Source organism: Micromonospora sp. NPDC047557 (genome assembly GCF_043205095.1).
In the GTDB taxonomy this organism is placed as follows: domain Bacteria; phylum Actinomycetota; class Actinomycetes; order Mycobacteriales; family Micromonosporaceae; genus Micromonospora.
The window spans coordinates 57,672-170,300 of record NZ_JBIDDK010000001.1; the positions used below are offsets into that span (position 1 = coordinate 57,672).

103 protein-coding genes, 4 tRNA genes and 1 pseudogene (2 of these 108 running past the window's edge) are annotated in these 112,629 nt (G+C 72.0%); 44 read left to right on the plus strand and 64 right to left on the minus strand.

The annotated features are described in order from the left end of the window. From ACGGAQ_RS00225 to ACGGAQ_RS00245, 5 genes are all read right to left on the minus strand, one after another. Window positions 1-249, minus strand: the beginning of a protein-coding gene (locus ACGGAQ_RS00225) for a methionine synthase (RefSeq protein ID WP_393043186.1). Its footprint begins 756 nt before the window's first position; only the first 249 of its 1,005 coding nucleotides appear in the window; the start codon lies at window positions 247-249; its stop codon lies off the left edge, out of view. A gap of 60 nt (window positions 250-309) precedes the next feature. Further along, entirely contained in the window at window positions 310-1,383 is a 1,074-nt protein-coding gene (mnmA, locus tag ACGGAQ_RS00230) for a tRNA 2-thiouridine(34) synthase MnmA (protein ID WP_354861221.1), read from the minus strand. 181 nt (window positions 1,384-1,564) lie between these two features. Then, window positions 1,565-2,740, minus strand: coding sequence for a cysteine desulfurase family protein (locus ACGGAQ_RS00235; protein ID WP_393043188.1), 1,176 nt, complete (start codon window positions 2,738-2,740; stop codon window positions 1,565-1,567). 107 nt (window positions 2,741-2,847) lie between these two features. Beyond that, the gene (locus ACGGAQ_RS00240; RefSeq protein ID WP_393043190.1) at window positions 2,848-3,507 is read right to left on the minus strand and encodes a class F sortase; all 660 of its coding nucleotides are present in this window, start codon (window positions 3,505-3,507) and stop codon (window positions 2,848-2,850) included. After that, window positions 3,504-4,334: a DUF4397 domain-containing protein gene (locus tag ACGGAQ_RS00245; RefSeq protein ID WP_393043192.1), complete on the minus strand. Its 831-nt coding sequence runs from the start codon at window positions 4,332-4,334 to the stop codon at window positions 3,504-3,506. Before ACGGAQ_RS00245 ends, ACGGAQ_RS00240 begins: the two co-directional genes overlap by 4 nt. Before the next feature lie 230 nt (window positions 4,335-4,564). On the opposite strand from ACGGAQ_RS00245, the gene ACGGAQ_RS00250 reads away from it, so the two are divergent. Together ACGGAQ_RS00250 and ACGGAQ_RS00255 are read left to right on the plus strand one after the other, a co-directional pair. Then, window positions 4,565-5,167 carry a sigma-70 family RNA polymerase sigma factor gene (locus ACGGAQ_RS00250; RefSeq protein ID WP_355066973.1) on the plus strand — a complete coding sequence of 201 codons (603 nt, stop codon included), beginning with the start codon at window positions 4,565-4,567 and terminating at the stop codon, window positions 5,165-5,167. Then, window positions 5,121-5,939: an anti-sigma factor gene (locus ACGGAQ_RS00255; RefSeq protein WP_393043194.1), complete on the plus strand. Its 819-nt coding sequence runs from the start codon at window positions 5,121-5,123 to the stop codon at window positions 5,937-5,939. Before ACGGAQ_RS00250 ends, ACGGAQ_RS00255 begins: the two co-directional genes overlap by 47 nt. Before the next feature lie 94 nt (window positions 5,940-6,033). On the opposite strand, the gene ACGGAQ_RS00260 is transcribed toward ACGGAQ_RS00255, so the two are convergent. The 4 genes from ACGGAQ_RS00260 to ACGGAQ_RS00275 all read right to left on the minus strand — a co-directional run bounded on the left by ACGGAQ_RS00260 (window position 6,034) and on the right by ACGGAQ_RS00275 (window position 9,182). After that, on the minus strand, window positions 6,034-6,993 hold the full coding sequence (locus tag ACGGAQ_RS00260) for an electron transfer flavoprotein subunit alpha/FixB family protein (protein WP_354855214.1): 960 nt from the start codon (window positions 6,991-6,993) through the stop codon (window positions 6,034-6,036). Between the two features lie 14 nt (window positions 6,994-7,007). After that, a complete protein-coding gene (locus ACGGAQ_RS00265; RefSeq protein WP_344357351.1) occupies window positions 7,008-7,787 on the minus strand; it encodes an electron transfer flavoprotein subunit beta/FixA family protein in 780 nt (259 codons plus the stop codon). A 187-nt stretch (window positions 7,788-7,974) separates the two neighbouring features. Continuing rightward, the gene (locus tag ACGGAQ_RS00270; RefSeq protein WP_393043196.1) at window positions 7,975-8,382 is read right to left on the minus strand and encodes a hypothetical protein; all 408 of its coding nucleotides are present in this window, start codon (window positions 8,380-8,382) and stop codon (window positions 7,975-7,977) included. Between the two features lie 2 nt (window positions 8,383-8,384). Next, window positions 8,385-9,182, minus strand: a complete 798-nt coding sequence (locus ACGGAQ_RS00275; protein ID WP_393043198.1) for a GNAT family N-acetyltransferase — start codon at window positions 9,180-9,182, stop codon at window positions 8,385-8,387. Window positions 9,183-9,224: 42 nt separating this feature from the next. On the opposite strand from ACGGAQ_RS00275, the gene ACGGAQ_RS00280 reads away from it, so the two are divergent. From ACGGAQ_RS00280 to ACGGAQ_RS00290, 3 genes are read left to right on the plus strand one after another with little or no spacing between them, the layout of a single operon-like run. Then, window positions 9,225-9,617 carry a YidH family protein gene (locus ACGGAQ_RS00280; RefSeq protein WP_393043200.1) on the plus strand — a complete coding sequence of 131 codons (393 nt, stop codon included), beginning with the start codon at window positions 9,225-9,227 and terminating at the stop codon, window positions 9,615-9,617. Continuing rightward, window positions 9,614-9,919: a DUF202 domain-containing protein gene (locus tag ACGGAQ_RS00285; RefSeq protein WP_393043202.1), complete on the plus strand. Its 306-nt coding sequence runs from the start codon at window positions 9,614-9,616 to the stop codon at window positions 9,917-9,919. Before ACGGAQ_RS00280 ends, ACGGAQ_RS00285 begins: the two co-directional genes overlap by 4 nt. Window positions 9,920-9,946: 27 nt before the next feature. After that, window positions 9,947-10,363: a PLD nuclease N-terminal domain-containing protein gene (locus ACGGAQ_RS00290; protein ID WP_393043204.1), complete on the plus strand. Its 417-nt coding sequence runs from the start codon at window positions 9,947-9,949 to the stop codon at window positions 10,361-10,363. A gap of 24 nt (window positions 10,364-10,387) precedes the next feature. Here ACGGAQ_RS00290 and ACGGAQ_RS00295 read toward each other — a convergent pair whose 3' ends face one another. The 4 genes from ACGGAQ_RS00295 to ACGGAQ_RS00310 all read right to left on the minus strand — a co-directional run bounded on the left by ACGGAQ_RS00295 (window position 10,388) and on the right by ACGGAQ_RS00310 (window position 14,815). Next, window positions 10,388-11,197 carry an ABC transporter permease gene (locus ACGGAQ_RS00295; protein WP_393043206.1) on the minus strand — a complete coding sequence of 270 codons (810 nt, stop codon included), beginning with the start codon at window positions 11,195-11,197 and terminating at the stop codon, window positions 10,388-10,390. Further along, the gene (locus ACGGAQ_RS00300; protein WP_393043208.1) at window positions 11,194-12,165 is read right to left on the minus strand and encodes an ATP-binding cassette domain-containing protein; all 972 of its coding nucleotides are present in this window, start codon (window positions 12,163-12,165) and stop codon (window positions 11,194-11,196) included. Before ACGGAQ_RS00300 ends, ACGGAQ_RS00295 begins: the two co-directional genes overlap by 4 nt. Window positions 12,166-12,336: 171 nt before the next feature. Next, complete coding sequence (locus ACGGAQ_RS00305) at window positions 12,337-13,959, minus strand: acetolactate synthase (RefSeq protein WP_393043209.1); 1,623 nt, start codon at window positions 13,957-13,959, stop codon at window positions 12,337-12,339. Window positions 13,960-14,041: 82 nt separating this feature from the next. After that, on the minus strand, window positions 14,042-14,815 hold the full coding sequence (locus tag ACGGAQ_RS00310; RefSeq protein ID WP_393043211.1) for an enoyl-CoA hydratase/isomerase family protein: 774 nt from the start codon (window positions 14,813-14,815) through the stop codon (window positions 14,042-14,044). A 98-nt stretch (window positions 14,816-14,913) separates the two neighbouring features. On the opposite strand from ACGGAQ_RS00310, the gene ACGGAQ_RS00315 reads away from it, so the two are divergent. The 3 genes from ACGGAQ_RS00315 (at window position 14,914) to ACGGAQ_RS00325 (ending at window position 16,304) form a co-directional block, all read left to right on the plus strand. Next, a complete protein-coding gene (locus ACGGAQ_RS00315) occupies window positions 14,914-15,381 on the plus strand; it encodes a DUF6232 family protein (protein ID WP_363936839.1) in 468 nt (155 codons plus the stop codon). Window positions 15,382-15,453: 72 nt separating this feature from the next. Continuing rightward, on the plus strand, window positions 15,454-15,936 hold the full coding sequence (locus ACGGAQ_RS00320) for a DUF6232 family protein (protein WP_234581355.1): 483 nt from the start codon (window positions 15,454-15,456) through the stop codon (window positions 15,934-15,936). Further along, window positions 15,933-16,304, plus strand: coding sequence for a hypothetical protein (locus ACGGAQ_RS00325; protein WP_393043214.1), 372 nt, complete (start codon window positions 15,933-15,935; stop codon window positions 16,302-16,304). Before ACGGAQ_RS00320 ends, ACGGAQ_RS00325 begins: the two co-directional genes overlap by 4 nt. A 46-nt stretch (window positions 16,305-16,350) precedes the next feature. On the opposite strand, the gene ACGGAQ_RS00330 is transcribed toward ACGGAQ_RS00325, so the two are convergent. Beyond that, entirely contained in the window at window positions 16,351-17,874 is a 1,524-nt protein-coding gene (locus tag ACGGAQ_RS00330) for a dienelactone hydrolase family protein (protein ID WP_393043216.1), read from the minus strand. 90 nt (window positions 17,875-17,964) lie between these two features. On the opposite strand from ACGGAQ_RS00330, the gene ACGGAQ_RS00335 reads away from it, so the two are divergent. Further along, window positions 17,965-18,693 (plus strand): hypothetical protein, encoded by a 729-nt coding sequence (locus tag ACGGAQ_RS00335; protein ID WP_393043218.1) that lies wholly within the window; start codon window positions 17,965-17,967, stop codon window positions 18,691-18,693. Between the two features lie 35 nt (window positions 18,694-18,728). Here ACGGAQ_RS00335 and ACGGAQ_RS00340 read toward each other — a convergent pair whose 3' ends face one another. Next, window positions 18,729-19,187, minus strand: a complete 459-nt coding sequence (locus tag ACGGAQ_RS00340; protein WP_393043220.1) for a rhodanese-like domain-containing protein — start codon at window positions 19,185-19,187, stop codon at window positions 18,729-18,731. A gap of 71 nt (window positions 19,188-19,258) precedes the next feature. Between ACGGAQ_RS00340 and ftrA the strand changes: the two genes are divergently transcribed. Beyond that, window positions 19,259-20,272, plus strand: coding sequence for a transcriptional regulator FtrA (ftrA, locus tag ACGGAQ_RS00345; protein ID WP_393043222.1), 1,014 nt, complete (start codon window positions 19,259-19,261; stop codon window positions 20,270-20,272). A gap of 40 nt (window positions 20,273-20,312) precedes the next feature. Here the strand turns inward: ftrA and ACGGAQ_RS00350 are convergent, their stop codons facing one another. Further along, window positions 20,313-21,209 (minus strand): ribokinase, encoded by an 897-nt coding sequence (locus tag ACGGAQ_RS00350; RefSeq protein WP_393045587.1) that lies wholly within the window; start codon window positions 21,207-21,209, stop codon window positions 20,313-20,315. A 10-nt stretch (window positions 21,210-21,219) separates the two neighbouring features. Then, complete coding sequence (locus ACGGAQ_RS00355) at window positions 21,220-22,062, minus strand: ABC transporter ATP-binding protein (RefSeq protein WP_234581363.1); 843 nt, start codon at window positions 22,060-22,062, stop codon at window positions 21,220-21,222. A gap of 131 nt (window positions 22,063-22,193) precedes the next feature. Here ACGGAQ_RS00355 and ACGGAQ_RS00360 point away from each other — a divergent pair, with 131 nt between their 5' ends. Both ACGGAQ_RS00360 and ACGGAQ_RS00365 read left to right on the plus strand, forming a co-directional pair. Next, on the plus strand, window positions 22,194-23,201 hold the full coding sequence (locus tag ACGGAQ_RS00360) for an ABC transporter ATP-binding protein (protein ID WP_393043224.1): 1,008 nt from the start codon (window positions 22,194-22,196) through the stop codon (window positions 23,199-23,201). Beyond that, the gene (locus tag ACGGAQ_RS00365) at window positions 23,198-24,214 is read left to right on the plus strand and encodes an ABC transporter permease subunit (protein ID WP_393043226.1); all 1,017 of its coding nucleotides are present in this window, start codon (window positions 23,198-23,200) and stop codon (window positions 24,212-24,214) included. The genes ACGGAQ_RS00360 and ACGGAQ_RS00365 overlap by 4 nt, the downstream gene beginning before the upstream one ends. A 123-nt stretch (window positions 24,215-24,337) precedes the next feature. Here the strand turns inward: ACGGAQ_RS00365 and ACGGAQ_RS00370 are convergent, their stop codons facing one another. After that, window positions 24,338-25,513, minus strand: coding sequence for an ROK family protein (locus ACGGAQ_RS00370; RefSeq protein ID WP_393043228.1), 1,176 nt, complete (start codon window positions 25,511-25,513; stop codon window positions 24,338-24,340). A 164-nt stretch (window positions 25,514-25,677) separates the two neighbouring features. Between ACGGAQ_RS00370 and ACGGAQ_RS00375 the strand changes: the two genes are divergently transcribed. From ACGGAQ_RS00375 to ACGGAQ_RS00390, 4 genes are all read left to right on the plus strand, one after another. Next, complete coding sequence (locus ACGGAQ_RS00375) at window positions 25,678-27,132, plus strand: glycoside hydrolase family 3 N-terminal domain-containing protein (protein ID WP_393043230.1); 1,455 nt, start codon at window positions 25,678-25,680, stop codon at window positions 27,130-27,132. 159 nt (window positions 27,133-27,291) lie between these two features. Further along, window positions 27,292-27,852: a hypothetical protein gene (locus tag ACGGAQ_RS00380; protein WP_393043231.1), complete on the plus strand. Its 561-nt coding sequence runs from the start codon at window positions 27,292-27,294 to the stop codon at window positions 27,850-27,852. After that, entirely contained in the window at window positions 27,849-28,343 is a 495-nt protein-coding gene (locus tag ACGGAQ_RS00385) for a thiol-disulfide oxidoreductase DCC family protein (RefSeq protein ID WP_393043233.1), read from the plus strand. Before ACGGAQ_RS00380 ends, ACGGAQ_RS00385 begins: the two co-directional genes overlap by 4 nt. Beyond that, window positions 28,306-29,004 (plus strand): TetR family transcriptional regulator, encoded by a 699-nt coding sequence (locus ACGGAQ_RS00390; protein ID WP_393043235.1) that lies wholly within the window; start codon window positions 28,306-28,308, stop codon window positions 29,002-29,004. The genes ACGGAQ_RS00385 and ACGGAQ_RS00390 overlap by 38 nt, the downstream gene beginning before the upstream one ends. 241 nt (window positions 29,005-29,245) lie before the next feature. Here ACGGAQ_RS00390 and ACGGAQ_RS00395 read toward each other — a convergent pair whose 3' ends face one another. After that, window positions 29,246-29,908, minus strand: coding sequence for a GNAT family N-acetyltransferase (locus ACGGAQ_RS00395; RefSeq protein ID WP_393043237.1), 663 nt, complete (start codon window positions 29,906-29,908; stop codon window positions 29,246-29,248). 201 nt (window positions 29,909-30,109) lie between these two features. Between ACGGAQ_RS00395 and ACGGAQ_RS00400 the strand changes: the two genes are divergently transcribed. Continuing rightward, window positions 30,110-30,298 carry a DNA repair protein gene (locus ACGGAQ_RS00400; RefSeq protein ID WP_393043239.1) on the plus strand — a complete coding sequence of 63 codons (189 nt, stop codon included), beginning with the start codon at window positions 30,110-30,112 and terminating at the stop codon, window positions 30,296-30,298. Between the two features lie 142 nt (window positions 30,299-30,440). Beyond that, window positions 30,441-30,959 carry a hypothetical protein gene (locus tag ACGGAQ_RS00405; protein ID WP_393043241.1) on the plus strand — a complete coding sequence of 173 codons (519 nt, stop codon included), beginning with the start codon at window positions 30,441-30,443 and terminating at the stop codon, window positions 30,957-30,959. Window positions 30,960-30,969: 10 nt separating this feature from the next. Here ACGGAQ_RS00405 and ACGGAQ_RS00410 read toward each other — a convergent pair whose 3' ends face one another. Beyond that, window positions 30,970-31,701: a Clp protease N-terminal domain-containing protein gene (locus ACGGAQ_RS00410; RefSeq protein ID WP_393043243.1), complete on the minus strand. Its 732-nt coding sequence runs from the start codon at window positions 31,699-31,701 to the stop codon at window positions 30,970-30,972. Window positions 31,702-31,853: 152 nt separating this feature from the next. Here ACGGAQ_RS00410 and ACGGAQ_RS00415 point away from each other — a divergent pair, with 152 nt between their 5' ends. Continuing rightward, window positions 31,854-32,669 carry a DUF72 domain-containing protein gene (locus ACGGAQ_RS00415; protein WP_393045589.1) on the plus strand — a complete coding sequence of 272 codons (816 nt, stop codon included), beginning with the start codon at window positions 31,854-31,856 and terminating at the stop codon, window positions 32,667-32,669. A gap of 15 nt (window positions 32,670-32,684) precedes the next feature. On the opposite strand, the gene ACGGAQ_RS00420 is transcribed toward ACGGAQ_RS00415, so the two are convergent. Further along, window positions 32,685-34,517, minus strand: a complete 1,833-nt coding sequence (locus ACGGAQ_RS00420) for a glycoside hydrolase family 15 protein (RefSeq protein WP_393043244.1) — start codon at window positions 34,515-34,517, stop codon at window positions 32,685-32,687. 144 nt (window positions 34,518-34,661) lie between these two features. Here ACGGAQ_RS00420 and ACGGAQ_RS00425 point away from each other — a divergent pair, with 144 nt between their 5' ends. Continuing rightward, a complete protein-coding gene (locus ACGGAQ_RS00425) occupies window positions 34,662-35,087 on the plus strand; it encodes a VOC family protein (protein ID WP_393043246.1) in 426 nt (141 codons plus the stop codon). A 170-nt stretch (window positions 35,088-35,257) separates the two neighbouring features. Here ACGGAQ_RS00425 and ACGGAQ_RS00430 read toward each other — a convergent pair whose 3' ends face one another. The 5 genes from ACGGAQ_RS00430 to ACGGAQ_RS00450 all read right to left on the minus strand — a co-directional run bounded on the left by ACGGAQ_RS00430 (window position 35,258) and on the right by ACGGAQ_RS00450 (window position 41,941). Further along, entirely contained in the window at window positions 35,258-37,483 is a 2,226-nt protein-coding gene (locus tag ACGGAQ_RS00430; RefSeq protein ID WP_393043248.1) for a peptidase M6 immune inhibitor A, read from the minus strand. Between the two features lie 311 nt (window positions 37,484-37,794). Continuing rightward, on the minus strand, window positions 37,795-38,181 hold the full coding sequence (locus ACGGAQ_RS00435; protein WP_393043250.1) for a hypothetical protein: 387 nt from the start codon (window positions 38,179-38,181) through the stop codon (window positions 37,795-37,797). A gap of 75 nt (window positions 38,182-38,256) precedes the next feature. Continuing rightward, window positions 38,257-38,823, minus strand: a complete 567-nt coding sequence (locus tag ACGGAQ_RS00440) for a kinase (RefSeq protein WP_393043252.1) — start codon at window positions 38,821-38,823, stop codon at window positions 38,257-38,259. 20 nt (window positions 38,824-38,843) lie between these two features. Beyond that, on the minus strand, window positions 38,844-40,499 hold the full coding sequence (locus ACGGAQ_RS00445) for a glycoside hydrolase family 44 protein (RefSeq protein WP_393043254.1): 1,656 nt from the start codon (window positions 40,497-40,499) through the stop codon (window positions 38,844-38,846). Between the two features lie 86 nt (window positions 40,500-40,585). Next, complete coding sequence (locus ACGGAQ_RS00450; protein ID WP_393043256.1) at window positions 40,586-41,941, minus strand: hypothetical protein; 1,356 nt, start codon at window positions 41,939-41,941, stop codon at window positions 40,586-40,588. Between the two features lie 85 nt (window positions 41,942-42,026). Here ACGGAQ_RS00450 and ACGGAQ_RS00455 point away from each other — a divergent pair, with 85 nt between their 5' ends. Continuing rightward, a complete protein-coding gene (locus ACGGAQ_RS00455; protein ID WP_393043258.1) occupies window positions 42,027-43,040 on the plus strand; it encodes a helix-turn-helix domain-containing protein in 1,014 nt (337 codons plus the stop codon). 121 nt (window positions 43,041-43,161) lie between these two features. On the opposite strand, the gene ACGGAQ_RS00460 is transcribed toward ACGGAQ_RS00455, so the two are convergent. The 6 genes from ACGGAQ_RS00460 to ACGGAQ_RS00485 form a co-directional block, all read right to left on the minus strand. After that, window positions 43,162-43,237 (minus strand) — tRNA-Lys (locus tag ACGGAQ_RS00460). Window positions 43,238-43,314: 77 nt separating this feature from the next. Next, window positions 43,315-43,611, minus strand: coding sequence for a DUF6582 domain-containing protein (locus ACGGAQ_RS00465; protein WP_393043260.1), 297 nt, complete (start codon window positions 43,609-43,611; stop codon window positions 43,315-43,317). A 118-nt stretch (window positions 43,612-43,729) separates the two neighbouring features. Beyond that, window positions 43,730-46,432 carry an RICIN domain-containing protein gene (locus tag ACGGAQ_RS00470; RefSeq protein WP_393043262.1) on the minus strand — a complete coding sequence of 901 codons (2,703 nt, stop codon included), beginning with the start codon at window positions 46,430-46,432 and terminating at the stop codon, window positions 43,730-43,732. A gap of 386 nt (window positions 46,433-46,818) precedes the next feature. Next, window positions 46,819-49,803: a glycoside hydrolase family 3 C-terminal domain-containing protein gene (locus tag ACGGAQ_RS00475; protein ID WP_393043264.1), complete on the minus strand. Its 2,985-nt coding sequence runs from the start codon at window positions 49,801-49,803 to the stop codon at window positions 46,819-46,821. A 215-nt stretch (window positions 49,804-50,018) separates the two neighbouring features. After that, window positions 50,019-50,576 (minus strand): hypothetical protein, encoded by a 558-nt coding sequence (locus ACGGAQ_RS00480; protein WP_393043266.1) that lies wholly within the window; start codon window positions 50,574-50,576, stop codon window positions 50,019-50,021. A 217-nt stretch (window positions 50,577-50,793) separates the two neighbouring features. Next, window positions 50,794-53,859: a VWD domain-containing protein gene (locus ACGGAQ_RS00485; RefSeq protein ID WP_393043268.1), complete on the minus strand. Its 3,066-nt coding sequence runs from the start codon at window positions 53,857-53,859 to the stop codon at window positions 50,794-50,796. A 167-nt stretch (window positions 53,860-54,026) separates the two neighbouring features. On the opposite strand from ACGGAQ_RS00485, the gene ACGGAQ_RS00490 reads away from it, so the two are divergent. Then, a complete protein-coding gene (locus ACGGAQ_RS00490) occupies window positions 54,027-55,232 on the plus strand; it encodes a DUF418 domain-containing protein (protein WP_393043270.1) in 1,206 nt (401 codons plus the stop codon). Between the two features lie 58 nt (window positions 55,233-55,290). Here ACGGAQ_RS00490 and ACGGAQ_RS00495 read toward each other — a convergent pair. Next, window positions 55,291-55,366: transfer RNA gene (locus tag ACGGAQ_RS00495), tRNA-Lys, on the minus strand. Window positions 55,367-55,553: 187 nt separating this feature from the next. Here ACGGAQ_RS00495 and ACGGAQ_RS00500 point away from each other — a divergent pair. Both ACGGAQ_RS00500 and ACGGAQ_RS00505 read left to right on the plus strand, forming a co-directional pair. Beyond that, the gene (locus tag ACGGAQ_RS00500) at window positions 55,554-56,825 is read left to right on the plus strand and encodes an Ig-like domain-containing protein (protein ID WP_393043272.1); all 1,272 of its coding nucleotides are present in this window, start codon (window positions 55,554-55,556) and stop codon (window positions 56,823-56,825) included. A 251-nt stretch (window positions 56,826-57,076) separates the two neighbouring features. Continuing rightward, window positions 57,077-58,366, plus strand: a complete 1,290-nt coding sequence (locus ACGGAQ_RS00505; RefSeq protein ID WP_393043274.1) for an Ig-like domain-containing protein — start codon at window positions 57,077-57,079, stop codon at window positions 58,364-58,366. Window positions 58,367-58,501: 135 nt separating this feature from the next. On the opposite strand, the gene ACGGAQ_RS00510 is transcribed toward ACGGAQ_RS00505, so the two are convergent. Beyond that, window positions 58,502-58,577: transfer RNA gene (locus ACGGAQ_RS00510), tRNA-His, on the minus strand. Between the two features lie 152 nt (window positions 58,578-58,729). Further along, a complete protein-coding gene (orn, locus tag ACGGAQ_RS00515; RefSeq protein WP_393043276.1) occupies window positions 58,730-59,320 on the minus strand; it encodes an oligoribonuclease in 591 nt (196 codons plus the stop codon). A 73-nt stretch (window positions 59,321-59,393) separates the two neighbouring features. On the opposite strand from orn, the gene ACGGAQ_RS00520 reads away from it, so the two are divergent. After that, window positions 59,394-60,671 carry a glycosyltransferase 87 family protein gene (locus tag ACGGAQ_RS00520; RefSeq protein WP_393043278.1) on the plus strand — a complete coding sequence of 426 codons (1,278 nt, stop codon included), beginning with the start codon at window positions 59,394-59,396 and terminating at the stop codon, window positions 60,669-60,671. A gap of 111 nt (window positions 60,672-60,782) precedes the next feature. On the opposite strand, the gene ACGGAQ_RS00525 is transcribed toward ACGGAQ_RS00520, so the two are convergent. The 3 genes from ACGGAQ_RS00525 to ACGGAQ_RS00535 form a co-directional block, all read right to left on the minus strand. Continuing rightward, window positions 60,783-61,760, minus strand: coding sequence for a hypothetical protein (locus ACGGAQ_RS00525; RefSeq protein ID WP_393043280.1), 978 nt, complete (start codon window positions 61,758-61,760; stop codon window positions 60,783-60,785). Window positions 61,761-61,911: 151 nt separating this feature from the next. Beyond that, window positions 61,912-62,643: a YcnI family protein gene (locus ACGGAQ_RS00530; RefSeq protein ID WP_393043282.1), complete on the minus strand. Its 732-nt coding sequence runs from the start codon at window positions 62,641-62,643 to the stop codon at window positions 61,912-61,914. A 17-nt stretch (window positions 62,644-62,660) separates the two neighbouring features. Beyond that, window positions 62,661-64,325: a copper resistance CopC/CopD family protein gene (locus ACGGAQ_RS00535; protein ID WP_393043284.1), complete on the minus strand. Its 1,665-nt coding sequence runs from the start codon at window positions 64,323-64,325 to the stop codon at window positions 62,661-62,663. Window positions 64,326-64,527: 202 nt separating this feature from the next. Here ACGGAQ_RS00535 and ACGGAQ_RS00540 point away from each other — a divergent pair, with 202 nt between their 5' ends. From ACGGAQ_RS00540 to ACGGAQ_RS00555, 4 genes are read left to right on the plus strand one after another with little or no spacing between them, the layout of a single operon-like run. Continuing rightward, entirely contained in the window at window positions 64,528-65,109 is a 582-nt protein-coding gene (locus ACGGAQ_RS00540; protein WP_393043286.1) for a sigma-70 family RNA polymerase sigma factor, read from the plus strand. A gap of 32 nt (window positions 65,110-65,141) precedes the next feature. Next, entirely contained in the window at window positions 65,142-65,666 is a 525-nt protein-coding gene (locus tag ACGGAQ_RS00545; protein ID WP_393043287.1) for a MauE/DoxX family redox-associated membrane protein, read from the plus strand. After that, window positions 65,659-66,375, plus strand: a complete 717-nt coding sequence (locus tag ACGGAQ_RS00550) for a DsbA family protein (protein WP_393043289.1) — start codon at window positions 65,659-65,661, stop codon at window positions 66,373-66,375. The genes ACGGAQ_RS00545 and ACGGAQ_RS00550 overlap by 8 nt, the downstream gene beginning before the upstream one ends. Beyond that, window positions 66,372-67,484 carry a hypothetical protein gene (locus ACGGAQ_RS00555; RefSeq protein WP_393043291.1) on the plus strand — a complete coding sequence of 371 codons (1,113 nt, stop codon included), beginning with the start codon at window positions 66,372-66,374 and terminating at the stop codon, window positions 67,482-67,484. The genes ACGGAQ_RS00550 and ACGGAQ_RS00555 overlap by 4 nt, the downstream gene beginning before the upstream one ends. Here ACGGAQ_RS00555 and ACGGAQ_RS00560 read toward each other — a convergent pair. From ACGGAQ_RS00560 to ACGGAQ_RS00575, 4 genes and pseudogenes are all read right to left on the minus strand, one after another. Further along, window positions 67,468-68,226: an ABC transporter ATP-binding protein gene (locus ACGGAQ_RS00560; RefSeq protein ID WP_355066935.1), complete on the minus strand. Its 759-nt coding sequence runs from the start codon at window positions 68,224-68,226 to the stop codon at window positions 67,468-67,470. The two genes, ACGGAQ_RS00555 and ACGGAQ_RS00560, sit on opposite strands and share 17 nt — an antisense overlap. Further along, complete coding sequence (gene cbiQ, locus ACGGAQ_RS00565) at window positions 68,223-68,993, minus strand: cobalt ECF transporter T component CbiQ (protein ID WP_354855160.1); 771 nt, start codon at window positions 68,991-68,993, stop codon at window positions 68,223-68,225. Before cbiQ ends, ACGGAQ_RS00560 begins: the two co-directional genes overlap by 4 nt. Window positions 68,994-69,161: 168 nt before the next feature. Continuing rightward, window positions 69,162-69,539, minus strand: a pseudogene (locus ACGGAQ_RS00570) (PDGLE domain-containing protein); the annotation flags it as partial. Beyond that, window positions 69,536-70,252, minus strand: coding sequence for an energy-coupling factor ABC transporter permease (locus ACGGAQ_RS00575; protein ID WP_393043293.1), 717 nt, complete (start codon window positions 70,250-70,252; stop codon window positions 69,536-69,538). The gene ACGGAQ_RS00575 and the pseudogene ACGGAQ_RS00570, both read right to left, overlap by 4 nt. A 271-nt stretch (window positions 70,253-70,523) precedes the next feature. Here ACGGAQ_RS00575 and bcp point away from each other — a divergent pair, with 271 nt between their 5' ends. From bcp to ACGGAQ_RS00595, 4 genes are all read left to right on the plus strand, one after another. After that, window positions 70,524-71,000: a thioredoxin-dependent thiol peroxidase gene (gene bcp, locus ACGGAQ_RS00580; RefSeq protein WP_393043295.1), complete on the plus strand. Its 477-nt coding sequence runs from the start codon at window positions 70,524-70,526 to the stop codon at window positions 70,998-71,000. A 31-nt stretch (window positions 71,001-71,031) separates the two neighbouring features. Continuing rightward, window positions 71,032-71,973 (plus strand): HNH endonuclease signature motif containing protein, encoded by a 942-nt coding sequence (locus tag ACGGAQ_RS00585; protein WP_393043297.1) that lies wholly within the window; start codon window positions 71,032-71,034, stop codon window positions 71,971-71,973. Further along, a tRNA-Leu gene (locus tag ACGGAQ_RS00590) sits at window positions 71,936-72,020 on the plus strand. The genes ACGGAQ_RS00585 and ACGGAQ_RS00590 overlap by 38 nt, the downstream gene beginning before the upstream one ends. Before the next feature lie 92 nt (window positions 72,021-72,112). Further along, on the plus strand, window positions 72,113-72,640 hold the full coding sequence (locus tag ACGGAQ_RS00595) for a GNAT family N-acetyltransferase (RefSeq protein ID WP_393045591.1): 528 nt from the start codon (window positions 72,113-72,115) through the stop codon (window positions 72,638-72,640). 160 nt (window positions 72,641-72,800) lie between these two features. Here ACGGAQ_RS00595 and ACGGAQ_RS00600 read toward each other — a convergent pair whose 3' ends face one another. Beyond that, entirely contained in the window at window positions 72,801-73,850 is a 1,050-nt protein-coding gene (locus tag ACGGAQ_RS00600; protein ID WP_393043299.1) for an expansin EXLX1 family cellulose-binding protein, read from the minus strand. Window positions 73,851-73,947: 97 nt separating this feature from the next. Further along, entirely contained in the window at window positions 73,948-74,766 is an 819-nt protein-coding gene (locus ACGGAQ_RS00605) for an MOSC domain-containing protein (RefSeq protein ID WP_393043301.1), read from the minus strand. Between the two features lie 112 nt (window positions 74,767-74,878). On the opposite strand from ACGGAQ_RS00605, the gene ACGGAQ_RS00610 reads away from it, so the two are divergent. Continuing rightward, the gene (locus ACGGAQ_RS00610; protein ID WP_393043303.1) at window positions 74,879-75,967 is read left to right on the plus strand and encodes an LCP family protein; all 1,089 of its coding nucleotides are present in this window, start codon (window positions 74,879-74,881) and stop codon (window positions 75,965-75,967) included. 328 nt (window positions 75,968-76,295) lie between these two features. Beyond that, window positions 76,296-77,600: a sugar transferase gene (locus ACGGAQ_RS00615; protein ID WP_393045593.1), complete on the plus strand. Its 1,305-nt coding sequence runs from the start codon at window positions 76,296-76,298 to the stop codon at window positions 77,598-77,600. A gap of 48 nt (window positions 77,601-77,648) precedes the next feature. Here ACGGAQ_RS00615 and ACGGAQ_RS00620 read toward each other — a convergent pair whose 3' ends face one another. Further along, on the minus strand, window positions 77,649-79,112 hold the full coding sequence (locus ACGGAQ_RS00620; RefSeq protein ID WP_393045595.1) for a glycosyltransferase: 1,464 nt from the start codon (window positions 79,110-79,112) through the stop codon (window positions 77,649-77,651). Between the two features lies 1 nt (window position 79,113). Next, complete coding sequence (locus tag ACGGAQ_RS00625) at window positions 79,114-80,919, minus strand: hypothetical protein (protein WP_393043305.1); 1,806 nt, start codon at window positions 80,917-80,919, stop codon at window positions 79,114-79,116. Window positions 80,920-81,335: 416 nt separating this feature from the next. Between ACGGAQ_RS00625 and ACGGAQ_RS00630 the strand changes: the two genes are divergently transcribed. After that, entirely contained in the window at window positions 81,336-83,042 is a 1,707-nt protein-coding gene (locus ACGGAQ_RS00630; protein WP_393043307.1) for a hypothetical protein, read from the plus strand. Between the two features lie 16 nt (window positions 83,043-83,058). Here the strand turns inward: ACGGAQ_RS00630 and ACGGAQ_RS00635 are convergent, their stop codons facing one another. The 7 genes from ACGGAQ_RS00635 to ACGGAQ_RS00665 are packed head-to-tail and all read right to left on the minus strand — an operon-like array spanning window position 83,059 to window position 91,509. Next, on the minus strand, window positions 83,059-84,552 hold the full coding sequence (locus tag ACGGAQ_RS00635) for an oligosaccharide flippase family protein (RefSeq protein ID WP_393043309.1): 1,494 nt from the start codon (window positions 84,550-84,552) through the stop codon (window positions 83,059-83,061). Further along, on the minus strand, window positions 84,549-85,601 hold the full coding sequence (locus tag ACGGAQ_RS00640) for a glycosyltransferase family 4 protein (protein WP_393043311.1): 1,053 nt from the start codon (window positions 85,599-85,601) through the stop codon (window positions 84,549-84,551). Before ACGGAQ_RS00640 ends, ACGGAQ_RS00635 begins: the two co-directional genes overlap by 4 nt. A gap of 8 nt (window positions 85,602-85,609) precedes the next feature. Further along, window positions 85,610-86,674 carry a glycosyltransferase gene (locus tag ACGGAQ_RS00645; RefSeq protein WP_393043313.1) on the minus strand — a complete coding sequence of 355 codons (1,065 nt, stop codon included), beginning with the start codon at window positions 86,672-86,674 and terminating at the stop codon, window positions 85,610-85,612. Next, window positions 86,671-87,825 (minus strand): glycosyltransferase, encoded by a 1,155-nt coding sequence (locus ACGGAQ_RS00650; protein ID WP_393043315.1) that lies wholly within the window; start codon window positions 87,823-87,825, stop codon window positions 86,671-86,673. The genes ACGGAQ_RS00645 and ACGGAQ_RS00650 overlap by 4 nt, the downstream gene beginning before the upstream one ends. Beyond that, window positions 87,822-88,979, minus strand: a complete 1,158-nt coding sequence (locus tag ACGGAQ_RS00655) for a glycosyltransferase (protein WP_393043317.1) — start codon at window positions 88,977-88,979, stop codon at window positions 87,822-87,824. The genes ACGGAQ_RS00650 and ACGGAQ_RS00655 overlap by 4 nt, the downstream gene beginning before the upstream one ends. 41 nt (window positions 88,980-89,020) lie before the next feature. After that, window positions 89,021-90,172 (minus strand): glycosyltransferase, encoded by a 1,152-nt coding sequence (locus tag ACGGAQ_RS00660; RefSeq protein ID WP_393043319.1) that lies wholly within the window; start codon window positions 90,170-90,172, stop codon window positions 89,021-89,023. Then, on the minus strand, window positions 90,172-91,509 hold the full coding sequence (locus ACGGAQ_RS00665; RefSeq protein ID WP_393043321.1) for a hypothetical protein: 1,338 nt from the start codon (window positions 91,507-91,509) through the stop codon (window positions 90,172-90,174). The genes ACGGAQ_RS00660 and ACGGAQ_RS00665 overlap by 1 nt, the downstream gene beginning before the upstream one ends. Window positions 91,510-91,695: 186 nt before the next feature. Here ACGGAQ_RS00665 and ACGGAQ_RS00670 point away from each other — a divergent pair, with 186 nt between their 5' ends. Genes ACGGAQ_RS00670 through hutH form a run of 6 tightly spaced genes read left to right on the plus strand, consistent with a single transcriptional unit; the run spans window position 91,696 to window position 99,495 of the window. Further along, a complete protein-coding gene (locus ACGGAQ_RS00670) occupies window positions 91,696-92,547 on the plus strand; it encodes a MurR/RpiR family transcriptional regulator (RefSeq protein ID WP_393043323.1) in 852 nt (283 codons plus the stop codon). A gap of 16 nt (window positions 92,548-92,563) precedes the next feature. After that, window positions 92,564-94,222, plus strand: coding sequence for a urocanate hydratase (gene hutU, locus ACGGAQ_RS00675; RefSeq protein WP_393043325.1), 1,659 nt, complete (start codon window positions 92,564-92,566; stop codon window positions 94,220-94,222). Then, window positions 94,219-95,421, plus strand: coding sequence for an allantoate amidohydrolase (locus ACGGAQ_RS00680; protein ID WP_393043327.1), 1,203 nt, complete (start codon window positions 94,219-94,221; stop codon window positions 95,419-95,421). Before hutU ends, ACGGAQ_RS00680 begins: the two co-directional genes overlap by 4 nt. After that, entirely contained in the window at window positions 95,412-96,779 is a 1,368-nt protein-coding gene (locus ACGGAQ_RS00685; protein WP_393043328.1) for a formimidoylglutamate deiminase, read from the plus strand. The genes ACGGAQ_RS00680 and ACGGAQ_RS00685 overlap by 10 nt, the downstream gene beginning before the upstream one ends. Further along, the gene (gene hutI, locus ACGGAQ_RS00690) at window positions 96,776-97,960 is read left to right on the plus strand and encodes an imidazolonepropionase (RefSeq protein ID WP_393043330.1); all 1,185 of its coding nucleotides are present in this window, start codon (window positions 96,776-96,778) and stop codon (window positions 97,958-97,960) included. The genes ACGGAQ_RS00685 and hutI overlap by 4 nt, the downstream gene beginning before the upstream one ends. Further along, entirely contained in the window at window positions 97,957-99,495 is a 1,539-nt protein-coding gene (gene hutH, locus ACGGAQ_RS00695) for a histidine ammonia-lyase (RefSeq protein WP_393043332.1), read from the plus strand. Before hutI ends, hutH begins: the two co-directional genes overlap by 4 nt. A gap of 63 nt (window positions 99,496-99,558) precedes the next feature. Here the strand turns inward: hutH and rdgB are convergent, their stop codons facing one another. The 11 genes from rdgB to ACGGAQ_RS00750 all read right to left on the minus strand — a co-directional run bounded on the left by rdgB (window position 99,559) and on the right by ACGGAQ_RS00750 (window position 108,777). After that, the gene (gene rdgB / locus ACGGAQ_RS00700; protein WP_393043334.1) at window positions 99,559-100,176 is read right to left on the minus strand and encodes an RdgB/HAM1 family non-canonical purine NTP pyrophosphatase; all 618 of its coding nucleotides are present in this window, start codon (window positions 100,174-100,176) and stop codon (window positions 99,559-99,561) included. Window positions 100,177-100,228: 52 nt separating this feature from the next. After that, window positions 100,229-100,954 (minus strand): ribonuclease PH, encoded by a 726-nt coding sequence (gene rph / locus ACGGAQ_RS00705; RefSeq protein WP_393043336.1) that lies wholly within the window; start codon window positions 100,952-100,954, stop codon window positions 100,229-100,231. Window positions 100,955-100,964: 10 nt separating this feature from the next. After that, entirely contained in the window at window positions 100,965-102,134 is a 1,170-nt protein-coding gene (locus ACGGAQ_RS00710) for a glycosyltransferase (RefSeq protein WP_393043338.1), read from the minus strand. Next, window positions 102,131-103,276 carry a glycosyltransferase family 4 protein gene (locus tag ACGGAQ_RS00715; RefSeq protein ID WP_393043340.1) on the minus strand — a complete coding sequence of 382 codons (1,146 nt, stop codon included), beginning with the start codon at window positions 103,274-103,276 and terminating at the stop codon, window positions 102,131-102,133. The genes ACGGAQ_RS00710 and ACGGAQ_RS00715 overlap by 4 nt, the downstream gene beginning before the upstream one ends. 89 nt (window positions 103,277-103,365) lie before the next feature. Beyond that, complete coding sequence (locus tag ACGGAQ_RS00720; protein ID WP_354855133.1) at window positions 103,366-104,109, minus strand: MBL fold metallo-hydrolase; 744 nt, start codon at window positions 104,107-104,109, stop codon at window positions 103,366-103,368. 225 nt (window positions 104,110-104,334) lie between these two features. Continuing rightward, entirely contained in the window at window positions 104,335-105,300 is a 966-nt protein-coding gene (locus ACGGAQ_RS00725; protein WP_393043342.1) for a PLP-dependent cysteine synthase family protein, read from the minus strand. Window positions 105,301-105,311: 11 nt separating this feature from the next. Continuing rightward, complete coding sequence (locus ACGGAQ_RS00730) at window positions 105,312-105,683, minus strand: MoaD family protein (protein ID WP_393043344.1); 372 nt, start codon at window positions 105,681-105,683, stop codon at window positions 105,312-105,314. Window positions 105,684-105,749: 66 nt separating this feature from the next. Then, complete coding sequence (locus ACGGAQ_RS00735) at window positions 105,750-106,238, minus strand: M67 family metallopeptidase (RefSeq protein ID WP_354855130.1); 489 nt, start codon at window positions 106,236-106,238, stop codon at window positions 105,750-105,752. A gap of 52 nt (window positions 106,239-106,290) precedes the next feature. Continuing rightward, window positions 106,291-106,785, minus strand: coding sequence for a DUF2017 domain-containing protein (locus ACGGAQ_RS00740; RefSeq protein WP_007456109.1), 495 nt, complete (start codon window positions 106,783-106,785; stop codon window positions 106,291-106,293). A 2-nt stretch (window positions 106,786-106,787) separates the two neighbouring features. Next, window positions 106,788-107,078: an ATP-dependent Clp protease adapter ClpS gene (gene clpS, locus ACGGAQ_RS00745; RefSeq protein WP_234581506.1), complete on the minus strand. Its 291-nt coding sequence runs from the start codon at window positions 107,076-107,078 to the stop codon at window positions 106,788-106,790. 148 nt (window positions 107,079-107,226) lie between these two features. Then, complete coding sequence (locus tag ACGGAQ_RS00750; RefSeq protein WP_393043347.1) at window positions 107,227-108,777, minus strand: hypothetical protein; 1,551 nt, start codon at window positions 108,775-108,777, stop codon at window positions 107,227-107,229. Between the two features lie 196 nt (window positions 108,778-108,973). Here ACGGAQ_RS00750 and ACGGAQ_RS00755 point away from each other — a divergent pair, with 196 nt between their 5' ends. Then, window positions 108,974-111,652 (plus strand): LuxR C-terminal-related transcriptional regulator, encoded by a 2,679-nt coding sequence (locus ACGGAQ_RS00755; RefSeq protein ID WP_393043349.1) that lies wholly within the window; start codon window positions 108,974-108,976, stop codon window positions 111,650-111,652. A gap of 16 nt (window positions 111,653-111,668) precedes the next feature. Then, window positions 111,669-112,629: the 5' portion of a nicotinate phosphoribosyltransferase gene (locus ACGGAQ_RS00760; protein WP_354855127.1), read on the plus strand. Its footprint extends 326 nt past the window's final position; 961 of the gene's 1,287 nt are visible here — the first part of the coding sequence; its start codon is at window positions 111,669-111,671; its stop codon lies off the right edge, out of view.

The window sequence follows — 112,629 nt, forward strand, 5'->3', positions numbered from 1 at the left end:
CAGGTCACGGCCGGGGCGGGGGGCGACCCGCCAACGCCCGGCGTACAGCTCGACGGGCAGCTCGACCAGCAGCCCGGCGCTGCGGCCGATCAGGTCGGCCCCGGGGCCGCGTGCCGGCAGCTCGGGCAGGTGCGGCAGCTCGGGAAGCTCACCGAGGACGACCCGCTGGGCCTCGGCGATGTCGGTGCCGGGCAGCGAGCCGATACCGGTCGCCGCGCCGGCCGGCCAGGGCCACGCCTGATCTGTCACGGGCGAAGGCTATCCCGCTGGACGCGCCGGCCGCTCGGCGACCACGCGCGGATCGCCCGGTCAGCCGGTGATGGTCGCGGAGCCGAGGACGATGTCGCCGGCCGGATCCGGACGGTACGCCACCACGGCCTGACCGGCGGCCACACCACGGACCGGCCGACGCAGCTCGGCGTGCAGCGTGTCGCCGTCGAGGTCGACGGTCGCCGGCACCACGTCACCGTGCGCGCGCAACTGCACCTCGCACTCGACCGGCGCGGCCGGACGGGGGCCACCGGTCCACACCGGGCGGGTGGCCCGCACCGTCGAGACCTCCAGCGCCTCGGCGGGACCGACCGTCACCGTGTTGGTCTTGGGCGTGATGGAGAGCACGTAGCGCGGCCGGCCGTCCGGGGCGGGTCGGTCCAGGTGCAGACCGCGACGCTGCCCCACCGTGTAGGCGTACGCGCCGGTGTGACTGCCGACAACCGCGCCGGTGCTCGCGTCGACGACGTCGCCGGGCGCCTCGCCGAGCCGGCCGGCGAGGAATCCGCGGGTGTCGCCGTCGGCGATGAAGCAGATGTCGTGGGAGTCCGGCTTGTCGGCCACCGCCAGGCCACGCTCGGCGGCCTCCGCGCGGACCTGCGCCTTCGTCGAGTCGCCGAGCGGGAACATCGACCGGTCCAGCTGCTCGCGGGTGAGGACCGCCAGCACGTACGACTGGTCCTTGGCCACGTCGACGCTGCGGCGCAGCAGCCCGTCCGGGCCGAGCCGGGCGTGGTGGCCGGTGACCACCGCGTCGAAGCCCAGGGCCACCGCCCGGTCCAGCACGGCCGCGAACTTGATCTTCTCGTTGCAGCGCAGGCACGGATTGGGCGTACGACCCGCGGCGTACTCGGCCACGAAGTCGTCGACCACGTCCTCGTGGAAACGGTCGGCCATGTCCCACACGTAGAACGGTATGCCGATCACGTCGGCGGCCCGGCGGGCGTCCCGGGAGTCCTCCAGGGTGCAGCAGCCGCGCGCCCCGGTCCGGTACGTCTGCGGGTTACGGGCCAGCGCCAGGTGCACGCCTGTCACGTCATGCCCCGCCGCCACCGCCCGCGCCGCCGCCACGGCCGAGTCCACCCCGCCCGACATCGCCGCCAAAACCCTCACCAGCAGACTCCCTTCCCCACCAACCCTATCCACCTGCCCGGCCCAGCCCCCACCCCCGGGCGGGCCAGCCCCCGGGTCAACGCGTCGATCATGAAGTTATTGCCACGACACGCCGATGCGGTCGGCAATAACTTCATGATCGACGGGGTGGGGCGGGGACCGGCCGGGGGGGGTTGGGGGGTTAGCGGGGGGTGCGGGGGGCGGCGGCTCGGCGGGCGCGTTGCACCGCTGCTGGTAGGGCCGCGACGAGGGCGTCCACGTCGGCCTGGGTGCTCGTGTGGCCGAGGGTGAAACGCAGCGAGGAACGGGCGCGGTCGTCGTCGGCGCCCATCGCCAGCAGCACGTGCGACGGCTGGGCCACCCCCGCCGAGCAGGCCGAACCCGTCGAGCAGGCGATGCCCTGGGCGTCCAGCAGGAGCAGCAGGGCGTCGCCCTCGCAGCCCGGGAAGGAAAAGTGCGCGTTGCCGGGCAGCCGGTCGGTCGGATCACCGTTGTAGACCACCTCGGGCACCGCCCGGCGGACCCGCTCGATCAGATTGTCGCGGAGCGCGGCCACCCGGGCCGCGTACTCCTGCTGGCCCTTCACTGCCGTCTCGACGGCGACCGCGAAGGCGACGATGCCGGCGGTGTCCAGCGTGCCGGAACGGACGTCGCGTTCCTGGCCGCCGCCGTGCAGCAGCGGGACGGCCGCCACGTCCCGGCCGAGCAGCAGCGCGCCCACCCCGATCGGGCCGCCCAGCTTGTGCCCGGTGACGGTCAGCGCGGAGGCCCCGCTGGCGGCGAAGTCGACGGGCACCTGGCCGACGGCCTGGATGGCGTCGGTGTGGAAGGGCACGCCGTACTCGGCGGCGACGGCGGCCAGCTCAGCCACCGGCTGCACGGTGCCGACCTCGTTGTTGGCCCACATGGCGGTGACCAGGGCCACCCGGTCGGCGTACGCGGTCAACTCGGCACGCAGGTCCTCCGGGTCGAGACGGCCCGTGGAGTCCACCGGCAGCCAGCCGACCTCGGCTCTCTCGTGCTCGACCAGCCAGTCGACCGAGTCCAGCACTGCGTGGTGCTCGACGGCGCTGGAGATCACCCGTCGGCGGTCGGGGCCGGCGCCCCGGCGGGCCCAGAAGATGCCCTTGACCGCGAGGTTGTCGCTCTCCGTGCCCCCACCGGTGAAGATCACCTCGGACGGCCGGGCGCCCAGTACCGCGGCCACCCGCTCGCGCGACTCCTCGACTCGACGACGGGCACGACGACCCGCCGCGTGCAGGGAGGACGCGTTGCCGACCTCGCGGGCGGTAGCGACGTACGCCTCCAGTGCCTCGTCGAGCATCGGAGTCGTCGCCGCGTGATCCAGGTAAGCCATCACCGTTCAGCGTACGGCCGAGTTGTCGGGGGCCGGAGGGCGGAGTGGGCTCCATGCGACGGTGCCGGGGTGGGATTCCCCCACCCCGGCACGTCGCGACCGCCCGGTCAGGCGGGCACCGCCGTGACGACGATGTTGTCGCGGTACTTGCGGGCCTTGGCGTCGAACGGCCCGCCGCAGGTGATCAGCGTCAGTCGCGGCTTGCCGTCGCGGGCGAAGTACCGCTCCAGCGGGATCTTGGTCTTGGCGTACTCCTCGCGGGCGACGACCCGGTACTTTCGCGCCTTGCCGTCGCTGCCGGTCGCGGTCAGGGTGTCGCCCTGGTCCAGCTCACGCAGCCGGAAGAACGCCCCCCGGCCCTGCTTGGCGCTGTCCACGTGACCGGCGATGACCACCGAACCGGCGCCCGCCTCGAGGCCGGGGCCGTAGCGGTACCAGCCGATCTGATCGACGCTGGGCGGCACCTCGAACTCGTTGCTCCGCTTGTTGATGCCGACCGCGTTGACCGTGGCGGTGACGTCGATCCCGGGGATCACCAGCCGGACCGGAGGGACGACCCCGGCGCCGGCGGGCAGTTCGCCGGCGGTCACCGGCACCGACGGATCGCCGCCGACGGCCGAGGGGGTCGCGCTGGCGGCCAGCGTGCTCGCCTCCTCGGCGCCGACGTTCTCGGCCGGCTGGGAGTTGCACGCCACCAGGGTGGCGACGGTGAGCGCGGCAACGCCGGCGGCCAGGGCCGCCAGCGCGCCGCGGTTGCGCACCGTCACTTGCGACCGGTCCGCGCGGTCGCCATCCGCACCCCACCACCAAGCAGCAGGAGTACGCCGGCACCGGTCAGCGCGTACCACCAGGTCTGCACGCCGGTGCCCGCCTGGCCGCCGTCACCGCTCGGCACGCCACCCGGGGCGGAGTGCAGGCCGGTGATCGTCTGGGCCACCACGTCGAGGTTCTTGTCCTCGGCGGAGCCGATCGCGTAGACGATGGTCGCGGTGCCTTCCTTGAGGTTGAGGTCCGCCGGGCCGATGGCCACGGTGTCGGTGCCGGCCAGCACCACGTCCGCCTTCACCGTGCCGGCGTCGACGTCGGCCTTGGCCTCCTTCGGGTTGGTCAGGCCCTTGAAGACCGGGGTGCCACCGGCACGCACGTCGACCGCCGGGGCGGCGGCGGTGTGCCGGACGATCAGCCGGGCCTTGCCGGCGTCGACCTTCGAGACGTCGTTCACGAACGGCGTGATCTTCGGCTTGCCGGCGGCGTCGAGGTGCGCGGCGAGGCTGATGTTCGCCCCACCCGGCACCTCGGCGTTGTCGACCTTGAGGATCGCGCTGCCGACCGGCTCGCCCGGCTTGGTGAGGGCGATGTCGTACTCGCCCTCGGCCAGGTTCAGCGGGCCGGCCACGTCACCGGGCTTGAAGTTGTCGAGCGTCTTCTTGCCGTTGACGTAGACGTCGACCGGGGTGTCCGGGATGCCGTGCACGACCGAGACCTTCGAGGTGGCGGCGTACGCGGGGCTGGCGGTGAACGCGGCGACGCCGGCGAAGGCCAACGCGGCGACGGCGCCGCCCGCGGCGACCCGACGGAAGTACGAGAGCTGCATGTCTGCCTCCTGGTGATTGGTGCTGATTCGTCAGGCCTGGCTTGCAGAACGGGTTACGCCGGCTCCGCGACGGCTGGATGCGCCCTCGACGCGATTTCTTTTTCCGGCCACGACCGCATCCGGAACGGGCCCGGCGAACGAAGAGCTGGTGAGATGACATCGACCGGGAGAGTGGGGCGGAGGCTGTGGCAGCTACAGTCGGGCATGCCCCATCGAAGGCTGGACGCCCGATGACGGCGCTACCACAACAACCCGACCCACCGGTGGACGACCTCGCGCCCCGGTTCCGGTCCGGCGACGAGGTGGCGCTGCGCGAGGCGTACGACCGCTACGGCCGTGCCGTACTCCACCTGGCCACCTCCATGCTGGCCAACCGCGCCGACGCCGAGGACGTGACGCAGGCGACGTTCGTGGCCGCCTGGCTGGGACGGGACACCTTCGATCCGGCCAAGGGGTCGTTGATCGGCTGGCTGCTCGGCATCGGCCGGCGCAAGGTGATCGACCGGATGCGGGCCACGGCGCGGGAGACCCGCGTGGTGGAGACGGTCCGGCAGTTGCCCGAGCCGGCACAGACGACACCGGACCCGGACCGGGTGGTGGACCGGCTGGTCATCGCGGACGAGCTGGCACGCCTGCCCGACGATCAGCGACGCATGCTGGAGCTGGCCTTCTACGACGACCTGACACACCAGCAGATAGCCACAGTGACCGGGGTGCCGCTGGGCACCGTGAAGAGTCACATCCGGCGCGGTATGGCGAGCTTGAAACGCAGATGGGAGGTGGACGGTGCAGCACCTGGAGCACGAGCGGCTGGTTTTTCTGGCGCTCGGTGAGAGCGATGCGGACAGCGGGGAGAGCACCCATCTCGACACCTGCGCGCACTGCCGCACGGAGCTGACGGCCCTGCGGCAGGTGGCCGGGCTCGGCGTGGAGACGCAGGGCCTCGGTGACCTGCCCGACCCGCCGGAGCACATCTGGCAGGGCATCGCCGCCGAGATCAGGGCGGCCGAGGCCGTGCCGTCGCTGACCGAGGCCCGGCGGCAGCAGGCCGCCGAACAGGCGACGATCGGGCAGCGGCCGAGCGGCTCGCCGGCCGGGCCTGCGGCGTCGGGTGTCGCGGGCCCCGGATCGGGCGGCAGGTCACGGGCCCGGCGGCGTGCCGGTTGGTCGCGCTGGGCGGCCACCGCGGTGACCGCTGTCGCGGCGGCGGCGATCGGCGTGGTGGGCACGGTCTCGGTGCTGCGCCCGGACGAGCCGGCGCCCGCTCCGACGCCCTCGGTGCTGGCCAGCGCGCCCCTGGCTGCCTTCGGTTCGACGCCGAAGTCGGCCCAGGGTGACGCGCGGGTTCTGCAGAACGGCCAACTGCATCTGCACGTGGCGAATCTCCCGCGCGTGCCGGGGTACTACGAGGTCTGGCTCATCAACCCGACGAACATGGAGATGTTCTCGATCGGCACCCTCGGTGGCGACTCGGACGCTCTGCTGCCCCTGCCTCCGAATGTCGACCTCAAGAGCTACTCGGTGGTCGACGTCTCCGCCGAGAAGTACGACAACAACACCCGCCACTCCGGCGACAGCCTGTTGAGAGGCACCCTGACGGGCTGATCGGCGGGCCGGCTCAGCTCCCCGGCCCGCCGATCAGCTCCCGACGAAAAAGTGGCCGCCCGGCGACGGGCGGCCACTTTTCCTTGTCCCACGATCACTTACGCTTGCGGATCTCCTCGGCGGCCTGCGGGACGATCTTGAACAGGTCGCCCACCACGCCGAAGTCGGCCAACTCGAAGATCGGGGCCTCGCCGTCCTTGTTGACGGCGACGATCGTCTTCGAGGTCTGCATGCCGGCCCGGTGCTGGATGGCGCCGGAGATGCCGAGCGCGACGTAGAGCTGCGGGGAGACCGTCTTGCCGGTCTGGCCCACCTGGAACTGGTGCGGGTAGAAGCCGGAGTCGACCGCCGCGCGGGACGCGCCGACGGCGCCGCCGAGCAGGTCGGCCAGCTCCTCCACCAGCTTGAAGTTGTCCGCGTTGCCGACACCACGGCCGCCGGAGACGACCACGCCGGCCTCGGTCAGCTCGGGGCGGGAGCCCTTCTGCTCGGCGACCCGCTCGACGACCTTGGCCAGCTTGTCGGTGTCGGTGACCGACACGGTGAGCTGCTCGATCGCCGGGCTCGCGGCGGCCGGGGCCGGGGTGACCGAGTTGGGCCGGACGGTGACCAGCGGCAGACCCTTGGTGACCTTGGACTTGACGATCGTGGAGCCGGCGAAGGCGACCTGGGTGGCGGTGCCGTCGGCGGCCAGGCCGACCACGTCGGTCAGGATGCCGTTGTCGAGCTTGACGGCGAGGCGGGCGGCGATCTCCTTGCCCTCCTGGGCCGACGCCAGCAGCACGGCGGCCGGCTGCACCCGCTTGACCAGCTCGGCCAGCACGGTGGCCTTGGGGGCCACCAGGTAGCCGTCGATCTCGTCACCCTCGGCGGCGTAGATCTTCTCCGCGCCGTACTCGCCCAGCTTGGCGCTCAGCGCCTCGGCTGCGCCGGCGCCACCGAGCACGACCGCGCTCGGGGTGCCCAGCTCACGGGCGAGGGTGAGCATCTCCAGGGTGACCTTCTTGACGCCGAATTCCTTGGTGGCTTCGACGACGACGAGAACCTCAGACATGTCCAGACCCGCTCTCACACGAACTTTTCGGTGGCGAGGAACTCGACCAGCTTGACGCCGCCCTCGCCCTCATCGGTGATCTTGGCGCCGCCGGAGCGCGGCGGACGCTTGGTGTGCTCGACGACGGCGCTGGTCGCACCGTCGAAGCCCACCTCGGTCGGTGCGACGCCGAGGTCGGCCAGGGAGAACGTCTGCACCGGCTTCTTCTTGGCCGCCATGATGCCCTTGAACGAGGGGTAGCGCGGCTCGTTGATGGTGTCCCACACGGAGACCACGGCCGGGGTGGAGGCGGTGACGACCTCGTAGCCCTCCTCGGTCTGCCGCTCGACGGTCAGCGTGGCGCCGTCGACGGTGAGCTTGCGGGCGCCGGTGAGCGCCGCGACGCCGAGCCGCTCGGCGATCATGTGCGGCATGACCTGGACCCGGCCGTCGGTGGACTCGGCGCCACAGATCACCAGGTCGGCGTTCAGCTGACCGAGGGCGGCGGCGAGCACCTTCGAGGTGGCCACGGCGCAGGAACCGTGCAGGGCGTCGTCCACCACGTGGACGGCCTTGTCCGGGCCCATGGAGAGCGCCTTGCGGATCGACTCGGTCGCCCGGTCCGGACCCATGGTCAGGATGGTGACCTCGCCACCGTGCGCCTCCTTGATCTTCAGCGCCTCCTCGATGGCGTACTCGTCCATCTCGTTGATCACGTTGTTCGCCGAACCGCGGTCGACGGTGTTGTCGTCATTGCGCAGGTTGCGGTCCGCGCCCGAATCAGGCACCTGCTTGACGAGTACGACGATATTCATCGCGCTTCGACGACCCTCCTGTGTGGTGTTGCGATTGGCTCGCCCGGTTGGGCCGCAGCCTCGCGCGTCGGTCGACGCCCGGTCAACCGCGGGCTGCTGTGCAGTTGCCCACGGCGCAATGTTACCTGCCAGTAGGTTGCGGCTACCGGGCACTCAGAGTGACACAGCTCACCGACAATCGGCGCGGTCAGGCCGGCTCGGCCAGCGCACCCCTGATCTGGTCGAGGGCTGCGGCCTCTGCCGGGACCACCCCGTCGTGCGCGTGGGCCACCCGGTCCGCCGCGGTCAACACCACCGAGCGGTACGTCTCGACGTCGTCCGGCGACTTCTCCCGCAGGATCCGCACCGCCCGGCCAAGGGCCGGCAACACCACCGACTCGATCTCCAGCTGGGAGTCCCGGGGCAGCCGGGGCAGCGGACCGGTGGTCAGCGCTTCCTTGACCACCCCACTGGCATCGGCCAACGCGCCGGAGGCGGCGATGCTCTCCCGGATCACGCCCAGCATCCCCGGGTCGGCGTTCGAGACGAGGAAGACCGCGCCGAAGGCGCCCGTCTTGAGGGTCAGGCGCTCCTCGTCCGTCAACCGCTGCTCCATGATCACGGAGTGTAGACGTACGGGGTGGTGGTGGTGACCGGGACGAGGCCGAGTCGCTCCAGGATCGGCCGGCTGTCCTCGGAACAGTCGACCTGCATGAGCGTCCGACCCCGCTGGTCGGCCAGCCGCGCCCGGTAGTTGACTAGCGCCCGGTAGATGCCCTTGCGCCGCCACTGCGGCAGCGTCGAGCCACCCCACAGCGTGGCGAAGGCGGTGTTCGCCGGGAACCGCACCCAGCCGGCGCTCACCACCGTGTCGTCCGCCTCCGCCACCACGATGGTGATCGAGTTCGGATCGGCGTCGATCTCCTTGGCCAGTCCCCACACGAGGTGTGAGCGGTCCTGGCGCCAGACCTCCTCCTCCATGGCGGCGATCCGCTCCAGGTCGGCGCGCGCGGTCACCTCACGAAGGCGTACCCCCTCGGGGACGACGGGCAGCGCGGCGGCCAGCGGCGCGACCGGCCCAACCACGACCGTCTCCCGGTCCTCCGGCACGAATCCGGCGGCGCGCAGCCGGTCCGCCAGGTCAGCCGGCTCGTCGTGCCCGTTGAGCTTCCACTCGACCGACTGGCCGCGCTCGCGGAACAGCGCCACCTGCCGGGCGATCAGCTCGTCCAGCGCGTCGCCGGTCAACCCGCCCAGGTCGCGGTAGGTGAGGAACCCCCCGGCGTCGAGCCCGATGATCCGGACCAGCGGCCCGTCCCGCTCCACAGTCACCCCGGCCGGAACCGGGTCGGGGATCTCCGGGCGGAGCTGGTTGTCGTAGGCGGTGCGCAGCGTGGTCACATCAAGATCCGTCACCACACCAGGCTAAGGCCCGGGGGAAGCGGATAATCTCCCACCATGTGGGAGGCGATCAGGCGGTGGTTCGACCCGGCCGAGGCGCGCGCCGTCGGTGAGACACCGGACTATCGGTTCTCGCTGGCCAACGAGCGAACCTTCCTGGCCTGGCTACGCACCAGCCTGGCGCTCGTCGGTGGCGGGCTGGCCGCCGCGCAGTTCCTGCCGCAGCTGCCGATGAGCCACCTGCGGGAGGTCATCGCCGTCGCGCTGCTGCTGCTCGGCGGCGCCGTCGCGATCCGTGCGGTGGACCACTGGGCGCGTACCGAACGGGCCATCCGGCTCGGCCAGGAGCTGCCGGCTTCCCGCTTTCCCGCAGTCCTCGCCCTGGCCGTGGGCGCCGGCGCGGTGCTGCTGGTGATCGCGGTGCTGGCGCGCGCGATCGGCGGACGGTGAGCGCCGGACGCGATCCCGGGCTGCAACCGGAGCGGACCCGGCTGGCCTGGCGGCGCACCCTGCTGACGCTGACCGTGGTGACCGCGCTCGCCGTCCGGTTGGCGTCGAACGGCGGCAGCTTCGGAGCGCTTGTCGCCGGTGCGGCCGTCCTGGTCTGGGGCGGCGTGCTCGTGCTCTGCTGGCCCCGCGGCACCGGCACCGGGGCGGCCCGCACCGGCGGCCGGACGTTGCCGCTGGTCGCGCTGGGCACCGTCGGGCTCGCGCTGCTCGGCGTGCTGGCGACCGTTCGCGGACTGTGGTGACGCGACGCGGTGCGCCATGATAGGTGCATGGCCCGGCTGTACGTTCTCCTCTTCCTGGTGCAGATTGTCCTCGCCGTCTGCGCGCTGATCAGTTGCCTCTCCGCTGAGGAGGGTCAGATCCGCGCCCTGCCCCGGATCGCCTGGGTGCTGATCATCCTGTTCTTCCCCCTGGTCGGGTCGATCGCCTGGTTCGTCGCCGGCCGGGAGCCCGGCCCCGCGACCCGCAGGGCGTGGCCGGCCGGCGGCGGCTCCGCCGAACGGCAGCCGCGCCGCCCGCTCGCCCCCGACGACGACCCGGAGTTCCTCCGCTCCGTGCAGGACCGCGCGCGTCAGCAGGACCAGGAACTCTTCCGTCGCTGGGAGGAGGACCTGCGCCGGCGGGAGGACGACCTGCGCCGCCGCGACGGTGAGCCGCCCCGTGAGGGTGACCGGCCGGAGGTGTGAGCACCAGCCCGGCCGGTACGCCACTCAGACTCGACGCCTGAGGCCGCGTACGGCCAGCGGCGCGAAGATCACCGCGATGCCGGCGCCCCACAGCAGCGTCTGGAGCACCGGCCCGGCCACCGGCCCGCCGACCAGCAGGCCCCGCAGCGCGTCCGCCACCACGGTCACCGGGTTGACCTCCACCCAGTTCTGCAACCAGCCCGGCATCCGGTCGGTCGGTACGAAGATGTTGCTGGTGAAGGTCAGCGGGAAGATCACCATGAAGCCGAAGATCTGCACCTTGTCCGGTTCGCTCACCAGCACCCCGACCAGCACCGAGATCCAGGACGCGGCCAGCGTGAACGCCAGCAGCAGCGCGAACGCCCCCACCACGCCGAGTACGCCGTTGCCGACCCGGAAGCCGAGGATCGACCCGACGCCGAGCAGCAGCGCGATCGACCACGCCTGCTTGACGGTGTCGGCGAGGATCCGGCCGGCCAGCGGCGCCCACCGGGCGATGGGCAGCGCCCGCAGCCGGTCGAAGACGCCCTTGGTGAGGTCGTTGTTCAGCCCGAACCCCGTCGTCATCGTGGCGAAGAGCGCGTTCTGCACCATGATGCCGGGCAGCATGAAGGTGAGGTACTCGCCGGACGAGCCGGCGATGGCCGTGCCGAAGACGTAGGTGAACAGCAGCACGAACATCACCGGCTGGATGCTCAGGTCGAGCAGCTCCATCGGGTTGTGTTTGATCTGCACCAGGCTGCGCCAGGCCAGCGTGAAGGTGTGCCGCAGCCCGGCGGCGACGCTGAGTCGACGGGCCGGGGCGAGCGCGGGGCTGAGGGTCACGGCGCTCATGCCGGGGTCCTTTCCAGGTCGGTGTCGGCCGGGGCGTCCTCGGCCCGGTGGCCGGTGAGGGAGAGGAAGACCTCGTCGAGGCTCGCGCCGCGCAGCGCCAGCTCGGCGACCGGGATCTCGGCCGCGTCGAGGCGGCCCACCATGACGGGCAGCACGCGAGGGTCGTTCACCGCGACGGTGACCGCGGTCTGCGCGACCTCGGGGGTCACCCCGGCCACCTCGCCGGCGATGGCGACCACGGTGCCGAGATCGGCGACGTCGGCCGGGCGCACGGTGAGGGTCTGCCCGCCGATCTTCGCCTTCAGCTCCTCCGGCGTGCCCTGGGCGATCACCCGACCGTGGTCGACCACGGCGATCTCGCCGGCGAGCTGGTCGGCCTCCTCCAGATACTGGGTGGTGAGCAGCACCGTCACCCCGTCCGCGACCAACGTGCGGACGATGTCCCACAGGTCGTTGCGGCTGCGCGGGTCCAGGCCCGTGGTCGGCTCGTCCAGGAACAGCACCTGCGGCCGACCGACCAGGCTGGCGGCGAGGTCCAGGCGCCGCCGCATCCCGCCGGAGAACGTCTTCACGGCCCGATCGGCGGCATCGCCGAGCCCGAAGTCGTCGAGCAGTTGCCGGGCCCGCCGCTTGGCGTCGGCCCGGCTGAGACCGAGCAACCGCCCGATGAGCAGCAGGTTCTCCGCGCCGGTCAGGGTCTCGTCGACCGAGGCGTACTGGCCGGTGAGGCCGATCAGCTGACGCACCCGGTGGGCGTCGCGGACCACGTCGAAGCCGCCCACCGTGGCATGTCCCTCGTCGGCGCGCAGCAGGGTGGCGAGCACCCGTACCGCAGTGGTCTTGCCGGCGCCGTTCGGCCCGAGCAGACCGAACACCGTCCCCGTGGGGACCGCCAGGTCAACTCCGGCGAGGGCGGTGGTGGCGCCGAAACGCCGCACCAGACCCTCGGCGCGGATCGCGTGGTCCATCGCAACTCCTGTCGTCTGCGGGTGATGACACCACCATGGGCGACAGGTCTGACATCCCGCCGCTCCCGCGCTGACGTTACGTCGACCGACGCGGACATTCCGCGTATTTAGCTGCGGGAAGACGCAGCGCCGCCGCCGCCCGCGAGGGGCGACGGCGGCGGCGGGTGCGACTCAGGCCAGGTTCGACGAGCGGGGGTACGCGTCGGTCGGGTCGGTGAGCACGTTGACGAGGTACGGCACTCCAGCGTCGAACGCCCGCTGCAGGGCCGGCTGAAGGTCGGCGGCCTTCGTGACCGTCTCCCCCGCGCCGCCCAGCGCGCTGACCACCGTGTCGTAGCGCAGCTCGGGCTGGAGGTCGGCGGCGACGTCGTAGCCGTACATGGCCCGCATCGGGTGCTTCTCCAGCCCCCAGATGCCGTTGTTGCCGACGACGATCACCACCGGCAGCTTCTGCCGGACCAGCGACTCGATGTCCATCAGCGAAAACCCGGCCGCGCCGTCGCCCATCAGCACGCAGATCTGCCGGTCCGGGTGGCTGACCCGGGCGCCCATCGCGTAGCCCATGCCGGTGCCCAGGCAGCCGTACGGGCCCGGGTCCAGCCAGGTGCCGGGCTGGGCCGGCTCCAGGTACCGACCGGCGTACGAGACGAAGTCGCCGCCGTCGCCGATGGTGATCGCGTCGCGGGCCAGCACCTTGCGCAGCTCGCCGTAGACGCGGGCCGGTCGGATCGGGTCGGTCTCGGCCGCCATCTCGGCGGCGTCGCGGGCGCGGGCGGCGTCCTCGGCGGTGCGCAGGTCGGCGATCCAGCCGCTGTGGTCGGCCCGGTCACCGGCGTGGTCGGCCAGCGCGGAGAGGATCAGGCGCAGGTCACCGGCGGGTGCGACGGCCGGCTGCACGTGCGTGGCGCGCTGACTGGGCGCGTCGACGATGTGCACGACCTTGGCGTCGCCGAAGTCGCCGAAGCTGAGCCGGAAGTCCAGCGGCGTGCCGACCACCACGACGACGTCGGCGCCGGAGAGCGCGGCGCGGCGGGCCTTGGCGAAGGCGAGCGGGTGCTCGGGAGGGAGCGAGCCGCGGCCCATCCCGTTGGTGAAGACCGGCACCTGCAACGCCTCGGCGGCCTCGCGCAGGGCCGCCACCGCGTCGCCCGCGTACACGTCCGAGCCGGCGATGATGACCGGCCGCTGCGCGCCGGCGATCAGCGTCGCGGCCCGGCTGACCTCGTCCGGGTCCGGCTCGACGGCGTCGACGCCGGCCGGCGCGCTCACGTCGGCCTCGGCGACCGAGAAGACCGTCTCCAGCGGGAAGTCCAGGAACACCGGGCCCCGGTGCGGCGTGAGCGCGGCGGTGAGGGCGGCGCCCACCGCACGCGGGATGTCGTCGGTGCTGAACACCGTCTCGGCGTGCTTGGTGACCGGGGCGACCAGCGGCAGGTGGTCCATCTCCTGGAGGCTGCCCGACCCCCAGCGGAAGGCGGGTGCCCGGCCACCGAGCACCAGCACCGGGGACGCGTTGAAGAAGGCGCTGGTCATGCCCGAGATGCCGTTGGTGACACCGGGACCGGCGGTGAGCACGGCGAGGCCGGGACGGCGCTGGAGCTTGGCCACCGCCTCGGCGGCGAAGACCGCGGACTGCTCGTGCCGGACGTCGTAGATCGGGAAGTCGGCCTTGTGCGCGGCGTCGTACAGCGGGAAGACGTGCCCGCCGGACAGCGTGAACATCTCCCGTACGCCATGTGCGCGTAGTGCCGCGAGGGCCAGCTCTCCGCCGTGACCCTCGATCCGCTCCGTCATTCGCCGCTCCCCTTCGTCGCTCATGACCGAGGCCCCACGCTACTGGCCGGTAGGAACAATGTGAACCGTTCTCGGCTAATCGTCAGCGGCCGGTGAAGTCCGGCTTGCGCTTCTCGACGAACGCCGCCATGCCCTCGCGCCGGTCGTCGGTCGCGAACAGCGCAGCGAAGAGCTGACTCTCCCAGGCCAGGCCGGAGTTCAGGTCCATGTCCAGGCCGCCGTCGACCGCCAGCTTCGCCGCGCGCAGCGCCTGCACCGGCCCATTGAGGTACGGCGTGATGAGCGCGACCGCCGCGTCGTACACCTCGGCGGCCGGGGCGACCCGGTCGGCCAGACCGATCCGCAGCGCCTCCTGGGCGTCCACCATCCGCCCGGACATGATCAGATCCTTGGCCCGCGCCGGCCCGACCAGGCGGGCCAGCCGCTGGGTGCCGCCCGCACCGGGGATGATGCCCAGCTTGATCTCCGGCTGGCCGAGCTTGGCGTCCTCGGCAACGACCCGCCAGTCGCAGGCCAGCGCCAGCTCGCAGCCCCCGCCGAGGGCGTACCCGGTGATCGCGGCGACCACCGGCTTGGGGATCCGCGCGATCGCGCCGAGGGCGCTGGACAGGGCAGCCGCCCGGTCGGCCATGTCCACGTAGGACATCTCGGCCATCTGCTTGATGTCCGCGCCCGCGGCGAAGACCTTCTCCCCGCCGTACACGATGACGGCGCGGACCTCGGGGTCGGCGGTGGCCGCCGTGGCGGCGGCGCGCAACTCCTCCTGCACCTGGGTGTTGAGCGCGTTCATCGGCGGCCGCTCCAGCCGGATGTTGCCGATGCCGTCAGTGGTCTCCAGCCGAACGAACTCGCCCACGCTGCCCTCACTTCCTCGTCGAAGTCGCGTGCCAACCTTACGACCCGGCTCGTTGGGGTAAGTAGTGTGGTGTCAGCCCCGCGGGCGGGAGTCCAGCCATGATCACGTATTACGACGACAGGTCGGTGCAGGTCACCTCCACCGCCGTCCAGGTCGACGGCCGCAGCTACTCGCTGGCCGAGATCACCATGGTCTGGCACCGCCGGGGCAGCCGCTCCTGGCGGGTGCTGGTCGGGCGAGGCGCGCTCGGCGCCGCGCTGGCCGGCCCGCTGGTCGCGGCCGTGCTCGGCATCGGCCTGGCCGTCTGGCTGCACCGCTCCCCCACCGTGACGATCGCGATCGTCGGCGCCTCGGTGCTGGTCGGGCTGGCCGTCGGCCCGGTCGCCGACTTCCTCTTCGAACACCTGGACCGCTCGTACGCCAGGGGCAGCCGGCAGATGGAGATCTGGGCCCGCTGGCGGGGGCAGCCGGTGCGGTTGCTGCACACCGGCGACGCGCTGCGCTTCGGGCAGATCTACCGGGCGGTGCAGCGGGCGATGGAGCACACCCAACCCGCCCGCCGCTAGCCCCCTCGCCACCCCGGCCGTCGTCGTCGCCGCGGAGGCGCGCGGGTTGCCTGCCGGTGGTTAGGCTTAGTGATGACCCTCTATTACCGGGACGACGCGGTGCAGGTGACCTCCGAGTCGATCCGGGCGGGCGGTCAGGTGATCGCCCTGCCCGACGTGACGTTCGTCTGGCACGAACGAGGGCAGAAGACCCTCGCCGTACGCGGCCGGGTGCTGGGTCGCGGTGTGCTGGTCCTGCTGCTGTCGCTGCCGCCCCTCGTCGCGCTGGTCTGCGTCGTCTCGCTGGCCTGGTCGGCACAGGATCGGGGCAACTGGCAGCTGGCGCTGATCATCCTGGCCGCCTGTGCGGTGGGGGCGCTGGCGCTGGCCCCGTTCCTGGAGATTCCCCTCGGCTGGCTGGACCGCTCGTACGAGCGCGGCAGCCACGTGCACGAGTTGTGGGTGCAGCACCACGGTCAGGAGCACATGCTGCTGCGCACACCGGACGCGCTACGGTTCGGGCAGATCTACCGGGCCGTGCAACGCGCCGTCGAACAGCAGGGGGACCATCGATGACCACCCGTCGCGGCGAGGCCGTCGCGCTCGCCGGGCTGCTCGCCACGGCCGGCGTCACCCACCTGCTGCGCCCCGGCTTCTACGACCCGATCGTGCCGCGTGCGCTGCCCGGGCCGGCCCGCTTCTGGACGTACGCCAGCGGGATCGCCGAGCTGGCGGTGGCGGCGGCGGTGGCACACCCCGCCACCCGACGCACCGGCGGTCGGGCCGCCGCCGCGCTGTTCGTCGCCGTGCTGCCGGCCAACGTGAAGATGGCGGTGGACTGGCGGCACCGGCGGCCGTCGAAACGGGCCATCGCCTACGGCCGGGTGCCGATGCAGGTGCCACTGATCTGGTGGGCGCTGCGCGTGGCCCGCGCCAGCCGCTAGACCTCCCGCTGGGTTACGCATCTGGTCAGTTCAACCGCCGGTGCCGTCAGCGCAACGGCAGGGTGGTGGCGATCGGCCAGCCCACCAGGACGGCGCCCACGAGGGCCGGCAGCCAGCGCGGGGTCGCGTACCGGCGCAGCACCGCCGCCCACAGCACGTGCCAGCCGAGCAGGACGGCGAACAACGGCACCACCAGCAGCACGAACCCGGGTGCCGGGCCGACCATCGCCGACGTGCTCAACACGAGCACGGTGACCGCGACGACCAGCAGGCGACGCCAGGTCCGGCCGGCCGCGACCTGCTCGACGCCGAGCAGGAACAGCAGGCACGCGGCGACCACGACCGGGAGCAGCCACCAGCGGGCACCGACCGGCAGCGCCGAGGTCAGTCCGAGGTGGATCGGCAGCGCCACGGCGAGAATCGCGTACGCCGTCAGCACCAGCGCCGCGACGGTGGTCCGTGCCGGCGTACGACGACCAATCTCGTCGACGGCCACGCCGGGCGCTCGCGTCGCGGCGGGCAGCCAGCGTTGGCCACCGCTCACCAGTACCCCGCTGACCAGCAGGAAGCCCGTGACGTAACCGCCGACGGCGAGCGGGAGACGGTTGGTCGGCAGGACGGCCGCGACGGCCGCCGCGAGACCGCTCGCGAGGACGGCCAGCCCGAGCAGGGCGAGACCACGCAGGGGCGCCCCGCCTCCGGCCGACGCCGTTCCTCCGCCGGCCCGCCGGCCCAGGAGCAGGGCCGCCAACGGGACGACGCCGACGGCGAACGCGAACACCAGCAGCGCCGCCCCGGCGAGCCGGACGAGCGGTCGGGGCGGCGCGGCCCCGTCGACGCTGGGCAGCCAGTCGGCGATCTCCTCGTGGGTACGCGGGGCGAAGAGCACCGAGATGTGTTCCACACCGAGCACCACCACCGCCGGCCGTCGACCCACCGCCGCCCCACGCCGCACCGCGTCGTCGGCCGCACGCCGGAACGCGGGAAACTCCGCGCCGCCGACGATGAGCAACAGCTCCGCCGGTTGACCCGGAGGCAGTTCGCCGGCGTCGGGCAGCGAGATCGCCACGGTCCGGGCGATCTCCGGGTGCCCGGCCGCGTACCGGGATACCGCGCCCGCGCCCATCGAGTGTCCCACCAGCATGATCTGGGCCGGGTCCACATCCGGCTGGGCGCGCAGGTATCCGACCGCGGCGTCCAGGTCGGCGGCGAGCGACGCGGGTGACATGTCGGGGCCGAGTCGGGCCGGATTCGCGCCGTGCCCGGCGAAGTCGAACAACAGCGCCACCGCTCCCCGGCGGGCCACGGTGTCGGCGATCGGGCGCATCAGCCGCGCCGAGCCGGCGAATCCGTGCGCGATCACCACGCCGGGCCGGCGCGCGTCAGGTGTCGGTGGGCCGGCGCGTACCTCGGTCATCGGCACGCCGCCGACGGTGACCTGCCGCACGGAGAGGCCGGCGTCCGCGCGGACCAGCACCGCGGTGCCGAGCGCGGCTGCCACGGCCGCGAGCACGGCGAGCAGGACGGCCGCCCGGGTGCTCGGCGGGTGGTGCGGCGAGGCGGCCGACATGCCGGCACCCTACCGCCGGACGCCCCACCGCAGGCCGCGCCCACGGCCGCCCGCGAGCGGTTGTGGCGGGGGCGACGCACACTTGGTCCCATGGCGATCCCCCTCCCCACACCCACCGCCGTGGTCGGCCTGACCCGCTCCGCCCTCGATCAGGCGCTCGGCTCGGCAGCCTCGTTCGCCGCCGTGCCCGCCCGCGCGTTCGCGGTGCTGGACGGGGTGGAAGCGCTGCTGGCCAGGATCAACGGCGTGGTGGATCGGATCGAGACGACCCTGGACCGGACCGATGCGGTGCTCACCGACGCCGAGGCGGCGGTCCGCGAGGTCGCGGTGATCAGCGCCGCCGCGACCACCGCCATCGACACCGCCAGCGAGGTGGCGACGGCCGCCGCCGTGGTGGTCACCGAGGCCGAGAAGGTCGCGCACGTCGCCGGCACGGTGGTCACCGAGGCCGAGGCGGTGGCCGGCAGCGCCGCAGTCACCGTGGGCACCGCCGCGCAGGCGGCGACCACGGCGGCCGAGCTGCTGGCGGCGTACGAGCCGGCGCTGCGGCGGGCCGCGCCGATGACCGGGAGGTTCGTCGAAGAGCTGAGCCACGAGGAAATCACCGCGGCGATCCACCTGATCGACGAGTTGCCCAAGCTCAAGGAGCACCTGACCGCCGACATCCTGCCCATCCTCGCGACGCTGGACCGGGTCGGCCCCGACCTGCACGACCTGTTGGACGTCACCCGCGATCTCAAGCTCGCCGTGGCGGGCATCCCCGGCCTCGGCATGCTGCGGCGACGCGGCGAGAAGCTCAGCGACGAGCCCGTCGGCTGAACCCACGCCCGGTCGGGGCGGGCCGGGTAGCCGGATCAGCAGTCGCAGGTGATCGCCGCCCTCGGTGCGGTCAGGTCGTCGACCGGACGCCGGGTCAGCCCGGTCTCCGTCTCCACCGGCAGCCCCTCCCGTACCCAGTACTCGAACCCGCCGAGCATCTCCTTGACCGGAATACCGAGCCGGGCGAACTCGAGCGCCGCCCGGGTCGCCCCGTTGCAGCCCGGCCCCCAGCAGTAGGTGACCACCGCCGTACCCGCCGGGATCAGGCCAGGCGCCCGGGCGGCGATCTCGGCGGTGGGCAGGTGCACCGCTCCCGGCAGGTGCCCCTGTGCCCAGCCGGTCACCCCCCGGGAGTCGACCACCACGAGACCGGGGGTACGGGCGGCCAGGTCGGCGTGCACGTCACTGACATCGGTCTGGACGCTGAGTCGGGCGAGAAAGTGGGCGGCTGCGGCGTCCGGAGCGGCTGGCGGGACAGCGAAGGTGAAGGTCATGACACTGATCGTGGCCGTGCCCGGCGGCCGGGACGAGTGGCGGGAACGACGTCCTGCGCTAACATCCCGCCATGCCGAAGACTGCGCGCCGGCTGCCGACGCCGCGACAGCCGGCCGCCGGTCACCGCGTCGCCGTGCTCGCGTACCCGGGAATGTCGGTGTTCGAGACCGGCATCGTCACCGAGGTGTTCGGGCTGCCCCGCCCGGAGTTCGACGTCGACTGGTACGACCTGGTGATCTGCGCCGAGAAGCCGGGGCCGGTCCCGGTGGTCGGCGGAGTCAGCCTGCACACCCCGTACGGCCTGGCGGAGCTGGCGGCGGCGCGGACGGTGATCGTGCCCGGCGTGCCGGACGTGACCGCCGACCCGTCGCCCGCGCTGGTGGCCGCGCTGCGCAGGGCGCACACACGCGGCGCCCGGATCATGTCGATCTGCTCGGGCGCGTTCGCGCTGGCCGGCGCGGGGCTGCTGGACGGGCGGCGGGCCACCACCCACTGGCGGTACGCGGAGCTGCTGGCGCGGCGGTACCCGCGTGTCGAGGTGGACCCGGACGTGCTCTACCTCGATGACGGCGACCTGCTCACCAGCGCCGGCAGTGCCGCCGGACTCGATCTCAGCGTGCATGTGGTGCGGCGTGACCATGGCGCGGCTATCGCCAACGCGGTCGCCCGCCGGTTGGTGATCCCTCCGCACCGCGACGGCGGACAGGCCCAGTTCGTCGAGGCGCCGGTGACCGCCGACCCGGGCGACGACCGGATCGCCGCCAGCATCGACTGGGCGCTCGCGCACCTCGCCGAGCCGCTGAGCATCGCCCGGCTCGCCGGACGGGCACACATGTCACCGCGCACCTACCTGCGGCACTTCACCCGAGCCACCGGGACCAGCCCGATCCGGTGGCTCATCGACCAGCGGGTCCGGGCCAGTCTGGCGCTGCTGGAGGAGACCGAAGCCCCGATCGAGCAGATCGCCGGCACGGTGGGCTTCGACACCCCGGTCACCTACCGCCACCACTTTGGGCGGATCATGCTGACGTCACCGTCGGCGTACCGGCGGGCCTTCCGGACGGGAGCCGCCCGGCCGGCGTGACGTGGCCGGGCCCGTCGACGTCGCGGCGCTCGACGACGGGTCAGCCCGGCGCGTACAGCGCGTCGATCTCGGCGCGTTGCGGCAGTGCCACCGAGGCGCCGAGCTTGCGTACGCAGGCCGCGCCGGCCGCCGCCGCCCAGCGCACGGCGTCGACGACGTCCCGCCCCTCGCCCCAGCCGACCGCCAGCGCGGCAGTGAACGCGTCGCCGGCCGCCGTGGAGTCGACCACGTCGACCCGGACCGCGGGCACGTGCACCTCGGCGCCGTCGCGGTCGACGTACCAGGCGCCCGCGTCGCCGAGGGTGAGCACGGCGCGGGGCACCAGGTCGAGCAGCGCGCGAGGCTCCTCCCGCCCCCGACCGGTGAACGCCTGCGCCTCACCCTCGTTGACGACCAGCAGGTCCACCGCCTCGAGCAGCTCCGGCGGGAGGTCCCGGGCCGGTGCGGCGTTGAGGATCACCCGGGTGCCGGCGGCCTGGGCGGCCAGCGCGGCGGCGGTCACCGTCTGCACCGGGATCTCCAGCTGGGCGACTAGGACGTCCGCCCCGCGTACCGTCGCCAGTTCCTCGTCGGTGAGGCCGACCAGCGCGTCGTTCGCGCCGGGGGTGACCAGGATGGCGTTCTCCCCCTGCGCGTTGACCATCACGAGCGCCACACCTGAGGTGCCGTAGACCACCCGCAGGTGGCCGGTGTCCACGCCGGCCGCCGTGATCCGGGCCCGGAGCGTCACGCCGAACGCGTCGGAGCCGATCGCGCCGAGGAAGGCGCAGGAGGCACCGGCCCGGACCGCGGCGATGGCCTGGTTGGCGCCCTTGCCACCGGGCACCATCACGAAGTCGGTGCCGAGCATGGTCTCGCCCGGCCGGGGCAGCGACGGCGCCATCGCGACCAGGTCCATGTTGGCGCTGCCCACCACCGCCACCCGGGTCTGCGACACGGTCACCCGGTCAGGCGGCGCGCGCGGTGTAGCGGTCGCCGGACCGCTCGACCACCAGCGGCAGACCGAACGTCTTGGAGAGGTTGTCGCCGGTCACCGTCTCGGCGAGCAGACCCTGGGCGACGACGGCGCCCTCGCGCAGCAGCAGCGCGTGGGTGAACCCGGGCGGGATCTCCTCCACGTGGTGGGTGACGAGCACCATGGCGGGGGCGTCCGGGTCGTACGCCAGCTCGGCCAGCCGGGTCACCAGGTCCTCCCGGCCACCCAGGTCGAGCCCGGCGGTGGGCTCGTCGAGCAGCAGCAGCTCCGGGTCGGTCATCAGTGCCCGGGCGATCTGGACGCGCTTGCGCTCGCCCTCGGAGAGGGTGCCGTAGCGGCGCTCGGCGAGGTTGCCGACGCCGAGCTGGCTGAGCAACGCCCGGGCACGCGCCTCGTCGCCGCGGTCGTAGCTCTCCCGCCAGCGCCCGACCACCGACCAGGCGGCGGTCACCACCACGTCGCTGACCTGTTCGTCGGCGGGCACCCGCTCGGCCAGCGCGGCGGTGGAGAGCCCGATGCGGGTACGCAGCTCGTTGACGTCGGTGCGGCCGATCCGCTCACCGAGCACGTGCGCAACGCCGGTGGTGGGGTGCAGCCGGCCGGCGGCCAGGTTGAGCAGGGTGGTCTTGCCCGCGCCGTTGGGGCCGAGCACCACCCAGCGCTCGTCCAGCTCGACCCGCCAGGTCAGGTCCTGCAGCAGGGCGGTGCCGGAGCGGCGTACGCCGACGCTGTCGAGGCTGACCACCAGATCCGGGTCCACGGGTGCGGCGGCAGGCGCGGCGCCGGCAGCGCCGGGGATCAGGTCACCAGTCACCCGCCCATCCAACCACGCAGCCCCGTGGCGCCCCCCATGGGCGGCGCTCCGGCCATAGGGTGAGGCACCGTGTCGTTGATCACCACAGCCGAAGGACGACCCATGCCCGATCGAGGTACGGAGCCGCGCGGATGAGCGCGGTCATCGAGATCGAAGGTCTGCGCAAGACCTTCCGCAGCGTGCGCCACGGCAAGAGGGTGGCGGTCGACGGGTTCGACCTGCTGGTCGAGGCCGGGCAGATCCACGGCTTCCTGGGGCCCAACGGCTCCGGCAAGACGACCACGCTGCGCGCCCTGCTCGGGCTGGTACGCGCCGACGGCGGACGGATGACGGTGTTCGGCGAGCCGGCGCCGGAGCAGCTGCCCCGGGTGGCCGGTCGGGTCGGCGCGATCGTGGAGAGCCCGCAGTTCTTCGGCAACTTCACCGGGCGCCGCACGCTGCGGCTGCTGGCGCGCGCCGGCGGGGTGTCGATCTCCCGAGTGGACGAGGCTCTGGAGCTGGTGGGCCTGCGCGACCGCGGCGACGAGCGGGTGAAGGGTTACTCGCTGGGCATGAAGCAGCGCCTCGCGGTGGCGTCCGCGCTGTTGAAGGATCCGCAGCTGCTCATCCTGGACGAGCCGGCGAACGGCCTCGACCCGGCGGGCATCCGCGAGATGCGCGACCTGATGCGGTCGCTCGCGGCGGCCGGGGTGACCGTGCTGGTGTCCAGCCACATCCTGGGCGAGATCCAACTGATCTGCGACCACGTCACGATCATCTCGCGCGGGCGGCGGGTGGCGGCCGGCCGGGTGGACGAGGTGCTGGCGGGTCACGACCGGCACGAGTTCCTGGTCCGGGTGGCCGAGCCGGTCCGCGCCGCCGAGCTGCTGGGTGCGGCGGAGCTGACGGCTGCCGTCGAGGGTGACGCGCTGGTGGTGAGCGGGGCGACCGATCCGACGGTCATCAGCCGGGTGCTCGGCGAGCAGGGGCTGTGGGTGGGCGAGCTGACGCCGCTCCGGCCCGATCTGGAGAGCGTCTTTTTGGAGCTGACCGGCGCCGGCGACCATCCGTCGGTCCCGCGCCAGGTCGACGACTGGGCGCGGCCGTCCGAGGCCGACGGCGCCGTGATCGATCTCGACGTACGGGGAGTGGACGCGTGAACCTGGTCCGGGCCGAGTTGGAGCGGCTGTCCGCGCGCCGCTTCGTGCAGCTCATGGTCGTTCTGCTGGCGCTGGCGTTCGCTGTCACGGCGGCGACCACCCTGGCCGGCTCGCACCGGCCGAGCGCCGACGAGCTCAGCTCGGCGCGGGCGCAGGCCATCGAGGCGCGGCAGAACATGGAGGCCACCCACCAGCAGTGCCTGGCCCGGCAGGACGCCGGGCTCTCGCCCGGCGACACGGGCGACTACTTCCCGGCCGACTGCTCGGAGCTGGACCCCGTCCGGCAGGACCGGTTGCCGATCGCGGCCGACTACCTGCCCGGGGTGTTCAGCTTCGCCCAGCAGGCCCGCCCGCTGCTGTACTTCCTCATCGCGTTCCTGGTGCTGTTCGGGTTTCTGGTGGGCGCCTCGTACATCGGGGCGGACCTGAACTCCGGTGGGGTGGTGAACCTGCTGCTGTGGCGGCCGCGTCGGCTGACGGTGCTCGGCGCGAAGCTGGGGACCCTGCTCGGCACGGTGTTGGCGCTGGCCGTGGCGGCCTCCCTGGTCTACCTGGCCACCTTCTGGGTGATCGGGCAGACCGCCGGGCTGGCCGGCCAGCTCAGCGGTGACTTCTGGCGCTCGCTGGGCGCCGTCCACGGCCGCGGCCTGGTGCTGGTGCTGTTGGCCACCGCCGTGGGCTTCGCCATCGCGACGCTGGGCCGGCACACCTCGGCGGCGCTCGGCGCGGCGGCCGCGTACGCGGTGGTCTGGGAGCTGGGCGCCCGGCTGGTGCTGGAGATCGTCGATGCCCGACGGCCGGACCAGCTGATGCTCTCCAGCCACATCGGGGCGTGGCTCACCGGCGAGGTCCGTTTCTGGGACGCGCAGCGCTGTCGGGGCAACAGCGGCAACGGCTACTGCGAGGGCTTCTACAGCCTGACCTGGGGGCCTGCGCTGGTGGTGCTGCTCGTGATCACCGGCGGGTTGACCGTGGCGGCGTTCGCCGTGTTCCGTCGCCGCGACCTGATCTGACGGACGCTCCGGGCCGCCCGCGCGAAGGGGGCGGCCCGGTCGTTCACCGCGCGACGCCCGGCAAGAGCTTGCAGCTCGACAGGCTGCGGTGAAATATTCCTTCACATGACCGCCCCAGCGGGCTCAGCCGACGGTGGAGCCGAACACCTCGTCGCGAACGGCGTCCAAGGCGGTGCGCAGCGCGCCGCGCAGGATCGGCTCCTCGGTGAGGCCGGTGGGCACCACCCGTGGCCGGACCAGGGTGATCGCCGCGACCTCCCGCTGCACCCGGTCGGCGAGCGCCGCCCCGCCGGCCTGGCCAACCTCCCCGGCCAGCACGACCAGCGGCGGGTCGAGCACCACGCAGGTGCTGGCCACGCCGAGCGCGAGCCGACGGGCCAGCTCGTCGAGCATCGGGCCGCCGGCAGCGCCATCGGCGACTGCCGCGCGGACGGCCTCGGCGGCGTCGCTGTCCGGGTAGCCGTGCTCGCGGGCCACCGCGCGGACCGAGTCGCCGCCGATCACCTGCTGGAAGGCCGGCTTGGCACGCCGCGAGACGTCGCGCGGGATCGGCGCTCCGGGCACCGGCAGGTAGCCGATCTCGCCGGCCGCGCCGCTGCTGCCGTGGTGCAGGCGACCACCCAGCATGATCGCCAGGCCGACGCCGGCACCCACCCAGACGAGGACGAAGTCGGCCACGCCCTGCGCGGCGCCGGACTGCGCCTCGGCCACCGCGGCCAGGTTGACGTCGTTCTCGAAGACCACAGGCGTGTGCAGGTCGTCGCGCAGCGCGGCGAGCAGACCGCTGTGCCAGCGCGGCAGGTTGAAGGCGAAGGTGATGTCGCCGGTGTGCGGATCGACCAGGCCCGGCGTGCCGAGCACGATCCGGCGGACGCTGCTGAGCTGCGCCTGAGCGCTGCTGGCGGCCTGCACCACGGCGTTGTGCACCACGCCCACCGGGTCGTCGGTGTCCCGCGTCGACTGCTCCACGCGACCGATGACGGCGCCGGTGATGTCGGCGCAGGCCGCCACCACGCGGTCCGGCCCGACGTCCACCCCGACGACGTGGGCGCTGCTCGGACGCACCGCATAGAGCTGGGCGTTCGGCCCTCGCCCGCCGGCCTGCTCGCCGACCCGGCTGACCAGGCCGCGCTCCTCCAGCCGCTCGACGAGTTGCGAGGCGGTGACCTTGGACAGCCCGGTCAGCTCGCCGAGCCGGGCCCGGGTGAGCGGCCCACGCTCCAGGAGCAGTTCCAACGCCGCGCGGTCGTTGAGCGCCCGCAACAGGCGGGGGGTGCCGGGCAGCCGGGTCGCACTCATGCCACGTCCTCTAGTTTTAGTAAACTTTGCTAACTGTAAACCGACCTGCGAACGGGTAGCCGTAGCGTAACGGCCACCCGGAGGCAGAGTGCTCGGCCGACCCGGCAGGGCGACGACCACCGCGGGTACGACGTTCGTGCCGGCAGGACCGAAGGGGAGATCACGTGGGGCTCGATCCAGGACTGCGTCGGCTCGCGCTGGGCACGTTGCTCGCCGCGTACCCGGGACCGGTCGCGCCGGACTGGGCGGTCGACCTGGTGGCCGACGGGCTGGCCGGGCACACCCTGTTCGGCACGAACGTGCACGACCCCGCGCAGGTGGCGGCGGGCACCGCCGCGCTGCGCGCCGGCCGGGCGGACGTGCTGATCGCCATCGACGAGGAGGGTGGCGACGTGACCCGGCTGGCACATGCCACCGGCAGCCCGTACCCCGGCAACGCCGCACTCGGCGCGGTCGGCGACGTGGCGCTGACCCGACAGGTCTACCAGTCGATCGGCGCCGACCTGGCCGCGCTCGGCATCACCGTCAACCTCGCCCCCACCGTCGACGTGAACACCGCCGACGACAACCCCGTGATCGGCACCCGCTCCTTCGGCGCCGACCCCGCGCGGGTAGCCGCCCACTCGGCCGCCGCCGTGCGCGGCCTGCAGTCCGCCGGCGTCGCGGCCTGCGCCAAGCACTTCCCTGGCCACGGCGCCACCAGCACCGACTCCCACCACGAACTCCCCACTGTGGACGTACCGCTGGAGTTGCTCCGCCGGCGGGACCTGCCGCCGTTCGCCGCGGTCGTCGCCGCCGGGGCGCGTGCCGTGATGACCGCGCACATCCGGGTGCCGGCGCTGACCGGGGACGACCCGGCCACCTTCAGCCGGGCCGTCCTGGTCGACCTGCTGCGTACCGAGTACGGCTTCACCGGCACCGTGATCACCGACGCGCTGGAGATGAAGGGGGCCGCGGTGGCCGCCGGAGGTGTCGGGCCGGCCGCGGTCCGGGCCCTGGCGGCCGGCGCCGACCTGCTCTGCATCGGCGCGAAGGTCGACGCCGCGCTGGTCGAGCGGGTGGCCGCCGAGATCGTCGAGGCGACCGCCGACGGTCGGCTGCCGATCGCCCGGGTCGAGGAGGCGGCCGGCCGCGCCGCCGCGCTCGCCGCCTGGACCCGGGCCGCCGGCGGGTCGCCGACCGCCGCAGACCCCGATCTGGGGTACGCGGTGGCACGCCGGGCGGTGCAGGTGGAGGGAGTGCTCACCGGCCTGGACGAGCCGCTTGTGGTGCAGTTGCACACCGAGTCCACGATCGCCGAGGGACGGGTGCCGTGGGGCCTCGGCCCGCACCTCGACGGCACGCGGGAGATCCGGGTGATCGCCAGCGAGACCGACCCGGCCACGCTGCGCGGGTTGGCCGGCGACCGTCCGATCGTGCTGGTCGGACGGCACCTGCACCGGCTGTCCGGCGGCCCGGAACTGATCGCCGACCTGGCGGCCCAGCATCCGGTGACCGTGGTGGAGATGGGCTGGCCGGCACAGTGGCGCCCAGTGGGCGTACGCGCCTTCGTCACCACCTACGGCGCGAGCCACGCCAACGGCCGCGCGGCGGCCGAGGCCCTCGGCCTGGCTCACTGAGTCTCGACGCCGTCCGGTCGGGCTCCAGGGCTCGACCGGACGGCGCTCGGCGCTGCGCAACAGTGTCCACAGTCACTGATCGTCTCTTCTTGAACATGTTCAATACCCGCTCTAGGCTGACGACGTCGGTAGTTGAACACGTTCAAGGGAGCTGTCCACATGGACATCAAGGTCTGGATGTACGTGATCTACCTGGCGGTCAGCGTCGGCCTGACGATCTGGGTGGCTTGGGCGCTGTCCCGCAACGGGCAGGTCTTCCTGGAGGAGGTGTTCGCCGACGAACGACTCGCCCGAGCGGTCAACAGCCTCCTGGTGGTCGGCTTCTACCTGCTCAACCTCGGCTACGTCACGGTGGCCATGAAGCACCCCGACCCGGTGCTCACCACGAGTCAGGCCATGGAGGAGCTGTCCCTCAAGATCGGCCTGGTGCTGCTGGTGCTCGGCGCGCTGCACTTCTTCAACGTCTTCGCACTGGGCCGCTACCGCCGCAACCGACTCCGCCAGCTCGCCACGCACCCGCCCATCGCACCGATCGGCCGGCTCCCCATGCCGCCCGCACCGCACGGCGCCCACCCGACCGGGCCCTACCCGGTCGCAGCGCAGCCGGTCGGGCCCTACCCGACCGGACCCCAGCCGGTGGGACCACAGCCGGGCACCGCACAGCCCCGCCCGGCACAGCCCGGCGCCGACGGGCCGGGGACCAACCCCGTGACCCGATGACCGCCGCATCCGTCGGCGGGCCCGCCGAGCCTCCGGATCCCACCGCGTTCTCCGGCGGTGGGGTCCGGGGGTTCACCGTTCTGTTCGACGCGAACTGCCCGATCTGCCGGGCCGCCCGCCGGTGGCTCGCGTCCCGCCCCCAGCTCGTACCCCTGGAGTTCGTGCCGGCCGGCTCGACCGAGGCCCGGCGGCGCTTCCCCGGCCTGGACCACGACGCGACGCTGCGTGACCTGACCGTCGTGGCCGACACCGGCGAGGTGTACGCGGGCGACGGCGCCTGGTTCGCCTGCCTCTGGGCGTTGGCCGACCACCGGTCGGCGGCCGAGCGGCTGTCCCGGCCGCACCTGCTGCCGCTGGCCCGGCAGGTGGTGGCGACCGCCTCCGCGATCCGGGAGCGGGTTCGCGATCCGTGGGCCGAGCCGACCGACGAACCGGCGGGATACCGTGACCCCGATGACCGAGCAACAGGCGCCGACGACCACTGCGGGTGAACCTGCGACGGCCCGGGGCGAGCAGACCCGGCAGCTGATCCGGGACACCGCGATGCGGCTGTTCCGCGAGCGCGGCTACGCCCAGACCACGATGCGGGCGATCGCGCAGGAAGCTGGCGTCGCGGTGGGCAACGCCTACTACTACTTCGGCTCGAAGGACCACCTGATCCAGGAGTTCTACGCCCAGTCCCAGGTCGAGCACCGGGCGAAGGCCCAACCGGTGCTCGACCGGGAGGAGTCGTTCGGCGACCGGCTGGCCGGGGTGCTGCACGCCGGCATCGACGTGCTGACCCCGTCGCACGCGTTCGCGGCGACCTTCTTCAAGACCGCGGCCGAGCCGACCTCTCCGCTCAGTCCCTTCTCCGCCGAGTCGTCCGGCCCCCGGCAGGCGGCGATCGACCTGTTCGCCGAGGTGCTGACCGGCTCGACCGCCAAGGTCGACGCGGAGTTGCGCCCGCAGCTGCCCGAGCTGCTCTGGCTGGCGTACATGGGTGTCGTCCTCTACTGGGTGCACGACCGGTCACCCGGTCAGGTCAAGACCCGGCAGTTGATCGACGGCGCGGTGCCGCTGATCGACCGGCTGGTCGCGTTGTCGCGGCTGCGGGTGCTCCGCCCGGTGACCCGACAGGTGCTCGACCTCATCCGCACGCTGCGTCACTGACCGGCCCACGCCCATCTCACGACTCCGCCGCAGGTCAAGTCCGCAATTCGACACTCCGACCCAACAGCTCGCACCTTGCACCGGGCAGATTCGATACGTAGCGTGATCGACACCGGATCGAGCCGTCAGCGACGCGGCCGATCGCCCGAGAACCGGGGCCTGGGGGCAGGTTGCGGACCGTGGATCCGGCCCGGGATCCACGGTCCGCGCACTGAGACCGGCGCCCGACGGCTGCGCCGTCTCACCGCGGATAGACCCCGTACGCTCGCCAACCCCGGTCCGGGAAGCCCGCCGCCTCCGCGACCCGGGCCGAGGCGTGGTTGTCCTTCTCGTGCAGGTACGTCGGCACCGCGCCCTCGTCCAGGACCCGCCGTGCCGCCTGCGCCACCAGCCGACGCGCGAGGCCCCGACCCCGGGCCGCCGGCGCGGTGCCGACGGCCAGTTCGTGCCCGTACGCGTCGTGGCGTTTGATCCCGGCTCCGGCGAGGTAGGTGCCGTCCACGTCGCGGACCACGAGCACCGGTCGGTCGAACAGCCGCAGCCAAGCCGGCAGGCCGGGGGCGGTCGACTCGGTCCACTCCCCCACGTCGGGCAGTGGCGCGGGAGCCAGAGTCCAGCGGAACGGGCCGTCGTGCACACAGAAGGCGGGCAGTCCGACGGCCTCCGGCAGTGCCGCGAGCATGCGCTCCGGTGCGCGCTTGACCAACGCACGGATCGCCGCCACCCGGTCCGGCGCGACGGAGAGCACCGCGCTCCGACCGGTGTCGACGGCGAGGGCCGGACGCAGCCGGCCGTCCCAGGCCGGCCGGAGCCGGCGATGCGAGGCGACCACGTGCAGCCCCGGGCCGGCCGGCCACTGGCCGAGCCAGGAGGCCAGGTGCAGCTGCAGCAGCCGGTTGAGCATGCGCACCTCCCGTCACCGGACACGTCGTGGATCACCGTACGCGCAGCGGCCCGACCGGGCGGGCCTTCCCGTCGGGGCCGGGTGAACCGGGGCCACGAATGCGCCGGGCGCCGTGCTGCCCGAGATGCGGGAACCGGATGGCGAGATCGACCGTCATAGGTATTTCCATACATGGACACCTTTCTTTGGGACGGTATGGTCATGCCGATTCAGCCGAACGACCGCTTCCACCAGGACCCCACGCGACTCTGGCAAGCAGCGGAGGCCGCCGGAGACCTTCCGGCCCAACCGCGCTACCGGGTGACCCGCACGACGGGCGCCCTGTCCTGGGCGAAACTGAACAAGCTGCCGGCCGGCAGCTCCAGCCGGCACGGCCTCAACACGCGCTGACGCGCCGGCCGGGCCCGGACAGCGCCTCTGCCGGTGGTTGGGGACGACACACCGCGGGAGGACCAGCGGCGGTATTCGCACACCTGTCGGGTAATTTCTTCCAGGTCCGGCACCCCGGCCTACGACAGGAGAAGCTCCGCGCATGGGCAAGAAGACGATCCACGTCTCCGACTTCACCGGCACCGTTCTGCAGCAGGACGACGAGGTGGTTCGTGTCGTCGTCCTGGAGCACCCGGACCTGGTCGCCGGGCCCGTGCAGCTCGACGCCACCCCGGGCGAGGTGGAGAGCATCGACGACGCCGCGCTGGACGTGGCGGTGGTGGAGATCCACGACCGGCACGGCGGCGGCGAGCCTCGACGGGTGGTCCTCACCGCCAGCGAGTTCGACGCGATGGCCACCGACGTCCCGATGGCGCAGTTGCTGAAGACGGCCGAGCGGGTCCGCCCGCCCAAGGCCCGCAAGAGCGTCGAGAAGATCGACTACGGCACGCTGGAGCACGCCGGCAGGCCGCACCGGGGCCGGGTCACCGAGGAGGAGGCCCGACTGGTCCGCGAGCAGCTCGACGAGGTCAACAAGCGACTCGCCGACGCGGGCGTACGCCAGATCGACCGGACCGATCCGGAGCACGCCCTGCGTTACGGCTTTCCCGAGGCGTCCTGACCCCGGTTTCTCACTTCTTACCGACGGCGGCGGCGAGGGCGGCGGACAGGTCGGCCTCGACCGCCGCCTTGTCCAGGCCGAGGTTGGTGAGCACGCCGGCGCCGTCCTCCTGCTCCAGCAGGGCGAGCAGGATGTGCTCGGTGCCGATGTAGTTGTGCCCGAGGCGCAGCGCCTCCCGGAAGGTCAGCTCCAACGCCTTCTTGCCGCGCGCGTCGTACGGGATGAGGTCCGGAACCTGCTCCGCCCGCGGTGGGAGGACGGCACCGACCGCCTCCCGCACCGCCTCGGGGGTGGCGCCCCGACCAGCCAGCACCCTGGCGGCAAGACCCTCCGGCTCGGCCAGCAGGCCCAGCACCAGGTGCTCGGGGCCGATCTCGGCGTTACCGCTGGCACGGGCCTCCTCCTGCGAGGCCACCACCACGTTGCGGGCCCGGGGGGTGAACCGGGCGAATCCGGCGTTGGGGTCGAGCGCCGCCGCCTCGGTGGAGCCCTTCGCGACGAAGCGCTTCTGTGCGGCCTGCTTGCTGACCCCCATGCTGCGGCCGATGTCGGTCCAGGAGGCGCCTGAGCGCCGGGCCTGATCGACGAAGTGCCCGATCAGGTGGTCGGCGACCTCACCGAGGTGATCGGCGGCGATCACCGCGTCGGTGAGCTGGTCGAGCGCGTCGGTGTGCGCCTTCTTGATCGCCTGGATCAGGTCGTCGAGCTTGACTTGGCTGTTCATCTGGAAAGGCTCGGTCATGCGTCAACCATAGGTTGACGGCCTCCGCCCGTCAACCCTGAGTTGACGGTGATCCCACGGGCGGCGCCCCGGCCCTGGCCGACACCGCGTATACGGTGGTCGCGGTTGTCACCGGTGGAGGGGCGGACATGCGGCTGCACGTGGGATGCGCGATGTGGAGCCACCGGTCGTGGCCCGGTCGCCTGCTGCCGCCAGCGGAGCGCCTGCGGCACTACGCGAGTTGGTGCGACGCCGTCGAGGGCAACACGACGTTCTACGCGACGCCGGCCCGGGACACCGTCGCGTCCTGGGCGGCGCAGACCGATCCCAGCTTTCGGTTCGTCCTCAAACTCCCCAAGGTCGTCACGCACGAACGCCGGCTCAGCGACGTCGGCGACCCGCTGCGCGCCTTTCTGGACGCGATCGAGCCCCTCGGTCCACGCGCCCACGCTCTCTGGATCCAACTGCCGGGGTCGTTCTCGGCCGCCGAGGTGCCCACCCTCGATCGGTTCCTCGGCCAGCTCCCGCGCTCCCACCGGTACGCCGTGGAGGTCCGCCATCGGGCGTTCTTCACCGACCCGCACGCGATCCGGCTGCTCGAGAAGACCCTCACCGCGGCCTCGGCCGAATGGATTCCCTTCGACACCACCGCGTTCTTCACCAGTCCGCCGACCAGCGACGCGGAACGCGACGCCTGGACCAAGAAGCCACGGATGCCGCTGCGGTCGGTCGCGCTGACCGACCGCCCGATCGTCCGCTATCTGGGCCGCGACGACAGCGCCCGGACGGTCCAGGGGTGGCAACGCTGGGTCGAGGTCACCGCCGCCTGGCTGCGCGAGGGTCGCTCCCCCACCGTGTTCGTCCATACGCCGGACAACGCCGACGCGCCGCGGCTCGCCCGCCGCTTCCACGACGAGGTACGGGCGCGCGTGCCGGGGCTCGACGCACTGCCCGAACCGGTACCGATCGAACCACTGACCCTCTTCTGACGGGTACGCCCGCGGTCACCCCTTCCCGTCGAGGAGAGCGTTGAGGTGGTGGGCAGTGCTGATCAGCGAGAGGTGGCTGAACGCCTGCGGGAAGTTGCCGATCTGCTCACCGGTGGGGGCGATCTCCTCCGAGTAGAGCCCCAGCGGCGTGCTGTACGTCAGCATCTTCTCGAACGTCAGCTGGGCGTCGTCGAGCCGGCCGGACTGGGCGAGGGCCTGGACGTACCAGAAGGTGCACATGCTGAAGGTGCCCTCGGAGCCGGCGAGCCCGTCGGGCGAGGCGTTCGGGTCGTAGCGGTAGACGAGGCTGTCCGAGACCAGCTCGTTGTCCATCGCCCGCAACGTCGACAGCCACATCGGATCGTTCGGCGCGATGAAGCCCAACCCGGGCATCGCGAGCAGCGAGGCGTCGGTGATGTCGGTGCCGTAGTGCTGCACGAAGGCCCGACGCCCCGGGTGGAATCCGCGGTTCATGACCTGCTCGTAGACGGCGTTGCGTTCGGCCGCCCAGCGGGTGGTGCTCGCGGGACGCCCACGCGCGTGCGCGATGCGGATCGCGCGGTCGAACGCGAGCCAGCACATCATCCGCCCGTAGGTGAAGTTCTGCCGCCCGGACCGGGTCTCCCAGATGCCGTCCTCGGGCTGGTCCCAGTGGTCGCAGAGCCAGTCCATCAGGCCCGCCGCCTTGCGCCACCCGTCATATGACGCCATCAGCCCGCTCTGGTCGGCGAGATGCAGCGAGTTGAGCGCTTCGCCGTAAATGTCCAGTTGCAGCTGGCCCGCCGCGCCGTTGCCGATCCGTACCGGCGCCGACCCGCGGTACCCCTCCAGGTGGCCCAACACCTCCTCGGGGAGGTCCGGCGAGCCGTCGACGCGGTACATGATCTGCAGAGGCACGTTGCCGTCGCGGGCGTCCCGGATGCGCGCTTCGAGCCAGAACAGATACTTCTGGGCCTCGTCGGTGAAACCGACGCTGAGCAGCGCGTGCACCGAGAAGGAGGCATCGCGGATCCACGTGTAGCGGTAGTCCCAGTTCCGTGGTCCGCCGATCTGCTCCGGCAACCCCGCCGTCGGCGCGGCGACCAGTGCGCCCGTCGGGGCGTACGTCATGAGCTTGAGCGTCATCGCCGACCTGTCGACCATCTCCCGCCAGCGGCCGGTGTAGGAGGAACGGCCGACCCACCGACGCCAGTAGTCCCTGGTCTCGGCGAGCAGTTCGCACGCCTCCTCCGTGGTGAGGGCCCGGGGTGCGTGGGGGCAGGCCGTTTCCAGGACGACTCCGCCGACGTCGCCGGCGTGCAGCTCGTTGCGGAAGCAGATGCCCTCGGTGTCGCGCCGGATCGTCCGCCCGTCGATGAGCCGTTTAGCGTCCTTGAACGGGGCCAGGGTGAGGCTGAGGGTCGAGCTGCGGAAGACGTCGCCCTCCGGATGCACCTCCAGCTCGTACGGATCCCGCCCGTAGTTGAACCGCGGCCGGCAGTCGAAGCGGAACGGCATGTGTCCCCGGACCATCCGGACCAGCCGGATCAACCGGTGCCGGTCGGTGGCCTGTTCGCCCGTGACGGGCATGAAGTCCAGCAGCTCCCCCACTCCGTCGGCGCTGTGGAAACGGGTGATCAGGATCGGCGTGCCGGGTAGGTAGAGCTGTTTGCTGGAATACTCGATGCCGTCGGGTGAGAGCTGGAAGTGGCCACCTTTTCGACGGTCCAGCAGGGCGGCGAAGATGCTCGGCGAGTCGAAGCGCGGCGCGCAGAACCAGTCGAGCGTGCCGTCCTTGCTGATCAGCGCGGCGGTCTGCAGGTCACCGATCAGGCCGTGCTCCTCCACCCCCGGGTACGTCGTCTCCACGTTGGCTCCCGCCGCTCGTCGGGCTGACGGCGGCGACTACCCGGGATACCGCGCGCTACACGGCTGGCCGTCTCCGTGTCGGGACGAACTGTCGGTGTTCGCCGATAGCGTGACCACCGGACGACATCGACGAGAGGACTCCAGGTGAGCCTGCGCGGATTCGCCACCCTGAACATCTGGGCGGACGACGTGGCGGCGGCCACCGACTGGTATGCCCGGTTCCTGGGCCAGGAGGCGTACTTCTCGCGGCCCGGCCCCGACGGGCGTCCGGCCTACACGGAGTTCCGCCTCGGCGACTACCAGGCGGAGCTGGGCATCATCGACCGCAGGTACGCTCCGCCCGGCGCGACGGCCGGGCCCGGTGGCGCGGTGATGCACTGGCACGTCGACGACCTCGACGCCACCGTGGAACGGCTCCTCGCGATGGGTGCCACGCAATACCAGCCGATCACGCCCCACGGGGACGCGGGTTTCGTCACCGCGGCGGTGGTGGACCCATTCGGCAACGTGCTGGGCGTCATGACCAACCCGCACTACCTCGACATTCTCGCGTCTTCCAGGCCGGCCTGAGGCGAACGTTCCCGTTCCCGCCGCTCAATGCTGATGGTCCTGATCCACCGCTTGTCGCACCAACGCAGCCGCGCGCGAAGCTATCCGGCCGAGCAGCACCCGCGGGAGAGCGACGCGGGGGCACCCGCCGTCGGCCAGGACGGCAGGTGCCCCCGCGACCGGGGCGCAGATCAGCTCAGCGAGCTGGCCCCTCCGGGCTGTACGACGCCGTTGACGGTGAGCTGGTACGGCGCGTACTGCGTCACCTGCTCGGTTGGCTCGTCGTACGCCACCACGGCGACGACCGTGGGGAACGCGTCCAGCACGGCCAACTCCACCTTGCCGATCGTGACCTCGGACTTGCCGTTGGACTCGAACTGCCAGGCGATCGAGTGCTTCTCGTCGATGCCGACGAGCCGCAGGTTCCAGTTCTTGACCTGGGTCGGCCGGATCTCGGTGGGCGAGTCGAACGGCGCCAGGCTGGAGCCGTCGCTGACCGTCTTCCCGCCGACGGTGATGTCGTCGAGCAGCAGGCCGCCCTCGTTGACGCCGCCGTCGCTGACGTAGCGGAAGCCGAGCAGCACGGTCTTGCCGGCGTACGCCGACAGGTCGTACGAGCGTGCCTCGAATCCGTCGGTCGTGCCGTTCAGCGCCGGCCCCAGCGGGCCCTCGACCGTGTGGTCACCAGGGATCGCCGTGTACGTGGCGCCACCGTCGGTCGACACGGTCACGTAGCCGTAGTCGAAGCCGAACTCCGCGCCGTACTTGGCGACGAAGCGCAGCGTCGGATCCGCGGTCGGCACGTCGACCGAGGTGACGGCCGCCGAGTCAAGGCTGTTGGCGTTGCCGGAGAACAGCACGGGGTTGCCCGGACGGTCCGGGTCCGACGAGGTGCTCGTCCACGCCAGCGGGAGCGCCGGCAGGGTCTTCGCGCCCTGGAACTTCACCGAACGCAGATCCCGACCACGGAGCACCTTGCCCTTCGCGGCGCCCAGTTGCACGTAGTCGGCCCCGTTCGGCGCGACGCCCGGCGTGCCGTTGGCCGCCGCGCTGGCGAGGTTGACGGTGGAGCGCAGACTCGGTGTGGTGACCCGGCTCTTGGCGACGCCGAGGGTGATGCCCAGCTTCGACTCACCGACGAGCTTGTCCAGCAGGGTCATCGACTGGAAGTCATGGATGACCTGGTAGACGTCGTGGACTCCGACGGTCTCCAGCTCGGCGTCGAGACTCGCGATGCCCTGCCGTTCGCCGTCGCGGTGCAGCCGGGACATGAAGGCCGCGCCGTAGCGGTCGTACAGGAACATCATCATCGAGTACGCGCTGCCGTAGTCGGCGAGCACCGCGTTCGGGTCGGGGCTCTCGTCCCACAGGGTCAGGGAGTTCTCCGGCCCGCCGCACTCGCGAGGGTTCGTGTTGTACGGCGTCTGGACGGTGCCGAAACCCTGGTAGCAGTAGAGGTGGCTGTCCGCTCCCCGATCGAAGACGGTGGCCTTCGAGTTGCTGTAACCGGTCAGCGACATGGCGAAGTCGGAGAGGCCCTCGTTGATCCAGTTACTCTCGAACGGGTCGGTGTAGTAGTGCGCGAGGTGCTGCCACTCGTGCGCGAACGTGCCCTCGTAGCTGTTCGGCCGCGCGCCACGACTGGTGCACAGGTCGCCGGTGGGCTCGTCCGGCGGGTTCGCCGTCATCCGGTGCAGCCAGTCGAACGCGTCGACGGTCATCACGTTACGGTCGAGCAGCTCGTTGAACTGCGCCGAGAAGAACCCGGCGATGTAGGTCGGCGCGGCCGGGAACGTGTAGTAGTTGTCGTCGCGCACGTTGTCCACGAGGGTGACCGTCTTGTTGCCCGCGCCCGTGTAGACGCCCCCGTTGCCGTCGGCGTCCGGCCCGATCTGGGCGTTCGTGCCGTCGCGGTCCGGCGGGGTGCTGAAGGCGTTGGTCTCCTTCGGGTACATGTTGTTGTCGAACTCGTCGACGAGGTGCTGCACCTGCGTGTCGGTGATCTGCGTCGAGGACGGCACCTGGGCGCGGCAGTCGCCGGCCGGGAATGCCAGGTCGTTGGCGACCCAGACCTCGATGTGCTCGCCGACGGCCCGCAGCGTGTAGTCCTTGCGGTAGACGGTGCCCTGGACGTCGTCGAGGCCGAGCCACTGCCGGACCGTACCGACCGCCGGCGTCTCGGCGGTTGCCTTCTGCGCCTGCCGGCGGGCGTCCGTGCGCGGTTGGTAGCGCGGCGGCGTCGCGACGGGCCGCCCGTCGAGCGTGAAGTCCTTGCGGATGAGCTCGCGCATGTCACTCGGCGGGGCGGCCTTCGACGCGGCGGATTCCGCCGCTGCTGGTGACGTCGTGACGACGACGGAGAGGGCCGGTACGACGAGGACGGCGGCGAGCGCCCCGGCGATGCGGGTGCGTGCCATGGAACCTCCTTCGGGTGCGTGACCCGGGTGCCCGTGACTCGGCCGGGATGCCAGCCGCTCACGCTGATCATTTGACCGACGACACGGTAGCCCGAGGCAACCATGCCTCTCGACCGATCATGGGAGCGATCCATCTCACCCCGCCGACCTCTTCCCTCGGCGCCGTCCGCGTGCTGACTCGGAGCCGGGCGACAACAGTGGACGGGCGGCCCGGCCGCCGCTACCCGACCGGATCGACAGGTCGGTGGTGGGGAACTCCGCGCACGCGGCCAGGAGCTGACCTTCCGGCCAGTCTGCCGATCGGGACGGCCTCAGGAATGGGGGCGTTCGCTCACGTCGCCGGGCAGCCACCGCAGCGCGGCGTCGACGGTGTCATCCGGGGTGCTGTTGAAGGCGATCGCCGCGCCGGGAGCGTGCTGCCGGACAAGGTTGACCACCCGCTCGAAGAGCTGGAGCAACGGCTCGTGCTTGCGGATACCGCCGCCGACCACCACACAGGCGAAGTCCTTGCGGGTCAGCGCCTCGACGATCGCGGTCTCGGGGTCGTCGTCGGGCGCCACCAGGCACATGTCGGCCTCGACGCCGTGCTCGGCGAAACGGGCCTGACCGCGGGCTATCGCCGCCACCACCGGCTCCGGATCCCAGCCCGGGATGCGCACCGGATCAAGACCGATCACCAGTACGGGACCCAGCGCCATACGCACTCCTGTAGAACTGTCCACTCTCGCTCAGCACCGTCGATGCTGCCACAGGTGCCAGCGGCTGGGGCTGCTCTACGGGAGCGGAACGTCCGGGAGCAGGTCGTCGTCGCGTCCGGTCTGGGGTAGCCCGGCAGCAGCCGCGATGGCCTCGACGGCCTCGTCCAGTCCGGTGGTCTCGGGAAGGACGAGTTCGTCGGGCCAGCCCAGCACGTCACGGGCGGCATACCAGCCGCTCATCTGCTCGGCGGTGAACTCCGCGGCCTGCGGCCGGGTGAGATGCCGGCGCAGGGTCTCGGCCAGGGACACGTCGAGGTAGCAGAACAGCGACCGCCCTCGGTGGCCGTCCCGCAGGGACGTCAGCATGCGTCGATAGCGACTGCTGTGCAGGATGCCCTCCAACACGACGTGGTAGCCGTGGTCGAGGGCGAACCGGACGGTCTGCCCGATCAACGCCGGTGCCGCGCCGCCGGGCTTGTCCCGTTCGCGCAGGACGATGCGACGCAGATAGTCCTGCTCGACCAGGGCACAGCCCCGGCCGTGCCGACGCCGTAGCTCGCGGGCGATGCTGCTCTTGCCCGAGCCGGAGTTGCCCCGGATACAGACGAGGATCGTGTCCGGGCTGCCAGTGACGACACCCATCCCGACCGGGCGGTAGGCGTTCAGTGTCGGCGTTGCGGCAGGACGAGCAGCGTCACGGAGTTAGCCGGGTACGTCGCGCTGACGCCGCCCCGGGCCACCCGGAGATCCTCACCCCGGACGATCGAGGTGAGATCGGCCGGGCCGTAGGTGAACCGCTGCGCCCGGTCGCCGCCCTGGAATCCGGCGAGCGCCAACCGTGAGGTCAGATCACCACCCGTCTTGTTGACCACCATCACGGTGAGGGCCTTGTCGGACGAGCGTTGCGCGGCGTAGACCGCGAGCTGCCCCTGGTCGCCGCTGACCGCCGACACGCTCACGTCGCCGAACCGGCTCCCAGCTCCGTCGTAGTTCCGGTACATCCGGAACGCGTACGCGCCGGGGTCGGTCGGCTTCGGTTCGCCCCAGATGGTGGCCAGGTCCAGACCCTCGCGCCCGAAGATGCCGAGGACGTCGGCCTGCGCGAGCGCGCCGTTGATGTCGTCCAGCGCGCCCCAGTTGTATTCGGTGATGGCGACCTTGGTGCCGGGGTAGTACTGCGCGACCCATGCCTTCATCTGGCGGATGAACTGCAACGGCGGCGCGTTCACCCCGCCGGGGCCGATCCACGACTCGTCGACGTACGTCGGGTCCCACAGCGACCGGGTGGACCGCAGCCGCAGCGCGTTGGCATCTGCGTCCTTGCCGCCACTGATCTGCGGGTAGTAGTGCTGATCGAAGTAGTCGAGGAAACGCTTCCCGCCGTGGGCGTCGCTGAAGTCCTTCATGTTCTTCAGATACCACTGGGACAGGTTGAGCCCGCCGTGCGCCGCCGCGTCGGCACCCGGCGCGCATCCGTCCACGCCGGACGCCACCCATTCGCAGTAGCCCCAGCCGGACGGGCCGAGCACCGCCGCGCGCGAGTCGGCGGCCTTGATCGCCGCGGCGGTCGCCGTGCCCTTGCCGCCCAGCTCGTCGTAGCTCACCGGGTCGGGATGCACGTCGCGGTGGGTGGAGTTCCACAGCACCGGCTCATTGTCGAGTTCGTAGATCGGCACGCCGCCGCGTGACGCCGGGCCGAACTGGGTCATCAGATGGGACACCATCTCGCCAGCGAACGACGCGTCGGCCGGGATCGAGGTGTCCGTGGGGACCGCCCCGGTCAGGTTCGCCTCGGCGTGCCGGCCGTTGCCACAGTTCGGGTCCCACTGGTCGAACGAGTCCTGCTCCGGAAAGCGGGTGGCCGGGAAGCCGCAGGCGAACGGGTGCGACGAGGGCGAGTCCTTCGCCACCCATCCGATCAACGGCACGGTGACCACCTGCTTGGTCCCGTGGTCCCGGTTTCGCTGGACGAACGCCTCGAGCGTGTTGTCGGGCCCGGCCACGATGTTCTCGAAGTACCAGTCGCTGCCGGTGTTGTAGGTGTGGTTCTTGAAGTTGTAGCGGCTGCTCGCGTTACCGCCCCAGCGAGCCACCGGCGTGCCGAGTTCAGCGACGAGCGCGGGGTCTCCGCCGTTCATGCCGTAGATGTCGGGGCTGATCGCGTGCCGGGCGGCGGACACGTCCACGGTCAGGGCGAGCCCTGCGGCGGCCTCCGCCGGGCCGGCGACGGCCTGGGTGGTCAGCAGCGCCGCCACGAGAGAACCGACCACACCGATCGCCGTGGCCGGACGTGGCTTGCGCCGTCGTTGCACACCCATCAGAAACTCCTGCCGCCGATCAGCCCGGGACGGACCGAACCCGCCAATACATTACTGATTGTCTATATCAAGTCAATCGATCTGCGTCAATTGACATAACCATGATCGTCGTGGGTGAGCAGCGGCGTCGGGCCGGCGTGAGAGCCGCGAGCCGTCACCAGGGCACCGCACCGGCGTCCTCGAAGAATCCGCCGGTGCCGCGCGGTGACGCACCCCGCGATCACCGCCGGGGCGAGCAGGTAGATCCCCGCAGGGACGAGGAGCGTTGCGACCGCCGCGGTGGCGAGGATCGCGAGCCACCAGGACCGACTGCGAGCGGGAAGGATCCGGACGCCGGCGGCGAGCCCGACGAGATAGACCGGCACCTGGGATCCGGCGCAGATGGAGACGAGCTGTCCGGTGCTGATCGGCGTGCAGGCAACCGCGGCGAGGCTGGCGACCATGACGAGGGCGGGGACGGTGAGGGCTCTCGCTCGAGCGGCCCGCCGGGCTGTATTGCCGGTCATGCGATGCCGCGGCCCAGGGCCGACCTCGGCGAGGCTGCCGACCCAGGCGACGGTGTTGCCGGTGGCGATGATGACGGCGATGGCTGCCGCGCCGATGGCTCCGGAGGGGCCGACGGCGGTACGCAGCATCGCCGCGAGCGGCGCCCCGCTGCCGCCTGCGGTGGGGCCGAGCACGAGGATCTCCGGGATCGCGACGGCTGCGTACAGCAGGGCGACGATCAGCAGGGTGGCACTGGTCACCCGGGGGAGGTTTCCGCTCGGGTCACGGAGCACGCCGGTGAAGTTGGTGACCGCTTCCCAGCCCGTGAGCACCCAGGTAAGCACGAGCGCGGAGGCGGCGACCGCAAGATATCCGTGCGGTGCGAACGGGGTGAGCCGCTCGGTCTCCGCACGGGGGAGCGTCAGGGCCGCCGTGGCGAGGATCAGGGCGGCCAGAAGCACCGACAGCACCAGGGTCAGCGCTCCGCTGCCTGCGCGGTACCGGATGCTCGCCACGATGGCGACGGCGCAGATGCACGCGGCCACGAAGACAGCGGTGGCTTCGCCACCGCCGACGGCCTCGGCGACGTACTCTCCGTCGATCAGGCCCAGGGCCGGGATCCCGATCGGTACGCCGTACCGGAACCAGTCGCGCACGAGGCGGCCGGCGAACGTGCCGAAGGCTGCTGCCGCGTAACCGGCGACGCCGGGGGCGGCAGGTACGGCCCGGTTCAGTGCGACGAAGGTGAACGCTACGGGTGCGGACACCGCGAGCAGCGCCCCGAGGGTGACGAGAGAGGCGGGGCCGGCACGGGCGGCGGCCAGCGCGGGCAGGGTGAGGATTCCCGGCCCCACGATCGCGGCCACGAACAGCGCCGTGCCGCGCACCACACCGATCTGTCCATCGACCCCGCTTCCGGCGCTCGTCCTGCTGCCTGTTGCCACGGTTGGTCTCATCTGCACAGCCTGCCGAGCGGGCCATGACGAAAACAGTGTCCAGATAGCCATCGAACATCAGGATCGAGACAGTATGGTGTCGTGGGTGGACCCGCATCGCGTGGCCGTCCCCGTGCTGGACGGCATGCCGTTGTTCGAGATCGGCGTGGTCGGAGAGGTGTTCGGGATGCCCCGACCCGACCTTCTCCGCCGGCCGTACGCCGTGCAGGTGTGCACCGTCGGGCGGGAACCCGTACGCACCCAGGGCGCGCGGATCACCATCACCGCCGACGCCGGGCTCGACCAGGTCCGACGAGCGGACACCGTCGTGGTGCCGGCGCTTCCGTCGTACGACGCGAAGGTGCCGGCGGAACTCGTCGACGCGCTGCGGGAGGCCTCCCGGCACGGTGCGAGGGTCGCGGCCATCTGCACGGGCGCCTTCGCGCTGGCCACTGCCGGACTACTCGACGGCCGCCGGGCGACGACGCACTGGATGCATGCCGCAGCCCTGGCGGACCGTTTCCCCGCGGTCGAGGTCGACCCCGGCGTGCTCTACGTCGTGGACGGCTCCGTGTCGACCTCGGCAGGCACCGCTGCAGGTCTCGATCTCTGCCTGGAACTGGTCCGCCATGACCACGGGACCGCGGTGGCGGCGGAGGTCGCCCGCCGGCTCGTCGTACCTCCACATCGGCAGGGCGGCCAGGCGCAGTACGTCTCCACGCCACTGCCCGACACGTCGAGCTCGGCTCTTGCGCCCCTGCTGGACTGGGCGAGGTCCCGGCTCGACCAGGCGCTCACTCTCCGGCTGCTCGCCCGGGAGGCGGACGTCACGACGCGCACCCTGACCCGCCGGTTCACCGCGGAGCTGGGGATGCCCCCGCTGCAGTGGCTCACCTCCGAGCGGGTGCGGCGGGCTCAGCAGCTCCTCGAGGACACCGACCTCTCGGTCGAGGAGATCGCTCGGCGGTGCGGGTTGGGCACGGGAGCGAACCTGCGCGTCCACTTCGTCCGCCAGGCGGGCGTCACGCCCAGTGCCTACCGGGCCGCCTTCTTCGCCGCGCCCGACGTGGGACCCCACCGGAGCAACCACCTGCAGGTGAGTCAACCACCTCTCGGCTGACCGCAGGCGGTCGAGCCGCAGCCGGTGAGGATCACCCGAAGGCCATGACCGGCCAGGTGGGTTCGCGAAAACGAGAAAGGCCCCGATCGGCGTGAAACAACCAGGTCAGGGCCTTGCTCGTTGGTGCGCCGCCAGGGACTCGAACCCCGAACCCGCGGATTAAGAGTCCGCTGCTCTGCCAGTTGAGCTAGCGGCGCTCGCTGACAACGTCGAGCACGCTAACACGCTCCTGATCCGGCCCTCAGACCCGACCCGACGCCCGGACGCGGCGCGCTCAGTGTGCGGGGTTCGGCGTGTGCGGCAGTTTGCCGAGTTGGCGCCAGTCCGTCTCCGCGACATCGACGCCGTAGTGCTTCGCAGCGGCGAGGATGTTCTGGAACGCCAGGTCGCGCTCCTTGTCGGTGACTCCCTGCACCTGATCGAAGCGAGCGATGGCATTGCGGACGTGGCTCGCGTCGGTCATCGGCTCCTTGCGCTTGTCGGGGAACGCGAAAACGCTCTCCGGCAACTCCCGCTTGTCCTTCTCCGACAGGCCGCCGTGCTTCTCGTAAGGCTTCCAGGTTGTCTTCATCACCCACCATTACCCACTTGTTGTCCGGTAGCACATGCTGCCCCGACGAGGCGTGGGCGGTGACGCGGACGAACCGGGGCCAGGCCGTGATCGGCCCGGCCCCGGTGTGATCGGTCGGTCAGCTCCGCAGGCTCCACTGCTGGTTCGGGCCACCGTTGCACGACCAGAGGATGATCTTCGTGCCGTTGGCGCTGGCGGCGCCGTTGGCATCCAGGCAGAGCCCGGACTGGCCATTCGTGATGGTGCCGTTGGCGTTGACGTTCCACTGCTGGTTGAGCCCGCCGTGGCAGTCCCAGATGATGACCTGGGTGCCGTTGGCCGTACCGGCCCCGGAGGCGTCCAGGCACTTGTTGCCGTACACCATCAGTTGCTTGCTGGCGGTGGAGGTCCACCGCTGGTTCGTGCCCCCGCCGCAGTCCCACAGCTGCACCTGGGTGCCGTTGGTGGTGGAGGAGTTAGGGACCTCGACGCAGCGGCCGGACTGGCCGCCCACGAGCTGCCCGCCCTGCTGACTGCCGCCGCCGCTCTGCTGCCGGACGATCGAGGTCGACTCGGCCGACCGGTTGCCCTGTGCGTCGACGACGTAGAGCCGGTACTCGCCCTGGCTCGTCGGCACGGCGATGGACGTGGCGGTGCCGGAAGCCCTGGTCATCGTCGGCCCGGCGGTGAAGGTGGTCGTGCCGTACGGAGCCAGCCAGACCGACTTGGTGGCGTCGCCGGTGCTCCGGATCGGGATCGACGCCGTGGCGCTGGTGACGAACGTGCTGGCTGGCAGCACGTAGTTCGGTGCGGAGAAACTGCTCGCCGGGATGATGTCCCGGTAGGCGTCCTCCAGGCCGGAGTTGGCCGCGATGTTGTACGCCGCCGCCGGCCAGACGTAGTCGGAGGAGACGATGATGTCGCCGATCGTGCTGTTCGGCAGGTTCTTGTTCGAGACCTTGTTGATCGGGCCGTAGATCTGCGTGATGGTCAGGTCGTGCTTGCGCCCGAAGTCGTCCGAGTTGATCATCCAGGTGACGTTCTTGTCGATGCTCAGAACGTTGTCCCGGAAGGTGATGTACGCCGACCCCTCATCCGGGTGCAGTCCGTACTTGTGGCCCGAGGGCACGCCCTGGAGGTAGTTGTTGGTGATCGTGGTCCCGGGCTGGCTGCCCAGCGTGTAGATCGGCGCCGTGTCGCTGAGGCGCTGGACGGTGTCGATGATGTGGTTGTAGCTGATGGTGTTGTTCCGCGCCGTCGTGGTCGGCCGGTTGGGCACGATCGAGCCCGATGACCCGTCGAAGTTCCACCAACCCCAGCCCATCGTGATGCCGGACCAGGGAGCCTTCTCGATCCGGTTGCGCGAGATCGTGAGGGTGTCGACGAAGTACGCCGAGATGGGGCTGTGCCCGTTGAACAGGACGGCGCTGTCGTAGATGTAGTTGTTCTTGATGTCGATGTTCTTCGGCAGCCCCTCGACCTGCGGGGAGTACTTCTCCCGGTTGGTCGACGTGCCGTCTCCGATGTAGACGTGCTGGGGATGGCCGACGTTGACGGCCGACCCCGCGATGTCGTTGGTGTAGTTCCCGATCAACTGCGTGCCCTGCACGTCGTTGACCATGCTGATGCCGTCGGCGCCGGTGTGTTGGATCCGGTTGCGTTGCAGCAGGATCCCGTCGGCGTTCTGCACCTGGACTATGCCGGGAGTGACGTCGACGTTGCGGTAGTAGTAGACGTGGAAGTTGCCCTTGGCGTACACCTGGGCGCCGAGGTTGCCCTGCTGCGCCTGCTTGAAGGACGAGCCGGCGACGTTGAACAGGTTCCAGTCGGAGTGCTGCACCGTCAGGCCGGAGAACGTGATGTTGCGCGCGTGGCTGCTCGTCGAGGTGCCGGAGACCCGCAGCAGGGTGGTGACGTTGTTCGGCGCGTAGACCGCGGCGGTCGACATGTTCTCGGCGCTGGCCTTGTAGTAGTAGACCGTCTTGGCGCCCTTGTCGAAGTAGAACTCACCGGGCGTGTCCAGGAACTCGTACGCGTTCATGACCTTGTGGCTGCCACCCACCTGGGCGTTGCCGTTGAACGCGCCCTGCGCGATGGCCGCGCCCGGTTGCTGGAACAGGGCCACCCGGCTCGCGCCGTCGGAACTCGTGGTCACCTGGCGGACTCCCACGATGGCAGTGGTCCAGGTCGTCCCCGTCTCGATCTCCAGGTCGTCCTGGTTACGGGCGATGGCCGGGAAGTCGTTCAGGTTGTACTTGGCGCCGTCGCACTGCGAGCCCGACTCCCAGGCCCAGGCGGCCTGGCCGGCAGTGATGTTGTAGGTGCCGTAGCACCCGCCCGAGCTGATCGTCTTCGACGCCATGTACGCCCGCTTGTCGTTGACGTAGAGCGTCCGCAGCTTGGTGGAGCGGTCCAGCGGCGCCTTCCAGATGTTGCCGCTGTGCTGGGTCCAGCCGGTCACCTGGACGCCACCGTCCAGGACCGGGGTCTCGCCGGGATAGGCGGCGTAACTGATCCGGTAGCCGTTGGTGCCGGAGTCGCTGGCGCCGAACTCGACGGTGCTGGTGACCGGATATCTGCCGCCGCGCAGGTACACGTTGATGTCGCCGGTCATGTTCGCGTTAACAGTGCGAACGGCGTCTCGTGCGCGTTGCACCGTCTTGAACGGCGACTGAAGGGTCCCCGCGTTGCTGTCGTTCCCGTCCGGGGCGACGTAGTAGGTCTCCTGGACGGCGGCCGAGGCCGGCGCTTGACTGATCACCACGGCCGGCAGCGTGGCGGCCACGAGCGCCGCCGCCGCGAGCAGTGCCGTGCGGGTGGTGGTGGTTACGGCTGATCTCACGTGCTGTCCTTTCTCACCTGTCGTCGATGTGGTGCCTGATACGTGCATCGAGCGACAAGCAGGGAACAGCGACGCCACCAAGGATCGGCGGGGGGCGGGTGGCGCAGCCCGACCGCACTCTTTGCCAATCGCTACGAAGTCTCTCGCGGAGCGTATGTCAGACGTGTGACGAATGCAATACAAGATTGGGTCTCATCTATGTCTAAATGCCTATGAAAGTAGCAAAAGACGCGGGCAAGGCGAGGTGCGGTCGGGCATCATCCGATGAATCGGGCCGGGGTGCACCAGCACCCCGGCCCGAGCCGATCGGTGGCTGCTCAGCAGCGCGCCGCTCGGCGTGTCGTGTCGCCCAGCCGCCAACGATCACGAAGCACCGGGCGCATTCGTCACCGCAGCGAGAAGTCCACCACCCGCAGTGGAGAGTCGAACACCAGGTAGACGTCGTGGGTGCCGGCGGTCCGGGCGACCTCGGCGCTGACGCTCACGTACCGGTAGTCGTCGCCGGTGCTGGGCACGGTGGCCGTACCGAGCAGCCGGCCGGTGGGCGAGCCCAGCCGGACCTGGATCGTACCGGCGCCCGCCGCCGCCCTGGCGACCCTCGCCGTGAACGTGTGGGCGCCGGGGCGCAGGGCGGACTTGTCGAAGGAAATCCATTGGCCGGCGGCGGTGGCGCCGACGGCCGTACCCTGTGCCTTCGTCTCGTCGACGAGCCGGACCCCCGCGTACCTGTCGAAGTTCTCGGCCCGGGTGGTCCGGGAGAGGTCCCGGGCCGGGATCGTCTCGCCGCGCACCGCGACCGCCGTCCGGGCCCGGATGTCCTGCGCGTTCGCGCCGACCAGCAGGTCGTACGTTGACGACTCGACCACCCACCGGCTGCGGGTGACGTCCCAGTTCGCCAGGTCGGCGACGGGCAACCGGAGCGTCACGGCCCGGGTCTGCCCGGGCGCGAGCTGCACCCGCGCGAACGCCTTGAGCGCCCGGATCGGGGTCTTCACCCGGGAGGTGCGCTGGTGGGTGTAGAGCTGGACGACCTCGGACCCGGCTCGGCTGCCGGTGTTTGTCACGTCGACGCTTACCGTGATGGTGCCGTCGGCCGCGACCGAGCGGGCGTCGGTGCGGGGCTGGCCGTACCGGAACCGGGTGTACGACAGCCCGTGGCCGAACGGATAGAGCGGCTTCGCGGTGCTGTAGAGGTAGGTCTGCTCGGACGAGATGATGTCGTACTCCAGCAGGTCCGGCGGTAGTTGCCGGTCCGAGCGGTACCAGGTCTGGGTGAGCTTGCCGGACGGGTTGCGGTCGCCGAACAGGACGTCGGCGACGGCGTGCCCGGTCTCGGCGCCCGCGTGGGTGGTCCAGACGATGGCCGGTACGTGCTCCTGCTCCCATCCGATGGTGACCGGGTAGCTGGTCTGCAGCACCAGCACGGTGTGCGGGTTGGCCCTGGTCACGGCCTTGACCAGCGCTTCCTGGCCGGCGCTCAACGCCGTCGAGGTCCGGTCGTGCGCCTCGCGCCCGTTGATGAACGGGTTGCTGCCGACGACCAGGACGGCGGTGTCGGCCGCCTTGGCCGCCGCGACGGCCCGGTCGACTCCGCTGCTGATCACCTCGCGGTCGAAGTGGGTCGCGTCCGCCGCGGTGGACGCGCCGAGCGTGAGGGCGCCGTCGTCGCCGACGGTGACGTACGTGTTGGCGCCGAACCAGCTCTCCTGGGTCTCGTAGCCGGTGTAGCGCAGCGCGACAGTACCGTCGGCCTGCGGCTCCAGCGTGAACTGCTGCTGGACGTACCAGCCGTTCGGCTGCTCGTCGCGGGTGATGAAGGGCCCCCAGTTGTAGCCGAGGTAGCGGCCATTCGCGGCGTTGCGCAGCGTCAGCACACCCTGTCCCCAGTCCACCGCGTCGAACTGGGCGGCGAGCGAGGCGGTGGCACCGGTCGCGGCGACCGGGTCGGCGTCGGTGGTGCCGGTGGCCGTGACGTACCGGCCGGTCGCCGGGTCCTTCAGGGCGATCCGGTCCGCACCGTCGAGCCCGCTGACGCTGGCGGAGCCGCCCAGCCGCTCGCGGATGCCGTCGAGCGCGGTCACCTCGTACGGCAGGTCGGCGCCGTACCAGTCGGAGTAGAGGGTGTCGGCCAGCGGGCCGAGCACGGCCACCGTGCGGGTCCGGGACGCGTCGAGCGGAAGGGCCTGTCGGGAGTTCTTCAGCAGCACCATCGCCTCGCCGGCGGCCTGACGCGCCAGCCGCTGGTGCTCGGGGCTGTTGATGACGTCCGGGGTGATGTCGCCGTAGCGGCCGCCTCCCGGGTCGAACTCACCGAGGCGGAACCGGACGTTCAGGGTCTCGGAGATCCGGGCGTCGATGTCCGCCTCGGTGAGCAGGCCGGAGGCGAGGGCCTGCTTGATGGCGGTGACGGTCGGCTGGGCGTTGGTGTCGTCGGTGATGAAGCTGTTGACGCCGGCCTTGACGATCGCGGCGTTCGCCTCGGGCTGGGTGGCGTAGTAGCCCTGCGAGGCGACGAGGTTGTTTGGCGCCCAGGCATCGGTGACATTCATCAGCGGCTGGTCGGTCCAGCCGCGCACCACAGTGGCCAGATCCGGGTCAACCGTGGCGGGACGGCCGTTGACCAGGTTGTACGAGGCCATCACCCCGGTCGCCGCGTCGGCGGCGATGGCCGGCCGAAAGGCCGCGCGGTCGTACTCGTTGAGCACCCGTGGGGGCACGTTCGACGAGGTGACGTCGCGCCGGACCTCGTTGTTGTAGGCCAGGTAGTGCTTGAGGGTCGGTGCGCTCTTGAGGTGGTCCGGGTCCCCGCCGGTCATCCCCGAGCCGTACGCGGTGGAGATCTTCGCGGTGAGCAGCGGGTCCTCGGAGTAGCCCTCCTCGTTGCGGCCCCACCGTGGGTCGCGGAGCAGGTTGACCACCGGCGCCCAGAGGTTCAGACCCCAGACCCGGGGGTTCTGCGCGTGGTAGCCGCGCGCCTCGTCGCCCACGGCGGAGCCGACCCGCTGGATCAGGTCGGTGTCCCAGGTGCTCGCCATGCCCACCGGCTGCGGGAAGGACGTGCCGCGAGCCTTCACGACCGCGCCGTTGTTGTCGATGTCGGTCGACCAGGCGACCCCGTGCAGCGCCTCGGTACCGGTCTTGAACAGGCCGATACCCAGCCGGGGAACGGCCGGCTGGTACTGGTGCAGCCACGAGATCTTCTCGTCCAGGGTGAGCCGGCCGAGCAGGTCGTCGACCCGGGCCTGCACGGGCAGGTGTGGATCTCGGAACGGGTAGGTGGGTTCGGCGTGCGCCGTGCCGGGAACGGCCGGCAGGACGAGCAGTGCGAGCGCGAGCGCGGTGATTCCGCGCCGAAGGCGCCTGTTCCGCATGCGGTTCTCCTCATGTCGTACGACAGGCGCCAGGGGCGCCGAGACCGGCGTGGCCAGGCTCGACACCCGGCTGACGGGCCTGAACGACGAATCGTCGAAGCGTTTCGACGATCCGGCCGCGTTGACCACGGCCATGATCTGGTGATTCCAGAACTATAGATGCGGACCAATGGAGCGCACCAGTGGTCAGCCGACGGATCCGGGGGGGGGGCCGACTACGACCCGCCGCCCACCGGTGGCATCGGCCGCACGGACGCCTCGGTGGCCAGCCGCGCGGCCAACCGCTCATCGAGGTACGCCGTCACACGCGCGTCCTCAACCGTCGTCAGCGTCGTCCGGCACAGGTACCGGGGCTGCTGGTCCGCGCAGTCCAGACGGTACGCCTCCCGCACCCGAACGGCGTGCCTGATCGCCGTCCACGGCAACCGCAACGCCGCATGGGCGGTGTGCCACTCGATGGCCTCCGCGGTGAACACGTACCGCACCGGCGCGCGCAACTCGGCGTGGCGTCGCAGGTACGCCGAGCCGTTGATCAGCCCCGCGATGAACCACACCACCCCGAACGGGAGGCCGAACAGCCCGGCGAGGAGCCAGCCACCATCGGCCGTGAACGTGCCGAGACTCGTGATCGACAACAGCAGGCCCGAGATGACGAACAGGACACTCATCCGCCGCATATCTCGTCGCAGCAACCGCGTGAACCGGACGTCGGGGGTGACCAGCAGGTCGAACCCGTCCCTGACGCCTACGTCGTCGAGCTTCTCGTCGCCCACCCCGTACCCCCGCTGTCGTCGATACCAACCGCGAAGAACCTAGGCCGTGCGTCTGGCCGATACCAGCCGGGAAGCAGGCCGGAGTCGATCGGTGGCTGCTCAGCAGCGCGCCACCCGGCGTGTCGGGTCGCTCAGCCGCCATCGATCACCGCTCACCGCAGGTAGCCGGTGCTCGGCGTGGTGGCCCTCGATGCGTCAGCCCCGCTCGCTCCCGGCCTCACCGCACCGCCAGCGTGACCCGCCCGGTCGCGGCCCCCGACGGATCGACAAGCAGCGTGTACTCCCCGGCCGCCGGCAGTGTGGTCGCCGTGATCCCGCCGGCCCCGTTGACCACGCAGCCGCTTGTGAGCGTGCTGCCGTCCGGGGCGCGCAACACCAGCACGCCGCACTGGTCGGGCAGCGTGGCGGCGGTCGCGGTCACCGTCACTGAGGTGCCGGCGGTCGCGGTGAACCGGTAGCCGGTGACCGCGCCCGGCCGGTCCACGTCCGCGACGACAGGCGGTCCGCCGAGGGCGATCGTCGCGTCCCGGTCCCGGCCGACGACCAGGCGCAGCGTGACGCTGCCGGTGCCGCGTTCGACCGGGTCGACAACCACGGTGTACGTCCCGTCGACGGGCAGGAGCGTGCCGTCGATCTCGCCGACGCCGTTGACCACACAACCGCTGCGCAGCAGCTTCCCCTCGGCGTCGAGCAGTTCCAGCGGGGAGCACTGGTCGGTGAGCGTGCTCCCGGGCACCTCGACGTAGATCCGCTCCCCCTGGTGGCCGGTGAACCGGTAGCGCGCCCGTGCGCCGGGGTGCTCGATCGACGCGGTGACGGTGGGGCCGTTCGGTTGCAGCGTGCCGCCACTGTCCCGGGCCGCGTAGACCCGGACGGCGGCACGGCCGGTGTCGCCGGGGGCGGCGGTGACCCGTAGCGCGTACGTGCCGGTGACGGCGAGGTCCACGCGGTCGACGTAGCCGACGCCATTGATGGCGCAGCCGCTGGCGATCTCCTGCCCACCCGGGTCGACGAGCAGGTACGGCGAGCAGCGGTCGCCGATGCCGGGCGCGGTGACGTCGACGAAGACGGCGTCCCCGGCGCGACCGGTGAACGTCAGCGGCGCACCACCCGGCGTGAGGCTGGCGGTCGCGACCGGCACGGCGGTGATCACCGCGCCGGTCGACGGGGTGATCCGTTCGGTGGTCGCTCCGGCGACGGCGAACTCACCACGCCCGCTGACGGCGACATCGAAGACGCAGTCGGCGAGCGGGCCTGCGGCGGTGACGCCGGCCCACCGGCAGATCCGTTCGGCGGCGGCACGCCGGGCCGGGTCGAGGTCGGCGACGGTCACCTCCCGCTCGGGGAGGGTCCGGTCGGTGAACGTGGTGGTGTCCTCGCCGTCGCCGTACGAGAACAGCGAGCGGTCCGGGGTGATCCGCCAACTGTCCGCGTACGCCGGGTAGAGCGTGGCGAACGGCACGGGCTGGGCGAGGGCTGGGCCGCCGGCGGGCGCGATGTCGTCGGCCGGGTCGCCGTCGAAGTCGCCGAGCAGGCCGCGTACCTTGCCGGCCCGGCCGTCGGCGAGCCGTACGAGCACCCGGTAGCCGTAGCGGCCGATCTGGTCCACCGCCGCCACCGAGCCGTCCGGCCACGTCACGTCGTACCCGTCGGTCTCTCCGGTGTCGGACGGGCGGCGGCTGAGGCTCCCGCCGGCCAGGTCGGACCGTTGCGGCGGCGCGGCGACAGGTGTGCCGTCGACGTGCACCCGGGTGGTCCCGTCGGTGAGGGTGAGCGCGACGCGGTGGGCGCCGACCCGGAACGCGACAGCCGAGTTGACCGAGGCGGAGCGGGAGTCGGTCATCGGCGTCTGCCGGACCTGGACCTCCAGCGGGTCACCGCCGGCGGCGGCGACCAGGGTGAACTCGCCGACGGCCTGGAAGTCGTAGGCGACCCGGTCGAAGGTGACCAGGTGCGGGTCGCCGTTGCTGCCGCCGCAGTCGGCGCCGTTCTCACAGAGCTTCACCGGGCCCTTCGGTGGGGGCGTCTTCTTCGGCGGCTTCTTGCACTCGTCGAGGCTTCTCGGCAGCGTCTTCCCCTTGTACTTCTCGCGGGGCGGCAGGCCCTTGGCGGCCCGGTAGCGGTTCTCCGCGAGCGTCGCCTTCACCTCCGCGGTGGGGATCTCGGTGCTTCCGCAGTCGCCCGGCGGGACCGCGTCGCGGGAGATGTCGTCGGCGTGGTTCAGCTCGTGGTAGAGCGCGGCGCAGGGGTCCCGGGCCACCCCGTCGTCGTACGGATCGGTGGAGGTCGGATTCCAGGTGACGGTGGACGAGCCCTTGCCGTCAGGGCTGTCCGGCGTCTCGAACGCGCCGGAGCCGCCCGGGGTGGGGATGATCCGCACCTTCGGGCTCTTCGTGTCCTTCAAGCGGGGCAGCAGGCCGGACGGGTCCCCGCCCGGCTCGGCGAACCCTTTCAGGCAGCCGTCGACCGCGGCCTGGAAGTCGACGCCTTTGATCGGCACACCGGAGGTCGGGTCGACCGAGTAGTCGGCCCGGGCCGGGCGGGCCCCACCGCCGACCAGCGCGCCGACGGCCACCAGCAGCAGGGCCACGGTGGCGGCGGCCGGCCGGCGGCGTACCCGCAGCAGGATCACCAGCGCGGCCAGGAGCAGCACCAGCAGCAGCGCGCCGCCAGTCAGCCAGAGCCAGCGGCTGCCGGGCGCGCTGCCGTCGCCGACCGTGAAGGTGGTGGTCCGCAGGGCCGTCGCGCCCACGCAGGGATTGACGGCGCCGGTGACCGGCAGTGGCACGTAGCCGGCCGTGACCTCGTACCGGCCGGGGACGCCGACCGGCCACAGCGAGTCGAGACCGCCGCCGTCCCCGGTGGCGGCCACCGAGCGGAGCACGACGTCGCCGGGCTCGTCATCCAGCCGGATGCCGGTGAGCGCCACTGTCGCGGTCGCGCCGGGCTCGACAGTGGTCAAGCCGGCGGTGGACGCAGCGGCGATCCCGTCGTCGTGGAAGCTGCGGGCGAGCGTCGGCGTGAGGTCGTGTCCGTCCCGGCGTACCCCGGTGATCTGGACGGTGCCGACGGCGGTGGTGGGCAGCGCGCACGCCGACTGAGTGGAGTTGGTGACGGTGAGGTCCAGGCGGACCTGGTCACCGGCGCGGTAGTCCGCCTGCCCGGGGCGCAGGGCAAGGCCGAGGCCGCCGTCGTCGGGCGCCGCGGCGGCGCTCGCCGCCCCGGCCACCAGGGCCGTCACGAGTACGGCGAGTCCGGCAGCCGACCGCAGCGTCCACCTCATGGTGGGGACTGTAGGGGCGCGGTCCAGCAATTCCCGTGCTCTGTCGGGGACCTGTCGCTGCGGGGTAGGGCCTGCCCCACCAGCGACGTTCCCGCTCACCGGCTGTCACCTGGACCTGCCGCTTCCTAGGGTCGGAGAGAGCCTACGAATCGATTACGGGGGTAGTCGTGAAGTTCTCCATCAAAGACCCGCCAGTCGTGGCGGAAGGGCCGCCCGGGACCTCCTCTCGGATCGCCGACGTCGACGCGCTGCGCGCCGTGGCGCTGCTCCTCATCCTGTTCGTCAACATCGCCTTCTTCGCTTCCGGCTATCCCTTCCACCTGGTCCCCGATCCCGCCCACGACTCGTGGGGCGACCAGGCGGCCCTGTGGACTGTCGAGATGCTCCTCGCGATGAAGGCGTACCTGCTCTTCTCCTTCCTGTTCGGCTACAGCTTCACGCTCCAGCTCGACTCCGCCGCTCGGCGGGGCCTCGACTTCGCACCCCGGTTCCGGCGACGGCTGGTCGGGCTCTTCGTGCTCGGGATCCTGCACGCGGTGCTGTTGTTCCAGGGCGACATCCTGGCCACGTACGCACTGCTCGGCCTGGTCCTGCTCGCCATGCGAAGAGTCGCCGTCGGGACCGCCCTGCGCGCCGCCGTCCTGCTGACCGGCGGAATCGGTTTCGTCCTCGCGCTCGCCGCCGTCGGCGGGACCCAACTGGTCACCGATCCGGCGGAGGCGCTCGCGGCAGGTCAGCGCTCGACCGAGGCACTACAGGGCGGGATCGGGTCGGTGATCGCCGAGCACGTACGCCAACTGCCGGCGATGGTCGGCACACTCCTCGTGCAGGGGCCGCTCGCCCTCTCGGCCTTCCTCTTCGGTTACGCGGCGGGGCGTCGCCGGCTCCTCACCGACGTCGCCGGAAACCGGCGGCTCCTGCGCCGGGTGCGGCAGCTGGGCTATCCGATCGGCCTGGCCGGTGCGGTGGTCTTCGCCTCGGGTGGGGGCACCGCCAACCTGACCGGACTGACGGTGGGCGTACTCACCGCGCCGCTGCTCGCGGCCGCGTACGCCGCCACCCTCCTTGAGTTCTTCCAGACCGACCGGGGACGACGGGTGGTCGCCGTACTCGCGCCGGCCGGACGGATGTCCCTGTCGAACTACCTGGGCCAGTCACTGCTCTGCGTACTGGTCTTCACCGGCGTCGGGTTGGGTCTCGCCGGTGCCGTCGCACCTCCGGTCGTCCTGCTCATCGCGGTCGCGATCTACGGCGTGCAACTCGCCGCCAGCGCGGCGTGGATGGCCCGGTTCCGGTACGGACCGGTGGAGTGGCTGTTGCGGGCCTGGACCGAGCAGCGGTGGCCACGGCTGCGGGCCACGGCCCGGGCCTGAGTGAGGCACGAAAAAGGCCCCGGACTGGTATTGATCACCAGATCGGGGCCTTGCTCGTTGGTGCGCCGCCAGGGACTCGAACCCCGAACCCGCGGATTAAGAGTCCGCTGCTCTGCCAGTTGAGCTAGCGGCGCTCGTCGGCAACGGAGAGAACATTAGCACCCCGCCAACTCGGGCTCCAATCCGGTTACCCGACTCCCCCCTTCGGTCGAGCTTAATGGGCATACGGTCACAAAACGGCCGCCAGCTCCGGGGCAGGGGCGTGGGCCGGGGCACTGATGCGGCACGATGTCCGCCAGGTACGCGAGAACAGAGGTGGGGATGGCACGGTTCACGCGAGCCGGGGCGGTGGTGGGCGCTCTGACCCTGGCGGCGTCGCTGGCACTGACCGGGTGCGGCGACGAGCAGAAGAAGCCGGAATTCGTCGGCGGGACGTCGACAGATGCAAGTGCCGTACCCGATTCGGCTGCGCCGTCGACCCCGGGTGCGTCGAGCGCGCCCAGCGGGCCGGCGTTGACGCTGAGCCCGGCCAACGGCACGAAGAACAAGCCTGTGAGCACGGAGATCAGCGCCAAGCTCCCGGACGGTGGCAAGGTCGCCTCGGTCACCCTGACCGCGGCGGGCGGGGGCTCGGTGGAGGGCAAGCTACGCACCGACGGCTCCGCCTGGGTGCCGTCGGCTCCCCTGAAGTACGGCACCAACTACACCGCCACGGTGACCGCTACCGGGCCCGACGGCACGACCAGCCAGGGCACCAGCACCTTCACCACGATGGCCAAGCCGAAGTCGACAATCGGGTCCGGCCTGTACCTCTTCGACGACAAGAGCTACGGGGTCGCCATGCCGGTGGTCACCGAGTTCCACCCGGGCATCCCGAAGAAGGACCGGGCCGCGGTCCAGAAGCGGATGTTCGTCAGGACCGACCCGCCGCAGCCGGGCGCCTGGCACTGGGTCGACAACGGCACCCAGGCCTACTACCGCGCACCGGAGTACTGGCAGCCGGGCACCACCATCACCGTGCGGATCGCGCTGGCCGGCGTGCCGCTGAGCAACGGCAAGTACGGCGACGTCGACCGCAAGGCCACCGCCAAGATCGGCCGGTCGTTCGTGATGAAGGTCGACAACGCCACGAAGAAGATGTCGGTGTACGAGAACGGTGCGCTGTCGCGCACCATCCCGGTGAGCCTGGGCAAGAAGAGCACCCCGTCGTCGAGCGGGACGTTGGTCGTGATGGAGAAGAAGGAGACCACGGTCTTCGACACCCGCGACGATCCGGACCCGGCCAACCGCTACGTCGCGGACATCGAGTTCGCCCAGCGGCTGACGTGGGGCGGCGAGTACATCCACGCCGCGCCCTGGTCGGAGAATGTGCAGGGGCGGTCCAACGTCTCGCACGGCTGCGTGAACATGTCGACGGCGAACGCCAAGTGGCTGTTCGACAAGACGCGGATCGGTGATCCGATCACGATCAAGGGCACCGAGCGCAAGATCGTCGCCGGGAACGGCTGGACGGCATGGAGCCTGAGCTGGTCGGAGTTCGTGAAGGGCAGCGCCCTGCCGGTGCCCAGGGGTGGGTCCGGCCCGGCGCTCTGAGGGCTCGAATCCTGCGCGCCGGCCCCTGCCGATGGCACGGGCCGGCGCGTACCCTTGCACTGCCCGCGCCGTGACGACGGCGGCGGCGACCCGCAGTCCCGCGCAAAGACGAGCCTGAATCACGAAACGCCGGATAGTACCAAGATTCCGGCATCCTGATCGGCGTGTTCCGGTTCACCCTCGGCAACCGGGACCGGTTCTGGCGCGTCATTAAGAGACGATGGGTCAGGGACCACGACTGTGAGGACATCATGCGAGCTAGCCAGGACCAGCTGATCCGGCCCCGTGGGCGACGCCGCGTGCTCGCGGCGGGGCTGCTCGCCGTGGCGCTGGCCTTCACCTCCGCCTGCACCGACGGCGACGGCGGAAAGCCGTCCTCGTGGCAGGGCGGCGGCGAGAGCCCGGCGCCCAAGGCGGCGGCGACCATCAGCGAGCCGGCGGCGGACGCCAAGGACGTGCCGGCGTCCACAGGCATCACCTTCAGCACGAAGGACGCCGAGGAGACCACTGTCGACCTCAAGGACGCGGCCGGCAAGGCGGTCGAGGGCACCCTCGCCAAGGATGGCAAGACGTGGCTTCCGAACGGGGCGCTGGAGTACGCCACCAGCTACACCGCCACGGTCACCGCCACCGGCGACGACGGCCGGCCGGCCACCGCGACCAGCACCTTCACCACGATGGCCAAGCCCGACAAGCAGGTACGGGTGAGCAGCTTCCTCGGCGACAACCAGGTGGTCGGCGTGGGGATGCCGCTGATCGTGAAGTTCAGCCGTGCCGTTCCGGAGGACTACCGCGACGACGTGCAACGCCGGATGACGGTGACCTCGACGCCGGCCCAGGCGGGCATCTGGCACTGGGTCAGCCCCACCGAGATCCGGTACCGGCCGAAGGAGTTCTGGAAGGCCAACAGCAAGGTCTCCTACCGCGTTCAGGCCGGCGGCCTGCCGATGGGTGACGGCTACTACGGCCGCTCGGACCTCTCCGTGGACGTCAAGATCGGCTCCTCGCTGATCATGACGGTGGACAACAAGACCAAGCGGATGACGGTGACCCGCGACGGCAAGGTGATCAAGACCATCCCGGTCAGCCTGGGCAAGAAGAGCACCCCCTCGTCCAGCGGGACGATGGTCGTGATCGAGAAACTGCGCAAGACCGTGTTCGACACGATGGAGGAGCTGGGCCCCGAGGAGGGCTACCGCACCAAGATTGACTTCGCGCAGCGGCTCACCTGGGGTGGCGAGTTCATCCACGCGGCCCCCTGGTCCGAAGGGCAGCAGGGCAGCGTCAACGTCTCGCACGGCTGCGTGAACGTGTCGATGGCCAACGGCGACTGGCTGTTCAAGAACACCCAGATCGGCGACCCGATCACGGTCAAGGGCACCGAGCGCAAGCTCCAGAACGGCAACGGCTGGACCGACTGGAACATGAGCTGGGACGAGTACGTCAAGGGCAGCGCCGTGCCGTACGAGCCGCCGGCCGATCCGGACGCCTCGCCGACCCCGGACGGCGCCGTCACCCCGTCCGCCACGCCGACCGCCTGAGCTGATCCACTCCAGGTCGGCGAGGTTGGGGTATCCGGGCGGCCGAACACCCCCAGATCGCCGACCTGGAGTGGATCACCCAGGCGCGTGACAGCAAAACAACTCAGGCCCCCTCCGAGGAGGGGGCCTGAGATATGGGGTGACTGATGGGAATTGAACCCACGACAACCGGGACCACAACCCGGTGCTCTGCCAACTGAGCTACAGCCACCACGCCTCCGACGCCCGGTCGATCGCCCCGGGCGGGGTGCGGACCAATAATAGCCACACCACCGCTCACGGCGTCCAGCGGGTTCCCCGCCGACCGCGCCGAGCACCGACAGCAGGGCCGGCGAGCGCCGCCCCCGCACGGGGCGAGCGCCGTCAGAGCTCGGCGGCGATGGCCTTGGCGGTCTCGACGTCCGGGCCGGGCAGGGGGACGAAGATGGTGCGCCGGTAGTACTCCAGCTCCCGGATGCTCTCCCGGATGTCGGCGAGCGCCCGGTGCGCCAGGCCCTTCTGCGGCTGACCGAAGTACACCCGGGGGTACCAGCGGCGGCAGAGTTCCTTGATCGACGAGACGTCGATCATGCGGTAGTGCAGGTGCGCGTCGAGGCGGGGCATGTCCCGGGCGATGAAGCCACGGTCGGTGGCGATCGAGTTGCCGCACAGTGGCGCGGTGCGCGGGTCCTTGACGAAGGTGCCGATGTACTCCAGCACCCGGTCCTCGGCCTCGGCCAGGGTGACCGCCGAGCGGCGGACCTCCTCGGTGAGGCCGGACTTGGCGTGCATGGTCTGGACGATCTCCGGCATCGCCTCCAGCGCGGCCTCGTCGGCGTGGATCACCACGTCGACGCCATCACCCAGCACGTTGAGGTCGGGGTCGGTGACCAGTGCCGCGACCTCGATCAGCTTGTCACTGCCAAGGTCCAACCCGGTCATCTCACAGTCGATCCAGACGAGGAGATCAGCCACCGGGACAGCCTACGCGCAGCCCACGCCCCACGGCTGCGCGCTCTGGACCGGACGGACCGCTAGGGTTTCTCAAGTGCCAGCCGAACCCGTCGCACCGCCCGCCGTCACCGACGACGATCCCGGCGGCCGTACGGTCCGTCGGCTGGTCGCGATCGTGGCGCTGATCGCCGTGCTGCCGGCGCTCTACCTGCCCGGCCTGGTGCACAACTTCTTCGACCTGAAGATCTACATGTCGGCGATGGACTGGTGGACGGCGGGCCACCCGCTCTATGACTACGTCCAGCCGGACCGGGTGCAGGGCGAGCTGTACTTCACGTATCCACCGTTCAGCGCGCTGCTGCTGTGGCCGTTCGGGCTGATCCGGCTCGGCGCCACCGTGGTGATCTTCACGGTGCTCACGGTGGTGGCCGTGGTGGTGACCACCCGGTGGCTGGTGACGCCGGTGATCGCCCGGCACCACCTGCCGCGAACGTTCACCCTGACCGTGGCCGTGCTGCTGGTGCTGGCGGTGGAGAGCACCCGCGAGACGATCACGTTCGGGCAGATCAACATGCTGCTGGTCGTGCTGATCCTGGCCGACCTGCTGTTCGCCGTACCGCAGGCGCGGCGCTGGGCCGGGGTCGGCGTGGGGCTGGCGACGGCGCTCAAGCTCTTCCCGGGCATCTTCATCGTGTACCTGCTGGCCACCCGACGGTGGCGGGCCGCCGCGGTGGCGAGCGCGACGGCAGCGGCGGCGACCCTGCTGGCGGCGGCGGTCGCGCCCAGGGACTCGTGGCGGTTCTGGACGCAGGAGCTGTGGGACAACGACCGGGTGGGTCGCACCGACTACACCGGCAACCAGTCGCTCTTCGGGCTGCTCAGCCGGTTCACCGCGCCGGAGAAGCCGGACCGGCTGCTGTGGCTGCTGGTGGTCGCGGTGGTGGCCGGTTACGGCCTGTGGCGGGCGGTCCGCGCCGCGCGTGGCGGTGACGCGCTGACCGGCCTCACCCTGACCGGCCTGGTCGGCGCTCTGGTCAGCCCGATCACCTGGACCCACCACATCTACTGGTTCGTGCCGGCGGTGGTGCTGCTCGCCGATGCGGCGTTGAGCGCGAACCGGCCGGAGGAGTTCCGCCGACGGCGGTGGCTCGCCGGGCTCGCCGTGGGCACCGGCGCGTTGATCATCTACGGCGTGGTGTCGTTCCACGACTGGGGGGTGGCGCCGGTCCGCACCGACGATCCGGTGGACTTCGTGCTGCGCAACGGCTACGTGCTGCTCAGCCTGCTGCTGCTGGTGGTCCTGCCGGTCCGGGTGGCCCGCCCGATCCGGACTGAGGAAAAATCGCACCAACTGGACACAAGTCCCCAGTAGCCACCATCGGCGCTAATCTGGACTCAACTACCTCAAGCGTCGCTCGGGTAGCACCGATCCCCCGGTGAGAGTGGCCCTCCGCGTCGGCAGCGCGGAGGGCCACTCGCCGTTTCAGTCCGTCGACACCGGCCGCGCCGTAGGTTCGGCGCCGGCGGGCGGCCAGGCCAGGCTCAACGCCACCTCCGGCGGGCGGGGCAGCCGGGCCGGCGCGTCCAGGTCGGCGAGGGTGGCCGGCCGGGTCGGTTCGGCGCCGGTCGCAGCCCGCGGCCACTCGGCTGCGCCGGAGCCGACCGGGGCGAGCTGTCGCACCGCCGGCAGCGGCGGGGCCGCACCGGGATCCCGGGCGCTGAGGCCACTGAGCGACGTGACCCCGAGCCGGCCGGCGAGCACCGGCACCTGGTCCGGTTCGACCACGAAGACCACCTCGCGCGGACGCGGCGGGCGCAGCAGGAGCAGCACCGCGCACGCCACCAGCAGCACCCCCGCCGCCAGCAGGCCCCAGGCGACCGGACCGACCCAACCCGCGCTCAGCTCGGCGCGCAGATCCAGGCTCAGGTCGGCGCGACCGTCCGGGCGCATCACCACGAGGCTCATCGACTCGCCGCTCAGCTCGTCGGCGCTCCACTCGAGGGTGCCGACACCCTCGCGTACCCAGAACGGGCGACCGAGCGGGGTGGGGGCCGCACCGGCGGGCGCGGCCGCCGCCGGGACCGCCGGGTCCATGCGGACCGGCAGCGGACCTCGGGCCAACGCCACCCGGCGGACCGAGGCGTACGGCACGGACTCCAGCCACCGGCGCACCTCGGCGGTGGGCGCCAGCCCCACGAAGGCCGGACCGTCGGGCGTACGGGCGTCGAGCCGCAGGCGGGTCTGCGCGCCACGCGCGAAGGGCGCCTCCCGCCGCAGCAGCCGGTCGAGATCGGTGACCACGACCGCGTGGCCGGGTGTGCGGACCGTCTCGAACCGGGCGGCGAAGGTCCCACCGGGGTCGGCGTGCCGGGTGACGAGCCACAGCCCGCCGCCGGCGAACAGCGCCGGAATCCCGATGACCAACAGCAGCAATCCGGTGATCACCCGCACGAACCGCATTCGCAGCGTCCCCCTCCGTAGCCAGATACCCGGCCGACCTTACCGACGTACACCGGCTGATCAGGGGATATCCACGGCACGGCCGACTTCGGTCCCGGGAAGCACGCTGGCCCGCCGGATTGTCCGGCGGGCCAGCGGGTGAGCGACGAGGTCAGGACTTGGCGACCGGGCCCCGGCGGGTCCGGGCGAACGCGAGCCCGCCGAGCACCAGACCGGCCAGGCCGGCGACCAGGCCGGCGATGCCGAGGCCGATCGCGGTGCCGTCGCTCTCGTCATCGTCATCGTCCGGCGCGGCGACGGCCGTAGCGGACGGGGCTGCCGACGCCGACGGCCCCGCGGCGGTGAGGGTGAGCACCGGCGCGGGCTTCTCCGGCTCCTCGCCGCCCGGCTGCGGCTCGTCGATCCAGCGCGAGACGTTGCCGTCGGAGTACGTCTGGAGGGTCTTGAAGACCATCGACTCGACCTTCGGCAGCGGCCCCATGGAGACGCCGAACTCCTGGAACTGGCCCGGCTTGACCGCCGCGTCACCGGTCGCCGTCCAGGTGATCTTGGAGACCGCCTCGGTGAGCTGGCTGCCGTGCACGTCGATCGGCGGGTCCACCTTGCGCTTCTCCGTCGTAACCGTCCAACCGGGCACCGGGATGGTCGACACCGAGCCGATCGGCGCGTTCTCCGGCAGCACGACCTCCAGCTTGGTGGTCGACGCGGTGTCACTCTCGTTGGGCACCCGGAACGCCACCCGGGCGTAGCCGCCCTGGGTCGCCTCCTTCGGGTTCACCGTGACGTGGGCGGACGCCGGCCCGGCGAAGCCGAGCACGGCGGTGGCGACGGCGGTGAACGCCAGGGCGGCAGCGGCGGTTGCGGTACGCCGGAGACGGGTCATGGGCTTGGGGAACCTCTCTAACGGATGGGCACGGTGGCGGTCACCGTGGCCTGGTCGATGTCGGACGTGCGAACGGTGATCTTCAACTGCCAGTCGCCGGCGGCCGGCAGGCTGACGTCGCCGTAGGAGTGGTTGTCGGTCAACGGCAGCAGCGGCAGCTCGATCGGCTCGATCCCGGCCGAGGGCAGCGCGGCGGTCGCCCGCCACTCCGCCACCGGCTGCGGCTGGTTGTCCTTGGTGTACGCGTACAGGTGCACCGAGTTGTTGCCCCGCTCGGCCGGGTCCAGCTCGACCTGGAGGGTGAACAGCGAGCTGGTCAGGGTGGTGGAGAAGAGCCCGGCCTGGGTGCCGGACGGCCCGGCCACGGCGGTGCGGGCGGGCGTGGTCTGCACCAGCGTCGCCGACAGCCCCAGCACCACCACGGTGACGGCCAACTCGACCAGGACCGCCCGGCGCACCGGCGCCGGTCGCTGGGCCGCCGTGCGTCGACGGACCAACTGCCGGGAGTACGCGGCCACGGCGATCACGATCGCGAACAGCCCGATCTTGGCGAGCAGCAGCCGCCCGTACGTGGTGTTGAACAGGGCGTCCGGGGTGGCCACCTCGATCAGCGCCTGGACGGTGCCGGCCAGCAGCAGGGCCGACACGGCGAGCGCCGCCCAGCGCGACCAGATCGGCAGGATCGCGCCCAACTCCCGCTCGTCGGCCTGGCGCAGCAGGAAGACGGCGAGCATCAGCAGGCCGCCCAGCCAGACCGCCATGCTGCCCAGGTGCACCGCGTCGACCACCACGGAGACCGCCGGCGCCGGGGAGGCCGCCGGGTGCCCGGCCAGCGGCCAGGTCAACAGGGCCGCCCCGCCGAGCACGGCCAGGATGATCGCGTCGGCCCGGCCGGCCGGGCGGGCCAGCAGCGGGCGCAGCAGGAACGCCGAGGCCGCCAACAGGCCGAGCCGGACCAGGTGGGCGGCACCGAAGGCGCTGCCGAACACGCTGCCGAACCCCTCGCCGGTCACGTCGAAGAGGCCGCCACCGGCGGTGTAGGGCACCTGCAACCACAGGTCGGCGAGGGTCGCCACGGCCACCAGAGAGAGACCGGCCCAGGCCAGCCGGGTGGGACCCCGCCGGGAGAGCCGGCGCGGCCACAGCGCGGCGAGCACCAGCGCCGGCCCGACCAGCAGCACCAGACCGGCGTAGCCGAGGAAACGGGCCACCTTCACGGCGTTCTCCACCACCGGGTCGGCGCGGCTGTCGTTGCCGGAGTCGACCGGCGGCGCCGACGGCGCGCCCACCGAGTAGGTGAACGCGCCGGAGACCGGGTGGCTGTCGGCGGAGATCACCCGGAAGGTCACCAGGTAGGTGCCGCGCTGACCGGCCGGGTCCACCGGGATGGTGACCACGGCGCCCTCGAAGGACGGCTCGCCCCGGTCGGCCCGGGCGCCGTCCGGCGCGATGACCCGGATCTTGTCGGGGACCTTGCGGACCGACTCGCTGAACGTGAGCACCACCTCCGCAGGCCCGCTCGGCACCACCGACGAGGCGGCCGGGCTGCTGCTCGACAGCACCGCGTGGGCGCTGGCCGGGGTGGCTGGCGCGATCAACAGGGCGACGACGGTGACCAGGAGGCCGGCGGCGGCGGCCAGCCGGGCGATCCAGCGACGGGGTGCGACAGTCATGCCGGCCATGGTCGCCGACGGACCTGGATGTCGGCGACCCGAGGCGCAGGATCGGCTCACCTGCGGCCAGCCGCCAGCGCCGCGCAGGAGAGGTCGCGTGTCATGAGCAGGTAGTCGGCCGGCGGCGGGGAAAAGTTCCCGACGTGGTGCAGACCATCCAAGGGCCGAAGGACCCTGACGTCACACCCGGCGACGCGTAACCTGGTGTGTCGTGATCCCCGTCCCGCGTGATTCCGGTGCCGCCGGTGCGACAGGTGACGTCGCCCGGGACCCGGCGACCGAGTCGGCCCTGAGCGCGCGCGACGGTGACCCCGCAGCCCCGGCCGTGTTCGTCCGGCTGACCCAGGCCGAGGTGTGGCGCTTCGCGGCCGCCCTGGTGGGCCCGGACAGCGCCGACGACCTCACCCAGGAGACGTACCTGCGGGCGTTTCGGGCCCTGCCGGCGTTCGAGGGCCGCTCCAGTGTCCGCACCTGGCTGCTCGGCATCGCCCGGCGGGCCTGCGCCGACCACCTGCGGACGGTGATCCGGCGTCGCCGTCTCGACGAGCGGCTGGCCGCGAACGCGTACACCGACCGTCCGCATCCCGACCCCGCCGGGCAGCTCGGCGCCGCCGACCTCGTGCGCCGGCTGAGCCCCGAGCGACGTGCGGCGTTCGTGCTCACCCAACTGCTCGGCCTGTCGTACGCCGAGGCCGCCGACGTCGAGGGGGTGCCGGTGGGCACCATCCGCTCCCGGGTCGCCCGGGCCCGCGACGAGCTGGTCGAGGCCGTCGGCGACACCCTCACCGGTTGAGCCCGGAACTTCCGGCGCAGACGGGACGACAAATGACCGTGACCGCACCCCCCATCCGGGCCGGCCGTTGGGCGGCCGTACGCCCCTGGCTCAGCACGGCGGCCCGCCTCGGCCTCGCCGCCGTCTGGTTGGTCGCCGGGGCGTCGAAGGTCGGCGACCTGGCCGCCTCCGGCCGGGCCGTGAACGCCTACCAGGTGCTGCCGTACGACGTGGCGACAGTGGTCGGCGCCGCGCTGCCGTTCGTCGAGCTGGCCCTGGGCGTGCTGCTGTTGCTCGGTCTGGCCACCCGGCTCAGCGCGGCCATCTCCGTCGCGCTGCTGCTGGTCTTCATCGCGGGGATCTCCTCGGCCTGGGCGCGTGGCCTGGCCATCGACTGCGGCTGCTTCGGCAGCGGCGGGCAGCTCGCCGAGGGACAGGCCCCGAGTTACCTCCCGGAGATCCTGCGGGACCTGGGATTCTTGGTGCTGGCCGGATTTCTGGTGATCTGGCCGCGTACGCCCGTCTCGGTGGACGGGTGGCTGTCCGCCGAACCGGTTGTGGAGGACGAGGATGAGTAGTCGCAAGGGGCAGCGGGACGCGGCCCGGGTGGTCCGCGAACAACTGGCCCGCGAACGACGCCGCCGCCGCACGCTCTGGGTCTCCGCCGCCGCCGTCGCCGTGCTGGTCATCGCCGGCCTGATCGGCTGGAGCGTCTGGTCCAGCCAGCGTTCGGACACCTTCACCACCCCGCCCGGCGCCAACGAGGCCGGCACCGGCATCGTCACCGGCGGCGGGCCGGTCACCGTCGACGTCTACGAGGACTTCCTCTGCCCGGTCTGCAAACAGTTCGAGGAGAGCACCGGCGCGACGCTGGAGCAGCTGGTGTCCGAGAACAAGGCGAAGGTGGTCTACCACCCGGTCGCGTACCTCAACCGCTTCTCCACGACCGAGTACTCCACGCGCTCGTCGGCCGCCTCCGGCTGCGCGGCGGCCGGCGGCAAGTTCCGCGAGTACGCCAAGGCGCTCTTCGCCAAGCAGCCGCCCGAGGGCAGCGCCGGGCTCAGCGACGACGAGCTGATCGACATCGGCGTCGGCGTGGGGCTGGACCGGGGTTCGTTCGGGGGCTGCGTCTCCGAAGGCACGTACAAGACGTGGACCGAGCACGTCACGGAGAAGGCCAGCCGCAGCGACGTCACCGGCACGCCCACCGTCCTGGTCAACGGCCAGCCACTCGCCGACCGCAGCCCGCAGGGCCTCACCGCAGCCGTGGCGGCGGCCGGCAGGTGATCCGTACCCTGCTGGCGCGCGCCACCCTGATCGCCGCCACCGCCTGCGCGACGACAGTGCTCACCGCGGCACCCGCCGCCGCGCACGGCGCGGACGCCCCGGACGGCTCCGACTACCGCACCCGCGTCACCGGCGTCACGCCGGCCCGGCCCGGCCTGACGGTACGGGTGATCGAGGCGGGCGCCCGACTGGAGCTGACCAACCGCACCGGCCGGGCGATCGAGGTGATCGGCTACTCCGGCGAGCCGTACCTGCGGGTCGGTCCGGACGGCGTGTACGAGAACAGCCGGTCCCCCGCCACGTACCTCAACCGCACCCTCGCAGGGGACACCGCGCTGCCGGCCGACGCGGACCCGGCCGCCCCGCCGTCCTGGCGGCGCGTCGACGACGGGGCCACCGTGCGCTGGCACGACCAGCGGGCCCGGTGGCAGGAGTCGGCACCACCCGACGCGGCACGCGCCGAGCCGGAGCGTGCGCACCGGGTCCGGGACTGGACGATCCCGCTGCGCGACGGCGCCGACCCCGCGCAGATAGCCGGCACGCTGGACTGGGTGCCACCGCCGGACGCGTACACCTGGTGGGCGGTGACCATCGTCGGCCTGCTCGCGGTGGGCGCGCTCGGCCTGCTCGCCGCCGCCTCCACGGCCGGCGCGCGGGCGCTGTCCGCGGTGGGCGTGCTGCTGGTCGTCGGCGGCGCGGTGGCCGTGCTCTACCCGGTGGGGCGGGAGCTGGACGCTGGCGCCCAGGGCGTCGGCGGGGTGCTCGCCGGGCTGCTGGGCGGTCAGGTCTGGGCACTGCTCACCGGCCTCGGGGCGCTCGCCGCCGGTGGTTACGCGCTGGCCCGCCGCCCGGCGGCCGACTTCGTGGTGGCGCTGGCCGGCGCCTGCCTGGCCCTCTTCGCGGGCGTGGCGAACGCCGCGGTGTTCAGCCGGTCGGTCGCCCCGGTGCCGTGGTCACCCGAGGTCGCCCGCGCCATGGTGGCCGCAGTCCTGATCACCGGCGTCGGCGCGACAGCAGCCGGAGTCCTCCGCCTGCACGCCGCCTCCCGCGCCGCGACACGATCAGCCGAGGCGGCGGACGCCCAGCGCGGGGCTACGCCCGCGGGGTGAAGCCGTAGGGAAGTTCCAGGCGGTGGCGGGCCAGCAGGGGCTCGTTGCTCAACAGGTCGACGGTGGGGGCGTCGGCGACGATCCGACCGCCGTCCAGGATCACCGAGCGTTCGCACAGCTCCGCCGCGTACGGCAGGTCGTGAGTGACCATCAGCAGGGTCACCGGCAGGCCGCGCAGGATCTCGGCCAGCTCGCGCCGGGCCGCCGGGTCCAGGTTCGACGAGGGCTCATCCAGCACCAGGATCTCCGGGTGCATGGCCAACACGGTCGCCACCGCCACCCGTCGACGCTGCCCGAACGACAGGTGCTGCGGCGCCCGGGCCCGATGCTCGCTCATCCCGACGGCGGCCAGCGCCTCGTCCACCCGGGCGGCCAGTTCCGCGCCGCGCAGGCCCAGGTTGGCCGGCCCGAACGCCACGTCCTCCGCCACCGTGGGCAGGAAGAGCTGGTCGTCCGGGTCTTGGAAGACGATGCCCACCCGGCGACGCACCTCGGCCAGAGTCGCCCGATCCGGCGTGACCGTCAGACCGCCGACACTCACGCTGCCCTCGGTCGGGGTGAGGATGCCGTTGAGGTGCAGCACCAGTGTCGTCTTACCGGCGCCGTTGGGCCCGAGCAGCGCCACCCGGTCGCCGCGCGGCACCGTCAGGTCCACCCCGTGCAGGGCCACGTGCCCGTCCGGGTACGCGTACCGGACGCCACGAACGTCCAGCGAGAGGGCGGTCTGCACGACACCGATCATGTCAGCACGACGGCGGTCGCGGCGATGGAGGCCGCCACCACCGGCACGGTCGCCGCGACCAGCCACTGCCCGGCGGTCGCCGCGCCGTCGCCCTGCCACACCGCTGGCATCCGCCCCGTGTAGCCCCGCGACAGCATCGCCAGGTAGACCCGCTCGCCGCGCTCGAAGGCGCGCAGGAACAGCGCCCCGATGCCGGCGGCGAAGCCGCGCAGCTGCCACAGGAAGCGCGGGTCGTCACCCCGCGAGATCCGCGCCACCCGCATCCGTCGCGCCTCGCCGACCAGCACGTCGAGGTAGCGAAGCATGAACGTGGCGATCTGGGTGAGCACCTGCGGGCAGCGCAGCCGGTCCAACCCGACGATCAGGTCCCGGGTGGTGGTGGTCGCCGCGAGCAGCAGCGAGGCGAGGACACCGAGGGTGCCCTTGGCCAGGATGTTCCACGCCCCGTGCAGGCCGTCCTCGGACAGCCGCAGCCCCAGCACCTCGACCCGTTCGCCGGTGCCCAGAAACGGCAGCGCCACCGCGAACAGCACGAACGGCAGCTCGATCAGCGCGCGACTGAGCAGCCAGCGCGGCCCCACCCGGGCCAGCGCCGCCACCGCGGCCACCAGCAGGGCGTACGCGCCGAAGGCCCAGAACGCCTCGCGCGGGGTGGCCACCACGGCGATCGTGAAGACCACCATCGCGACGATCTTGACCTCGGGCGGGAGCCGGTGCACCGGCGAGGTCGACTCGCGGTACAGCACGTGCCCGTGACCGGCACCCATCCGCGTACCTCCTGCTCAGCCGGCCGCGCCGGCGCGGCGCCCGGCGGCGACCGCGCCGCCCGTCGCGTCGCCGTCGCCGGTGGTCGACGCGGTGAAGGTGTTGTCGCCGGTGGTCGACGCGGTGGACGTGTCGTCGCCGGTGGTCGACGCGGTGGATGTGTCGTCGCCGGTGGTCGACGCGGTGGACGTGTTGTCGCCCTTGGTCGAGACGCCGCCCCGGCGGCGCAGCAGCCAGAAGCCACCGCCGCCGATCGCGAAGGTCACCAGCACCCCGAGCACCCCGGAGAGGCCTGTCGAGACGAAGCTGTTCCGGATGCCCCGCACGCCGTAGTCGGCGAGCGGACTGTCCCCCAGCTCGTGCTCACGGGCCTGCTGCGCCGGGCAACTGCCACCGACGATGTTGTGGTCGGCGTCGACGGTGCAGCCCTTGAGCAGGGAGGAGTCCAGGCCGTCCGGGTGCGACGAGGCGTAGTTGCTCACGACACCGGCGAGCAGCAGCGCGACCAGCAGACCGCCGGCCAGGAACGCCCAGGAACGGTTCTTCATCGGACACCTCCGGAGACCGGGACGGCGGGGGTGGCGGGAGCGGGCAGCGCGCGCAGCGCGTACACCAGGTCGGGGCGCACCTTCGCGACGGTGAGCACGGTGGTCGCGGTGATCAGGCCCTCGCCGATGCCGATCAGCAGATGCACGCCGGCCATCGTGCTGGCCAGGCCGGCGAGGTTGCCGCCCAGGTCGGTGGTGCCGCCCAGCCAGTACTCGACGACGAAGCCCTGGGACGCGACCACCACGCTGACCAGCGCCGCGACGAACGCGGTGACGGCCAGACCGGCCCGCGTGCGGGGCAGCACCCGCAACAGCACCGCGATCAGCAGGTACGCCGCAGCGGTGCCGAGCAGCGCCATGTTGGTGATGTTCAGGCCAAGCATCGCCACACCGCCGTCGCCGAAGATCAGCGCCTGCACGACGAGCACCACGGCCACGCAGAGCGCGCCGACCCACGGCCCGACCAGCATCGCGGCGAGCGCGCCACCGAGCAGGTGACCGCTCACACCGGCCGTGAAGATCGGAAAGTTGAGCATCTGGACGGCGAAGATGAACGCCGCGACCAGGCCGGCCATCGGGGCGAGCCGATCGTCCAGGTCCCGCCGGCCGCGCAGGACGCAACCCGTGAGGGCGGCGAGCGCCAGGGCCGCGAACACCGCTGCGACGGGACCGTCGATGATCCCGTTCGAGATGTGCATCGCCAGTGTTTCCACGCGACCTCCCACGCGTCAGCGGACCCGTCCCGGGCCGGCGGGGTCAGCCTATTTCCTAGGAGTTGTTGTTGCCAGACTCTGGCAACAACGCATGGCCTTGATCACCTTTGGCAGGGTTCGACGGCCCGCGCCGGCTTGATCGACTCGCGTTCCTTGATGTCGGGGTGTCCCGGCTCGGGGACACCCCGCTTTACCGGAAGGCGAGTCGATCAACGGGCCTGGCGCGCGCGGCCGACGTCGACACCGGCACGCCCGGCGGTAGGGTCGGGTCATGACCGCGCCCGACCGCCTCTCCCCCGGTGACCCCGCGCCCGAGTTCACCCTCCCCACCGACACCGGCGACCAGCTGTCCCTGGCCGACCTGCGAGGCCGCAAGGTGGTCCTGTACGCCTACCCGGCGGCGATGACGCCCGGCTGCACCAAGCAGGCGTGCGACTTCCGCGACTCGCTCGCCTCGCTCCAGTCGGCCGGCTACGAGGTGGTCGGCATCTCCCCGGACAAGCCGGAGAAGCTGGCGAAGTTCCGCGACCGCGACGCCATCACCTTCCCGCTGGTGTCGGACGTGGACAGGTCGGTCCTCACCGCCTACGGCGCGTACGGCGAGAAGCAGCTGTACGGCAAGACCGTCACCGGCGTGATCCGCTCAACCTTCGTCATCGACGCCGACGGCAAGATTGAACGGGCGCTCTACAACGTCAAGGCCACCGGGCACGTCGCCAAACTCCGCCGCGACCTCGGCCTGGACTGAACCTGTCGCACGGTCTCGTTACCGTGCGTCAATGGTTCGGTACAAATACACGCCGGAGGCGCTCGCTCAGGCAGCCGCCGCGGCGCGCAACATCACCGAGGTGATGCGACTGCTCGGTGTCCGGGTCAGCGGTGGCTCGCACGCGCACATCAGCCGCCAGCTCAAGAGATTCGGCATCAACACCTCGCACTTCACGGGCCAGGCACACAACCGAGGCGTACGGCGTACGACATCAGAACAGTTGCTGGTTCAGCTGCCGCAGGGGTCCCGACGGACGCCAGGCGTGCGGCTGAAGTGGGCCTTGGCCACCCTTGGCGTGCCGGAAGAGTGCGAAGCGTGCGGGACAGGGCCAGTGTGGCGGGGCGCACCACTGATCCTGCACGTCGATCACATCAACGGGGACTTTCTCGACAACCGGCCACCGAACCTCCGGCTCCTCTGCCCGAATTGCCACAGCCAGACCGCAACGTTCGCCGGTCGACGGAACCGGACCGGCGTTCTCTCCATTCCCGCGCGACCGGTGGGTGGCGACCACGCACGCTCGCACGAGACAGCGGGTTCCGATTGTCGGCCGGCAACGCGGCAGGAACTCGTCGAGCTGTTCGGCCGGGTCGACGCACAGCAGATCACGGCACTGAAGGCGGCACAGCACCTGGGCTGTCACCCGTCATACCTGCACAAGGTCCGGCGACTCCTCGAGCAGGAGGGCGTGTTGACACCGCGTCCGGACCGCAGCTGGCGTTCGAGGGCTCACCGTGACGCGGTGATCGAACAGGCGCTGGCCAATCCGGATGTCGGGCCGAAGCGGCTGTCGAGGATCCTGCGGGACCTGCCCGACGGGAAGCGCACGGTCGGCCATGGCACGATCTCCACCATCCTGAAGGAGGCCGGGCTCAACACCGTCGAAGCCAGACGCTCTAGACTCTCCGATGTACGCGGGAGTGGCGTAACTCGGCAGCCGCGCAGGTCTTAGGAACCTGTATCCGAAAGGATGTGGGGGTTCGAATCCCCTCTCCCGCACAACTCGACGCAGATCCCGTGCGCGGGAGCCTGCTGTCGAACGCGTCACGGTCGCGGGCCATGAGACCTGTCGAGCAGCAAGGATGGGCGCCGTGAGTCTGCGCTTCGTCCTTGATCCCGAGCTGACCCCACGGCTGCGCGCCGACATCGTCGCCCTCTGGGTGGACGTCAGCAACGCCGGTGGCGCGGTGGGTTTCGTACCGCCGGTCACCGCCACCGAGGTCCGTACGATCGCCGACCCGACCTTCGCGGGCATCGCGGACGGGCCGGACCGGCTGCTGGTCGGCTACGACGGCGACCGGCTCGTTGCGGTACTGGTCTTCAGCGACAACCGATTCGGCCTCAAGGCGCACTGGTGTGTGCTGAAACGGGTGATGATCCACCCGGACACCCAGGGTGCGGGCCACGGGTCGGCGCTGATGCGCGAGGCCGCCCGGCTGGGCCGGGAGTTGGGCCACGAGGCACTGCACGTGACGGTGCGCGACGGGTTGGGGCTGGACAATTTCTACCGTCGTCTCGGGTATCGGGAGATCGGTCGGCTGCCGGGCGCGCTGCGGGTGGCGCCGGGCGACGACCGCGACGAGATCCTCATGTGGCTCGACCTGACACCAACCGGCTGAGCGGCCAGCCGCACCAGGCCGCCAGCGCACCGGGCCGGACAGCCACACCAAGCCGGCCGGCCGCACCACGCCAGCCCGCAGCAGGAAGGCCGGCCAGCCGCACCACGCCGGCCGGCACCAAGAAGACCGGCAACAAGAAGACCGGCGACAAGAAGGCCGGTCAGCCGCACCAGCGGGCGGTTGCCCCGGCCGGTCGGGTGGAGGGGCGGTCGGCGACCGGGGTGGCCGGGGCGTTCGCCTTCGCCACCTCGGCCGGCCGGCGTGCCGATGTCGGCGTACCGCTGGGTCGGGCCGCCGGCGGGCGGGCCGTCGCGGGCGGGCGCGAGGTCTTGGCCACGACGCCACGCTCGTACATCCGCACCACACTGGACTGCACCTGACCGGGTGCCATCCGGATGCCGGACACGGTGACCCGGTGTCCGTACACGTCGCTGACCCGCACGCTGTACGGGCCGGGGCCCGCGCCGGAGGCCAGCAGCCAGTAGTTGTAGTCCTGCCGGGCGGTTGCGCGCCACGGGCCATCGTCGCCCTGGCGCACCTCCACGGAGCGCAGCGGATTGCCGTGGTTGCCGATCCGGACGGCGAACCAGAACTGCGACGCGCCCTCCTTGATCCGGAAGCTCAGCGGGCCGGGCAGGGGCGGGTTGACCACCGCGCGGTAGGTGACCTGGACGAGGCCCTGCACCGGGTCGGCGATGCGGGCGAACGCTTCCCGGGACAGGTCGAGGTGCCCCGGCTCGCACTCCGGGCACTGGTCCATGATCAGGACACGGACGGTGCCCTTCGGGCCGGTGACGTCGAGGAAACCGCCGCAGGCGGCGCCGGCGGCGTACTCGGTGGGGCCGAGCGCGACGTAGAGCCGGTTGGCTGGCGCGGCCGGGTTCGAGCAGTTGCCGCCGGCGCCCTTCGAGTCGTAGAAGGTCGCCTGGCCGCTGTGGGTGGCGGTGCCGGTGGGTGGCGCGGCGGCGAGCGTCCGGCCGGCGGCGCAGGCCGGGGAGGAGCCGGATCGCAGGGCCAGGGTGAGCCCGAGCACCGCCGCGAGCACGGTGACGCCGGTGGCGACCAGCCAGGGCACCGGGCCGGACGGGGGCGCGGGCTGCTCGTCCGGAGCACGGTCCAGGTCCAGTTCGATGTCGACGTCCTTGACGCCGAGGGCGGAACCGTCGATGCCCCTGCTGTCGACGCCGCCGGGAGCGCTTCCGTCGGTCACGTCGGCGATGCTGCCGGACCCATGTGCGGCCGGACAAGCCCACTAAGCGAAAGCTAAGACAGCATCGACGGACGGTGACGGCCGGGCCGCCGGTCCGTCAGGGTTCGACGACGACCGGTTCGCCGATCCGCAACGGGCCAGTGTCGACGGGCACCACGTGCAGTCCGAAGAGGAGCTTCTGGCGGACGTTGCGGTAGCGGCCGAGTGTGCGCAGCGGTTCCTTCGCGCGTACCCCGGTCTCCTGGTCGGTCGTGGTGACCACGCAGCGATCGCACGGTCCGGCCGCGCGCAGCCGCAGGTCGCCGATGCGCAGCGACCGGCCGGCCCAGCCGTCCTCGGCCCAGGCCGGCGCACCGTCGACGACCAGGTTGGGCCGGAACCGGGTCATCGGCACCGGCTCCTCCCCCGCGTCGGCGAGCCAGCCGTTGAGGGCGTCGAGGGAGGCGGCGTTCGTCAGCAGCAGCGGGTAGGCGTCGGCGAAGCTGACCTGGTCGCCGGTGTCGTGCTCGCGCGCGTCGGCAGCCAAGTGCCGGGCCGGGTTGGCCAACCAGACCAGCCGGACGGGCCGGTCGAGCAGCGCGCCGAGCCAGGCGTCCGCCGCCGCGCCGGCGGGCAGCGCCGAGACCCGGATCGTCCGGCTGCGGAAGGTCCGCACCGCCACCGGGTCGCCGCCGGCCGGCTCCGGCACGTCGAGGTCGGGCTGCCCGTCCGCGCGCAGCACCAGGCCGCCCGGGCGCACGACGGCGCGCAGGCCGACCAGCCGCGTGGTCTCCCGCTGCGTGACGCCGACACCGTCGGCGTCCACCACCATCCAGCGTCGGTCGCCGGCCAGGCCCCACGGCTGCACGAACGCGCCGTCGTGGTCGAGGCGGTGACAACCCTTGACGGGGTACGTGTGAATCGAGGTCAGCCGCACCCGGCCACCATGCCATGCCGATGCCGTCGCCCGCGATCCTCCCACCATCGGTGGGCTTTCCTGGCCGGACGAGGGTACGCGGGACGGAACGTGAATCAGTAGCATCGCCGCTATGGCGCGTGCAGACCAGACCGCAGAACTCAACCTCCCGACGAACAGCGGGCCGGTCGATCCTGGGCAGCCAGACGGTGGCGAACAGGCCACCTCCCCGTCGCCCCGACCCCGGCGACGGTGGAAGCGGATCGTCCTGATCACCCTCGTGGTCGTGGCGTTGCTCGCCGGCGGCGGTGTGGTCGCGAGCGGTCTCTACTTCCGCTCCATCAACTCCGACATCGAACGGGTGGACGCGTTCGACGGTGTGCCGGAGGAGTCGCGTCCGCAGCCCGTGGCGACCGGCGCGATGAACATCATGATCCTCGGCAGCGACTCCCGCGACACGGAGAACACCTCGGGCTCCCGATCGGACACGATCATCCTGGCGCACCTTCCCAAGGACCGGTCGAGCGCTCAGCTGATCTCCATTCCCCGTGACACCTGGGTGCACGTTCCCAAGTCGAAGGAGGGGCGTGGCGGCACCGACGCCAAAATCAATGCCGCGTACGCGTGGGGCGGCGTTCCGCTGATGGTCCAGACGGTGGAAGAGTTCACCAACGTCCGCATCGACCACGTGACGATGGTCGACTTCTCCGGCTTCAAGGAGATCGTCGACGCGCTGGGTGGTGTGGAGATCGACGTGGAGCAGAGCTTCACCTCGACCCATTCGCTGAACCCCGATGGGCGGCGCGAGTTCACCAAGGGGAGGCAGACGATGGACGGGGCCACCGCCCTGGACTACGCCCGTGAACGTTACGCCTTCGCCAATGGCGACTTCACCCGGATCAAGCATCAACAGCAGGTCATCAAGGCCATCTTGGACAAGGCGGTCTCCGGTGGGGTGCTCGCCAATCCCACCAAGCTGAACTCGTTCGTGAAAGCCACGGCCAACTCGGTCGCCGTCGACCGTTCCCTGTCCCTGGTCGATCTGGCGATGGAGCTTCGTCACCTCCGGGGCGGCAACCTCGCGTTCTTGACCTGCCCCACCAAGGGGACGGGCATGATCGGCAGTGAAAGCGTCGTGCTCGCGGACAAGGGCAAGGCGCAACGCGTCTTCGATGCCGTTCGCCGCGACGCGGTAGCCGACATCGCGTCCGCCGCAAAGTAGGAGACAGGAATGCCGTGCCGGCTCTGGTGGTGTAACTGACGCGGTCGTAACCTGCGATCGCCCCCTGGAATGAATTACGCCGGAGGGCTCACGGGGGAGGATCACCATGTCGAGCCAACCGGTCATGAGTTACCCGGGTGCGAGACGGACGGAGTTCGGCGACGCGCCACCGCAGGCGATGGCGCAACAGGCCGACGAGAGCAGCCCTGTCGCCGAGCCGACGACGGTGTCGGCGACAGCATCCGTGCGCTCCGGTTTGGACACCACGGCGGTTCTGCCGTACGCCGGGTCCCGAGCCTCGAAGCGGACGCGGTGGCTGCGGGCCTGGATGTTGACGGCGCCCATCGACGTCGTCGCGCTGCTCGTTCCCCTGCTGCTGAGCCAGAACTACTGGCGGGGGACCCTGTCCAACGCGGCGCTGACCGTGGCCATCTTCGCGTCCGGCGGGCTCTATCGTGCCCGGCGGCACGTCGGCATCCTGGACGAACTGCCGAGCATCTGCGGACGGTTGCTGGCGTCCGCCGCAGTGGTGGCCATCATCGCGGCCGAACGTCACGACTCGGTGCACTACGTGGGCGGGTTCATGCGGGGCGTCGCGCTCTCCGCCGGCCTGGTGATCGTCGGCCGGGCTTTCAGCAGGGCGTTCACCATCGTCGCCCGCAAGCGCCGATGGGTGGAGCACAACACCATCATCATCGGCAGCGGGCCGGTCGGTCTGGAACTCGCCCGGCTGCTGCGGCGTTACCCGCAGTACGGCCTGCGATTCGTCGGTTGCGTCGACGTAGCACCGCACGAGGGCGTCGGGTCCGTTCCGTTGATCGGCACCTTGAACGATCTCGAAAAACTCACCGACATGTTGGAATGCGACGTCCTGGTCATCGCCGACCCGGATTGTTCCGAGGCGGCGCTGATGGACACCCTTTTACGGGCGGTCAGTTCGCGTGCCGACCTCTGGGCGGTGCCGCGTCTCTGGGGCTCCCGGTCCCTGGGTGGGTATCCCGATCACATCGGCGCAATACCGATCGTCAAAATCGGAGACACCAAACTCTCCGGTCCACGCTGGGCGGTCAAACGGGCGTCCGATGTGGTCTTCGCCGCGGCGGCGTTGCTCGTCCTCAGCCCGGTGTTGCTGCTCTGCGCGATTGCGACGTTCCTCGCCGGCGGCCGGGGCATCTTCTTCTACCAGGAACGCATCGGTCGGTACGGCAAACCATTCAAGGTCATCAAGTTCCGCTCGATGCAGCCCGTCGACGAGAGCGAGTCGCAGACGAACTGGTCCATCGCGCACGACCAGCGGGTGGGGGTGGTCGGTCGGTTCATGCGCCGGACGTCGCTCGACGAACTACCTCAGCTCTGGAACATCCTGCGCGGCGAGATGAGCGTGGTCGGCCCTCGGCCGGAGCGACCGCACTTCGTGGAGAAGTTCTCGGTCGAGTACCCCACCTACGCGATGCGCCACCGGGTGCCCGTCGGGCTCACCGGACTCGCACAGGTCAGTGGCCTGCGCGGCGACACCCCGATCTCCGACCGGGCGAGGTTCGACAACTACTACATCGAGAACTGGTCGCTGTGGCTCGACATCAAGGTCGTGCTGCGTACTGTCGCCGAGGTCCTGCGGGGTGGTGGCCGATAGTCCGGGCACGCCGACGGTAGCCACACGGCTCGCGCCGCCCCGCTGCTGTCAAGCGTCGTTCGCGCGCCGGCCGTCGGTGGGCAGTTGGTCGCCGAGCGCCACGGCGCGCAGCACCCGTGCGTGCCCGGCCAGGGACTCGTCCGGGGAGAACAGGCCGATCGCCTCCTCGCGCAGTCGCTCGCGGGCTGCGGCCCACGCCGCGCGTTCGCGGATCATCGACGACATCGCCGCGACCAGGTCGGCCCGATTGCCCTGCGGCCGATACCGCAGATCGTTGATCACCTGCCAGTCGACGAGCTCAGCGTCCCCGGCCGGGTTGGCGACCAGGTGCCCGCGTCGGCCGTTCGCCAGCTGCTCTCGGGCGCCGCCGACGTCGGTCAGCACGACGGGCACCCCGGCTGCCAGCGCCTCCATCGATGCCAGCGACCAGCCCTCGAAGAACGAGTCGAGGACGAACGCGTCCGCCGCCGCCAGCAGCGCCATCGGGTTGGCGCAGTGTCCACGCAGGTGGATGCGGCCAGCGCCCGGCCCCGCCGTGGCGGCCTGCCGGGTCTGCTCGTAGTACAGCAGGTCGTCGTTGGCGCGGCCCGCCACCAGCAGGTGGACCCCCGGATGCTCAGCGGCCACCTCGGCGAAGGCCGTCACCAGGCCGTACGTGTTCTTCTGTAGGCAGTACCGCGCCAGCGAGACGAAGAGGAACTCGTCGGTCAACCCCAGCGCGGCGCGTGCCCGCGCCCGGTCCACGCGCAGGACACGCGAGCCGTCGACGCCGTTCGGCACGGTGATCAGGCGGTCTTCGGGGTAACTCGGGTTTCGGGCGAGGTACTGCTGGCGGACGAGGTCGCTGACCGCGACCTGCGCGGTGATCCGCTGTGCCCGCCGGCCTTCCGGCCCCCAGGAATCGGGGTGATAGAAGCGGTGCATGTCGTGCAGCGTCTCCACCCACGGGACGCCGACCTCGGTGGCCGCGTCGAGCAGCCAGTCGTCCGCGTTGTGCCCGCTGATCACGTCGGGGCGCCAGGAGCGCATCCAGTCGGCGGCGTCGTCCGGCGACACCAGGTGGGTCGCGACTCCCTCATCGGCGAGGGCCCGGGCCAGCCGACCTCCCGTGCCGTCCTGCCCGGGCAGCCGTGTGCCGGTGTAGATGACCGCGGTGTCGACACCGTGGGCCGGGAGCCGCCGGGCCAGGAACGCAGCCACCTCCTCCGCACCGCCGACGTCGAGCACACCGGTGGCGATGGCGCATCGCACCCGCCGGGAACCGGTGACCTCGACGGCGCGCGGCGAGACCGGCGGATGTGAGCCGGCGACCATCGGCCGAAGCGCTTCCAGGTCGCCCGCGCCGCTGCCCGGCACCAACGGCACCGACCAGTCCTCGCTGGGCAGGGACCTCTGCTCGCCCGGGTTCGCTAACCGGCGCAGGGTACGGCCACCCACGCGGCGCAGTGGCGCCGGCACGACGTGGGCCTGGCGCTGTGCCCACAGGGCGAACCGCAGCGCGCGGCGCGACATGTCACTCACTCGGCTGCCCTTCGCGCTGGCCTCGGCCGAGGAAGATCGGGACGACGATTCCCGCAGCGATGCCCAGCACCAGCGGCCACCGGCTCGTCTCCGACAGGAACGGCGCGGTCATCAGGCACAGCGGCGCGAGCAGGCAGAATGCCGCCGCGGACCGGACGACCACGTCGCTCTCGGGATCACGGATGGCCTTCAATGCCGCCAGCGCGGCCGCCGCGAGGAAGAGGATGACGAGCAGGGGTGCCAGCGGGCCGTACCGGAGCCAGTCCTGCAGTAACTCGTTGTGGACGTACACCCGCTCGGAGTTGTTGGCCGCCAGACCCGGGAGCTGAGGTGCGAGAGGCCCGACGCCGGTCCAGAGGTTCGCCCGCACGTAGTTCCACCCGAGGCGCAGGTCGCTGAGGTGTCCACTCGTGGACGCCGCCTGGTGTTGGGCGCTCGCCTGAGCCGGCGGGGTCTGCGCCGGCCGACTCGGCGTCGTGGAGGCGTTGGCGGATCGGCTCGGACTGCCACTCGCACTCACACCGGCCGGGCGTGGGCTGCCGGTCACGCTCGGCTTGCCGGTCGCAGTCGGGCTGACGCCTCGGCTCGGCTGGCCACTCGCGCTCGGCTTGGCACTGACGCTCGGCTTGGCACTGACGCTCGGTGGGCCACTGACGCTCGGCTTGGCACTGACGCTCGGCGGGCCACTGACGCTCGGCTTGGCACTGGGGCTCGGGGCGCCGCTGGCCAGGTCGAAGCTGCCCGCGCTGCGCAGGCCGAGATCCGCGGCGAAACCCGGTGCGGCCAGCACGACCACGGCCACGACCAGGGCCGCGAACCCGAACTGCCGGATCATCCGCTGCCACCGTCGCCACGTGAGGACGAGGACGACCACGAGTGCGACCAGCGCCGCGGCCCAGACGCTCCGGCGGAAACTAATCAGGATCAACAGTGGCGTGGCGGCAGCCAGGACCATGTGCCGCCAGTCCCAACGCCACCCGTTGTCCCCGAGCATGCCGATGAACACCGCCGCCGCGATCGCCGGGAGCGCGGAGTCGTAATAGATGAAGTAGGCGCTGAGGCGGTCGTCGGCGGCCTCGCCGAGTGGAATGGCGACGGCCGCCGCGACCAGCAGGCCGACCAGCGCGGCCCAGACCGTCGCTGCGGTGGCTCGCTGGTCGTCCCGCAACCACCGGAAGCTCATGCCGAGGACGAGGCCCAGCACCAGCAGGACGAAGGGGCGGGCGTTCTGATTGACGGCCGAGAAGGCCGACTGCCCGTGGAACAGCCCGCTGCCGACAGCCAGCACGATGAGGCCGACGGCCGGTCCGAGCAGTGCGGCGCCGACCGAGCGTAGCTGCGGACGTGCCGGTGGCCACCACCGTACGGCGGCCGCGAGGACCGCCGTCACCGCGAGCGGCAAGATGATCGGGGCCTTTCCGGGGCTGATGAACGCCGGGTAGCCAAGAGTGGTCAGCTCACCGAAACGCCCGTTCGGTTTGATTTCCTGGGCGAGCACTGCCACGAGCACGATCCCGCTCATGGGGAGCCGGCGCACGAGCAGCGGCATCGCGACGGCGGCAACGACGCCGAGGAGCGTCGGCACCGTCCACGCGATGTAGAGGGCCGACAACGCGGCAAACGCCCAGGACGCCCACCAAACCAGGCGTGGGCCGGCGGTGGCGGGTGGACGGGGATCGAGCACCCAGCCGAGGACACGGGTCAGGTGGGACGCGCGGTCCACCTCGTCGGTCGTGTCCCGCTCGGGGGACTGTTCAGGGCTACGGATGCCCGTGTCGTCCGTGCTGGAATCAGTCACAGTTCCTCTGGAACCCATCGCTGCCTTTGCCCCGAGATCGGGTCCGGCCCGCCTCCGCTGACACCGAACCCTGCCGACAACAACGCCGAACCGGCTGCCGTGATGACCGCGGGCGGCCACAGCCAGGGGCAGCCCGGTGACCAGCACGGCCGTACACTGTGGTGGGTCGTGGTGGGTCGCGCGGTACTCCGCGTCGGCCGCCGCGGCACACAGTATCAGCAGGGGCGGGCGCGAGCGTCGCCGGAATCTCGCCCTGTACAACCCCGGCCAGCGCGGTGAACGGGGATCGCCGGTCGGATGATTGCCGGGCCATTAGTACGATGCTTATCGTTTTCGGTCGGACAGTTGACACGGCGTACGCCTAGCCGGCGGCCGCCACCCGGTTTGGTCACCCGGGATCACCCCCGGAGCCGCAGATGATCACCCGCCGCACCTTGCTCGCCGCTGCCAGCGGCATGGTCCTCGCCGGTGACGCCCCGCCCCCGGAGCGCACCGTCTTGCTACCACCCCCGTCCGGGGGCGATGACACCGATGTCCTCAACGCCGCCCTGGGTAGGGCGGCGGGCGGCCTGATACGCGGTGCCGACAACGCGCACTACCGGGTCAGCGCGCCCCTCGTGGTGCCCAGCGGCACGACGCTGATCATGTCCGGCTGCACGGTCACTCTGGCGGCCGGCAGCGCCTGCAACCTGCTCACCAACACAGCGGTGACCGACGGCGGTCGGGATAGGGACATCACCATCATCGGCGGCACCTGGGCCCGCGCGAAGGGGGTCGGTGGCACGGGTCCCGATCTACACACCCTGCGGTGGCGAAGGGTGGACGGCCTGACCCTCAAAGGGCTCACGGTGCAGACCGCCAGCGACAAGTACGCCATCTCCCTGGGCGACGTCGTCGATGCCACCGTCACGGAGATCAAATTCGCGGTGCATTCCGACGGCGTACACATCCAGGGGCCTGCCGTGCGGACCCGGATCTCGGGAATCCGCGGCTCGACGGGTGACGACACCGTCGCCATCACCCCCCGCGACTGGCAGGCGTACGACGACGTGTCGGGGCCGGTGACCGACACGGTCATCGAGGACGTCGGCGCTGCCTCACTCGCGGCCCTGGTCAAGGTGCTCGGCGGGTCGCCGGAGACCGCCGCGCTGCGGACGACCGTCCGGGGTGTCACGGGCCTCGCCGGCAACAATGTCATCTGGATCGGTGACGACACCGCCGACTGGCGCACTACCGGTGGCCGCATCGACGATCTGGTCGTCGAGCAGGTAGCGGCCGCTACGCTGCCTGGCCGGGGCGGCACGGTGCACCTCAACGGCTCCTCGGTGGGTCGCGTCCAGCTTCGCGGGTTGCGGGTCCAGGGGCCGCGCGGAAACGAGCCGCTGGTGCGGGTCGCGCCCTTCCGGCCGGCCACCCTTGACCGTCTCACCGTCGAGGACGTGGACGCTGAACAACTCGACGCCGCGCCGCTGCTGTCGATTGCCCGGACGGCGACGATCGGCCAGCTACTGGTGAGCGGGGTTACCGTCGCGGGCACGTCCGCCGGTACCGCCGTCGCCCAGATCGCGGGGGTGGTGAACGACCTGACCGTTCGCGCGGTCAGCCTGACCGCGAGCGGCGACAGCTACCTGCTGGAGCTGCCCGGATGGGCGACGCACGCCGCGGTACGACGCGCGAGCCTCTCGGACGTGCGGATCGTCGGCCGGGGCGGCGCCCTGATCACCGCTCCGGCAGCCACGCACGTCCTGCCGCGGCTGGCGGTCAGCCAGACGCGGACAGTGGGAACGCCCTGGCTGGTCGATCTCAACACCGCCACCGAGCTGACGGTGTCCAACGTGACCATCGACGACACGAGCGGCGGGGTGGCACGGGTGCGCAACTCGGGCGCTGCCGTGGTCCGCGGGGACGGGCTGCGGTCCGGGCGGGGTTCGCGCGGGGCGACGGTCGCCACCGGAGGATCGTTGGTCTCGTACACCCTGGAGTTGGCCGTTGACGTCAGCGAACTCGTGCGGGCGGACGGCAGCCGGGCGACCAACACGAACGCCGCGTTGTCCTGCGGCACCGGGCCGGTCGAGTGCACCGGCCTGACCTGGCAACACCTCCGGACCGGGGCGACCTGGTAACGCGCCAGCAGGCCCTTTAGATGGCCTTGCGGGACAGGACCCGCTTGAGGTCCGCCATGGTGATCGCCCGCGTGGCCAGAACCGACACACCGAACACGGCGGCGGCCAACGCGCCCTCGACCTGCCACGGAAGCCGCACCAGCCACAGCACCAGAACCGTGGCGGCGCCCACGGCGAGGACACTCGCCAGCTCCCGAACGGGCAGCCGTGAAGTCATCGCGCGCGCGGCCAGCAGGCACGTGGTGGCGCCGATGACGAACTCGGTCGCTGCGGCGACGGCCGCCGCGCCGGTGGCGCCCCAGCGGGCACAGGCCCAGAACTGCGCCGCGAGGTTAGCCACCGCCACCGAGACGGTCAGCACCGCGATCGGCCGTACCATGCCCAGCGCGGAGCAGATCGTCGTTCCGACGTAGCCGAGGGTGACGCCGACGAAGGCGACCGCCAACAGGAGCAGGGGCGTGACCGCCGGGCCGAAGTCGTCGCCGTAGAGGTAGGTGACGAGGGCGGGGGCCAACGCGATCAACAGCACCGCCGTACCCGTACCGATCACGACGCCGGTACGGGTCGCCAGACTGAAGATCAGCGTTCGGCGGTGCGCGTCCATGCTCAGACTCGTCGCCACGATCGGCAGCAGCGGAGCCACCAACATGGCCGGCCCGAGCTGGGCGACGTCGAGGAACTTGTAGGCCGCCGAGTAGTAGCCCAACTCGGCCGCCCCCTGCAGGTGGAAGAGGATCACCGAGCCCAGTCGGTAGTAGGCCATGACCGCCAGCGAGCTGATCGCGAGTGGCCAGCTCAGCGCGAAGATCCGGCCCGCCTCCGCCCAGGACGGTCGGCCCAGTGGCACCAACCTCCGGTTGATCGCGACCCCGATGCCGGTCTGCACCGCCACGACGGCCACGAAGAACCACGCGAGCAGGACGACGTCACCGCCGGTCCGGGCGATGAAGACGACCGCCACCAGCCAGAGGACGCCCTGGACGAGGGCCAGGACCGCCGACACCTCGGGACGGAAACGGGCGGTGGCCCCCGCGGTGAGAACGGATGCCGCGGACAACGGCGTCGCAACGGCGACGACGCTGACGACGGCGCTGGACTCCCCGAACAGCCCGCCCGCGGAAGCGACGAGCAGGGCGACGGTCGCGAGCAGCGCCACCGATGTACGGATGAGCAGGCCGGTCGTGAGGATACGGCCGGCCGCCGCCTTCTCCCGCGCGATCCGGGAACTCACCGTGATCGTGGTGCCCATGTCAGCGACCTGCGCCGCCGCCGTGCCGAGGGTGAGCGCGAGGGCGAAGACGCCATAGCCGCCGGGGTTCAGGTACCGGGCGAGCACGGAGGTGGTCGCCATGCCCACGACCATGCCGAGCAGACGAAGACCCAGGGACACGGCGGTGGCGGTACTGAGCCCGCGCGCCGACCGGGTGGCGTCCGCCGGGCCAGTCGGCGCGAGATCCGCGGCGGACCCCCGGTCGGCCGGCTCGGTCGTCGTCTGCCCCGGTGAGGTCATCGGCGGCACTCCCCAAAGGTCCGTTCGTACGCGTCGAGCCACCTGTCGCGCCCGTGGCGCTGCTCAACGTAGGCGACACCGGTCCCCCGCCGCTCGAGCATCGCCGACACCGCGTCGGCGGTCAGCTCGGCCGGCTCGCCCAGAACGAGGCCCCCACAGTGCGGAATCAACTCCGTACCAGGATCACCGCGAAATGCCACGATCGGCAGCCCGCCAGCGGCAGCCTCGAGGATGCAGGTCGGCGTGCCGTCGGTCTCCGCGCCGCAGTAGAGGTAGAAGTCGCTGGCCGCGAGGAGGTCGGGCACGTCGTCGCGGTGGCCGGTGAAGTGCACGTCGGCGGTGCCGGATGCGAGCCGCTCCAGCCGCTCGCGGTCCGGACCGTCGCCGACGACGACCAGGGCGCTGCCGCTGGCCACCGCCGCCGCGATGGCCCGGTCGTGCCGCTTGGCGCCGTGCAGTCGCGCCGCGAGGACGGCGACCCGGCGGTCGTGGAAACGGCTCGGCAGCAACCGCTGGCGCAGAGCCATCCGGGTCGCGGCCGGTGGCGCGGCGTAGCGGCGGGTGTCGATCGCGTTGGGGATGACCACCAGCTTGTCCCGGCCGACCACCGGTTCAAGGTCGGCGGCGACGGCATCGCTGACGCAGACCACTCGGGAGACGTGCTCGGCTGCGCGCGCGTAACCGGTGAGAAGCAGGCGACCGACCGGACCGCCCATCCACCGTCCGTGCTCCGTCCACACGACGGGGGCCCGGCGCGACAACGGCGCGGTCAGCGCGATCTGTTCCCGCTTGAACTGCAGGTAGTAGACGGACGAGTCGGCGATGGCCCGGGTCCGGTGCCGCTCCATCGGCACCCGCAGCAGGCCGGCGGCCATCGTCCGGCGGGACCACTTCGGCCCGAGGCGGATGTCGCCGCGGACGAGACCCTGCTCCTCCCAGCCTGGGCACCGGCCGTACAGGGCGACGTCGTGGCCACGGTCGCGTAGTCCCCGACCGAGCGAGACGGTGTGCGCCTCAGCACCGCCGGCTGTGTCCGATACCGAGACCATCGTGACGATCATGACGTCCGGCCTTGCTGGGCGGCGGTGTACGCGGCGAGGAACCGGCCCGGGGCGTCCGTCGTGTCGGCCGGTTTCACGCCGCGTTCGTGGGCGAGGGCGATGGCGTCCGAGATCGCCGTCACACCGGTGTCCCGGGCGACGGCGGTGGCCAGCTCGCCCAGACCACCGCAGGGGGCCACCGCGGTCGGCACCCCCAGTCGGGCCGCTACGGCGAGGACGCCGGACTGGCTGGCGACCTCGTACGGCGCGACGACGACATCGGCCGCCGCCACCAGCGCGGTGAACTCGTCGACGCTCAGGTACCGGTACGCCGTCGTCACCGCCGCCCCGGTCCGCTCGATGAGCGCGTCGACCCGCCGGCCCGGCCCGAGGTCTTCCCCGACCACCGCGCCCCGCCAGCCGGGCAGCTGCGCGACGGCCCGAACGAACAGCTCGGGATTCTTGTCCGCCCGGACCTGGCCGGGCAGCAGGGCGAGCTTGACCGCGCTCGGGTTCAGCTCGGTCCGCCATCGGTCGACGAGTGCCGGCTGCGGAGGCGGTGTCCACTGCGTCAGCGGCACCCGCTCGACGTTCGCCACACCTCGGTCGAGGAGGCGTTGCCGGTCGGCTTCCGAGTAGACGAGCACGTGGTCGGAGTCCCGCAGCGCACTTCGCAGCGCCCGCCCGCCGCCCGGGGCGTTCGACCGGACGAAGGTGTTGTGCGGGCTGGCAACGACGGTCGCGTGACGCCGCCGGGCGATCGAGATCAGCTCCGGGGTGAGTGCGAACAGCCCCTGGATGTGCACGACATCCTGTGGGCCGATCTGCCGGTGCAGGTGCGGCAGCGTGCGAAGCAGGTAGCGCGTCGACGTCCGGGTCTGGCGGACCCGCCGGTGGGGCGAGGTGCGGTGCCAGATCACGCATCGACAGAGGGTCACCGAGGTCGGTGCCGCGTCGCAGTCGTCGGCGGTGTGCACGACCACGTCGAGGCCCAGTTCGTGCAGGCCGGCAGCGACCTCGACGGTGTGGTTGAAGACCCCGCCACGACCGCCGGACTCGATGAGGTGTACCCGGCGGATCACGGTCTGGCCGTCCCCTCGGCGAGCATGGAGATGGCGGCAACCAGGTCGCGGACGGTCTCGGGCCAGCCGAGGGTCGCACTCCGTTGCCAACCTGCCAGTTCCTGGGCGTGGCGTGCGGACGTGTCCCGCAGGACGTCGACGACCTCGCCGGCGAAGGTGTGCGGGTCGTCGGCCACCCGATGGGAGTCGGCACCGTGTACGGCGGCCGGAAGACCCCGCGCCGCGAACGAACTCATGACGACGCATCGGCCCCGTGACATCGACTCGGTCAACTTGAGCTGGGCGCCACCGCCGGTGGTGGCGGGAGCGACGGTCAGGGCGGCTCCGGCGTACGCGTCGGTCACGTCGTCGAGCGTGCCGAGGACCGAAACCCCGGGTACGTCGGCGAACTCCTGCGCCAGCGCGTCGCTGCGCCGGCCGGCCACCACGAGCCGAGCGAAGGGGAGGGCGGCGCGGACGAGTGGCCAGGTTTCCCGCAGGAACGTGCGCAGCGCCCGCACGTTGGGCTCGTAGTCGTAGGACGCCAACGCGAGGACGTACCCGTCGGGTGGCGAGGGATGGTACGGCCAGACGTCCACACCGTTGGGGGCGAGGACGACGTCGCTGGCCCACCCGCGCAGCACGTCCAGGTCCGGCGGGGACAGCGCGACGCACAGGGCGGCACGCGCGGCCACCCGGGGTTCCCAGAAGGCTGCCTTGGCGGCCTCGGCGCGGCGGGCCACGCGCTGCCACCCGTGGGCCGACCCCACCATCGTCGCGAGTCGCCGGCTCTCGATGTTGGCGAATTCGACGACCTGCGGTGCCTGCCGCGCCGCCGGGGGCGCCCAGGCGGCCAGGTAGGAGTGCGACCAGTAGACGATGTCGGGTCGGAACGTGTCGCACAGCCCCACCAGGGAGTCGGTGACCGGCGCCAGGTAGTGCCCGCCCAGGTGAGGTCGGCCCGACGCCCGGGTGCGGACGGCCGGCGGCGGTGACCACGGCAGCGGACGGGTCGCGACCGGGGCGTCCGGCTGCCGATCACCGTGGTCGGGGAAGGTGACAAGCACCTCGGCGTCGCGCCCCAGCGCCTCGGCAACCCGCGCGGTGCGAATCCGGCCACCGTGCTGGGCCGGCCAGGGCGGCTCGACGGTGACGACCAGCACGCGGGTCACGGCGCGACTTCGGTCAGCAACAGGTTGCGCAGCAGCGCGCCGCGCCCCTCCCACCCGTGTTCGGCAGCGCTCGCCATCCGGGCGTCGACGACGGTGTCGGTGACCGGTTGCAGCAGGCCGGGCAGGTGGGTCGGCAGGTCGTCCGCGTCGGCCACGGTCACGTGGGGGTTGGCCCGCGCGAGTTCGGCCACCGCCGGCAGGGGGCTGCTCAGCACGGCCAGCCCGGAGGACAGGTACTCGAAGCACTTGAGCGGGCTGACGCCACGGGTGTAGTCGTTGATCGCGTACGGGATGACGCCCACGGCGCAGGTGCCGGCCACCTCGGCGAGCTGATCGGGGGAAAGGACGCCGAGGTGGCGGGCGCCCAGAGCTTCCAGTTGCCGCAACTCCGCGTCGAAGCTGCCCCCGCCTGCGGCGAGCGGCCCTGCCAGCAGTAGCTCGCCCCGGCCGCGTACGGCGGTGGCGATCGATTCGAGGAGCCGCAGGTCGAGCTTGTGGACGGTGAGGTTGCCGGAGAAGAGGACGTCGGGTCGGCGTTGCGCCGCCGGCCTGCTCGCCGCCGTGAACACCGACACGTCGGCGACGTTGGGCAGGAGTTCGACGCGGGGAAAGCCGATGGCGGCGAGATGCTCCCGGACGGCCGTGCTGGTGGCGACGGCGACAGCGGTACGGGTCGACAGCGAACGCTCGCCGCGGGCTACCGCTACGGCGTCCACGCCGGGAAACGTCGCCAGCAGGTCGACGCAGTGGTAGACGACGAGGTCGGCAGCCTCTTCCAGGCCGTAGGTGACCGGCGTGAACGTCCAGAGCACACGGGGGCGTTCGCTCCGGAGCCAGTCGCCGGTGGCCCGCCGCAGCAGGGCGCGGTTGACCGGATAGGTGGGCGTGCGGTGCACCGGCAGCACGAGCGGCGACACGATCCGCGTACCCGCCGGGCGAGGTCGCTGCGCCGGGATCTCTTGGTCGCTCAGTGCGCGGCGAACCCGGGACACCATCCGGACGACGTCGTCACGACGCAGCGTGGGCCGGCGCAGGCCCAGTGACTCGACGAACGTGACATTCGCCGTGCGGGCCAGCTCCCGCGCGACGTAGTGCTGGTTCGTCGCGATCGGAGAGTCCCACTCGGCGGTGCCCAGCATCAGGACGTTCGCCATAGGAGCTTCGCCCGCCCCGGGACGCTCCGGCGCTACCCCGGTCACGATGATGCCTGCTCGTCCAGCCACACGGCCATGGTCTCCCGAAAGACCTGCGGCGTGAATCGTTGGGCGTTGGTCATCGCCGCCTGCGCCGACAGCTGCGACGCCCGACGGATCGGGTCCACGTATGCGCCCGGGTCGTCGGCGTCGAGGAGGAAGCCGGTCTCGCCGGTCACCACTGTTTCGAGCAGCCCGCCACGCGCCCAGCCCACCACGGGTGTCCCGCAAGCCTGGGCCTCGACCGGGATCATGCCGAAGTCCTCCAGAGCGGGATACAGCAACACGCTCGCGCCCCAGTACAACTCGCGGAGCCGCTCCGTGGTCGGTCTGACCTCGAACTCGACCGGCACGTCGACGCGGGCGGCGAGCCGGCGCAGATTGTCCTCCTCGGGGCCCCCGCCGGCGATCACGAGCGGCAGCCGGGCCGCCGCCGCGATCTCGATCATCAGATCGAAGTTCTTGTACGGGATCCAGCGGCCGACGCCGAGCAGATAACGGCGTTCCTGGTCGCGTACGGCCGGCGGGGCGGCCGCGAAGTAGTCCACCTCCACCGGCGGGTTGATCACCGTGGCGTCCCGGGCCCAGTAGCGGCGGATGCGTGCCCGCACCTCCAGTGAGTTCGCCGCATAGCCGTGCACGTGACGGCTCAGCCGCTTGTCGCCGGCCTGTAGGGCGACACGCATCGGCGCGAGCGCGGCGCTGGCACCCCGCTGGTCGAGGCCGGGGCTCCACACGTAGCGCGCGGGCGAATGGACGTAGCTCAGGTGGCGGGTGCGCTCCGGGTCGCCGATCTTCACGGTGTGCGCGAACGCGTGGCTCGACGAGAGGACCACGTCGTACTTCCGGCGGGTCAGCGTCCGCCAGGTGAGCGGCATGAGCGGGAGCGCGAGGGCCTTGCTGTGCCGCAGCGGGGTCTTCGCCAGCCAGGATTCATGGATATCCCCGTCCACCGTCGCGTCGTGGTCCTTCCAGAGCACGAAGCGGTCGGCGTGCGGCACGAGTTCGGCCATCTGTAGGAACACCTGCTCGGATCCGCCGGTGGCACCGAACCACTCGTGGATCAGCGCGACCGAGCGGTCGGCGAGGGGTCGAGGATCGGAGTCCGGTGTGGACGGAGCGCCGCTCGTCTGCGCCTGCCCGCTCGACCCCATCAAAAAACGACCACGTCGCGGATGTAGCTGGCGAAGCGCCGCAACTGGTACGCCTCGGGCACCGGCGAGGTCATCCGGATCACGAGTTGACGGTTGATGGCGCCGTCCTCCCCGCTGCGGAAGTAGGCGACCACGACGAGGCCGTGCCGTTGTGTGCCGTCGACCTCGATGATCTGCTCGGCGTAGCTCGCGTACAGGCCGCTGCGGATCCACTGTGCACCCCACGCCTCCTCGACCGAGCGCATGGCGTTCTGCCACTGGCCGGTGCATGGCTGCGGGCATTCGCGCACGATCACCTCACCGCCGACCGCCTGGTTGCCCGAGGCGGTGGTGCCGCACTGGTACTTAACGAACCCCTCGGCGCGGGCGGCGAGCGTGCACTGCCAGGTCGTCGGGACCTTCACCGGGAAACCCAGGCCGTCGAGATCGGTCAGCGTCCGGACGGTGTCCCGCTCGGTGAACCGTGGCCACTGCGTCGGCCACGCACCCGGCTTGGGCGGTTCGATACCGGGCGACTGCGGCTGCGTCGTCGGGATCGCCGGCGACAGGATGCTCGTGGTGGGCGCGGTCTGCGGCGTACCGGGATCGTCCGACCCACCCCAGAGCACCAGACCGCCTGCCGCGGCGAGCACCACCAGGACCAGCGCTGCGGCTCCGACCCACAGCCGGGTACGCCGCGGGCGTGGCTCGGAGGGCTTGATGCGGCGCACGGGCGCCACGAACGGATCGGCCGGCGGCACCACCGGGCGGGTCTGCACGATCGGCGGTCCCGGGACCTCGACGGGCACGCCCCCGGTCGTGTCCAACGCGGAAGGCGACGTGGGCGCAGCCGAGACCGGCTGCGGGGCCGCGGACACCGGGTTCGCGTGCATGGCCCAGGGCGCGTGCGGCATGTCGGTCGCCGGCTGGGGCGCGCCGGACACCGGTGGAGTACCGGACACCGGGGTACTGGACACCGGTGTGCCGGAGACCGGCGAACTCGACACCGGAGAGGAGGAGACCGGAGGCGCGGAGACCGGCGGGACCTGGGCGGGTGTGTATTCCACGCCGAGGGCCCGGAACAGTTTTTCGGCACCTGGGCCCGCTTCGGCGGGATACGCGACCCAGGGCGCGGCTGCCGAAAAGTCGGCGTACGCGAACGACATCGAGCCGGGGCCCTGGGCGAGGGAGTTGGCCGTCCCGGCGAAGGCTTCCCGCCAACCGGCAGTGCCGGCGACGGCGGCGTCCAGCACCGCAACCGTCACGAGTCGGCCGTGTTCGTCGATGGCAGCCCACGCCTTGCCGACCGGAGATCCACCCAGCGCGTGGGTGAACCGGTAGGGGCTTTCCGGCTGCATGCGCAACTCCTCTGTCCAACCGCCGTGCGGATCCTACAATCACCGCTCCAGCGCGTTGGGTCACCGCTGGGACCACCAACCAGGGCAATAGCCATCAAATCGGTTGATGTCACATCGCCGATCGTCGGCGATGTGTCTACTCGGCCGACCATTGCCTCTGAAAGTTTTCATGCATACAGTCGCGGAGTGAATGACGGAGCGGTCCAGGCGTCGGCCGAACAGGTGTTCAACCTGTTCGACGGCGTACGGCTCACCCCGACCCAGCGTCGGATCGCGCACTGTCTCGTGCAACACGCCCCGGCCGTGGCGTACCTCTCCGCGGCGGAGGTCGCCGAACTGGCCGGGGTCAGCCAACCCTCGGTCACCCGGTTCGCCGTCGCGCTCGGCCACGACGGCTATCCGGCGCTGCGCCGCCGGCTGCGCGACCTCACCAGCACGACGCCCGGCGGGCCGACGGACGCCGGCAACGAGCTCCAGCAGGCGGTACGCGCCGAGATGGACAATCTGGACCGGCTGGCCGGTCAGCTCGCCGACACCGACCGGATCGCCGAGACCGGCCGGCTGCTCGCGACCAGCCGCCCGCTGCCGGTGCTCGGCCTGCGCGCCGCCGCGCCGCTGGCCGCGTACTTCGCCTACTTCGCCGCCAAGGTGCACCCGGACGTACGGGTCCTCGACGACGGTGGCAGCCTGCTCACCGACCGCCTGGAGCAGGCCGCCGAGGCCGGGGCGTCCGCCGTGCTCGCCTTCGTGCTGCCCCGCTACCCCCGGGAGACCCTGGACGCGCTGCGCGACGCGCGTGCCGTCGGGCTGACCGTCGTGGCGATCACCGACTCGCCGGTCAGCCCGGCCGCCGAACACGCCGACGTGCTGCTGCCGGCCGCCGTCGGCGCCCAGCTCGTCTTCGACCTGCACACCGCCCCGATGACCCTGGCCATGGTGCTGTTGCAGGCGATCTGCGACGCCGCGCCGGCCGACACCCAACGCCGTCTGGAGGCGTTCGAAGCCTCCGCGGCCCGCCGACAGTTGTTCCTCGGTTGACCGGAGGAGACCGCAGATGACCCAGCCCATCCGTGCCGCACGGGGCAGCCAGCTCACCACCCGCGGGTGGCAGCAGGAGGCCGCCCTGCGGATGCTGATGAACAACCTCGACCCGGAGGTGGCCGAACGCCCCGACGACCTGGTCGTCTACGGCGGCACCGGCAAGGCTGCGCGGGACTGGCCGTCGTACCACGCGCTGGTCCGTACGCTGACCGACCTGCGCGAGGACGAGACGATGCTGGTGCAGTCGGGCCGCCCGGTCGGGGTCATGCGCACCCACGAGTGGGCGCCCCGGGTGCTGCTGGCCAACTCGAACCTGGTCGGTGACTGGGCGACCTGGCCGGAGTTCCGCCGCCTCGAACAGCTCGGCCTGACCATGTACGGGCAGATGACCGCCGGCTCGTGGATCTACATCGGCACCCAGGGCATCCTCCAGGGAACCTACGAGACGTTCGCGGCGGTGGCCGCCAAGAGGTTCGGAAGCACCCTGGCCGGCACGCTGACGCTGACCGCCGGCTGCGGCGGAATGGGCGGCGCGCAGCCCCTCGCGGTCACCATGAACGACGGCGTCTGCCTGATCGTGGACGTGGACCGCACCCGGCTCGACCGTCGCGTGCACGACCGCTACCTGGACGAGGTCGCCGACTCGCTGGACGACGCCGTCGCGCGGGTCCTCGCGGCGAAGCGGGACCGGCGGGCGTTGAGCGTGGGCGTCGTCGGCAATGCCGCCGAGGTCTTTCCCGAGCTGCTCAGCCGGGGCGTCGAGATCGACATCGTGACCGACCAGACCAGCGCGCACGACCCGCTGGCGTACCTGCCGGTGGGGGTCGAGCTGGCCGACGCCCGCGACTACGCCGCAGCGAAGCCGGCCGAGTTCACCGACCGGGCCCGAGCCTCGATGGCGAAGCACGTCGAGGCGATGGTCGGCTTCCTCGACGCCGGCGCCGAGGTGTTCGACTACGGCAACTCGATCCGGGGCGAGGCGCAGCTCGGCGGCTACCAGCGGGCCTTCGACTTCCCCGGTTTCGTGCCCGCGTACATCCGGCCGCTGTTCTGCGAGGGCAGGGGCCCGTTCCGGTGGGCGGCGCTCTCCGGCGACCCGGCCGACATCGCGGCCACCGACCGGGCCATCCTGGACCTGTTCCCGGAGAACGAGTCCCTCGCGCGGTGGATCAAGCTGGCCGGCGAGCGGGTCGCCTTCCAGGGCCTGCCGGCCCGGATCTGCTGGCTCGGTCAGGGCGAACGGGACCGGGCGGGTGTGCGGTTCAACGACATGGTCGCCTCCGGTGAACTCTCCGCTCCGGTGGTGATCGGCCGCGACCATCTGGACACCGGCAGCGTCGCGAGTCCGTACCGGGAGACCGAGGGGATGGCCGACGGCTCCGACGCGATCGCCGACTGGCCGCTGCTCAACGCGCTTGTCAACACGGCCAGCGGCGCGTCCTGGGTGTCGATCCACCACGGCGGTGGCGTCGGCATCGGGCGGTCGATCCACGCCGGGCAGGTCTGCGTGGCCGACGGCACCGCACTCGCGGGGCAGAAGATCGAGCGGGTGCTCACCAACGACCCGGCGATGGGCGTCATCCGACACGTCGACGCCGGCTACGACAGCGCCCGCGAGGTCGCCGAGCGCACCGGGGTCCGGGTGCCGATGGCCGAGGGTGGCAACTCGTGACGGACCACCTCGCCGGCCGGTTCCGGGCGCTGTGGGACGAGATCGCGCCGGTCGGACGGGACGCCGGCAGCGGCGGCTACCTGCGCTACGCGTTGACCGAGCCGGAGCAGGAGCTGCGGGCCTGGTTCCGTACGCAGGCGCAGCGGCGGGGCCTGCCGGTCACCGAGGACGGCAACGGCAACCTGTTCGCCCACTGGGGCGACCCCGAGGGCTCCGACGCGGTGCTGACCGGCAGCCACTTCGACTCGGTGCCGCACGGCGGGGCGTACGACGGGCCGCTCGGCATCGTCAGCGCGTTCCTGGCCGTGGACGAGCTACGCGCCGCCGGCGTCACCCCCGTCCGACCGCTGGTGCTGGGCGCGTTCGTCGAGGAGGAAGGCGCCCGTTTCGGCGTACCCTGTCTGGGGTCGCGGCTGCTCACCGGCGCGCTGGCGGCCGACCGCGCGGCCGGCCTGCGCGACGCGGCCGGGGTGAGCTTCGCCGACGCGCTCGGCGCCCGGCCGGCGGGCGCCCGACCGGAGCTGCTGGGCCGGTTCGCCGCCTTCGTGGAGCTGCACGTCGAGCAGGGCCGCGCGCTGATCGACACGGACGCGCCGGTCGGGGTGGCCAGCGCGATCTGGCCGCACGGCCGCTGGCGCTTCGACGTGGTCGGCGAGGGCAACCACGCGGGTACGACCCGAATGGCCGACCGCCGCGACCCGATGCTCACCTACGCGTTCACGGTGCTGGCGGCCAACAAGGAGGCCCGGCTGCGCGGCGCGCACGCCACAGTGGGCCGGGTCGCCGTCGAGCCCAACGCCACCAACGCCATTCCGTCGAAGGTGACCGGCTGGCTGGACGCCCGCGCCGCCGACCCGGAGACCCTGGCCGGGCTGGTCGACGCGGTCCGGGGCAAGCTCGCCGAGCGGGCCCGCCGCGACGGTACGGAGGTGACCGTCACCGAGGAGTCGGTGACCCCGCTGGTCGCCTTCGACGGCGGGCTGGCCGGACGCCTGGCCGCGCTGCTCGACGCGCCGGTGCTGCCGACCGGTGCGGGGCACGACGCCGGGGTGCTCGCCGCGCACCTGCCCACCGCGATGCTCTTCGTGCGCAACCCGACCGGGGTGTCGCACTCCCCCGCCGAGGCCGCGACCGACGACGACTGCGCCGCCGGAGTGTGCGCGCTGGCCCGCGTGCTGGAGGAGCTGACATGCCGCTGAGCCCGACCCGCTGGCTCGCCGAGTACGCCTGGCTGCCCAATCTCGCCCAGCCCACGCCCGACGTGCTCATCGAGACCGACGCAGGGGTGATCACCGGTGTGACCGCGTTGGCCGCGCCCGGTCGGCCGAGCGCCGGTGTGGACGTGTACGCCGACGCGGTGCCGCTGCCCGGCCTGACCCTGCCCGGCCTCGCGAACGTGCACTCGCACGCCTTCCACCGGGCCCTGCGCGGGCGTACCCACGGCGGCCGGGGCGACTTCTTCAGCTGGCGGGACCGGATGTACGCGGTGGCGGACCGGCTGGACCCGGACACCTACCTGGCGCTGGCCCGCGCCGTCTACGCCGAGATGGCCCTCGCGGGGATCACCTGCGTCGGCGAGTTCCACTACCTGCACCACCGACCCGACGGCGGCGCGTACGACGACCCGAACGCGATGGGCGCGGCCCTGGTCGAGGCCGCCGCGCACGCCGGCATCCGGCTCACCCTGCTGGACGCCTGCTACCTGACCGCCGGAGTGGACGGCCGGCCGCTCGCGGGGCCGCAGCGGCGCTTCGGCGACGGCGACGCGGCCCGCTGGGCGCAGCGGGTGTCGGCGTTCCAGCCGGCGGACTCGCACGCCCGGGTGGGCGCGGCCGTGCACTCGGTGCGGGCGGTTCCGGCCGAGCAGTTGCGCGCGGTCGCCGACTGGGCCCGGGAGCGGCGCGCACCGCTGCACGTACACCTCTCCGAGCAGCCCGCCGAGAACGACGAGTGCCGGGCCGTGCACGGGCGTACGCCCACCGCGCTGCTCGCCCAGCACGGCGTGCTCGGGCCGGACACCACCGCCGTGCACGCCACCCACCCGACCAGCGGCGACCTGACGCTGCTCGCCGACAGCCGGACCGGGGTGTGCCTCTGCCCCACCACCGAACGCGACCTCGCCGACGGCATCGGCCCGGCCCGACGGATGGCCGACGCGGGGATCCGGCTGAGCCTGGGCAGCGACAGCCACGCCGTGATCGACCTGTTCGAGGAGGCCCGGGCGGTGGAGCTGGACGAGCGGCTGCGCACCCGCCGCCGCGGCCACTTCACGCCGACGGGCCTGCTGACCATGGCGACCGCCGCCGGGCACGCGGCGCTGGGCTGGGCCGACGCCGGGCGGATCGCCGTGGGCGCCCGCGCCGACCTGGTCACGGTACGACTCGACAGCGCCCGCACCGCCGGGGTGCCGCCGGTGGGGACGTTCTTCGCGACCGGGGCGGCCGACGTCGACCAGGTCGTGGTGGACGGCCGCGTGGTGGTGGCCGAGGGCCGGCACCTGAGCGTCGACGTGCCGGCCGAATTGTCGGCGTCGATCGAGGCGGTGATCCCACAGTGAGCGCTCTGCTTGTCGACAACATCGGCGAACTGGTCACCAACGGCGTCGGCGAGGGCCCGCTGGGCATCCGCCGCAAGGCGGCCGTGCTGGTCGAGGAGGGCCGGGTCGCCTGGGTCGGGCCGGCCGCGTACGCGCCGGCCGCCGACCGGCGGATCGACGCCGGTGGCGCCGCCGTGCTGCCCGGCTTCGTGGACAGCCACGCGCACCTGGTCTTCGCCGGGGACCGCGCCGCCGAGTTCGCCGCCCGGATGGCCGGCGAGCCCTACACCGGCGGCGGCATCCGGACCACTGTCGGCGCGACCCGGGCCGCCACCGACGACGAGCTGCGGGCCATCGTGCGCCGGCTGCGCGGGGAGGCGCTGCGCCAGGGCACCACGACCATCGAGATCAAGAGTGGGTACGGGCTGACCGTCGCCGACGAGGCCCGCTCGCTGCGGATCGCCGCCGAGTTCACCGAGGACACCACCTTCCTCGGCGCGCACGTGGTCCCCGCCGAGTACGCCGACCGCCCCGACGACTACGTCGGACTGGTCTGCGGGCCGATGCTGGCCGCCGCCGCGCCGCACGCGAAGTGGATCGACGTCTTCTGCGAGCGGGGCGCCTTCGACGTGGACCACGCCCGCGCCATCCTGGCCTGCGGGCAGGCCGCCGGGCTGGGCGTACGGCTGCACGCCAACCAGCTCGGCCCCGGGCCGGGCGTGCAGCTCGGCGTGGAGCTGGACGCGGCAAGCGTGGACCACTGCACCCACCTGTCCGACGCCGACATCGACGCGCTCGCCGGCACGGCCCACAGCGACGGGTCGGGCACCCGCACTGTCGCCACCCTGCTGCCCGGCGCCGAATTCTCCACCCGCTCGCCGTACCCGGACGCCCGCCGGCTGCTCGACGCCGGAGTCACCGTGGCCCTGGCGACGGACTGCAACCCCGGCTCGTCGTACACCTCGTCGATGCCGTTCTGCATCGCCCTGGCCGTCCGGGAGATGCGGATGACCCCGGCGGAGGCGCTGTGGGCGGCGACCGCCGGCGGCGCCCAGGCGCTGCGGCGCGACGACGTCGGCGTGCTCACCCCCGGCGCACGGGCCGACCTGGTCGTCCTGGCCGCGCCGTCGTACCTGCACCTGGCCTACCGGCCCGGTGTCCCCCTGATCCACCAGGTAATACGCAACGGAGTTCCACAGTGACGACCGTGATCATTCAACCCACCGGTATCACCGCCGACGACGTCCTCGCGGTCGCGCGCGGCACCGCGACGGTGACCCTCGACCCGGCCACCCGCGACGCGATGGCGACCAGCCGCGCGATCGTGGACGGGATCGAGGCCGCCGGGCGGCCCGTGTACGGCGTGTCGACCGGGTTCGGCGCGCTCGCCAACACGTTCGTCGCGCCGGAGCGGCGGGCCGAGCTGCAACACGCGCTGATTCGCTCGCACGCCGCCGGGGTGGGCGCCCCGATGCCGCGCGAGGTGGTCCGGGCCATGATGCTGCTGCGGGTACGCTCGCTCGCCCTGGGCCGCTCCGGCGTCCGCCCGCTGATCGCCGAGGCGCTCGTCGACCTGCTCAACCACGACATCACCCCGTGGGTGCCCGAGCACGGTTCGCTGGGCGCCTCCGGCGACCTCGCGCCGTTGGCGCACTGCGCGTTGGTGCTGCTCGGTGAGGGCTGGGTGCTCGGCCCGGCCGGCAAGCGGCAGGACGCCGCCGCGGCGTTGACCGCCGCCGGGCTCAAGCCGATCGAGCTGGCCGCCAAGGAAGGGCTGGCGCTGATCAACGGCACCGACGGCATGCTCGGCATGCTGCTGCTGGCCATCCACGACGCGGCGCACCTGTTCGCCATGGCGGACGTGACCGCCGCGCTGGCCATCGAGGCGATGCTCGGCTCGGAGCGGCCGTTCCTGCCCGAGCTGCACGCCATCCGTCCGCATCCCGGACAGGCGGCGTCGGCAGCGAACATCCACCGGCTGTTGCAGGACTCCCGCGTCATGGACTCGCACCGCGACGACCTGGCGCACGCCGTGCAGGACGCGTACTCGATGCGCTGCGCGCCGCAGGTGGCCGGCGCGGCCCGGGACACCCTGGACTTCGTCCGCACGGTCGCGGCCCGGGAACTGGTGTCGGTCGTGGACAACCCGGTGGTGCTGCCCGACGGCCGGGTCGAGTCCACCGGAAACTTCCACGGTGCGCCGCTGGGCTTCGCCGCCGACTTCCTCGCCATCGCCGCCGCCGAGGTGGGCGCGATCGCCGAGCGGCGGGTGGACCGGCTGCTGGACGTCACCCGCTCCCGGGAACTGCCCGCGTTCCTCTCCCCCGACGCCGGCGTCAACTCCGGCCTGATGATCGCCCAGTACACGGCGGCCGGGATCGTCGCGGAGAACCGTCGGCTCGCCGCCCCTGCCTCGGTGGACTCGCTGCCGACCAGCGGCATGCAGGAGGACCACGTCTCGATGGGCTGGGCGGCGGCCAAGAAGCTGCGGACCGTGCTGGACAATCTCACCAGCCTGCTCGCCGTCGAGTTGCTGGCCGGCGTACGCGGGCTGCAACTGCGCGCGCCGCTGGTGCCGTCGCCGGCCGGCCGGGCCGCCGTGGTCGCCCTGGGCACGGCGGCTGGCGAACCCGGCCCGGACGTGTTCCTCGCTCCGGTGCTGGAGGCCGCCCGCGCGGTGCTGGCCGGGCCGGAGCTGCGCGCCGCCATCGAACGGGAGGTCGGCCCGCTGGGCTGACCTTCGCGGGTCGCTGTCGTCCGCCGCGGGTCAGGCGGCGGGCGGCAGCACCTCCGGCGACGGTCAGGCGGCGGGCGGCAGCACCTTCGCGACGAGCTTGGCCAGCTCCCGCAGCGCCTTGCCCCGGTGGCTGACCGCGTCCTTCTCCTGCGGGGTCAGCTCGGCGTTGGTCCGGTCCTGCCCGTCGCCGAGGAAGATCGGGTCGTAGCCGAACCCGCCGTCGCCGCGCGGCGCGCGCAGCACCCGACCGGACTGCCGGCCGTCGACCAGGTGCTCCTTGCCGCCGGGCAGCACCAGCGCCACCGTGCAGACGAAGGACGCGGCCCGGTGCTCGTCCGGCACGTCGGCGATCTGGTCGAGCACCAGGCGGAGGTTGGCCCCGTCGTCGCCGTGCTTACCGGACCAGCGGGCGCTGAACACGCCCGGCATTCCGTTCAGCGCGTCCACGGCGAGCCCGGAGTCGTCGGCGATCGTCGGCAGCCCCGTCCGCCGGCAGCCCTCCCGCGCCTTGATCAGCGCGTTCTCGCCAAAGGTGAGGCCGGTCTCCGGCAGCTCCGGGTACTCGTCGACGTCGTCGAGGCCCAGCAGGGCGATCCGGTGCGCGCCGAGCGCGCCGTCCAGGATCCGCTGAAGCTCCACCAGCTTCTTACGGTTACGGGTGGCCAGCAGGACCTTGTTCATGCGGAATCACCTTCGTTCGCGACTGCGGGGCTCGCAAGCTCACTCCTCGCGCTCACGCGAGTGCCTTGCGCTGGGCTTCGGCCAGATCCGCGCACCCGGCCACGGCCAGGTCGAGCAGGCTGTCGAGCTGGTCGCGGGCGAACACGCCCGCCTCGCCGGTGCCCTGCACCTCGACGAAGTCGCCCGCGCCGGTGCACACCACGTTCATGTCCACCTCGGCGGCCACGTCCTCCTCGTAGCAGAGGTCCAGTCGCGCCTCGCCGGCGATGATCCCGACGCTGACCGCCGCCACCGACCGGTGCATCACCTTCTCCGGCTTGCCGGCGAGGGCCTTGCGGGCGGCCAGCCAGCCCACCGCGTCGTGCAGCGCCACGTACGCGCCGGTGATCGCGGCGGTGCGCGTGCCGCCGTCGGCCTGGAGCACGTCGCAGTCGAGCACGATCGAGTTCTCGCCGAGCGCCTTGAGGTCGATGCTGGCGCGCAGGCTGCGCCCGATCAGGCGGGAGATCTCGTGCGTGCGGCCACCGACGCGGCCCTTGACGCTCTCCCGGTCCGAGCGGGTGTTGGTGGCCCGGGGCAGCATCGCGTACTCGGCGGTCACCCAGCCGAGCCCGGAGCCCTTGCGCCAGCGGGGCACGCCCTCGGTGACGCTCGCCGTGCAGAGCACCCGGGTGTCGCCGAACTCGACGAGCACCGAGCCCTCCGGATGGGTGCTCCAGCCCCGGGTCAGGGTCACCGGTCGGAGTTGTGAGGGCTCTCGCCCGTCAGGTCGCGCCATGCCCTGCACCCTATGCGGTGCGGCGATCCGCCTCCCCCGGGGTGTCCCGAGCAGCGTGCGCGTCGTGCACCCGCAGGAATCCGGCGACCGCCGCCGGCCAGCCGAATTCCTCTGCCCGAGCCCGGGCTGCGCGCCGCCGGGCCGCCTCCGGCCGGGCCACCAGGCGGATCACGGCCTCGGCCATCGACGCCCCGGAGCCGTACGCGGCCAGCCCGGCCGAGCCGACCACCTCGGGCAACGCGCTCGCGGCGTTCACCACCACCGGGGTGCCGCAGGCCAGCGCCTCCAACCCGGCGAGGCCGAAGGTCTCCACCGGGCCGGGCGCCAGCACCACGTCGGCGCTGGCGAGCAGCGCGGCCACCGTGGCGCGGTCGGGCAGGTATCCGGTGAACGTGACCGGCAGGCCGGCGGCCCGGCGGGCCAGCGACGCGCGCAACGGGCCGTCCCCGGCCAGCACCAGCACCGCCGGCACGCCGGCCCGGCGCAGCTCGGCGAGGGCTTCGACCGCCAGCTCCGGCCGCTTCTCCGGAGACAACCGGGCGCAGTGTACGAGCAGCAGTTCGGTCGAATCGGCGTAGCGCTCACGCATCCCCGGGTCGGCCCGGTCCGGTCCGAAGGTGTCCAGGTCCACCCCGAGTGGCACGAGATCCACGTTGTCGGCGCCGATGCGATCGAACTCCTCGGCCGCCCACCGGGTCGTGCACACGATCCGGTCGTACGCCCGGCTGGTGGCCCGGTTGAGCCGGTCGGCGATCGGCCGCCGCAGCACGTCCGGCACACCCCACTGGCCGAGCAGCCCGGTCAGCGACTCGTGCGAGACCATCACCGACGGCACCCCGTGCGCCTTCGCCCAGTCCCCCGTCCAACGCAGCGACGACCGGTCGGACACCTCCAGCCGGTCCGGCGCCAGCTCGGCGAGCACCCGGGCCAGCCGCTGCCGGCCGGTCAGCAGCCGGTAGCCGCCGGTGCCGGGCAGTTCCACGCCGGGCAGGGTCACCACCCGACCCCACGGGTGCCACTCGTGGGCGTCGCGTCGACCGGGCACCACAAGCACCGGATCGTGCCCCGCCGCGCGGTATCCCTCGCCGAGGTGGCGCAGCGCGGTGCGCAGGCCACCGGAGCGCGCGGTCACGAAGTTCGCGAGCCGGACGATCCGCAGCCCGCCGGCCGTCCCCGTCACGACGCGGCCGATAGGCCCACGGTGGCCGCCTGGGCGCGTACCGCGCGGTAGTGCCCGACCAGCTCGTCGCCGACGGCCGCCCAACTGCGCCGGCGGACCGCGGCGCGGGCGGCCACCCCGTACGCCCGCCGCCGGTCGGCGTCCCCGGCCAGCTCGGCCACCGCGGCGGCGAGGGCGTCCCCGTCGTTCGGCGGGACCAGCAGCCCGGTCGTTCCCGAGTCGACCAGATCGACAGGCCCGCCACTGGCCGGCGCGACCACGGGCACCCCGGAGGCCAGCGCCTCCTGGAGGGTCTGGCCGAACGTCTCGTGCGGCCCGGTGTGCACGAACACGTCCAGGCTGGCGTACAGCCGGGCCAGGTCCTCGCCGTGCTGCACCCCCAGGAAGTCCACCCCCGGCAGCGCCCGCGCCAGTTGGCGGCGGGCGGGGCCGTCACCGGCCACCACGACCCGCACGCCCTGCAGCCGGGACGTCGCCGCCAGCAGCTCCACCCGCTTCTCCGGGGCCAGCCGGCCGACGTAGCCGACCAGCAGCTCCCCACCGGGGGCCAGCCGACGCCGCAGGTCCGTGCACCGCTTGGCCGGGTCGAACCGGACGGCGTCCACGCCCCGGCCCCACAGCCAGATCCGCTGCACCCCGTTGGCGATCAGGTCGGCGGCCGCCCGGGTCGACGGCGCGAGGGTCCGCTGCGCCAGGTTGTGGATCTCCCGGAGCCGCCGCCACGCGGCGGCCTCACCCCAACTCACCCGGTACGCCCTCGCGTAGGCCGCCACGTCGGTCTGGTAGACCGCCACCATGGGCAGCCCGTACCGGCTGGCGAGGGTGGCCGCGCGGGCCCCGAGGATGAACGGGCTGGCCAGGTGCACCACGTCGGGCGCGGCCGACAGCAACGCCCCCGCCAGCCGGTTGGTGGTCGGCACGCCCAGCCGGAAGCCCTGGTAGCGGGGCAACGGCACGCTCGGGATACGCACCACCGGATAGGGCAGCCCCTCGATGTCCCGCCGCGCCGCCCCGGGCGGTGCGGGCGCGATGACGACCGGCTCGTGGCCCCGGGCCAGCAGGTGCTCCGCCGTGCGCACCACGGAGTGCGCGACGCCGTTCACGTCCGGCGGGAACGACTCGGTCACGATGGCGATCCGCATGTCCACACCGTGCGGGTGCCACGGGTGCGCCAGGCGACCGGCCGCTGACCGGCCGGCGAACAGTACGGCACAACACCGCCGCGCGGCGGTCAGATGTCGTAGCTGGCGCCGGCCCGGACCACCTCGAGCGGCCCGGTGTACGCGGCGGCAGCCGACTCCAACGTGTGCGCCTCACTGCCCCACGCCGCGACCAGGTGGGTGAGCAGCAGCCGGCCCACCACCGCCTTGGTCGCCGTCTCGCCCGCCTCCCGGCCGGTCAGGTGCAGGTCCGGAGGATTGTCCACGCCGTCGAGGTAGCTGGCCTCGCACAGGAACACGTCGGCGTTCTGCGCCAGGCGCAGCAACGCGTCGCAGGGCGCGGTGTCCGACGAGTAGCACAGCGACCGGCCGCCGTGCTCCAACCGCACGCCGTACGTCTCGACGGGGTGGTTGACCCGGTCGACGGTGACGGTGAACGGCCCGATCGGGAAGGTGCCCGGCTGCAACGCGTAGAACTGGTAGACGTCCTCCACCGTGCCGTCGTCGCCGTACGCGGCGCTGAGCCGGTCCGGTGCGCCGGAGGGCGCGTACACCGGCAACGGCGGGTAGGGACCGTCCGGGGCGTACCGGCGGACCACCACGTACGACACGGCGTCGAGGATGTGGTCACAGTGCAGGTGGGTCAGCAGGATCGCGTCGGGGGCGTGCAGCCCGACGTAGCGCTGGAGGCTGGACAGCGACCCCGAGCCGAAGTCGACCAGGAGGCGGAAGCCGTCCGCCTCGACGAGATAGGCGGAGCACGGCGACTCGGGGCCGGGGAAGCTACCGGCACACCCCAGGACAGTCAGTCGCATCGGGTCGTCTCACTGTCACTGTCAGTAGCATCCATGCCGGCGGTCGTCCCGGCCATGATCTCTACCGACGCGTACGCCACGCTGCGCAGCCTACGCTGGGGTGCCCGAGGACAAGAATCATCCGTTGGAAGTTGTCACGAACGTGACACCCGCTCACAGCGGCACGGGCGACGAACGGGCCACCGACGCGTACGCCGATGGCCCGTTCGCGCAAGACCCCTGCGGTCAGGCCCAGAGCTGACCCTCCAGCGCGTCCTCGGCATCCGCGAGGGTGCCGCCGTACGCGCCGGTGGACAGGTACTTCCAACCGCCGTCGCAGACGACGAACGCCACATCGGCCCGCCGGCCGTCGCGGACCGCCTCGTGCGCCACCGCGAGCGCGGCGTGCAGGATCGCGCCGGTGGAGAAACCGGCGAAGATGCCCTCCACCTCGACGAGCTGACGGGTCCGCAGCACCGCGTCCCGGGTGCCGACCGAGAAGCGCCGGGACAGCACCGAGGCGTCGTACAGCTCCGGCACGTACCCCTCGTCGATGTTGCGCAGGCCGTAGACCAGCTCGCCGTAGCGCGGCTCGGCCGCCACGACCTGGATGCCCTCGACCTTCTCGCGCAGGTAGCGCCCGGTGCCCATCAGGGTGCCGGTGGTGCCCAACCCGGCCACGAAGTGCGTGATGGTGGGCAGGTCGTGCAGCAGCTCCGGACCGGTCGTCTCGTAGTGCGCCCGCGCGTTGGCCTCGTTGCCGTACTGGTAGAGCATCACCCAGTCCGGGTGCTCGGCGGCGATCTGCTTGGCCGTCGCGACGGCCTGGTTGGAGCCGCCCGCCGCCTCCGAGAAGATGATCTCCGCCCCGTACATGCGGAGCAGCTGGACCCGCTCGGTGGAGACGTTCTCGGGCATCACGCAGACCAGCCGGTACCCGCGCAGCTTGGCCACCATGGCCAGCGAGATGCCGGTGTTGCCGCTGGTCGGCTCCAGGATGGTGTCACCCGCCCGGAGTCGGCCGGCCTCCTCCGCCGCGCGGACCATGAACAGCGCCGCGCGGTCCTTGATGCTGCCCGTCGGGTTCCGGTCCTCCAGCTTCGCCCAGAGCCGCACCGGCGGTGCGCCATCGGGCACCGTCGGAGAGAGCCGGGGCAGACCGACGAGCGGCGTGCCCCCAGAGGCGTCGAGCAGGCTGTCGTACCGCGCCATGGCGGCCGCCCTCAGCGCGCGGCGACGGCGGTCGCCGCGCTGTGCGAGCTGATCGCCGCTGCCGCGGCGCTGTGCGAGCTGATCGCCGCTGCCGCGGCGAAGCCGAACGCGCCGCCGGCCACGGCCGGCAGGATGGTGACGCTGTCGCCGTCGGAGAGCTTCGCGTCGAGCGCGCCGAGGAAGCGGACGTCCTCGTCGTTGACGTAGACGTTCACGAAACGGTGCAGCGCGCCGGCCTCGGTGACCAGGCGGCCACGCAGCCCGGCGTGCCGGGAGTCCAGGTCGGTGAGCAGGTCGCCCAGCGTGTCGCCGGCGCCCTCGACGACCTTGGCGCCGCCGGTGTAGCTGCGCAGGATGGTGGGGATGCGAACTTCGATGGCCATGATGTCGTGCTCCTCAAACGGGTGTGCCAACGGTGACGGGACGGAACGGGTGCGAACGCTGACGGGTCAGCGGCCGGAACACTCGTAGTCGACCGTCGCCGGGCTCTGCCCGAACATGTAGGACTGCACGGCGTGCGGGTCGACCCCGGCCTCCACGATCTGGACCGGCTCCTCGGTCACCACGCCGTCGACGATCCGGAACGACCGGATCTCCTCCGAGTCGGGCTCACGGGTCGAGACGAGCAGGTAGTGCGCGCCCGGCTCGCCGGCGAAGGAGACATCCGTCCGGGACGGGTACGCCTCGGTGGCGGTGTGCGAGTGGTAGATGACCACGGGCTCCTCGTCCCGGTCGTCCATCTCCCGCCACACCCGCAGATGCTCCATCGAGTCGAACTCGTAGAAGGTCATCGACCGGGCGGCATTGTCCATCGGGATGTGCCGGGTCGGGGTGTCGCTGCCGACGGCACCGGCGACGACGCCGCACGCCTCGTCGGGGTGGTCCCGGCGCGCGTGGGCGACGATCGCGTCGATGATCGACCGGTCGATGCTCAGCACGTGCACCAGCCTAACGCCTACCGGTCAGGCCCTGAAGTGGTGCCGGTCACGCCTAGTCGATCAAGGCGTTGAGCAGCGACTCCTGTAGATACCCGAGATACGCGTAGACCGACAGTTGGAACACCCGGCTGGAGCCGGGATCCTCGGTCACCGCGTCGTCCAACTCCTCACCCAGGTCCGTGCCGTCCTTGATCTCCAGCCGGACGCCCATCGCCAACCGCGCGTCGTTGAGCGCCCGCAGCCACGCCTCGGCCGCCTCGGCGTCCAACCGCACCTCGCCGCCGGCCTCGTCGGGCAGCGCGGCCAGGATGGCCCCCGCCTGGTCGATCTTGGCAGTCTTCAGATCACCCTCGGTGTAGCGGCGGAACTCCGCGGTGCCGCTCGCATCCTTCGGGTAGACCGCCGGGAACAGCCGGCCCACGACCGGGTCCGTGTGGTCGAAGCCGTCGGTGAGCAGACCAACCACCTCGGAGGCGACCTTCCGCAACACCCGCACCTCGTCCACGGCGAAGGTGGCGACATAGCGGCCGGCCTGCCGCCGGAACATGCTCACGAGCGGTCCACCGTCGCCCACAGCCCGTACGCGTGCAACTGCGACGCGTCGTGCTCCATCCGCTCCCGGGCGCCCGTGGAGACCACGGCGCGGCCCTTGTGGTGCACGTCCAGCATGAGCTGTTCCGCCCTCTCCCGGCTGTAGCCGAACAGCTTCTGAAAGACCCAGGTCACGTACGTCATCAGGTTGACCGGGTCGTCCCACACGATCGTCACCCATTGCCGGTCGGGCGCCGGCACCTCGTCAGTGGCCGGCGTCTCGACCGGTGCAACCTGTGGAGCCGCCATGCCCCCCATCGTGCCACCGGTTTCCCGGAACCGAGGAACCGGAACGCCGGGCGAACCAGGATCACCCGCCGCGGCCACCCCGGAGCCGGCCCGCACCCCGTCGGACGCGAGGCGCGGGGCGGGCCCGAGCCGGGAGATGGCCACGCCGTCAGGCGAGCAGGATGCCGTGGTCGACTGCATCGGAGAGCACCACGCCCAGCGAGAGGCGGATCACCTCGAACCGTCGGGAGATCTCCCGGGACAGCTCCAGCTCGACCTCCCGCAACGCCCGCTGGGACCAGGCCCGCGCGGCGCTGTGGTCATCGTTGCCCGGGGTACGCCACTGCTGCCAGCACCCGCCGGAGAGCGCCACCGCGACCGGCGGAAGCACCTCGTCACGGGTCACCGTCGGATAGCCGGCGAGCGCGTCGATCGCCTCCGTGCCGGTCAGCCCGGCGACACCCGCCGTACTCGTGATCAGCAGGACCCGGTCCAGGTCGCGCCCGGAGCGGTGGTCGGCCAGGCCGTACTGGACGGCGGTGGCGATCCGGCGGCGGACGCCCTCTGTCGGTGTCACGCCGAGCACCTGGGCGGCGGTGTCGGCCACGATGCCCCGCACCGCGTGGTCGCACTGCGCGGTGGCCAGCAGCGACAGCGCCGCCATCTCCCGGTCGAGCAGGTCCGGCAGGCCGGCGCAGCCGACCCCGAAGACGATCTCCTGGACGGCTCGGAGGTGGATGTTCGCCAACTCCAGTGCCAGGTGCTGGCGGATCCGCTGGGAGCAGGAGCGGACCTGTCGGTCGAGCCGCTCGGACCAGTCCCCCGGGTCGGCGGACACCGCCACCCGGTCGTGCTGCCCCGGCAGCACCGGCGGATCGGCGCTGGCCCGCTGCAACCCCTCGTTCGCCGACCAGCCCACCAGCGCCCGGCGCAGGTCAGCGGCGGAGTCAGCGCCGTCGACCGGGAACCACCGCGCGCCGGCCAGGGAGGGGACCGCGGCCAGCAGCGCCGCCCGGTGCGCCTCGACGATCACCGCCACCGGGTCCACCTCATCCGGCCGGCCGTCGGGCGGCGAGACGGACGCCCCCGCGTCCTCCGTCAGCACCCCGCCCTCGGCCGGCGGCGCCCAACCGGCCGCACCGGGGGTCACCGCGAAGACGACCTCCACCGGGGCGGCGGCCACCTCGGCGAGCAGATTCAGCTCCTGGGCCGTGAATGCCTGGTCGGCCGCGATCACGAAGAGCAGCGCGCCGGCCCGGCCGACGGCCTCGCGCAGCACCCGGACGCCGGCCACGCCGAGCGCGCCCGTGTCCGGTGTGTCGACCAGGGTGAAGTGGCGCAGCAGGGGCTCGGGCACGCTCAGCTCGACCCGCCGGGGTGGGCGGGCCAACGCCGGGCCGGCGGCGTCCCGGTCCGCGCCGTACGAGTGCGGCTGGCGGTAGCCGGGGACGAAGGCCGCCCGCGTGGGCACCTGGGCGTGCCGGACCAGCAGCCAACTGCCCGCCGGCACGGTGAGCATCACCGGGTCGAGCCCGACGATGCTGGCAAGGACCGCACGCCGGTCGGCGCCGGCCGGGCCGACGGCGACCACGCCGAGCGGCTCGTCCGCCCGGGGACGGGGCACGCCGAGGTCGGTGGGCAGCGGGCTACAGCTCGGCAGGTCGGCTGAGCTGGCCATGTCGCCGGGTGAGTCGAGCGAGGGGAGAGGGCCCTGCTGCATCGGGTGGCCTCCCGGGGCAGGCGACCGGCGCGCCGGTCGCGTGGAATTCCGGTGACACTACCCGGATGCCGGAAGAGTACGTTCGGCCGACCGACCAGGCGGAACACTTCGGATACTCACCGGTAATTGTGCGACTACTCAACTTCGGTGCGTGACGGTGCGGGCGCGGACGGAATTCGATGGATATGCTGCGCGGATGAGTCGATGGAAGTTCGTCGGCCGAACCGATGAGCTCAACCGCCTGCTGGCGGCGGTGACCGGCGAGGCCGGCCGAGGGCTCTTCTTCAGCGGCAGCGCGGGCATCGGCAAGAGCCGGCTGCTACGCGAGGGCGTCAACACCCTGCCCACCGACCGGTACGCGATCTGGTCCATCGCGGCCAGCGCCACCACGGCGGCGCTGCCCTTCGGCGGGCTGGTGCAGGTCCTCCCGGCGGAGCAGCCCCAGGGCCTCTCCCCCGCCGGCATACTCCGCTGGGCGCTGGGCGTTCTGCAACAGCAGGCCGCCGGCCGCCGGATCGTGCTCGCCATCGACGACGCGCACCTGCTCGACCCACCCTCCGCGGCGCTGGTGCATCTGGTCGCCCGCGCCGACAACGCCACAGTCGTGGGCACCCTGCGCGACGGCGAACAGATCCCGCTGCCGATCCGCGCACTCTGGACCGACGACCTGGTCGAGCACGTCGAGCTGACCCCCATGCCACCGTCGGAGACCGCCGGCCTGCTGGCGGCGATCCTGGGCGGCCCGGTCGACGCCGGCTCCGCCGACCGGCTCGGCCGGCTGTCGGCCGGCAACCCGCTGCTGCTGCGCGAGCTGGTGCACGCCGCCAGCGGCAGCGAGGAGTTGAAGCGCACCTACGGGATCTGGAAGTGGACCGGGCGGCTGGAGCTGGCACCCAGCCTCACCGAGCTGATCGACACCCGCGTCGGGCAGCTCACCGACGGCGTTCGCACGGTCGTCGAGCTGGTCGCCTTCGGTGAACCACTCGGCCTGCACCTGCTCAACCAGGCCGCCGAGCAGTCCGATGTCGAGTACGCCGAGGAGCGCGGCCTGATCACCGTCGTCCAGCACGACCGGCGGACCAACGTACGCCTGGCCCACCCGCTCTACGGCGAGGTGATGCGTCGCCGGTGCCCGGTCAGCCGCACCCGACGCCTCCAGGCGCACCTCGCCGAGCTGCTGGAACAGGTCGGCAAGCGCCGCCGCGACGACCTGCTGCGGGTGGCGGTCTGGCGGCTCGACTCGGGCACTGCACAGGACGCCGCCCTGCTCGTGGACGCCGCGATGCAGGCGTTCACCCGCTACGACGTGCCGCTGGCAACCCGGCTGGCCCGGGCCGCGCTGAACGCCGACGGCGGCTCGGACGCGGCGGAGCTGCTGGCCACGATTCTGATGTTCGCCGACCGACCGGACGAGGCGATCACCGTTCTCGACGCGGTGACCCCGGAGGCCGGGGACGAGCGGCGGTTCTGCCGGTGGCTGACCGTCCGCGGCATGGTCAGCTACTGGGGGCTCAGTCGAGAGTCCACGGTGGAGGAGATTGCGAGCCGGGTCGAGCAGCTCGGCGACTCAGCCGACCGCGCCCGGGTGCACGCCTTCGAGGCGATCATGCGGCTGCACCGGCTCGACACGGTCACCGCCGTACGGCTCAGCCAGACCGTGCTCGATCGGCCCGCGGCCAGCATCGCCGCCCGTGAACTGGCCCGCAGCACCATCGCGTACGTCCAGGCCGCCCAGGGTCAGTTGTCGCGCAGCGGCGCGGCCATCGCGCAGGTGCACTCCGCCGCGGCCAGTTGGCGCACCGACATGCCGTACCTGCAACTGGCCCTGGAGCTGGCCCGCGGCACCCGGCTCATGCTCACCGGCGACCTCGTCGGGATCGACGCGATCGTGGCCGACGAGTTCGCCGACCTGGCCGGTGCCGGTGACTTCCGGCTCGGCACCGGATACCTGGCCATTCTCCAGGCGTACGCCGCGCGGCTGCGCGGGCAGAGCGACTCGGCGATGCGGACGTCGTTGGGCGCCTGCGCGGTGCTGGCGACCAGCCGGGTCTACGCCGGTCTGGCCCAGGCCGAGAGGGCCCAGGCGGCGGCGCTGCGCGGCGACGCGGCGCAGGCCGCCGAGGCGATGGCCGAGGCCGATCGCACCCACGCGCCGGGCATGGCGGTGCTCTACCCGTGGCTGGAGCAGGCCCGGGGCGCGGTCCTCGCCGCGTCGGGTGACCTGCCGGGCGCCGTGAAGCAGCTCAACGACCTGGCCGACCGGCTGCGCGCGGACGGTTTCGCCGGGCACGAGGTGCACGTTCTGCACGACCTGGTCCGGTTGGAGCAGGCCGGCGCGCCCGTCGGGCCCACCTGCTCCGACGGTGGGCGGCGCACCGTGGCGCAGCGCCTCGCCGAACTGTCCGAGCAGGTGGACGGGGTGCTCCCACCGCTGCTGGCCCGGCACGCCCGGGCCGCGGTGACCGACTCCGCCGCGGATCTGCTCGCGGTCGCCGACGACTACGCCGCGCTGGAGCTGACGGTGTACGCCGCCGAGGCCACCGCACAGGCTCTGCACCGGCTGCGCCAGCAACACTCGGTGGCGGCAAGTGAGGCCCGCGAGCGTCTGGCGGGGCTGCTCAGCCGCTGCGACCTGATCCGTACGCCGGCGCTGCGGGCCGGGGCGCCGGTGCTGACCGAACGCGAGTGGCAGGTGGCCCGCCTCGCCGCGCACGGTGCGACCAGCAAGGCCATCGCCGAACGGCTCTACCTCTCCGCCCGCACCGTGGAGAACCACCTGCAGCGGATCTACACCAAGCTCGGCGTGACCGGCCGGTCCGAGCTGTGGGCCGCGCTGCGGTCGATCCCGGGCCACGAGGGCGGCGGCGCGGGCTGAACCTTAGGCTGGGGCGGTGAGCACCCTCCGCCCCGCGCTGCTGACCGACCACTACGAGCTGACCATGGTCAGTGCGGCACTCAAGGACGGCACCGCCGACCGCCGCTGTGTCTTCGAGGTGTTCAGCCGTCGGCTGCCCAGCGGCCGGCGCTACGGCGTCGTCGCCGGCACCGCGCGGCTGATCGAGCTGATCCGCGACTTCCGGTTCGACCCGGCGGAGGTCGATTTCCTGCGCCGCACCGGAGTGGTCGACGAGGCGGCGGCAGCCTGGCTCACCGACTACCGCTTCACCGGCGACATCGACGGGTACGCCGAGGGTGAGCTGTTCTTCCCCGGTTCGCCGATCCTGACCGTCTCCGGCGGCTTCGCCGAGTGCGTGGTGCTGGAGACGCTGGCGCTCTCCGTGCTCAACCACGACTGCGCGGTGGCGGCCGCCGCGGCGCGGATGGTCACCGCCGCCCGGGGCCGGGCGCTGATCGAGATGGGATCGCGCCGGGCACACGAGGAGGCGGCGGTGGCGGCGGCGCGGGCCGCGTACCTGGCCGGTTTCCGGTTCACCTCCAACCTCGCCGCCGGCGAGCGCTACGGCATCCCGACGGCGGGCACGGCGGCGCACGCGTTCACCCTGCTGCACGACGACGAGCGGGCCGCGTTCGCCTCGCAGGTGGCCACGCTGGGCAAGGACACCACGCTGCTGGTCGACACGTACGACATCAGCCAGGGCATCCGCAACGCGATCGCGGTGGCCGGGCCGGAGCTGCGGGCGATCCGGATCGACTCGGGTGACCTCGCGGTGATCGCGCAGCAGTCCCGGGAACTGCTGGACTCACTCGGCGCCACCGAGACGAAGATCATCGTCTCGGGCGACCTGGACGAGTACTCGATCGCGGCGCTGGCCGCCGAGCCGGTCGACATGTACGGCGCGGGGACGGCAGTGGTCACCGGCTCCGGGGCGCCCACGGCGGGGTTGGTCTACA

Coding starts and splice junctions, on each gene's coding strand:
- ACGGAQ_RS00475 (WP_393043264.1), bottom strand. CDS start 49,803: ATGCGGAACAGGCGCCTTCGGCGCGGAATCACCGCGCTCGCGCTCGCA.
- ACGGAQ_RS00715 (WP_393043340.1), bottom strand. CDS start 103,276: ATGCGGATCGCCATCGTGACCGAGTCGTTCCCGCCGGACGTGAACGGC.
- ACGGAQ_RS00620 (WP_393045595.1), bottom strand. CDS start 79,112: ATGTCGCGCCGCGCGCTGCGGTTCGCCCTGTGGGCACAGCGCCAGGCC.
- ACGGAQ_RS00435 (WP_393043250.1), bottom strand. CDS start 38,181: ATGGCGCTGGGTCCCGTACTGGTGATCGGTCTTGATCCGGTGCGCATC.
- rdgB (WP_393043334.1), bottom strand. CDS start 100,176: ATGAACAAGGTCCTGCTGGCCACCCGTAACCGTAAGAAGCTGGTGGAG.
- ACGGAQ_RS00440 (WP_393043252.1), bottom strand. CDS start 38,823: ATGGGTGTCGTCACTGGCAGCCCGGACACGATCCTCGTCTGTATCCGG.
- clpS (WP_234581506.1), bottom strand. CDS start 107,078: ATGGCGGCTCCACAGGTTGCACCGGTCGAGACGCCGGCCACTGACGAG.
- ACGGAQ_RS00750 (WP_393043347.1), bottom strand. CDS start 108,777: ATGCAGCAGGGCCCTCTCCCCTCGCTCGACTCACCCGGCGACATGGCC.
- ACGGAQ_RS00535 (WP_393043284.1), bottom strand. CDS start 64,325: ATGGCCGGCATGACTGTCGCACCCCGTCGCTGGATCGCCCGGCTGGCC.
- ACGGAQ_RS00270 (WP_393043196.1), bottom strand. CDS start 8,382: ATGGAGCAGCGGTTGACGGACGAGGAGCGCCTGACCCTCAAGACGGGC.
- ACGGAQ_RS00740 (WP_007456109.1), bottom strand. CDS start 106,785: ATGTTCCGGCGGCAGGCCGGCCGCTATGTCGCCACCTTCGCCGTGGAC.
- ACGGAQ_RS00400 (WP_393043239.1), top strand. CDS start 30,110: ATGCCGATTCAGCCGAACGACCGCTTCCACCAGGACCCCACGCGACTC.
- ACGGAQ_RS00450 (WP_393043256.1), bottom strand. CDS start 41,941: ATGAGACCAACCGTGGCAACAGGCAGCAGGACGAGCGCCGGAAGCGGG.
- ACGGAQ_RS00235 (WP_393043188.1), bottom strand. CDS start 2,740: ATGGCTTACCTGGATCACGCGGCGACGACTCCGATGCTCGACGAGGCA.
- ACGGAQ_RS00280 (WP_393043200.1), top strand. CDS start 9,225: ATGTGGGAGGCGATCAGGCGGTGGTTCGACCCGGCCGAGGCGCGCGCC.
- ACGGAQ_RS00320 (WP_234581355.1), top strand. CDS start 15,454: ATGACCCTCTATTACCGGGACGACGCGGTGCAGGTGACCTCCGAGTCG.
- ACGGAQ_RS00550 (WP_393043289.1), top strand. CDS start 65,659: ATGAGTAGTCGCAAGGGGCAGCGGGACGCGGCCCGGGTGGTCCGCGAA.
- ACGGAQ_RS00315 (WP_363936839.1), top strand. CDS start 14,914: ATGATCACGTATTACGACGACAGGTCGGTGCAGGTCACCTCCACCGCC.
- hutU (WP_393043325.1), top strand. CDS start 92,564: ATGACCCAGCCCATCCGTGCCGCACGGGGCAGCCAGCTCACCACCCGC.
- ACGGAQ_RS00405 (WP_393043241.1), top strand. CDS start 30,441: ATGGGCAAGAAGACGATCCACGTCTCCGACTTCACCGGCACCGTTCTG.
- ACGGAQ_RS00545 (WP_393043287.1), top strand. CDS start 65,142: ATGACCGTGACCGCACCCCCCATCCGGGCCGGCCGTTGGGCGGCCGTA.
- ACGGAQ_RS00260 (WP_354855214.1), bottom strand. CDS start 6,993: ATGTCTGAGGTTCTCGTCGTCGTCGAAGCCACCAAGGAATTCGGCGTC.
- ACGGAQ_RS00755 (WP_393043349.1), top strand. CDS start 108,974: ATGAGTCGATGGAAGTTCGTCGGCCGAACCGATGAGCTCAACCGCCTG.
- ACGGAQ_RS00730 (WP_393043344.1), bottom strand. CDS start 105,683: ATGGCCATCGAAGTTCGCATCCCCACCATCCTGCGCAGCTACACCGGC.
- ACGGAQ_RS00395 (WP_393043237.1), bottom strand. CDS start 29,908: ATGCTCAACCGGCTGCTGCAGCTGCACCTGGCCTCCTGGCTCGGCCAG.
- ACGGAQ_RS00330 (WP_393043216.1), bottom strand. CDS start 17,874: ATGTCGGCCGCCTCGCCGCACCACCCGCCGAGCACCCGGGCGGCCGTC.
- ACGGAQ_RS00265 (WP_344357351.1), bottom strand. CDS start 7,787: ATGAATATCGTCGTACTCGTCAAGCAGGTGCCTGATTCGGGCGCGGAC.
- ACGGAQ_RS00390 (WP_393043235.1), top strand. CDS start 28,306: ATGACCGAGCAACAGGCGCCGACGACCACTGCGGGTGAACCTGCGACG.
- ACGGAQ_RS00505 (WP_393043274.1), top strand. CDS start 57,077: ATGCGAGCTAGCCAGGACCAGCTGATCCGGCCCCGTGGGCGACGCCGC.
- ACGGAQ_RS00660 (WP_393043319.1), bottom strand. CDS start 90,172: ATGGGGTCGAGCGGGCAGGCGCAGACGAGCGGCGCTCCGTCCACACCG.
- ACGGAQ_RS00630 (WP_393043307.1), top strand. CDS start 81,336: ATGATCACCCGCCGCACCTTGCTCGCCGCTGCCAGCGGCATGGTCCTC.
- ACGGAQ_RS00525 (WP_393043280.1), bottom strand. CDS start 61,760: ATGCGGTTCGTGCGGGTGATCACCGGATTGCTGCTGTTGGTCATCGGG.
- ACGGAQ_RS00465 (WP_393043260.1), bottom strand. CDS start 43,611: ATGAAGACAACCTGGAAGCCTTACGAGAAGCACGGCGGCCTGTCGGAG.
- ACGGAQ_RS00615 (WP_393045593.1), top strand. CDS start 76,296: ATGTTGACGGCGCCCATCGACGTCGTCGCGCTGCTCGTTCCCCTGCTG.
- ACGGAQ_RS00610 (WP_393043303.1), top strand. CDS start 74,879: ATGGCGCGTGCAGACCAGACCGCAGAACTCAACCTCCCGACGAACAGC.
- ACGGAQ_RS00665 (WP_393043321.1), bottom strand. CDS start 91,509: ATGCAGCCGGAAAGCCCCTACCGGTTCACCCACGCGCTGGGTGGATCT.
- ACGGAQ_RS00530 (WP_393043282.1), bottom strand. CDS start 62,643: ATGACCCGTCTCCGGCGTACCGCAACCGCCGCTGCCGCCCTGGCGTTC.
- ACGGAQ_RS00335 (WP_393043218.1), top strand. CDS start 17,965: ATGGCGATCCCCCTCCCCACACCCACCGCCGTGGTCGGCCTGACCCGC.
- ACGGAQ_RS00360 (WP_393043224.1), top strand. CDS start 22,194: ATGAGCGCGGTCATCGAGATCGAAGGTCTGCGCAAGACCTTCCGCAGC.
- ACGGAQ_RS00300 (WP_393043208.1), bottom strand. CDS start 12,165: ATGGACCACGCGATCCGCGCCGAGGGTCTGGTGCGGCGTTTCGGCGCC.
- ACGGAQ_RS00560 (WP_355066935.1), bottom strand. CDS start 68,226: ATGATCGGTGTCGTGCAGACCGCCCTCTCGCTGGACGTTCGTGGCGTC.
- ACGGAQ_RS00720 (WP_354855133.1), bottom strand. CDS start 104,109: ATGCGACTGACTGTCCTGGGGTGTGCCGGTAGCTTCCCCGGCCCCGAG.
- ACGGAQ_RS00445 (WP_393043254.1), bottom strand. CDS start 40,499: ATGGGTGTGCAACGACGGCGCAAGCCACGTCCGGCCACGGCGATCGGT.
- bcp (WP_393043295.1), top strand. CDS start 70,524: ATGACCGCGCCCGACCGCCTCTCCCCCGGTGACCCCGCGCCCGAGTTC.
- ACGGAQ_RS00485 (WP_393043268.1), bottom strand. CDS start 53,859: ATGAGGTGGACGCTGCGGTCGGCTGCCGGACTCGCCGTACTCGTGACG.
- ACGGAQ_RS00410 (WP_393043243.1), bottom strand. CDS start 31,701: ATGACCGAGCCTTTCCAGATGAACAGCCAAGTCAAGCTCGACGACCTG.
- ACGGAQ_RS00250 (WP_355066973.1), top strand. CDS start 4,565: ATGACGGCGCTACCACAACAACCCGACCCACCGGTGGACGACCTCGCG.
- ACGGAQ_RS00635 (WP_393043309.1), bottom strand. CDS start 84,552: ATGACCTCACCGGGGCAGACGACGACCGAGCCGGCCGACCGGGGGTCC.
- ftrA (WP_393043222.1), top strand. CDS start 19,259: ATGCCGAAGACTGCGCGCCGGCTGCCGACGCCGCGACAGCCGGCCGCC.
- ACGGAQ_RS00340 (WP_393043220.1), bottom strand. CDS start 19,187: ATGACCTTCACCTTCGCTGTCCCGCCAGCCGCTCCGGACGCCGCAGCC.
- ACGGAQ_RS00370 (WP_393043228.1), bottom strand. CDS start 25,513: ATGAGTGCGACCCGGCTGCCCGGCACCCCCCGCCTGTTGCGGGCGCTC.
- rph (WP_393043336.1), bottom strand. CDS start 100,954: ATGGCGCGACCTGACGGGCGAGAGCCCTCACAACTCCGACCGGTGACC.
- ACGGAQ_RS00500 (WP_393043272.1), top strand. CDS start 55,554: ATGGCACGGTTCACGCGAGCCGGGGCGGTGGTGGGCGCTCTGACCCTG.
- ACGGAQ_RS00685 (WP_393043328.1), top strand. CDS start 95,412: ATGCCGCTGAGCCCGACCCGCTGGCTCGCCGAGTACGCCTGGCTGCCC.
- ACGGAQ_RS00295 (WP_393043206.1), bottom strand. CDS start 11,197: ATGAGCGCCGTGACCCTCAGCCCCGCGCTCGCCCCGGCCCGTCGACTC.
- ACGGAQ_RS00430 (WP_393043248.1), bottom strand. CDS start 37,483: ATGGCACGCACCCGCATCGCCGGGGCGCTCGCCGCCGTCCTCGTCGTA.
- ACGGAQ_RS00380 (WP_393043231.1), top strand. CDS start 27,292: ATGGACATCAAGGTCTGGATGTACGTGATCTACCTGGCGGTCAGCGTC.
- ACGGAQ_RS00385 (WP_393043233.1), top strand. CDS start 27,849: ATGACCGCCGCATCCGTCGGCGGGCCCGCCGAGCCTCCGGATCCCACC.
- ACGGAQ_RS00290 (WP_393043204.1), top strand. CDS start 9,947: ATGGCCCGGCTGTACGTTCTCCTCTTCCTGGTGCAGATTGTCCTCGCC.
- ACGGAQ_RS00640 (WP_393043311.1), bottom strand. CDS start 85,601: ATGGTCTCGGTATCGGACACAGCCGGCGGTGCTGAGGCGCACACCGTC.
- ACGGAQ_RS00325 (WP_393043214.1), top strand. CDS start 15,933: ATGACCACCCGTCGCGGCGAGGCCGTCGCGCTCGCCGGGCTGCTCGCC.
- ACGGAQ_RS00415 (WP_393045589.1), top strand. CDS start 31,854: ATGTGGAGCCACCGGTCGTGGCCCGGTCGCCTGCTGCCGCCAGCGGAG.
- ACGGAQ_RS00725 (WP_393043342.1), bottom strand. CDS start 105,300: ATGGCGCGGTACGACAGCCTGCTCGACGCCTCTGGGGGCACGCCGCTC.
- ACGGAQ_RS00245 (WP_393043192.1), bottom strand. CDS start 4,334: ATGCAGCTCTCGTACTTCCGTCGGGTCGCCGCGGGCGGCGCCGTCGCC.
- cbiQ (WP_354855160.1), bottom strand. CDS start 68,993: ATGGGTGCCGGTCACGGGCACGTGCTGTACCGCGAGTCGACCTCGCCG.
- ACGGAQ_RS00585 (WP_393043297.1), top strand. CDS start 71,032: ATGGTTCGGTACAAATACACGCCGGAGGCGCTCGCTCAGGCAGCCGCC.
- ACGGAQ_RS00655 (WP_393043317.1), bottom strand. CDS start 88,979: ATGGCGAACGTCCTGATGCTGGGCACCGCCGAGTGGGACTCTCCGATC.
- ACGGAQ_RS00305 (WP_393043209.1), bottom strand. CDS start 13,959: ATGACGGAGCGGATCGAGGGTCACGGCGGAGAGCTGGCCCTCGCGGCA.